The 115,343-nt window shown below is 50.0% G+C and carries 110 protein-coding genes (1 of these 110 running past the window's edge); 61 read left to right on the forward strand and 49 right to left on the reverse strand.

Annotation, left to right across the window (positions count from 1 at the left end):
- From GMA8713_RS26590 to rfaD, 7 genes are all read right to left on the reverse strand, one after another.
- Positions 1–293 (reverse strand): transposase (locus tag GMA8713_RS26590; protein ID WP_198159465.1); only part of this gene is annotated, 293 nt, incomplete at its 3' end.
- A 125-nt stretch (positions 294–418) separates the two neighbouring features.
- Entirely contained in the window at positions 419–1,468 is a 1,050-nt protein-coding gene (locus GMA8713_RS06340) for a glycosyltransferase family 9 protein (protein ID WP_062706967.1), read from the reverse strand.
- The gene (gene waaF / locus GMA8713_RS06345; protein ID WP_062707167.1) at positions 1,465–2,514 is read right to left on the reverse strand and encodes a lipopolysaccharide heptosyltransferase II; all 1,050 of its coding nucleotides are present in this window, start codon (positions 2,512–2,514) and stop codon (positions 1,465–1,467) included. Before waaF ends, GMA8713_RS06340 begins: the two co-directional genes overlap by 4 nt.
- A 13-nt stretch (positions 2,515–2,527) precedes the next feature.
- A complete protein-coding gene (locus GMA8713_RS06350) occupies positions 2,528–3,799 on the reverse strand; it encodes an O-antigen ligase family protein (protein WP_062706969.1) in 1,272 nt (423 codons plus the stop codon).
- Positions 3,800–4,354, reverse strand: coding sequence for an acyltransferase (locus GMA8713_RS06355; protein WP_232314377.1), 555 nt, complete (start codon positions 4,352–4,354; stop codon positions 3,800–3,802).
- A gap of 19 nt (positions 4,355–4,373) precedes the next feature.
- Complete coding sequence (lpxM, locus tag GMA8713_RS06360) at positions 4,374–5,315, reverse strand: lauroyl-Kdo(2)-lipid IV(A) myristoyltransferase (RefSeq protein ID WP_062706973.1); 942 nt, start codon at positions 5,313–5,315, stop codon at positions 4,374–4,376.
- A gap of 74 nt (positions 5,316–5,389) precedes the next feature.
- Entirely contained in the window at positions 5,390–6,334 is a 945-nt protein-coding gene (rfaD, locus tag GMA8713_RS06365) for an ADP-glyceromanno-heptose 6-epimerase (RefSeq protein ID WP_062706974.1), read from the reverse strand.
- A gap of 107 nt (positions 6,335–6,441) precedes the next feature.
- Here rfaD and GMA8713_RS06370 point away from each other — a divergent pair, with 107 nt between their 5' ends.
- From GMA8713_RS06370 to tdh, 3 genes are all read left to right on the forward strand, one after another.
- The gene (locus GMA8713_RS06370; protein ID WP_062706977.1) at positions 6,442–7,104 is read left to right on the forward strand and encodes a TetR/AcrR family transcriptional regulator; all 663 of its coding nucleotides are present in this window, start codon (positions 6,442–6,444) and stop codon (positions 7,102–7,104) included.
- Between the two features lie 177 nt (positions 7,105–7,281).
- Positions 7,282–8,478, forward strand: a complete 1,197-nt coding sequence (locus GMA8713_RS06375) for a glycine C-acetyltransferase (RefSeq protein WP_062706978.1) — start codon at positions 7,282–7,284, stop codon at positions 8,476–8,478.
- A gap of 6 nt (positions 8,479–8,484) precedes the next feature.
- The gene (gene tdh / locus GMA8713_RS06380; RefSeq protein ID WP_062706979.1) at positions 8,485–9,525 is read left to right on the forward strand and encodes an L-threonine 3-dehydrogenase; all 1,041 of its coding nucleotides are present in this window, start codon (positions 8,485–8,487) and stop codon (positions 9,523–9,525) included.
- 44 nt (positions 9,526–9,569) lie between these two features.
- On the opposite strand, the gene GMA8713_RS06385 is transcribed toward tdh, so the two are convergent.
- The 3 genes from GMA8713_RS06385 to gpmM form a co-directional block, all read right to left on the reverse strand.
- Positions 9,570–10,286, reverse strand: coding sequence for a divergent polysaccharide deacetylase family protein (locus tag GMA8713_RS06385; RefSeq protein WP_062706980.1), 717 nt, complete (start codon positions 10,284–10,286; stop codon positions 9,570–9,572).
- Between the two features lie 18 nt (positions 10,287–10,304).
- Entirely contained in the window at positions 10,305–11,468 is a 1,164-nt protein-coding gene (locus GMA8713_RS06390; RefSeq protein WP_062707168.1) for a peptidoglycan DD-metalloendopeptidase family protein, read from the reverse strand.
- 189 nt (positions 11,469–11,657) lie between these two features.
- A complete protein-coding gene (gene gpmM / locus GMA8713_RS06395) occupies positions 11,658–13,196 on the reverse strand; it encodes a 2,3-bisphosphoglycerate-independent phosphoglycerate mutase (protein ID WP_062706981.1) in 1,539 nt (512 codons plus the stop codon).
- A 448-nt stretch (positions 13,197–13,644) separates the two neighbouring features.
- On the opposite strand from gpmM, the gene GMA8713_RS06400 reads away from it, so the two are divergent.
- The 4 genes from GMA8713_RS06400 to cysE all read left to right on the forward strand — a co-directional run bounded on the left by GMA8713_RS06400 (position 13,645) and on the right by cysE (position 16,771).
- The gene (locus tag GMA8713_RS06400) at positions 13,645–14,085 is read left to right on the forward strand and encodes a rhodanese-like domain-containing protein (protein WP_062706982.1); all 441 of its coding nucleotides are present in this window, start codon (positions 13,645–13,647) and stop codon (positions 14,083–14,085) included.
- 100 nt (positions 14,086–14,185) lie between these two features.
- Positions 14,186–14,659, forward strand: a complete 474-nt coding sequence (gene secB / locus GMA8713_RS06405) for a protein-export chaperone SecB (RefSeq protein ID WP_002535289.1) — start codon at positions 14,186–14,188, stop codon at positions 14,657–14,659.
- Between the two features lie 21 nt (positions 14,660–14,680).
- Entirely contained in the window at positions 14,681–15,697 is a 1,017-nt protein-coding gene (gene gpsA, locus GMA8713_RS06410; protein ID WP_062706983.1) for an NAD(P)H-dependent glycerol-3-phosphate dehydrogenase, read from the forward strand.
- A 228-nt stretch (positions 15,698–15,925) separates the two neighbouring features.
- On the forward strand, positions 15,926–16,771 hold the full coding sequence (gene cysE / locus GMA8713_RS06415) for a serine O-acetyltransferase (protein ID WP_062707169.1): 846 nt from the start codon (positions 15,926–15,928) through the stop codon (positions 16,769–16,771).
- A gap of 83 nt (positions 16,772–16,854) precedes the next feature.
- Here the strand turns inward: cysE and pfkA are convergent, their stop codons facing one another.
- From pfkA to GMA8713_RS06430, 3 genes are all read right to left on the reverse strand, one after another.
- Positions 16,855–17,817 (reverse strand): 6-phosphofructokinase, encoded by a 963-nt coding sequence (gene pfkA, locus GMA8713_RS06420; protein WP_062706985.1) that lies wholly within the window; start codon positions 17,815–17,817, stop codon positions 16,855–16,857.
- Between the two features lie 259 nt (positions 17,818–18,076).
- The gene (gene fieF / locus GMA8713_RS06425; protein ID WP_062706987.1) at positions 18,077–18,973 is read right to left on the reverse strand and encodes a CDF family cation-efflux transporter FieF; all 897 of its coding nucleotides are present in this window, start codon (positions 18,971–18,973) and stop codon (positions 18,077–18,079) included.
- Positions 18,974–19,120: 147 nt separating this feature from the next.
- Positions 19,121–19,603 carry a CpxP family protein gene (locus tag GMA8713_RS06430; protein ID WP_062706989.1) on the reverse strand — a complete coding sequence of 161 codons (483 nt, stop codon included), beginning with the start codon at positions 19,601–19,603 and terminating at the stop codon, positions 19,121–19,123.
- A gap of 179 nt (positions 19,604–19,782) precedes the next feature.
- On the opposite strand from GMA8713_RS06430, the gene GMA8713_RS06435 reads away from it, so the two are divergent.
- The 3 genes from GMA8713_RS06435 (at position 19,783) to GMA8713_RS06445 (ending at position 23,659) form a co-directional block, all read left to right on the forward strand.
- Positions 19,783–20,478, forward strand: coding sequence for a response regulator (locus GMA8713_RS06435; protein ID WP_062706991.1), 696 nt, complete (start codon positions 19,783–19,785; stop codon positions 20,476–20,478).
- The gene (cpxA, locus tag GMA8713_RS06440; RefSeq protein ID WP_062706993.1) at positions 20,478–21,848 is read left to right on the forward strand and encodes an envelope stress sensor histidine kinase CpxA; all 1,371 of its coding nucleotides are present in this window, start codon (positions 20,478–20,480) and stop codon (positions 21,846–21,848) included. The genes GMA8713_RS06435 and cpxA overlap by 1 nt, the downstream gene beginning before the upstream one ends.
- A gap of 134 nt (positions 21,849–21,982) precedes the next feature.
- Positions 21,983–23,659 carry a methyl-accepting chemotaxis protein gene (locus GMA8713_RS06445; RefSeq protein ID WP_232314379.1) on the forward strand — a complete coding sequence of 559 codons (1,677 nt, stop codon included), beginning with the start codon at positions 21,983–21,985 and terminating at the stop codon, positions 23,657–23,659.
- Between the two features lie 48 nt (positions 23,660–23,707).
- Here GMA8713_RS06445 and GMA8713_RS06450 read toward each other — a convergent pair whose 3' ends face one another.
- Entirely contained in the window at positions 23,708–24,172 is a 465-nt protein-coding gene (locus GMA8713_RS06450; protein ID WP_062707171.1) for a tRNA (cytidine(34)-2'-O)-methyltransferase, read from the reverse strand.
- Positions 24,173–24,279: 107 nt separating this feature from the next.
- Positions 24,280–25,050, reverse strand: coding sequence for a triose-phosphate isomerase (gene tpiA, locus GMA8713_RS06455; RefSeq protein WP_062706995.1), 771 nt, complete (start codon positions 25,048–25,050; stop codon positions 24,280–24,282).
- A 280-nt stretch (positions 25,051–25,330) separates the two neighbouring features.
- On the opposite strand from tpiA, the gene GMA8713_RS06460 reads away from it, so the two are divergent.
- Positions 25,331–25,678 carry a 5-carboxymethyl-2-hydroxymuconate Delta-isomerase gene (locus tag GMA8713_RS06460; protein WP_062706997.1) on the forward strand — a complete coding sequence of 116 codons (348 nt, stop codon included), beginning with the start codon at positions 25,331–25,333 and terminating at the stop codon, positions 25,676–25,678.
- Between the two features lie 50 nt (positions 25,679–25,728).
- Here GMA8713_RS06460 and GMA8713_RS06465 read toward each other — a convergent pair whose 3' ends face one another.
- From GMA8713_RS06465 to GMA8713_RS06475, 3 genes are all read right to left on the reverse strand, one after another.
- Complete coding sequence (locus tag GMA8713_RS06465; protein ID WP_062706999.1) at positions 25,729–26,067, reverse strand: DUF3135 domain-containing protein; 339 nt, start codon at positions 26,065–26,067, stop codon at positions 25,729–25,731.
- 299 nt (positions 26,068–26,366) lie between these two features.
- A complete protein-coding gene (locus GMA8713_RS06470; protein ID WP_062707001.1) occupies positions 26,367–27,110 on the reverse strand; it encodes a ferredoxin--NADP reductase in 744 nt (247 codons plus the stop codon).
- A gap of 36 nt (positions 27,111–27,146) precedes the next feature.
- Complete coding sequence (locus GMA8713_RS06475; protein WP_062707003.1) at positions 27,147–27,767, reverse strand: helix-turn-helix transcriptional regulator; 621 nt, start codon at positions 27,765–27,767, stop codon at positions 27,147–27,149.
- 302 nt (positions 27,768–28,069) lie between these two features.
- Here GMA8713_RS06475 and GMA8713_RS06480 point away from each other — a divergent pair, with 302 nt between their 5' ends.
- Both GMA8713_RS06480 and GMA8713_RS06485 read left to right on the forward strand, forming a co-directional pair.
- The gene (locus GMA8713_RS06480) at positions 28,070–29,098 is read left to right on the forward strand and encodes an HlyD family secretion protein (RefSeq protein WP_062707005.1); all 1,029 of its coding nucleotides are present in this window, start codon (positions 28,070–28,072) and stop codon (positions 29,096–29,098) included.
- Positions 29,082–30,626: a DHA2 family efflux MFS transporter permease subunit gene (locus GMA8713_RS06485; RefSeq protein ID WP_062707014.1), complete on the forward strand. Its 1,545-nt coding sequence runs from the start codon at positions 29,082–29,084 to the stop codon at positions 30,624–30,626. Before GMA8713_RS06480 ends, GMA8713_RS06485 begins: the two co-directional genes overlap by 17 nt.
- A 61-nt stretch (positions 30,627–30,687) precedes the next feature.
- Here GMA8713_RS06485 and glpX read toward each other — a convergent pair whose 3' ends face one another.
- Entirely contained in the window at positions 30,688–31,695 is a 1,008-nt protein-coding gene (gene glpX, locus GMA8713_RS06490; protein ID WP_062707015.1) for a class II fructose-bisphosphatase, read from the reverse strand.
- 159 nt (positions 31,696–31,854) lie between these two features.
- The gene (gene glpK / locus GMA8713_RS06495; protein ID WP_062707018.1) at positions 31,855–33,360 is read right to left on the reverse strand and encodes a glycerol kinase GlpK; all 1,506 of its coding nucleotides are present in this window, start codon (positions 33,358–33,360) and stop codon (positions 31,855–31,857) included.
- Positions 33,361–33,919: 559 nt separating this feature from the next.
- On the opposite strand from glpK, the gene zapB reads away from it, so the two are divergent.
- Positions 33,920–34,162 carry a cell division protein ZapB gene (gene zapB / locus GMA8713_RS06500; protein ID WP_062707020.1) on the forward strand — a complete coding sequence of 81 codons (243 nt, stop codon included), beginning with the start codon at positions 33,920–33,922 and terminating at the stop codon, positions 34,160–34,162.
- A 57-nt stretch (positions 34,163–34,219) separates the two neighbouring features.
- Here zapB and rraA read toward each other — a convergent pair whose 3' ends face one another.
- From rraA to priA, 7 genes are all read right to left on the reverse strand, one after another.
- Entirely contained in the window at positions 34,220–34,705 is a 486-nt protein-coding gene (gene rraA / locus GMA8713_RS06505; protein ID WP_062707173.1) for a ribonuclease E activity regulator RraA, read from the reverse strand.
- 154 nt (positions 34,706–34,859) lie between these two features.
- Entirely contained in the window at positions 34,860–35,765 is a 906-nt protein-coding gene (locus tag GMA8713_RS06510; RefSeq protein ID WP_062707022.1) for a 1,4-dihydroxy-2-naphthoate polyprenyltransferase, read from the reverse strand.
- 143 nt (positions 35,766–35,908) lie between these two features.
- Entirely contained in the window at positions 35,909–37,243 is a 1,335-nt protein-coding gene (hslU, locus tag GMA8713_RS06515) for an ATP-dependent protease ATPase subunit HslU (protein WP_062707024.1), read from the reverse strand.
- A gap of 15 nt (positions 37,244–37,258) precedes the next feature.
- Positions 37,259–37,783 carry an ATP-dependent protease subunit HslV gene (gene hslV / locus GMA8713_RS06520; RefSeq protein ID WP_002535260.1) on the reverse strand — a complete coding sequence of 175 codons (525 nt, stop codon included), beginning with the start codon at positions 37,781–37,783 and terminating at the stop codon, positions 37,259–37,261.
- Between the two features lie 148 nt (positions 37,784–37,931).
- On the reverse strand, positions 37,932–38,498 hold the full coding sequence (locus tag GMA8713_RS06525; protein ID WP_062707026.1) for an SPOR domain-containing protein: 567 nt from the start codon (positions 38,496–38,498) through the stop codon (positions 37,932–37,934).
- A gap of 81 nt (positions 38,499–38,579) precedes the next feature.
- Positions 38,580–39,602, reverse strand: a complete 1,023-nt coding sequence (gene cytR, locus GMA8713_RS06530) for a DNA-binding transcriptional regulator CytR (RefSeq protein ID WP_269747441.1) — start codon at positions 39,600–39,602, stop codon at positions 38,580–38,582.
- A gap of 166 nt (positions 39,603–39,768) precedes the next feature.
- Positions 39,769–41,964 (reverse strand): primosomal protein N', encoded by a 2,196-nt coding sequence (gene priA, locus GMA8713_RS06535; RefSeq protein WP_062707028.1) that lies wholly within the window; start codon positions 41,962–41,964, stop codon positions 39,769–39,771.
- A gap of 248 nt (positions 41,965–42,212) precedes the next feature.
- Here priA and rpmE point away from each other — a divergent pair, with 248 nt between their 5' ends.
- Both rpmE and GMA8713_RS06545 read left to right on the forward strand, forming a co-directional pair.
- A complete protein-coding gene (rpmE, locus tag GMA8713_RS06540; RefSeq protein ID WP_002535255.1) occupies positions 42,213–42,425 on the forward strand; it encodes a 50S ribosomal protein L31 in 213 nt (70 codons plus the stop codon).
- 458 nt (positions 42,426–42,883) lie between these two features.
- Positions 42,884–44,140 carry a malic enzyme-like NAD(P)-binding protein gene (locus GMA8713_RS06545; protein ID WP_062707030.1) on the forward strand — a complete coding sequence of 419 codons (1,257 nt, stop codon included), beginning with the start codon at positions 42,884–42,886 and terminating at the stop codon, positions 44,138–44,140.
- 76 nt (positions 44,141–44,216) lie between these two features.
- On the opposite strand, the gene metJ is transcribed toward GMA8713_RS06545, so the two are convergent.
- The gene (gene metJ, locus GMA8713_RS06550; protein ID WP_062707032.1) at positions 44,217–44,534 is read right to left on the reverse strand and encodes a met regulon transcriptional regulator MetJ; all 318 of its coding nucleotides are present in this window, start codon (positions 44,532–44,534) and stop codon (positions 44,217–44,219) included.
- A 239-nt stretch (positions 44,535–44,773) separates the two neighbouring features.
- Here metJ and GMA8713_RS06555 point away from each other — a divergent pair, with 239 nt between their 5' ends.
- The 3 genes from GMA8713_RS06555 (at position 44,774) to metF (ending at position 49,521) form a co-directional block, all read left to right on the forward strand.
- A complete protein-coding gene (locus GMA8713_RS06555; RefSeq protein WP_062707034.1) occupies positions 44,774–45,940 on the forward strand; it encodes an O-succinylhomoserine (thiol)-lyase in 1,167 nt (388 codons plus the stop codon).
- Positions 45,937–48,381 carry a bifunctional aspartate kinase/homoserine dehydrogenase II gene (locus tag GMA8713_RS06560; protein ID WP_062707037.1) on the forward strand — a complete coding sequence of 815 codons (2,445 nt, stop codon included), beginning with the start codon at positions 45,937–45,939 and terminating at the stop codon, positions 48,379–48,381. Before GMA8713_RS06555 ends, GMA8713_RS06560 begins: the two co-directional genes overlap by 4 nt.
- Positions 48,382–48,630: 249 nt before the next feature.
- Positions 48,631–49,521, forward strand: a complete 891-nt coding sequence (metF, locus tag GMA8713_RS06565) for a methylenetetrahydrofolate reductase (protein WP_062707039.1) — start codon at positions 48,631–48,633, stop codon at positions 49,519–49,521.
- Between the two features lie 68 nt (positions 49,522–49,589).
- On the opposite strand, the gene GMA8713_RS06570 is transcribed toward metF, so the two are convergent.
- Both GMA8713_RS06570 and ppc read right to left on the reverse strand, forming a co-directional pair.
- On the reverse strand, positions 49,590–50,162 hold the full coding sequence (locus tag GMA8713_RS06570) for a PadR family transcriptional regulator (RefSeq protein WP_062707041.1): 573 nt from the start codon (positions 50,160–50,162) through the stop codon (positions 49,590–49,592).
- A gap of 352 nt (positions 50,163–50,514) precedes the next feature.
- Entirely contained in the window at positions 50,515–53,145 is a 2,631-nt protein-coding gene (gene ppc, locus GMA8713_RS06575; RefSeq protein ID WP_062707043.1) for a phosphoenolpyruvate carboxylase, read from the reverse strand.
- Positions 53,146–53,622: 477 nt separating this feature from the next.
- On the opposite strand from ppc, the gene argC reads away from it, so the two are divergent.
- The 4 genes from argC to argH all read left to right on the forward strand — a co-directional run bounded on the left by argC (position 53,623) and on the right by argH (position 58,619).
- A complete protein-coding gene (gene argC, locus GMA8713_RS06580; protein WP_062707045.1) occupies positions 53,623–54,630 on the forward strand; it encodes an N-acetyl-gamma-glutamyl-phosphate reductase in 1,008 nt (335 codons plus the stop codon).
- A gap of 10 nt (positions 54,631–54,640) precedes the next feature.
- A complete protein-coding gene (gene argB, locus GMA8713_RS06585; RefSeq protein ID WP_062707047.1) occupies positions 54,641–55,420 on the forward strand; it encodes an acetylglutamate kinase in 780 nt (259 codons plus the stop codon).
- A 69-nt stretch (positions 55,421–55,489) separates the two neighbouring features.
- Positions 55,490–56,701, forward strand: coding sequence for an argininosuccinate synthase (locus tag GMA8713_RS06590; protein WP_062707049.1), 1,212 nt, complete (start codon positions 55,490–55,492; stop codon positions 56,699–56,701).
- Between the two features lie 40 nt (positions 56,702–56,741).
- Complete coding sequence (gene argH / locus GMA8713_RS06595; protein ID WP_062707051.1) at positions 56,742–58,619, forward strand: argininosuccinate lyase; 1,878 nt, start codon at positions 56,742–56,744, stop codon at positions 58,617–58,619.
- Between the two features lie 54 nt (positions 58,620–58,673).
- Here argH and GMA8713_RS06600 read toward each other — a convergent pair whose 3' ends face one another.
- From GMA8713_RS06600 to GMA8713_RS06610, 3 genes are all read right to left on the reverse strand, one after another.
- Positions 58,674–58,925 (reverse strand): DUF3624 domain-containing protein, encoded by a 252-nt coding sequence (locus GMA8713_RS06600; RefSeq protein WP_062707059.1) that lies wholly within the window; start codon positions 58,923–58,925, stop codon positions 58,674–58,676.
- Between the two features lie 139 nt (positions 58,926–59,064).
- Positions 59,065–60,516, reverse strand: a complete 1,452-nt coding sequence (locus GMA8713_RS06605; protein ID WP_062707061.1) for a dihydrolipoyl dehydrogenase — start codon at positions 60,514–60,516, stop codon at positions 59,065–59,067.
- Positions 60,517–60,598: 82 nt separating this feature from the next.
- Positions 60,599–61,330 carry a glutathione peroxidase gene (locus GMA8713_RS06610; RefSeq protein ID WP_062707063.1) on the reverse strand — a complete coding sequence of 244 codons (732 nt, stop codon included), beginning with the start codon at positions 61,328–61,330 and terminating at the stop codon, positions 60,599–60,601.
- Positions 61,331–61,475: 145 nt separating this feature from the next.
- Between GMA8713_RS06610 and oxyR the strand changes: the two genes are divergently transcribed.
- On the forward strand, positions 61,476–62,381 hold the full coding sequence (oxyR, locus tag GMA8713_RS06615; RefSeq protein WP_062707065.1) for a DNA-binding transcriptional regulator OxyR: 906 nt from the start codon (positions 61,476–61,478) through the stop codon (positions 62,379–62,381).
- A gap of 56 nt (positions 62,382–62,437) precedes the next feature.
- Here oxyR and GMA8713_RS06620 read toward each other — a convergent pair whose 3' ends face one another.
- A complete protein-coding gene (locus GMA8713_RS06620; protein WP_062707067.1) occupies positions 62,438–64,948 on the reverse strand; it encodes a penicillin-binding protein 1A in 2,511 nt (836 codons plus the stop codon).
- 146 nt (positions 64,949–65,094) lie between these two features.
- Here GMA8713_RS06620 and pilM point away from each other — a divergent pair, with 146 nt between their 5' ends.
- The 9 genes from pilM (at position 65,095) to GMA8713_RS06665 (ending at position 73,844) form a co-directional block, all read left to right on the forward strand.
- The gene (gene pilM / locus GMA8713_RS06625) at positions 65,095–66,036 is read left to right on the forward strand and encodes a type IV pilus biogenesis protein PilM (RefSeq protein ID WP_198159467.1); all 942 of its coding nucleotides are present in this window, start codon (positions 65,095–65,097) and stop codon (positions 66,034–66,036) included.
- Complete coding sequence (locus tag GMA8713_RS06630; protein WP_062707071.1) at positions 66,026–66,613, forward strand: PilN domain-containing protein; 588 nt, start codon at positions 66,026–66,028, stop codon at positions 66,611–66,613. The genes pilM and GMA8713_RS06630 overlap by 11 nt, the downstream gene beginning before the upstream one ends.
- Positions 66,603–67,196, forward strand: a complete 594-nt coding sequence (locus tag GMA8713_RS06635; protein ID WP_062707073.1) for a type IV pilus inner membrane component PilO — start codon at positions 66,603–66,605, stop codon at positions 67,194–67,196. The genes GMA8713_RS06630 and GMA8713_RS06635 overlap by 11 nt, the downstream gene beginning before the upstream one ends.
- The gene (locus GMA8713_RS06640) at positions 67,193–67,708 is read left to right on the forward strand and encodes a pilus assembly protein PilP (protein ID WP_062707075.1); all 516 of its coding nucleotides are present in this window, start codon (positions 67,193–67,195) and stop codon (positions 67,706–67,708) included. Before GMA8713_RS06635 ends, GMA8713_RS06640 begins: the two co-directional genes overlap by 4 nt.
- A gap of 12 nt (positions 67,709–67,720) precedes the next feature.
- Positions 67,721–69,475, forward strand: coding sequence for a type IV pilus secretin PilQ (locus GMA8713_RS06645; RefSeq protein ID WP_084387670.1), 1,755 nt, complete (start codon positions 67,721–67,723; stop codon positions 69,473–69,475).
- A gap of 282 nt (positions 69,476–69,757) precedes the next feature.
- Positions 69,758–70,276 carry a shikimate kinase AroK gene (gene aroK / locus GMA8713_RS06650; RefSeq protein ID WP_062667127.1) on the forward strand — a complete coding sequence of 173 codons (519 nt, stop codon included), beginning with the start codon at positions 69,758–69,760 and terminating at the stop codon, positions 70,274–70,276.
- A gap of 16 nt (positions 70,277–70,292) precedes the next feature.
- Positions 70,293–71,369 carry a 3-dehydroquinate synthase gene (gene aroB, locus GMA8713_RS06655; RefSeq protein ID WP_062707086.1) on the forward strand — a complete coding sequence of 359 codons (1,077 nt, stop codon included), beginning with the start codon at positions 70,293–70,295 and terminating at the stop codon, positions 71,367–71,369.
- 30 nt (positions 71,370–71,399) lie between these two features.
- A complete protein-coding gene (locus GMA8713_RS06660) occupies positions 71,400–72,908 on the forward strand; it encodes an AAA family ATPase (protein ID WP_062707088.1) in 1,509 nt (502 codons plus the stop codon).
- Between the two features lie 102 nt (positions 72,909–73,010).
- Positions 73,011–73,844, forward strand: coding sequence for a Dam family site-specific DNA-(adenine-N6)-methyltransferase (locus GMA8713_RS06665; RefSeq protein WP_062707090.1), 834 nt, complete (start codon positions 73,011–73,013; stop codon positions 73,842–73,844).
- On the opposite strand, the gene GMA8713_RS06670 is transcribed toward GMA8713_RS06665, so the two are convergent.
- Entirely contained in the window at positions 73,841–74,053 is a 213-nt protein-coding gene (locus GMA8713_RS06670; protein WP_062707092.1) for a DUF2970 domain-containing protein, read from the reverse strand. The genes GMA8713_RS06665 and GMA8713_RS06670 overlap by 4 nt on opposite strands.
- A 202-nt stretch (positions 74,054–74,255) precedes the next feature.
- Here GMA8713_RS06670 and rpe point away from each other — a divergent pair, with 202 nt between their 5' ends.
- From rpe to GMA8713_RS06725, 11 genes are all read left to right on the forward strand, one after another.
- A complete protein-coding gene (rpe, locus tag GMA8713_RS06675) occupies positions 74,256–74,930 on the forward strand; it encodes a ribulose-phosphate 3-epimerase (protein WP_002535219.1) in 675 nt (224 codons plus the stop codon).
- A 3-nt stretch (positions 74,931–74,933) separates the two neighbouring features.
- Entirely contained in the window at positions 74,934–75,632 is a 699-nt protein-coding gene (locus GMA8713_RS06680) for a phosphoglycolate phosphatase (RefSeq protein ID WP_062707094.1), read from the forward strand.
- Between the two features lie 78 nt (positions 75,633–75,710).
- Entirely contained in the window at positions 75,711–76,727 is a 1,017-nt protein-coding gene (gene trpS, locus GMA8713_RS06685; protein ID WP_062707096.1) for a tryptophan--tRNA ligase, read from the forward strand.
- Positions 76,728–76,993: 266 nt separating this feature from the next.
- On the forward strand, positions 76,994–79,810 hold the full coding sequence (locus tag GMA8713_RS06690; protein ID WP_062707098.1) for an ExeM/NucH family extracellular endonuclease: 2,817 nt from the start codon (positions 76,994–76,996) through the stop codon (positions 79,808–79,810).
- A 459-nt stretch (positions 79,811–80,269) separates the two neighbouring features.
- A complete protein-coding gene (locus GMA8713_RS06695; RefSeq protein WP_062707100.1) occupies positions 80,270–83,599 on the forward strand; it encodes a PAS domain S-box protein in 3,330 nt (1,109 codons plus the stop codon).
- Complete coding sequence (locus GMA8713_RS06700; RefSeq protein ID WP_062707101.1) at positions 83,589–84,557, forward strand: response regulator; 969 nt, start codon at positions 83,589–83,591, stop codon at positions 84,555–84,557. Before GMA8713_RS06695 ends, GMA8713_RS06700 begins: the two co-directional genes overlap by 11 nt.
- A 79-nt stretch (positions 84,558–84,636) precedes the next feature.
- Entirely contained in the window at positions 84,637–85,215 is a 579-nt protein-coding gene (locus GMA8713_RS06705) for an aminodeoxychorismate/anthranilate synthase component II (RefSeq protein ID WP_157515516.1), read from the forward strand.
- 324 nt (positions 85,216–85,539) lie between these two features.
- Positions 85,540–86,757: an aspartate aminotransferase family protein gene (locus GMA8713_RS06710; RefSeq protein WP_062707105.1), complete on the forward strand. Its 1,218-nt coding sequence runs from the start codon at positions 85,540–85,542 to the stop codon at positions 86,755–86,757.
- Between the two features lie 43 nt (positions 86,758–86,800).
- Positions 86,801–87,817: an arginine N-succinyltransferase gene (gene astA, locus GMA8713_RS06715; RefSeq protein WP_002535206.1), complete on the forward strand. Its 1,017-nt coding sequence runs from the start codon at positions 86,801–86,803 to the stop codon at positions 87,815–87,817.
- A 12-nt stretch (positions 87,818–87,829) separates the two neighbouring features.
- Positions 87,830–89,287: a succinylglutamate-semialdehyde dehydrogenase gene (gene astD / locus GMA8713_RS06720; RefSeq protein ID WP_062707107.1), complete on the forward strand. Its 1,458-nt coding sequence runs from the start codon at positions 87,830–87,832 to the stop codon at positions 89,285–89,287.
- Positions 89,288–89,320: 33 nt separating this feature from the next.
- Positions 89,321–90,115: a DUF1338 domain-containing protein gene (locus GMA8713_RS06725; protein ID WP_062707109.1), complete on the forward strand. Its 795-nt coding sequence runs from the start codon at positions 89,321–89,323 to the stop codon at positions 90,113–90,115.
- Positions 90,116–90,139: 24 nt separating this feature from the next.
- Here the strand turns inward: GMA8713_RS06725 and GMA8713_RS06730 are convergent, their stop codons facing one another.
- Together GMA8713_RS06730 and crp are read right to left on the reverse strand one after the other, a co-directional pair.
- On the reverse strand, positions 90,140–90,334 hold the full coding sequence (locus GMA8713_RS06730; protein ID WP_062707110.1) for a hypothetical protein: 195 nt from the start codon (positions 90,332–90,334) through the stop codon (positions 90,140–90,142).
- A 174-nt stretch (positions 90,335–90,508) separates the two neighbouring features.
- Entirely contained in the window at positions 90,509–91,141 is a 633-nt protein-coding gene (crp, locus tag GMA8713_RS06735) for a cAMP-activated global transcriptional regulator CRP (protein WP_002535199.1), read from the reverse strand.
- 236 nt (positions 91,142–91,377) lie between these two features.
- Here crp and GMA8713_RS06740 point away from each other — a divergent pair, with 236 nt between their 5' ends.
- Complete coding sequence (locus GMA8713_RS06740) at positions 91,378–91,785, forward strand: OsmC family protein (RefSeq protein WP_062707112.1); 408 nt, start codon at positions 91,378–91,380, stop codon at positions 91,783–91,785.
- 62 nt (positions 91,786–91,847) lie between these two features.
- On the opposite strand, the gene GMA8713_RS06745 is transcribed toward GMA8713_RS06740, so the two are convergent.
- The 8 genes from GMA8713_RS06745 to GMA8713_RS06780 all read right to left on the reverse strand — a co-directional run bounded on the left by GMA8713_RS06745 (position 91,848) and on the right by GMA8713_RS06780 (position 99,052).
- Positions 91,848–92,444 carry a DUF3501 family protein gene (locus GMA8713_RS06745; RefSeq protein ID WP_062707114.1) on the reverse strand — a complete coding sequence of 199 codons (597 nt, stop codon included), beginning with the start codon at positions 92,442–92,444 and terminating at the stop codon, positions 91,848–91,850.
- Between the two features lie 15 nt (positions 92,445–92,459).
- The gene (locus GMA8713_RS06750; RefSeq protein ID WP_062707117.1) at positions 92,460–93,785 is read right to left on the reverse strand and encodes a heterodisulfide reductase-related iron-sulfur binding cluster; all 1,326 of its coding nucleotides are present in this window, start codon (positions 93,783–93,785) and stop codon (positions 92,460–92,462) included.
- Between the two features lie 106 nt (positions 93,786–93,891).
- Positions 93,892–94,311, reverse strand: a complete 420-nt coding sequence (locus tag GMA8713_RS06755) for a rubrerythrin family protein (protein ID WP_062667065.1) — start codon at positions 94,309–94,311, stop codon at positions 93,892–93,894.
- Between the two features lie 172 nt (positions 94,312–94,483).
- Positions 94,484–95,353, reverse strand: a complete 870-nt coding sequence (locus tag GMA8713_RS06760; RefSeq protein ID WP_062707119.1) for a phosphoribulokinase — start codon at positions 95,351–95,353, stop codon at positions 94,484–94,486.
- Between the two features lie 71 nt (positions 95,354–95,424).
- Positions 95,425–95,640: a YheU family protein gene (locus GMA8713_RS06765; RefSeq protein WP_062707121.1), complete on the reverse strand. Its 216-nt coding sequence runs from the start codon at positions 95,638–95,640 to the stop codon at positions 95,425–95,427.
- 7 nt (positions 95,641–95,647) lie between these two features.
- The gene (locus tag GMA8713_RS06770) at positions 95,648–96,631 is read right to left on the reverse strand and encodes a DUF3187 family protein (RefSeq protein ID WP_062707123.1); all 984 of its coding nucleotides are present in this window, start codon (positions 96,629–96,631) and stop codon (positions 95,648–95,650) included.
- 42 nt (positions 96,632–96,673) lie between these two features.
- The gene (locus GMA8713_RS06775) at positions 96,674–97,660 is read right to left on the reverse strand and encodes a hydrolase (protein ID WP_062707125.1); all 987 of its coding nucleotides are present in this window, start codon (positions 97,658–97,660) and stop codon (positions 96,674–96,676) included.
- A 9-nt stretch (positions 97,661–97,669) separates the two neighbouring features.
- Positions 97,670–99,052 (reverse strand): aminotransferase-like domain-containing protein, encoded by a 1,383-nt coding sequence (locus tag GMA8713_RS06780; protein WP_062707127.1) that lies wholly within the window; start codon positions 99,050–99,052, stop codon positions 97,670–97,672.
- Between the two features lie 123 nt (positions 99,053–99,175).
- Between GMA8713_RS06780 and GMA8713_RS06785 the strand changes: the two genes are divergently transcribed.
- Positions 99,176–99,778, forward strand: coding sequence for a LysE family translocator (locus GMA8713_RS06785; RefSeq protein WP_046307187.1), 603 nt, complete (start codon positions 99,176–99,178; stop codon positions 99,776–99,778).
- A 14-nt stretch (positions 99,779–99,792) separates the two neighbouring features.
- Positions 99,793–100,086 (forward strand): DUF1330 domain-containing protein, encoded by a 294-nt coding sequence (locus GMA8713_RS06790; RefSeq protein WP_046307184.1) that lies wholly within the window; start codon positions 99,793–99,795, stop codon positions 100,084–100,086.
- On the opposite strand, the gene GMA8713_RS06795 is transcribed toward GMA8713_RS06790, so the two are convergent.
- A complete protein-coding gene (locus tag GMA8713_RS06795; protein WP_062707129.1) occupies positions 100,068–100,586 on the reverse strand; it encodes a TIGR02444 family protein in 519 nt (172 codons plus the stop codon). The two genes, GMA8713_RS06790 and GMA8713_RS06795, sit on opposite strands and share 19 nt — an antisense overlap.
- Positions 100,529–102,451: an ABC transporter ATP-binding protein gene (locus tag GMA8713_RS06800; RefSeq protein ID WP_062707131.1), complete on the reverse strand. Its 1,923-nt coding sequence runs from the start codon at positions 102,449–102,451 to the stop codon at positions 100,529–100,531. Before GMA8713_RS06800 ends, GMA8713_RS06795 begins: the two co-directional genes overlap by 58 nt.
- Positions 102,452–102,721: 270 nt before the next feature.
- Between GMA8713_RS06800 and kefG the strand changes: the two genes are divergently transcribed.
- From kefG to GMA8713_RS06825, 5 genes are all read left to right on the forward strand, one after another.
- On the forward strand, positions 102,722–103,285 hold the full coding sequence (gene kefG / locus GMA8713_RS06805; protein ID WP_062707133.1) for a glutathione-regulated potassium-efflux system ancillary protein KefG: 564 nt from the start codon (positions 102,722–102,724) through the stop codon (positions 103,283–103,285).
- Complete coding sequence (kefB, locus tag GMA8713_RS06810; protein WP_062707135.1) at positions 103,285–105,084, forward strand: glutathione-regulated potassium-efflux system protein KefB; 1,800 nt, start codon at positions 103,285–103,287, stop codon at positions 105,082–105,084. Before kefG ends, kefB begins: the two co-directional genes overlap by 1 nt.
- 26 nt (positions 105,085–105,110) lie before the next feature.
- Positions 105,111–105,320: a YheV family putative zinc ribbon protein gene (locus GMA8713_RS06815; protein ID WP_002535178.1), complete on the forward strand. Its 210-nt coding sequence runs from the start codon at positions 105,111–105,113 to the stop codon at positions 105,318–105,320.
- A gap of 98 nt (positions 105,321–105,418) precedes the next feature.
- Positions 105,419–105,994: a peptidylprolyl isomerase gene (gene slyD, locus GMA8713_RS06820; RefSeq protein WP_002535177.1), complete on the forward strand. Its 576-nt coding sequence runs from the start codon at positions 105,419–105,421 to the stop codon at positions 105,992–105,994.
- A 135-nt stretch (positions 105,995–106,129) separates the two neighbouring features.
- A complete protein-coding gene (locus tag GMA8713_RS06825; protein WP_062707137.1) occupies positions 106,130–107,092 on the forward strand; it encodes an isoaspartyl peptidase/L-asparaginase family protein in 963 nt (320 codons plus the stop codon).
- A gap of 56 nt (positions 107,093–107,148) precedes the next feature.
- Here the strand turns inward: GMA8713_RS06825 and GMA8713_RS06830 are convergent, their stop codons facing one another.
- Together GMA8713_RS06830 and GMA8713_RS06835 are read right to left on the reverse strand one after the other, a co-directional pair.
- Complete coding sequence (locus tag GMA8713_RS06830; RefSeq protein WP_002535174.1) at positions 107,149–107,373, reverse strand: SlyX family protein; 225 nt, start codon at positions 107,371–107,373, stop codon at positions 107,149–107,151.
- 14 nt (positions 107,374–107,387) lie between these two features.
- Positions 107,388–108,365 carry a WD40 repeat domain-containing protein gene (locus tag GMA8713_RS06835; protein ID WP_062707139.1) on the reverse strand — a complete coding sequence of 326 codons (978 nt, stop codon included), beginning with the start codon at positions 108,363–108,365 and terminating at the stop codon, positions 107,388–107,390.
- A 122-nt stretch (positions 108,366–108,487) separates the two neighbouring features.
- Between GMA8713_RS06835 and fkpA the strand changes: the two genes are divergently transcribed.
- The 9 genes from fkpA to tuf all read left to right on the forward strand — a co-directional run.
- Positions 108,488–109,264, forward strand: a complete 777-nt coding sequence (fkpA, locus tag GMA8713_RS06840) for an FKBP-type peptidyl-prolyl cis-trans isomerase (protein ID WP_062707141.1) — start codon at positions 108,488–108,490, stop codon at positions 109,262–109,264.
- Between the two features lie 165 nt (positions 109,265–109,429).
- A complete protein-coding gene (locus GMA8713_RS06845) occupies positions 109,430–110,152 on the forward strand; it encodes a helix-turn-helix transcriptional regulator (RefSeq protein ID WP_062707143.1) in 723 nt (240 codons plus the stop codon).
- Complete coding sequence (tusD, locus tag GMA8713_RS06850) at positions 110,149–110,541, forward strand: sulfurtransferase complex subunit TusD (RefSeq protein WP_062707145.1); 393 nt, start codon at positions 110,149–110,151, stop codon at positions 110,539–110,541. The genes GMA8713_RS06845 and tusD overlap by 4 nt, the downstream gene beginning before the upstream one ends.
- Positions 110,542–110,549: 8 nt before the next feature.
- Entirely contained in the window at positions 110,550–110,906 is a 357-nt protein-coding gene (gene tusC / locus GMA8713_RS06855) for a sulfurtransferase complex subunit TusC (RefSeq protein WP_062707147.1), read from the forward strand.
- A gap of 9 nt (positions 110,907–110,915) precedes the next feature.
- Positions 110,916–111,206, forward strand: a complete 291-nt coding sequence (tusB, locus tag GMA8713_RS06860) for a sulfurtransferase complex subunit TusB (protein WP_062707149.1) — start codon at positions 110,916–110,918, stop codon at positions 111,204–111,206.
- A 179-nt stretch (positions 111,207–111,385) separates the two neighbouring features.
- The gene (gene rpsL / locus GMA8713_RS06865; RefSeq protein ID WP_002535163.1) at positions 111,386–111,760 is read left to right on the forward strand and encodes a 30S ribosomal protein S12; all 375 of its coding nucleotides are present in this window, start codon (positions 111,386–111,388) and stop codon (positions 111,758–111,760) included.
- 98 nt (positions 111,761–111,858) lie between these two features.
- On the forward strand, positions 111,859–112,329 hold the full coding sequence (gene rpsG, locus GMA8713_RS06870) for a 30S ribosomal protein S7 (RefSeq protein WP_062707151.1): 471 nt from the start codon (positions 111,859–111,861) through the stop codon (positions 112,327–112,329).
- A 72-nt stretch (positions 112,330–112,401) separates the two neighbouring features.
- Positions 112,402–114,498 carry an elongation factor G gene (fusA, locus tag GMA8713_RS06875; RefSeq protein ID WP_062707153.1) on the forward strand — a complete coding sequence of 699 codons (2,097 nt, stop codon included), beginning with the start codon at positions 112,402–112,404 and terminating at the stop codon, positions 114,496–114,498.
- A gap of 104 nt (positions 114,499–114,602) precedes the next feature.
- Positions 114,603–115,343 carry the 5' portion of an elongation factor Tu gene (tuf, locus tag GMA8713_RS06880; protein ID WP_062707155.1) on the forward strand. The gene runs 444 nt beyond the window's last position, so 741 of the gene's 1,185 nt are visible here — the first part of the coding sequence; the start codon lies at positions 114,603–114,605; the stop codon falls past the right edge of the window.

The raw sequence follows: 115,343 nt of genomic DNA on the forward strand, positions 1-115,343 counted from the left end.
AAATACACATTGCCGCAAAAGTACTGATAGTAGGGGTTTTCTACCCATCGGGCACAGACTTCTTCATCGGACAGGGCGTAGACATGTTTGAGGTAATGGAGCCCACACATAAGGCGTATGTTGTTACCCGGTCTCCCTGTTTCCCCGTGATACAAAGGCTCGAAGGCATCATTGAGGGCTTGCCAGTCAATCACCTGAGCCAGTTTCACCAGCTCGTGCCGCAGATTAATCATGTTGACCAGCTCAAGGCGAAAGAGGTCGTGCTCTGTCCGTTCAGGCGTTTTCGGTTTCATTTTCATCACCCAAATTGCAAGGTTTTGGAAGGGGAGGCTTAAAAAGCTTGCAATATGAGGGTAGGAAGATCGATGAGATCATCAAATAGATCAGTGTCTTATTTGTAATTCAGGGCCGACTAATTTCACCTCAGAAGACCGCTATGGGCCATTGAGTTAAGAATTTGCTTATTAGTTGGGATAGAGGCGTCTGCATTCATTACTATTTGGTGAATAACCTCATATCTTGGTGTATATCTAAAAGGAACTGTCGCATAGAAAATTCCCACAGTTGGGGTGTGGGTCGATATGGCAACATTCCTGACGCCAGTATCTGGAGCTACTACCATGGTTGCACCAGCGCAATACGCCAGTAACTCATCAAGTGGCAGGCAGGGTTGAACTTTGAAGTTTTGGTACTTTGACAGGTCTGAAAGATACTCACCCTTTTCATTGTCTTTTACACCCTCAAGGAAAACATGCTCAATATTCGGGTGCTTCTTTATCGCGGCTTCTAACAGTGTTTTCATTTGGTCATTCTGCAACACTTTTCTTGGTTGAGACGCGCCGTTGAAGTAGACGATATATGGGTTCTTTTTATTCACCAACTCTTGATGGTCAGGATAGGCAAAGTCCAAGCGAAGCGCTGGGGTATGACCAAGTAGGCGCAGCATATCCAGCATAGTTTCAACCTCTGGACTGAAATCAGAGCGCCATACTGCAGCATTGTAGAGCTTTCCACGAAGCCAGCTTTTATAAGGAAAGCCTACCTTGAGCTTGGCTTTGTTTAGAATGTTGACCCAATAGGAACGGTTCGTGCAAGCAAGGTCAAAGATGATGTCTTGATCGCCAACTTCTTTGAAGTTAGCTATTTTGTCGGAGAATGAAACCAGCCCCTTTTTGTCTCGCCCATGCAGCACTACGGTGCGATCTGCTAAATCAGATGGCATTCCATATTGGTAGGTAGAAAGGGCCACTAGAGTGATTTCGGCATTGGGAAAGAACTTTCGAGCTTCCACCAGAAATGGTCGAGTTATCACCTGATCGCCCAGTGCAGCGTGTCGAATTACCGCCACTTTCTTTACCGTGTTTGGATCAAACTCGTTGTTCAGGTAGTACTTCGCTGATTTGGAGGCGTAAGCCCCTTTTTCAAAGCAGGCATGTTTAGATGAAATTTTAGGTTCGCTGAATTTCATGGTGTTTCCGTTTGCGCGCTCGATGTTAGGGACAGGTAAGCATCCCAAACTATGTTAGGGGAAAGTTCTGTCAGGCATTTCAAGTGGTTGAATTGGCACTCACGCTTGAAGCAAGGTCGGCATTCAATGTCAGTGTTTACCATGACCACATTATCTGAGAGCGGAGGTGTGTACTTGGGAGAACTAGAACCATAGATGGCAACAATGTTTACACCTACAGCAGCGGCAACATGCATCAGACCAGAGTCGTTAGAAAATACGGTATGGCATGCTGCGAGCAAATCAACTGCATCTACAAGAGCGGTTTCCCCTGCCAAGTTGAAGCACTGTTTTTGAGCCTCTTGCGGAAGTTGACCAATGATAGTTTGAGCAACCTCTCTATCTTTTGGGCCGCCAAACAAGCATATCTGATTGCCTTCCTCGATGAGCTTTTTGGCGACATCAGCATAATGAGAATCAGGCCAGCGTTTCGCTGGTCCAAATTCAGCACCCGGGCAAAGGCCGACAATTTTTTCATTTGGATTGATACCAAACTTGGCTAAACAAGCAGCCTGGTTTGATTCGTTTACGGTCAGCAAGGGGTATGGAACGTTTTTCAGTTTCACGTCATTTAGCATGGAGGCTTTTGGGTGGGCGAGTGCTACGTAGCGCTCGACCATATACTGAAAAACCTTGCGGTCAGGGCGTAAATCATTGAGTAGGCCATAGCGCATTTCGCCTTTCCAGCCTGTGCGCAGGGGAACTTTGGCAAAAAGTGGTATTAGTGCAGATTTTGCGGAGTTAGGTAAAACAAAAGCGTGATCGTATGCTTCAGAACGCAGTGATTTACCCAGTTTCCAGCGGGTCACCAAACTAAATTCACCGTGCCCTACTGGCATCTCTATCGCTCGATTTATCTCAGGCATGCGCTCAAGAATGGGTTTACACCAAGCCGGGGCAAGTACGTCTATTTTTGCATTTTGGTACTGTTCACTCAGTCTTGTATATAGACTTTGAGACATCACCATGTCGCCGACCCAGGAAGGGCCAATAACAAGAATTTTAATGTTTTGTCCCATATTAATATCGGCAATTATTCTCTAAATTTCTGTTCACGTTTGGTTTATCGGCTGTCCCATATATTGATGCTGCCAGGAAAAATGCCAAGAAAAACCCAAAGTACACACTGATTAAATTAGCCTGCAACAGTACTTCTGTTAGGCCGAATATGGAAATCCCTATAATGAAAATGAACCCAGTATAACCAAATACATTGTCTCTTCTCTTGAAGAAGATGATACTAGGGACAACCAGCATAGCCAGAATTGCAAGTAATGAAAGTGATCCGGTTGACGCTATCATTTCGAAATATTGACTGTGGGCGTGGCCTCTACTTACGCCAACAACCCATTCAGTAAGAACGCCATCCTCATGCAATTGTGTTAGTAATTTTTCTCTCTCCTCATGCGGTAGGCCAAGTATGGGGCTTTTTTGTAGAGCAACTAGAGATGCATACCATAACTGAAGTCTTCCTCCAGAAGACACTGCAGAAGATATATCACCGGAGCTCAATGCATGAATTTCATGTATAGTGTAAGCCGTTCTTTTTTGTATTTTCTCTGAGCTGTGGTATGCAAGCAATGACAGAGATAAAAAAGCAAAGACTCCGAAAATAACATGTTTTAGATTTGCTCTATTGATATTTAAGATAAGAATCACCCCTAAAATAATAGGAATGGCGAGGATAGCCCCTCTTGTTAAGGTCATCAAGGTGGAAAGTGTCAAAAGGAAAAATGAGATCCACAACAAAGTCTTATTTTTTGAGCCTCTTAGCATACAGAGAGACATAAAAGCCATTGAACAAGAAAGGTATCCAAAGTTAATGCTAAATAAGAAACCATCGACTCTGTCAAAGTTGAGGATTATTAATTGAAACAAGCTAATGGATATTGTTCCGATGGAGCCAATAAAAATACCTAGCTCCAAAGGTTTTCTTACTTGTAAATTTGGTATTTTATCTTTTAATAATAAATATATTGCAAAGCAAATTAGTATTTTACTTGGGGCGTCAATATATCTAAAATTTCCAAAGTCTCGAATTAGATTATGTACATTGCTAAGAAAGTATGCAGAGAAACATAGCAAAACGATGTAGTCTATGCGGTTGAGCTTTATTGATTTTCTTTTTGATACAATAAATGTAATGGAGTAAATGACTAACACCAACGTAACTGCAACACTAAAGTTGGGTGTCCACAGTAATAGTCCAGGCACTAAGAATAATGACAGTAATATCAAACTTCTTGAATTGAAAGTTGTCTTGGTGATTCTTTCTTTTATTGAAGTGTTCATTTAGTAGTTAAGCTCACTATTCCATATAATGCTATCTTTTATTACTCTGGCTGGATTTCCCGCAGCGATACACTTACCAGGAATGTTCTTTGTAACAACAGAGTTTATTCCAACCACACTGTCATCTCCAATTGAACAGCCTTTTAATATTACTGCACAATCGGCAAGCCATACGTGATCACCAATTTTGATACTCTTTGCTTGATTCACTCTTAGTGTATCCATAAGTATATCGTGTCCATCACTAGTCATCATTTTCACGTTTCGTGAGAGCATGCACCTTTCCCCGATGACGAGAGATGTACCTCGCTCTCGCGAAGATAAGTAGCAACCTTCACCCACAACGCTGTCTTTGCCGATGTGGAGTGTACATCCAATCCCATCGATTTCTATTTGGACACCCCTAAGGTTTGCACCTTTTTCAATAACGAGGAGATTCTTCGTCCCTTTGATGGAAATATGACACTCACGGATGCGAGTGTCTTTATGTATTTCAATAGAATTACCTGAGGAGATTTTGACTTTATTCCGAATGTGAAAAAGAAGACTTGGCATTATACCTCCAAAAACTGACTCAGTAATTCTGGCTACCATCTGGCCTAGATCTCAGCAAATTCATAATCCACATATACTGGCCAGGGTCGTTTTCCAAAAACTGTTCAATGCGTTCGTTCATCATGCGCGCATCTGTTTCTTCGCTCCCTGATGGGAATGGAGCCAGTGGCGGCTGCACAATCACCTCAAAGTTTCCGGTCTCACGGTTATAAACAGGCATTAATGGAACGATTTTCGCGCGGCTTAATGTCGCAAGCTTGCCTAAACCAGACAGTGTCGCTTTCTGTGCGGCAAAGAAAGGCACAAACACGCTGTAGTCCGGGCCATGATCTTCATCCGGCAGGTAGTAGCCAAGGTAGCCCTCACGTACGGATTTAATAAAGGGCTTAATGCCATCTGCACGCTCGTGAGTTCTGCCGCCATATTTTAGGCGCTGCACGTTCATCAACCAGTCTGCCACTTTGTTCTTTTGTTTCTTCACCATGGCTGCGACGGGCAGGCCGCGCGAAGCGAGTTGTACCGCAGGGTAATCAATCGCCCAGCTATGAGGTACTAACAGAATGACTTTCTCGCCGCTCTCAACAAGCTCTGTCAGGATTTCCTCATTGCGGAATAAGGTGCGCTTTTCCAAATAGTGTTTGCTGCGCATCATGATAGTGGCAAAGCCCAGCAGAACACATCCCGCATTAATATAGCTTTGCTCTAAGATGGAGAAACGTTCTTCGTCGGTTTTCTCTGGGAAACATTGCTGAAGATTGATCACTGCACGCTTTTTGGCGCGGTTGTTCATTCTTACCATTCGTTTGGCGAGAAACACAGCGAATTTGTCGCGGAGTCTGAATGGTACAAACGCCATGATGGCAGCAAAGAAAATACCCAGCCAGGTACCCCAATAGCGTGGGTGCAGAAACGCCCATTCAAAGGTTGGTAGGTAAGAGCTGTTTTTCGGATCTTGGCTCATAGAGTCGGAACTACAGAAATCGAACTTAGGAGGAAAAAAGGGGTGGCGTCGTTATTCCACCCGCTTTCAGTTAATTACTTATTCAAAATTGCCATGTACTCGGCAACACCTTCTGCAACAGTTTTAAACTCGTCAGGGTAACCCGCTGCGCGAACTTTGGTGAGATCTGCCTGAGTGTAAGCCTGATAGCGGCCTTTTAGGTGATCTGGGAATGGGATTTCTTCCACTTCGCCTTGCCCGTGGTGCTTGATGACTGCGTCTGCAACTGCGCGGAAAGGTTCAGCGCGACCCGTACCACAGTTGAAGATGCCTGATTGACTGTTTTGCCAGAACCAGATGTTCATCTTGCACACGTCACCGACGTAAACGAAATCACGCTTGAAGGTGTCGCTGCCTTCGAACAGTTTCGGGTTTTGGCCATCTTTGATTTGGTTGTTTAGGTGGAATGCCACAGATGCCATGCTGCCTTTGTGGTTCTCACGTGGGCCGTATACATTGAAGTAACGAAAACCAGTAATTTGAGACAGTGTTTCTCCGTGTGCCTCTGCGTCAGCCCAAATGCGACGAACATAGTTATCGAACAGTTGCTTCGAATAACCGTAAACGTTCAGTGCACCCTCGTATTGTGGCTCTTCGATGAAGTCGTGGTCGCGGCCGCCGTAAGTTGCAGCCGATGATGCGTACAGGAATGGAATTTCGCGCTCAAGACAGTAATGCAGCAACTCTTTAGAATACTCATAGTTGTTGAGCATCATGTATTTTCCGTCCCACTCAGTGGTTGCAGAGCAAGCACCTTCGTGGAATACCGCTTCGATAGGACCGAAATCGTCACCCGCCATGATTTGTGCGATGAAGTCTTCTTTGTCCATGTAATCAGCGATATCCAGGTCAACCAGATTCACGAATTTGGTGCCGTCTTTCAGGTTATCAACCACCAGAATGTCGTTGTAACCTTGTTCGTTCAGCGCTTTAACCAGATTGCTGCCGATCATGCCGGCGCCGCCAGTCACTATAATCATATCTTTACCTAAATTCTGTTGACCTGAATTATGAGAAGGCCCCACCAGTAATTCAGCGAGGCTATGGTAATATTTCCCTTTCTGGGCTTGAGGATAGCAGTTTAACCATGAAAACCCGTGATCGCATTATTCATTCAGCGCTGGCGCTCTTCAACGAGCAGGGTGAGCCAAACGTCACCACTAACCATATTGCTGCCGATCTGGGGATAAGCCCGGGAAACCTGTATTACCACTTCCGTAATAAGGAAGAGATTATACACAGTATTTTCGATCAATACGCGCTCGATCTTTCAACAGGTTTTCAGCCGGAAGTCCCAGCGGAATCTGACGAACAGCGGCTGCTTGCTTACCTCGATGCCACCTTCCAACTGATGTGGCGATACCGTTTCTTCTACGCCAATCTGCCCGATATCCTAAGCCGTGATGCTGAGCTTCAGAGTAAATACCTGGAAGCGCAGCAGGCATTGAAAGCCAATCTCTTTGCGATGCTGAGCCGCTTTCGTGAAACGGGATGGCTGGATATGGACGATGAAGCGCTGCAGTCACTGTGCAGCACGCTGAAACTGGTCGCTTCGAGTTGGATATTCTATCAAAGCGCGCAGTCACCACAGGCGAAGGTCACGCCAGTGGTGATTTATCAGGGCGTGCTGCAAATCCTCAACATGGTGTCACCGATGACGACCGATAAAGGTAGAGCAGTAGTATCAGGTTTGATAGGGCACTACCGCGAACAGATGGAAAGCACCAAGGCGGTTTCCGACTCAGCGTGATAGAGCACAATAAGATGTACTAATTCAATAGACGCGACCTTCCTCAGAACTCTATCATCTACACTCTTTCTAATATGTCATACTGTAAGCTGGGTGTTATTTAGACACTTTAGCTTTCAGTGGTGCAATAATCATATTGATATCAACCTGTTCCTGTTTCCATCGATGGAGTAAGCGATGACTGCCGCTTTTTACCAGCAAATCCGCCAGCAGCTTGAAGAAGTAAAAGCTGAAGGCCTGTACAAAGATGAACGTGTGATCACGTCAGCCCAAAAGGCGAACATCTCAGTAACGTCCGGTGACGAAGTGCTGAACTTCTGTGCCAACAACTATCTGGGTCTGGCTAACCACCCTGCGCTGATTGAAGCGGCAAAAGCAGGGATGGATGAGCATGGCTTCGGCATGGCATCGGTACGCTTTATCTGTGGCACCCAAGATTCGCATAAGGTATTGGAAGAAAAGCTTTCTGCTTTCCTCGGTATGGAAGACACCATCCTTTACTCTTCTTGCTTCGATGCCAACGCTGGCCTGTTTGAAACTATTTTGGGTGCAGAAGATGCGATCATTTCCGATGCGCTGAACCACGCTTCTATCATCGACGGTGTGCGTTTGTGTAAAGCGATGCGCTTCCGCTATGCCAACAACAATATGGAAGAGTTGGAGCAGCAACTGATTGCGGCGAAAGAAAAAGGTGCTCGCAATACACTTATCGTGACAGACGGTGTGTTCTCTATGGACGGTGTGGTCGCAAACCTGCCTGCTATCTGCGATCTGGCAGAAAAATACGGCGCGCTTGTGATGGTGGATGACTCTCATGCTGTCGGCTTTATGGGCGCGAACGGTCGTGGTACCCACGAATACCATGACGTGATTGATCGTATCGACATCATCACTGGCACCTTGGGTAAAGCCATGGGCGGCGCGTCAGGCGGTTACACGTCAGGCAAGAAAGAAGTGATTGATTGGCTGCGTCAGCGTTCACGTCCTTACCTGTTCTCGAACTCACTGGCACCAGCGATTGTTTCAGCGTCTATCCGTGTGATTGACCTGCTGGCAGAAAGCGGCGATCTGCGTGACAAGCTGTGGGACAACGCCAACCACTTCCTTGCACGCATGAGCGAAGCGGGTTTCACGTTGGCAGGTGCTGATCACGCCATTATTCCCGTGATGCTGGGTGATGCAAAAGTGGCGGGCGAATTTGCAGAGCGCATGATGAAAGAAGGTATCTACGTAGTCGGTTTCTCCTTCCCTGTGGTACCGAAAGGTCAGGCGCGTATTCGCACGCAAATGTCAGCGGCACACAGCCGTGAGCAACTGGACAAGGCAATCGACGCCTTTATCAAAGTCGGCAAAGACATGGGTCTGATTGGATAAGCAACGATGACGAACAAAATGAAAGCGCTGGCAAAACTGAAAGCAGAACCGGGCATTTGGATGACCGAGGTTGAGCAGCCAGAGCTGGGCCATAACGATCTGCTGATCAAAATCCGAAAAACCGCGATTTGTGGTACCGACGTGCATATCTACAACTGGGATGAATGGTCTCAAAAGACCATTCCTGTGCCAATGGTTGTTGGACATGAGTACGTGGGTGAAGTGGTTGGTATCGGCCAGGAAGTGCGTGGTTTCGCCATTGGCGACCGCGTATCAGGTGAAGGTCATATTACCTGTGGGCATTGCCGTAACTGCCGTGCTGGCCGCACGCATCTTTGCCGCAACACCATTGGTGTAGGCGTAAACCGTGAAGGTGCGTTTGCCGAATACCTGGTGATCCCTGCATTTAATGCATTCAAAATCCCGGAAGACATTTCAGACGATTTAGCTTCTATCTTCGACCCATTTGGTAACGCGGTTCACACAGCGCTGTCTTTTGATCTTGTTGGTGAAGATGTTCTGATCACAGGTGCTGGTCCTATCGGCATCATGGCGGCAGCAGTCGCGAAGCACGTGGGCGCCCGTCATGTGGTGATCACCGATGTGAATGAATACCGTTTGGAGCTGGCACGTAAGATGGGTGTGACCCGCGCGGTGAATGTGGCAGAAGAAAAACTGGAAGACGTGATGTCAGAGCTGGGCATGCGCGAAGGCTTCGATGTGGGCCTTGAGATGTCCGGTAATCCGTCCGCGTTCAACGGCATGCTTCAAACCATGAACCACGGCGGCCGCATTGCGCTGCTGGGTATTCCGCCGTCAGACATGGGCATCGACTGGAATCAGGTGATCTTCAAAGGTCTGGTGATTAAAGGGATCTATGGCCGCGAAATGTTTGAAACCTGGTACAAGATGGCAAGCCTTATCCAATCGGGTCTGGATTTAAGCCCAATCATCACGCACCATTACAGTGTGGATGACTTCCAGAAAGGCTTCGATGTGATGTGTTCTGGACAGTCAGGTAAAGTTATCCTCGACTGGACAAAGTAATCATCGTCTGTTGCTTGAATTTCAAAACCCGCTCCGGCGGGTTTTTATTGCCTGAGTGCCAGTGAGATGGGCACCAGTTCCACTTCTTTTTGAAGTTCAGGAAGCTGCGCTTGTAAGGTTTCCAGTGTGACAGGTAAAGGGTGGGCGATCACCACAGCAACACCGCGGCGTTTGGCTTGTTGTACGGCAAGTTTGAGCTGGTTTTCGATGAAGGCTTCATTGGGGAAATGGTCAAGAAACACATGACGGCGATTGGTAGCGAGACCATGTTCGCGGGCAATCCGCTGGGCAACAGTTTTGGGTGTGGTGCGGCTGTCGATAAAGCCAATTTCTCGTTCTTCAAGGAGCTCCATGATCCAATGCATAGGCGTCTTATGTTGGGTCAGCAGGCTACCCATATGGTTATTCACTGCCACTACCTGCGGAACACGATACAGCGCCTCTTTCACTGAGCCCTGCATTTCCTTTTTACTCATGGCAAGCGTCAGTGAGTTGGGCTCTTGCGGCGTGCCATCTGGGCTTTGCATCGGAAGGTGAAGCAGGACTTCGCGTTGTTGGCTTAAGGCAGTCAGCGCAACCGCCGTGTCGAATTCGGTGAAGGGGATGATGGAGACACTGATTTGCGGCGGCAAAGCGGCAATCTCTCTTGGCATCATTTCGTAGCCAAGGTCATCGATAATAAAGGCGATTTTAGGTTTGGCTGCGACGGGCGCAGCCAGAAAGAGAAGGAGTAAGGTGGTAACAGCAACAATCCTTTGCATCTGAAACCTGCAGTGCCTTTACCGTGTCAGCCAGGGGCTGGGGTTGGTGGCGTTACCCTTGCGCCGGATTTCGAAATAGAGCGCCGAGGCATCCTGACCACCACTGTTTCCGACAAGGGCAATCGGGTCGCCAGCTTTGACGGTATCACCGACATTGCGCAGCAAAGCCTGATTGTAGCCGTAGAAGCTCATGTCCCCTTTGCCGTGGTCAACCACCACCATCAAGCCATAACCGCGTAGCCAGTTTGAAAGCACCACAGTACCATCATGTGCGGCTTTGACTTCGCTACCTTCTTTAGCCGCGATGACCATACCATTCCAGCGCAGTTGTCCGGTTTGCTCAGTGCCATATCGGTGCAGGATTCTCCCTTTTACTGGCCACTGCATCTTGCCTTTGTACTTACCGAGACCATCCATTTTGACTTTAGCTTGCTCTGCGGCAATGCGGGCTTGTTCAGCAGCGCGTTCAAGTTCTACTTTCAGACGCTTTTCGTTATTTCGAAGCTCAGCAAGGTAGCCCTTGTCACTGTTGATTTCGCGTCGGATAGCGCCTGCTGTTTTCTTCTGAGCCTGCTGCTCTTTTTCCAGCTTCGCTTTATCAGCGGCAAGAGAGGCAATCAGTGTCTTTTGCTTTTCGGTTTGCTGCTGCAGGGTGCGGCGTTTTAGCTGCAGCTCGGTATCGGTAGCAGCGAGTTCGTTGATGGCATCTGTGCGAGCTTTGGAGAGTTTCTCTGCATATACCGTCATGCGATCCATGTCTGCGGAGTCTTCACCACTTAATAGCGCATTCAGTTGGCTGTGTTGGCCTTGTCGGTACTGGCTGTTTAATAGCTCTTTCAAAAGCTCCATCTGGCCAAGCTTGAGTTGTTCAAGACGCTGGCTTTCACGGTTTAGTGTGGCGATATCTTTTGCGATAACGCTTAAATCAGCATTGGCATTACGCATCTGTGTTGCGATAGCGGCGATGGATTGCTCTTGTGATTTGAGATTGGATTGCAGCGCATTGAGTTTTTTCGATTTGGAATTGAGCTGCTGTTCCTGACGGGAGATTTCACTTTTCATGCCAGAAAGCTGCTCGTCACTGGCGAGAGAAGCTGGGCTGGCAAGCAGGCACAACAAAACGCCAGCGCTTATGGCACTGGCGCGCAACAATTTTAAATGGCGCAACGTTCTTCCCTTCATGGCAGGCAGTATATCAAGCCGATCTGGAGTTGGCATTACTCTGCCTGTCTCAGCATCGCAAGTTCGAGAATAAAATCGGTGAAGTTTACTTCCTCTATTTTAAGAGAAAATCAGGAAGTGAGTTGTCAGATCTGCATAAAAAAACGCGCTCCGAGGAGCGCGCTTTTCATCACTGAAAAGTGTGGCTAATTATTTAGCAACGAACAGTGGTTTACCGGTCATGTCAGCTGGTGCTTCAACACCGGTCAGTGCCAGCATCGTCGGAGCCAGGTCAGACAGCTTACCGCCGTCAACCAGCTCGATGTCTTTGCTGCCCGCATAAATCAGTGGTACTGGCAGGTTAGTGTGCGCAGTGTGGATACCACCGGTTGTTGGGTCAACCATCATTTCAGCGTTACCGTGGTCAGCAGTGATCAGCAGTTGGCCATCAACTTCTTTGATCGCTTCAACAACACGGCCAATGCAGTGGTCGATAGCTTCAACGGCTTTCACTGCTGCATCGTAAACGCCAGTGTGGCCAACCATGTCACAGTTCGGATAGTTACAGATGATTTGGTCGAACTTACCGCTTTTGATCGCGTCAACCAGCTTATCAGTCAACTCTTCTGAGCTCATTTCTGGCTGCAGGTCGTAAGTTGCGACTTTCGGGGAGGCAACCAGAGCACGCTCTTCGCCTTCGAATACGGATTCAACACCGCCATTAAAGAAGAAGGTCACGTGCGCGTATTTTTCGGTTTCAGAAATACGCAGCTGGGTTTTGCCTTGCTTAGACAGCCACTCACCCAGAGTGTTAACCAGGTTTTCTGAAGGGTAAGCACATGCGGTGTCGATGTCTGCCGCGTATTCCGTCAGCATCACGAAATCTGCCAGCTCAGCAACTTTGTTACGTTCAAAGCCGTCAAAACCAGGCATGAATGCGCGGGTGATTTGACGCGCGCGGTCTGCACGGAAGTTCATGAAGATCACTGCGTCGCCGTCGTTGAAAGACGCAACAGGCTGGCCTTCAGTACGGATTTCAGAAGCCTGAACGAATTCATCGTTTTCGTCACGGGCATAAGCCGCTTCCAGCGCTTCTACTGCAGAGCCGTAAGTGAACGCGCCTTTTGCTTCAACCATCAGGTCATAAGCTTTTTCTACGCGATCCCAGTTGTTGTCACGATCCATGGCGTAGTAACGACCTACGATAGATGCTGTACGGCCTTTACCCAGTTTCGCGAACAGGGCGTCGAAACGCTCCAGTGATGCTTTAGCACTACGAGGTGGGGTATCACGACCGTCCAGGAAGCAGTGTAGGTATACTTCTTCAGCACCACGCTGAACCGCCATTTCAACAGCTGCTGCAATATGGTCTTCGTGGCTGTGAACGCCGCCTGGAGACATCAGACCCATAATGTGAACCGCTTTGCCTGCTTTCGCTGCTTTGTCGATAGCACCGGTCAGTACTGGGTTATCGAAAAACTCACCATCTTGGATTGCTTTGGTGATTTTAGTCAGGTCCTGGTAAACGATGCGGCCTGCACCAATGTTGGTGTGGCCTACTTCTGAGTTACCCATTTGACCATCTGGCAAACCAACATCCATACCTGATGCAGAGATCAGGGTGCTGGTGCCCGCCATCAAGCCATCAAGAACAGGTGTATTCGCGTTTGCAACTGCGTTGTCGCTGTTGTCTTCGCGGTAACCCCATCCGTCCAGAATAACGAGTGCCAAAGGCTTCTTAGCAGACATACGGTGTCCTCTTTATGTCGATTTCAATATTCGTGAATTAGCGTAACTTTACTACATTTTATTGGTTAAGCAGTAGGCAAACTTTTTCGCTAAATCTTCAACAAAAACTGTAATAGAGGGTGATGATCCCCTATTTCACTGGCTTGACGCTGTGTCTAACCTTTTTGAGCGGGTTTCGAGAATGAAGCCAGTGGAATAAAATTTTGTAGTAAGTAAACAGATCAGTCGTTTAGCTATTGTCGGAGAACAAACGAATCAGCCGAAAAACGTCCAAAAATCGCATTCTCCCTATTTAGTAGTTATTGAGGCGAATGTGATCGATTTCAAGCTTTTTGATCCTGTTGTCAGTGAGCGGGGGCATGGAAATCCAAGCCTATGCTGTATTTGCAGAGTTTGAAGGTTATACTCGGGGTCGATTTTTTGTGCCGACACTTAGTAGAAGCGAGCCATGCAGCAGTTTATAGAATTTGTACAAGCTAACTTGATCTTGTCCCTGGTGTGGGTGGGTCTGGTTGTTGCGCTGATCCTGTCAGTCATCAAACAGAAAACCGCACTTTATAAAATCATCACGCCAAGCGATGCGACCATTCTGGTTAACCGTGAAAAGGGTGTGTTTGTTGATGTTCGTAGTCGCGATGAGTACCGCGCGGGCCATATTGCGGGCGCACTTCACGTTTTGGCGAAAGACATCAAAGCGAACAACGCCGCTGAGATTGATAAACACAAGTCTGACCCAATTATCTTGGTGTGTAAGACTGGTCAAACAGCAATTGAAAGTGCCAATGCACTGGCAAAAGCAGGTTTCGAGAACGTGAACGTTCTGAAAGATGGCCTGATCTCTTGGAATGAGGCGAATCTGCCACTGATCCGCAGTAAGAAGAAAAAGTAACCACGCAACAGGTTCACTATTCTGAAGGCAGCTCAGTGAGCTGCCTAAATCGTTTTAAAATGCGTGAAAGCATTTGTTTAAATAACAAGGATTTATCACTATGGCTGAAGCAGCAACCAACCCACAAGCGCAACAGAACTTCGCGATTCAACGCATCTTCCTTAAAGATGTTTCTTTCGAAGCGCCTAACTCTCCAGAAGTGTTTCAGCAAGAGTGGAACCCAGACGTAAACCTGGATCTGGATACCCAAAGCCGTGAGCTGGGTGAAGGTGTTTATGAAGTGGTTCTGCGCCTGACTGTTACCGTGAAGAATGGCGATGAGAACGCATTCCTGTGTGAAGTTCAGCAAGGTGGTATCTTCTCTGTAGACGGTATGGAAGCCCCTCAACTGGCGCACTGCCTGGGTGCATTCTGCCCGAACATTCTGTTCCCATATGCGCGTGAAACTATCTCTAGCTTGGTAGTGAAAGGTACCTTCCCACAACTGAACCTGGCGCCGGTTAACTTCGACGCACTGTTCATGAACTACCTGCAAAGCCAACAAGCGCAAGAAAAAGACGGCGCTGACGCGTAATAGTAATTTTAAGGTCGACACATGACAGATATCGCCAAGGCCAATGTGGCTATGACCGTACTGGGCGCAGGCTCGTACGGCACGTCTCTTGCTATCTCATTGGCCCGAAACGGTGCTAATGTGGTGTTGTGGGGACATGAGCCCAAGCATATGGCGCAGCTTGAAATTGATCGCTCAAACGAAGCGTTTCTGCCGGGTGTCGTATTTCCCGACTCACTGATCCTGAGCGCTGATCTTGAAGAAGCGATTCAGGCTAGTCGGGATATTCTGGTGGTTGTGCCAAGCCATGTGTTTGGCTTGGTGCTGGCACAGGTGAAACCTTTCCTTCGTGATGATCAGCGTATCTGCTGGGCGACCAAAGGCCTCGAGCCAGAAACCGGTCGCCTGTTGCAGGACGTCGCGCGCGAGCAATTGGGCGAAAATATACCGCTGGCCGTATTGTCTGGCCCAACGTTTGCCAAAGAACTGGCTGCGGGTTTGCCGACGGCTATTTCGGTTGCTTCACCAAACGCAGAGTTTTTGGCTGAGCTTCAGGAGAAAGTGCATTGCGCGCGTTCATTCCGGGTTTACGCCAACAGCGATTTTATCGGTATGCAGCTTGGTGGCGCGGTGAAAAATGTGATTGCGATTGGCGCGGGAATGTCTGATGGCATTGGCTTTGGTGCCAACGCCCGCACAGCACTGATCACCCGTGGCTTGGCTGAGCTGACACGCCTTGGTGTGGCGCTGGGCGCAGAGCGTGAGACCTTTATGGGCATGGCGGGCTTGGGTGATCTGGTATTGACCTGTACCGACAACCAATCCCGTAACCGCCGTTTTGGCCTAGCGCTGGGTCAAGGTAAAGGGGTTGATGAAGCGCAGGACGAAATTGGTCAGGTGGTCGAAGGCTACCGTAATACCAAAGAAGTTCGCGCACTGGCAAAACGTACTGGCGTTGAAATGCCAATCGTTGAGCAGATCTTTCAGGTGCTATATGAGGGCAAAGATGCCCGACAGGCTGCACAGGATTTGTTGGCGCGACAGCGCACCTCTGAATAATTTCTCCGTTTAGTCGGGTCTAAGAAACGCGGGGCTAAGGTCTCGCGTTTTTATTTTTGCGACAAACAGCATGGAGAAGGTCAATCTAGCCGCAGACGGATTGGTAGTGTTGGGTTGTTTGACGTTCTATGTCACACTTAGGTCAATGTTTCGCCGGGACACCTTACGGAGAAAGAGGTGGACGCAGGGGCACAAGTCAATGTTACGACAGCAGATATGGGTAAAATGATGCAAAGGATGTGCGGTGAAGGCCGCGATAAAAAGTGCCAGCAAGAGAAAGTCTGGAAGGCCATTAAGCGTGAGGCAAAAGAGCACTCGGAGCGCGAACCCATGCTCGCGAGCTTCTTCCACGCCACCATCATTAAACACGATTCCCTCGGCGGTGCGCTGAGCTATATTTTGGCCAATAAGCTCGCTACGCCTAGCATGCCAGCTATGGCGGTCCGTGAAGTCATCGAAGAGGCGTATGCTGGTGATAAACGTATTGTGGAATCGGCAGCCTGCGATATTTGTGCGACTGTGGAACGTGACCCTGCCGTTGAGCTCTACTCCACGCCATTGCTTTACCTGAAAGGCTTCCATGCTCTGCAGGGTTTCCGTGTTGCTAACTGGCTTTGGCATCAAGGTCGTCGCGAATTGGCGGTCTATCTGCAAAACCAGATTTCCGTCGCTTGTCAGGTGGATGTTCACCCGGCGGCGCGCATTGGCCGCGGTATCATGTTTGACCATGCGACGGGTATCGTCGTCGGTGAGACGGCTGTGATTGAAGACGATGTTTCCATCCTTCAGGATGTGACCCTTGGCGGTACTGGTAAAGAGTCTGGTGACCGTCACCCGAAAATCCGTACAGGCGTTATGATTGGTGCCGGAGCTAAAATCCTTGGAAATATCGAAGTAGGTGAGGGCGCCAAAGTAGCGGCATGTTCAGTGGTGCTTATCCATGTGCCACCGCACACTACGGCTGCAGGAGTGCCAGCCAAGATTGTTGGTGCGCCAAGTAGTGATAAGCCTTCTTTCGATATGGATCAGAAGTTCAAGTGCGGTCAGAGCTTTAGCGAAGGTGATGGCATCTGAGTGTCACCTGCCTGAAACGAGACGAACAGCAGAAATCAAAAACGGAGCCATTGGGCTCCGTTTTGTTTTCGACCAATGCTGAATTAGAACAGCTTGGTTGCTACGTCGTACAGATCTTTGCGGAAAGGACGGCGCATGTTGTCAATAGCATCGATGATATCGTGGTGAACCAATTGTTCGTTCTGAACGCCTACACAGCGACCACCTTCACCTTGTATCAGCAGTTCAACTGCGTAGGCACCCATACGCGATGCCAGAATACGGTCGAATGCACGTGGTTGACCACCACGCTGGATATGACCCAGAATGGTTGCACGGGTCTCACGGCCAGTTTCCGCTTCAATGTACTTTGCCAGTTCGTTGGTATCGGTCATCAGCTCAGTGATAGCAATGATGGCGTGCTTCTTACCCTTGTAGATACCTTCTTTGATCTTTGAAATCAGGTTTTCTTTGTCCAAACCGATTTCCGGGGTAATGAAGTATTCACAGCCACCTGCGATAGACGCCATCAAGGTAAGGTCACCACAGTGGCGGCCCATCACTTCAACGATAGAAATACGCTGGTGAGAAGAAGATGTGTCACGCAGACGGTCAATCGCTTCAACAACGGTATTCAGTGCAGTCAGGTAACCAATGGTGTAGTCAGTACCTGGAATATCGTTGTCGATAGTGCCCGGCAGACCGATACATGGGAAGCCCATTTCTGTCAGCTTCTTCGCACCCATGTAAGAACCGTCACCGCCGATTACTACCAGTGCATCGATGCCGTGCATCTTCATGTTCTGGATGGCTTGCTCACGCACTTTCTCGTCTTTGAACTCAGGAAAGCGCGCAGAACCCAGGAAAGTACCGCCTTTGTTGATAATGTCTGACACGCTGGTGCGGTTCAGTTTCTCAATACGATTCTGATGCAGGCCCTGATAGCCATCATAAATACCGTAAACTTCGAGACCTTCGCTCAATGCGGCGCGAACAACGCCACGAATCGCTGCATTCATACCCGGGGCGTCACCGCCACTGGTCAAAACACCAATTTTACTAACCATGGTTACCCTCTGACTTTGGGAATTGAAATTTCAAATCCATTGACTCTATGTTGGCGCTACCATCCCAACCCTGCTTTCCGTTGAAAGTCTTAGCGGGTAACGCGGGTTTGCCTCAACATCCGAGACGTGCCAGTTTAGCCTGCTGGCACTTCGTTTGAAACTGTAACTTTCCTACTTATGAAAGACTATTACAATTTTGCTAATGTTTTTCGTTGATAAATATCAGTAACGGTTGCAAATATTCGTGCACCCGCATGTATTAAATTTGTTCGCGAGGTGATTTTCCTACGATTGAGACCGGATCTTGGTGGATAAGGATATCCGCGCCAGGGTAGGCGACCTCTAAACGGTCTTCCACTGCATCTGCGATCCGGTGCGCATCGACCAGTTTGAGGTTGTCGTCCAGCTCAAGGTGAAGCTGAATAAAGCGGGTTGCACCTGCCTGACGGGTACGTAGATCATGCACGCCTTCCACGCCCGGTACCGTCGATGCCAAGGTATAAATCTTCTCTTGGTCTTCTACTGGCAGTTGGTGGTCAAGCAGCGACTGCACCGCTTGGTTCGCCATTTTGAAGGCGCTGACCAGAATGAAAATGCCGATACCGATAGCGAAAATCGCATCTGCCATTGGGAAACCGTACCATGCCAGTCCGAGTGCCACGATAATGGCAATGTTCATCAGAAGGTCAGATTGGTAATGCAGGGAATCTGCTGCAATCGCCTGACTACCTGTTTTGCGAACCACCCATTTCTGGAACAGTACCAAACCACCGGTGATCAGCGTCGCGATACCACTAATGAGCACACCCGCCTCGGGGTGGTTCAACTCAGTCGGTTTGAACAGTCGCTCGACGCCGTTAAGCAACAGGAAGCAGGCAGAGCCGACAATAAATGCCGCCTGTGCGAGGGCGGCGAGAGATTCCGCTTTACCATGTCCGAATTTGTGCTCTTCGTCGGCGGGTTGAAGCGCATATCTGACAACGACGAGGTTGGTGACCGACGCGAGAAGGTCAATCAGGGAGTCGACAAGAGATGCCAACAGGCTGACCGAGCCTGTATACCACCAGGTAAAAAGCTTCATTAAAAGCAAAAAGGTAGCAGTAATGGTCGCTGCCCACGCAGCGGTCTGAACGAGTCGGGCGTATCTTTCAGTCATGAGCACTATCAGCGTGATTTAAGTGTTCGCAGTATAACGTTTTTTTACGACAAATTAACGCACTGCATCAGACTAGCGTTCAGTGGCAGAAAGACAAATGCCGGCAAAGGCCGGCATTTGGGGGAACTTATTGAGGGGAAAGGGCGATTAGCCGCGATCTTCCATGCGTTTTTGCATGCGCTCAGCCATCTTTTCCATATTTTCTTTAACCTGAACTTTTTGCTCAGGGGTCAGAATGCTCATCATTTCGTGTTGGCTTTTCACCATGGCTATACGGCGCTCGACTCGCTGGTCAACCATCTTTTCTGCCAGTGCGCGAACAGCTGCTTCATCGAAGTTATCTGCCAGCATCAGTTCTTGCATCTGTTGGCGTTCTGCCATCATCTGAGTGCGGAATTCGCCTTTGTTGGCTTTCATAGCTTCGCGTTTTTGCTCGCGAAGGGTTTTCAGTTCTGCTTTTTGCTCGTCGGTCAGGTCAACGCCACGCAACAGGTGTTTACCCATCATGCCTTTACCGCCGTGCATACCTTCACCACCGTGATGTTTGCCACCAAATGCCATGGCAGACATTGAGCCCATCATCAGAGGCAGGGCGATAACAGTTGCAGCAATACTTTTTGAAAATTTCATGGTGTTCTCTCCGGTTTTTGTTGTGTCGCTTGATGGGAGTAACTTTACCCACTGGGATGTAAACCGGTGTTCTGCATACGTAAAGCAATGTAAAGGCGGGTAAACCTAAGACTGACATATGGAATCAGCTCGATGAATGGCAGATACTAGCCATAACAACACAGTATTAGGCGCACCCCATGGCAAACATTCTTCTTATTGATGACGACACAGAACTGACCAGCCTGCTTCATGACTTGCTGGAGCTGGAAGGCTACCAGGTGGATATCGCCAACAACGGTCAGGAAGGTCTGGATAAGATCAGTGAAAGCACCGATTTGGTCCTGCTGGATGTGATGATGCCAGTACTGAATGGCATGGAAACCTTGCGCCGTCTTCGCGATAGCTGGGAAACCCCGGTATTGATGCTGACCGCTAAAGGGGAAGAGATTGACCGCGTAATGGGGTTGGAACTCGGCGCGGACGATTACCTGCCAAAACCTTTCTCTGATCGCGAATTGCTTGCCCGTATGCGCGCTATTTTACGCCGCACCGCGAAGGGCGGCGACGAAAAGAGCGCAGACGATAACCAAGACAAGCTCGAATATCAGGATATCGTTATCTATCCCGGCAAGATGGAAGTGTACTGCCAGTCCCAGCTGATTGAGATGACCGGCACGGAAACCGCTTTGCTAGCGTATTTGGTGAAACAGCCGGGAAGCGTGGTAGCGAAGGCGGATATCAGCCTGAATGTGCTCGGAAAACGTCTTGCCCCATTTGATCGCGCCATCGACATGCATATCTCCAACATCCGGAAAAAACTGCCTGAACGTGAAGATGGCAAGCCGCGCATTAAAACCCTGCGCGGCCGTGGCTATTTGCTGGTGGAGGCATAATGAAGCTGCCGACCATTAAGAGCCTGTATGGCCGTATTTTTGCCATCTTCTGGCTAACGTTATTGTTGGTGTTGATTGCTGTATTAGCGGCGCAACACAGTAACCCTCGTCAGCAACATACTGTGCCCACTGGGATGCAAACTGAGTTTAAAGCACTGGCTCAGAGAGTTTCGGAAGAAGTGTCAGAGATGAGAGGGTCACTCAAACAAAAACTGCTGCGTTTACAGAGACAACAACCTGAACGCAAACCGATGAAAATCTACTTCACGACGCTTGATGGTGAATTGCTGGATAGAGGTCATCATGGTGGCAGCAGAATGCTGAAAAACTTCACCACGCTTGCTGATGACCCAGAAGACCCGATGCAGCGTCTTTATGGAAAATGGATGCTGGCTGGGCCGTTTTTGATTGATGATGGCAGCGCTCAGGCGTTGATGTATGTCGGCAAGCTGTGGCGAGATAAACCGCCGTTTTACGTACAAATTCTCGATAGACCTTTTCAACTGCTGTTGGTCACCATGGTGGTCAGCACGCCTCTATTGCTTTGGCTCGCGTGGGCAGTGACCCGCCCAGCACGCCGCCTGCAGGCGGCAGCTGAACGCGTCGGCGAAGGGCGCTTTGAAACCGACCCTTCTTTGGAAAAAGGGCCGCGTGAGTTCGTGCAGGCAGGTGCAAGCTTTAATCAGATGGTGGCAGCACTGAATCAGATGATCAGCGGTCAACAGCGATTGCTGTCAGACATATCCCATGAGCTCCGCTCTCCCCTGACCCGACTGCGAATGGCGAATGCACTGGCAATTCGAAAGCAGGGCGAAAGCCCGGATTTAACGCGTATTGATACCGAAGCCGAACGTATGGAGCAGATGATCGCTGACTTACTTTCTCTGTCCCGTATGCAGCTCAACAGCCATGCCGAACGGGAAGAGTTTACCCTTACAGAGCTTTGGGAAACCCTGCTACAGGATGCCGAGTTTGAGGCGGGGGAGAGCGGAAAAATACTGGTGTACAACACGATTCCTAAGGCGAAAATAGAAGGCAATGGAAACCTCTTGTGTAGCGCGCTGGAAAATGTGGTGCGTAACGCCATCAAATACGCGGAAACAAAAGTGGAAGTGTCTTTCTCGCAGAATGGCAGAGATTTGACGGTCAGCGTCAGTGACGATGGCGAAGGCGTACCGGAAGATATGTTGGGTGATATTTTTCGCCCGTTTTACCGCGTATCGACCGCACGTGACAGACAAAGTGGCGGTAGCGGTTTGGGGCTTGCGATCACTGACAGTGCCATGCGTCAGCACAATGGCAGTACAAAAGCGAGCCTCAACAGTCTTGGCGGTCTGACTATTTACATGACACTGAAAGCATTGAATTAAAAGAATTGTCATTAAATTTTACGGCAAACCTCTCAAAATTTAAACATTTTGCTAATCTTATTAATAAGTTTGATGTGGAGAGGTGTGCTCTCTCCGCAACCAATGCAGTACAAGGCTTAGCGGAGAGGCTACTTATGTCAGCAAAGAAAATGACGATCAGACAGCGTCTAACTATGTTCGTTGCTCTAGTGTGCGGAATACAGTTTATTGTAGGGGCGTTTGTTTTTTATAAATTGGCTTACATTGAAAGTCATATACAGGGCGTTGCTTACCGCGATATCCCGATCCTTGAATCGCTCAGTAAAGCGACAGAGCATCAGGTAGAACAGCGGGTCCACTACAATAAAGCGTTTAGATATGCTCTGGCGATTGGAAAAGAACCCAACGCTCAGGAAAACTATAATAAAGAGAAAGCCTATTTCTATAAATGGGGCGACAAAGTCACAGAGGATTTTACAAAGGTCGGATCGGTCCTCAGTGTAGCCTTAACCAAGGACACTGCAGAAGAACAGGTAGCCTTTACTGAGGCTAATGAAAAGTTTGATAATATCAAAGCATTACATACTAAGTGGATGGTCCACGTCGAAGATGTGTTTAGGGAACTTGACGGCCTTCATTACCAAGAAGCTGTAGTCTTGGATGTGGTGGTTGGCGAAGAAGCAGAGACAACCACAAAATTGGTAGATAGCCTGCTCGATGATGTTGGAAAATTCACTGAGACTGCTGTAATCGATATTGAAAAGAGGGCTGTCACTTTGGAATACACCGTTATCGGGGCTGTGATTGCCGCGCTGATCGTGGCCATTACTATTGCGAGGATAATCCTCGCCGGGATTATCCGAGGCCTTAATAAGGTATCCGCAGCGTTGTTAGTGCAGGCAGAGGGTGACTTCAGTAAGGCAACTGTGGTTGATGAGTCGGGTATCATCGGCGAGTTGCAGCAGAATCTGGAAGGTACGCGCCAGAGCACCAATGGCATGATTGCTAAAGTCGCACAGGAAGTGTCTGATGCAGTCAGCCTTTTGAACGATGCAGCGCAGGCAGTTAAGAAAAATTCGGATGCACAGAGCGGCGAAATTATGCAAGTCGCTACGGCGGTGAACGAAATGTCCGCCACCGCGCAAGAAATTGCTAACAACGCGACCCAAACACAAGATGCTACAGAGGAAGCCTCAGGTAAATCGTCTGAGTGTATGCGCATCAATAATGAAGCCGTCAGCCAGACTCAGCAACTGATTGAAAGCCTGACTCAAAGCAGCGCAGCACTGACCGAGCTGGAAAAAAACAGTGCGAACATCACCTCTGTACTGGATGTGATCAAAGGGATCGCTGAGCAAACCAACCTGCTGGCGCTGAACGCTGCCATCGAAGCAGCACGTGCCGGTGAGCAAGGCCGTGGCTTCGCCGTGGTCGCCGATGAAGTGCGAAGCCTGGCACAGCGCACCCATGACTCGACCTCTGAGATTGAAACCATGATCGTGCAGCTCACTAGTGTGACCAAAGATGCGGTTGATACTATGCAGAAAAGCTGTGAAATGGGTGATAAGACCATCGAGCTTTCTCACCAATCAGCTGATTTCCTTAATCAGTCGAGCGAGGCGACGTCTCGCGTTACCGATATGAACCTACAAGTTGCCAGTGCTGCGGAACAGCAAAATGGCGCCGTAGAAGATATCAATGTGAATGTGAGCAAGATCAGCGAAATGGCCGATAAAAGCTCCCATCAGGTGGCCAGCTTGGTCAATGCCACCGATAAACTCAACGCGATTGCGAAAAACCTTCGTGTCTCGGTGGGGATGGCTGCTTCGTAAAGCTCTAGTTACTCGGAACATAATGCAGGCTCAGGCCTGCTTTTCTTTTTATAGCCCACCCTCAAAGCCAAGCTGTCGCCATGCTTCATAACAAATCACGGATACCGAGTTTGCCAGATTAAGGCTCCGGCTTTCTGGCACCATAGGAACGCGGATAAGGTGCTCGGGGGAGAAAGCATTACGGACATTATCTGGCAGGCCGCTGGTTTCTGAGCCGAACAGAAACACGTCGCCCGCTTGATATTTGACATCAGAGTGGGGGCGGCTGCCTTTAGTGGTGCAGGCAAAGATACGCCGCTCTCCCATGGCTGCCAGAAACGCCGCATAGTCCGGGTAGCGAGTCACATTGGTCAGGTCGTGGTAATCAAGACCAGCACGACGCAGTTTCTTTTCTTCGAAATCAAAACCCAGTGGTTCAATCAAATGAAGTTTGCAGCCGGTATTGGCCGCGAGACGAATGATATTACCCGTGTTCGGGGCTATCTGGGGTTCATGAAGCGCAATGTGAAACATGGAAGCAGGCTCGCCAACAAAATGAAAAAATGCAGTATAACGGGGAAAAAGCAGAAACAAAAAAGGAGAAGCCTTGGCTTCTCCTTTCGGTTCAGAACAGGTCTGAATTACGCTTTTGCTGCCGCCGCTGCTTTCGCGATAGCTGCAAAGCTTTCAGCGTTCAGTGCTGCGCCACCAACCAGAGCACCGTCGATGTCCGGTTGTGCGAAGTACGCTTCTGCGTTCTCAGGCTTAACAGAACCGCCGTATTGAATCACAACGTTCTTCGCCACGTCTTCGCTCTTCGCTGCGATGTGCGCGCGGATTTCAGCGTGGATGCGCTGTGCATCTTCTGCAGTCGCTGCTTTGCCGGTGCCGATTGCCCAGATTGGCTCATACGCGATAACAGTACCGTTTAGTGCTTCAACGCCTTGGGTGTTGATGACTGCGTCAAGTTGACGAGCACATACGGCAACGGTTTCGCCCGCTTCGTTTTGTGCTTCAGATTCACCGATACACAGAACCGGAACCAGACCGTGCTCTTTCAGGAATGCAAATTTCTTCGCCACGTACTCGTCAGATTCTGCGTGGTAATCACGACGCTCTGAGTGGCCGATGATGATATGAGTTGCACCGAAGTCTTTCAGCATTTCCGGAGAAATGTCGCCAGTGAACGCGCCGCTAGCATTAACGTCGACGTTCTGAGAGCCCAGCAGGATTTTGCTTTCTGCTTTGCCCAGCAGTTGCTCTGCCAGATCCAGGTACATCACTGGTGGTGCAATCGCTACGTCTACACCTTCAACGCCAGCAAGTTGTGCGTCCAGACCTTTGATCAGATCTGCTACCATGGCTTTACTGCCGTTCAGTTTCCAGTTACCCATTACCAATGGACGGCGCATAGGGAATTCCTCCGTAATCCAATTATCGAAATTCAGTTTCGGCAACGATAACAGCAGCGCTGTCAGCGTTTCCTGTCCAAAATCATAAATGCCATCGTTTGTACTCGTTTTGCGTGCAAATGTGAACCTTTGAGTAACAAAATTTCGTTATAAATTTTCGGATTAGCACTTGCGAGTGAAAGATGGCGTGGTGTGATCTGAGGAGAATATTCTTCTCTCTAGTAACAATCGCCCTAAATGCTGCGGTAAAGTGGCTCATTATCGTAACAAGGAGTGAGTTATGCCTCATATTGTCATGGAATACAGCGACCCGGTTTCAGAGCGGGTCAGCATTGGACAACTCTTGGAAGATTTACATCAGACAGCGATTGGCAGCGGTATCTTTGATGTCAGTGACGTCAAATCCCGTGCTTATGCCTGCCATGATTGGTTGATTGCGGATAAGGATGATCAGGAAAACTTTATCCATGTCACCTTGTGGCTATTAGATGGGCGTGATGAAGAGCGAAAGCGAAACCTCAGTCATGCATTTTTAGATGTGATGCAGAAGCATGCGCCGGAAGTGGCCAGCTTAAGTGCGGATATTCGGGATATGGACAGGCGCTGGTACGCGAAAGTGGAACGCTGAGAGTGAAGGCAAAAAAGGCGGCGGTGGCGAACCACCGCTCAAAAACTGAGTTAGCCTTCAATCGCAACGGTTCCTTCGTTACGTTTCGGGTGCAATGTAGTGACGGTTGCGCTTCGCTCAGTTAAAGCTTGTGGGTTATTGATGGCTGTTGAGAAGCGATCAAACTGACGCATCAACTCTTTCATCAACAACGCATTAACGTGGTTTGGGTTTTTGCCCGACGCGATTACGCGGTTGATATGACTCATCTGGGCGCGCAGTTTTGGCTGCATGCTTTCACTGGCGCTGTCAATGATTTCTTCGCTCATCTCGATCCTCAATACTTCCAGCGCTTGGGGATCGTTTTCTGCTAACGCTTTTAATTCGTCAAATGAAGGCAACGTTTTCATGGCATTACTCCTCTGGCTGCGCATGACTTACCTTTGACTATACGGTTAAAAAATGAGCGATCAATCACACTAGTGACTCATTAATGAGACGATGACTGTCAGTGGATAGGGTGTGTTTTGAGTCTGATACAGGTAATTAATTGATTGCGACCCAAAACACGGCATACGGTATTTTTAAGTCTCAATAATAAGAATTAATGTAAAAGAGGGTGATTTTTTCTTGGCGAGGGAAAAGTGGGCGGTTTTCCCTCTGAGTAAGTCTGAATGCGTCCAGTGTTCCAGTGTTCCAGTGTTCCAGTTTACCAATATTGCTCGGTGGTGATGTTTCCGGGTTTGCGGCGCAGGTTTTTCTCCAATCCTTTTTCAATTAGGATGGCACGCACGTCTTTTACCATCTGTGGGTTGCCACACAGCATCACTTGGCTTTTCTGCTGGGTCATATGGAGGCCGACCATGCGTTCCAGTAACCCGTCTTCTAGCGCATGTGTAATGCGTCCGGATAGTGCTCCAGCCTTTGGCTCGCGGCTGACAAAAGGCTGCACAATGATTTGATCGCTACGCTTTTGCTGCAATTCGTTGATTTCGGCCTGATAGCTAAGGTCAGCAGAGAAACGCACGGCATGCACCAGTACCACTTTGCGAAAACGCTGCCATACCTCGTCTTGTTTCAAGATAGACAGGAAGGGCCCTATAGCAGTACCTGTGGAAAGCATCCATAAATCATCGCCTTCAGGGATTTCTTCCAGCGTGAAAAAGCCGCTGGCTTGCTGAGTAATCAGCACGGAGTCACCGGTTTCCAGAGCGTGCAAACGGGGAGAGAGCAAGCCATCGGCTACTCGCGTGGCGTAAATCTCAAGGTATTTGCTGTTGGGAGGATTAACGAAGGAATAGGCGCGTTGAATGATTTTACCGTCGATTTCCAAACCGAGTTTAGTAAATTGTCCGGCAGTGAAGGCGTCGACATTGGCATCGAGGACAAGGCTGAAAAGATCTTTACTCCAGCGACGATTTTCAATAACTTCGGCTTTGATCCAAGTAGCCATGCAACCCCCTCATTTAAATTTAGTTTTCTATGCGCATTACTCTCGTGCTTGAACTTTGTATGTACAACGACGCTGTCCTTCAATGATGTGTTCTTCTCGGGAGACCTGATACTCGTCGCCCAGTACCGTCCGGAAGATATTCTTTTCTGATTTACAAAGTGCCGGGCAACGCTTGGCAGCCTGACAGATAGGACAGTGATTCTCGATTAACAGGAAACCATCATCGATTTCCTGGAGCTCGGCCATGTAACCTTCGCTCTCTCTAAGATACGCCAAGGTTTCAAGTTTAGCCTTTAAATTATGGCAATCTTTGAGCGCGTCGCGGTAATGCTGCAACGTTTTTTCTTCACGTTGCTGAATGACTTTTTTTAGTCCGGCTTCTCCAAATAAGGATTCCACTGAGTCGATCACTGAAATAGCAAGATCACCGTGACTGTCTGCAAAACGGCGATGGCCTTCTGCCGTCAGTGACCAGTGGCGCGTCGGACGGCCGACTTTGACACGAATGTCACTAAAATCCAACAGGCCTTCATCTTCCATTGCTTGAAGGTGTTGGCGAATTCCCATGGTGGTTAATCCCATTTCGTCTGCCAGCACTCGCGCACTCACTGCGCCTTCACGTTTTATCTTGTGCAGGATTTTATCGACTGTTTTCATCGCATATTCGTCACTGATTTGGATACATCATTATGCGTGGATGTAGGTAAATAAAGCAATGTCTTTACTTATTTAATGCTAATTCGGTGTCATAAGCGCTGAAACTTTGATATGACTGAGGGCTTGTTCTGACTCAATGTCGTCAAATTGAGAAGCACTGTCACATCCTTAAAAATCGTCCTCTAAAGTCAACTGATCACATAAGGTCATGGCGCGAAGGTGTACATCCCTGTCTAGACTCTCCCGAAGATTCCGAGAAGCAGTTTATCTGTTCTCAGCTTTTGGCGGTCGCAGGAGGTCGCATGACGGAGAAAAAAGCCTTCCCTATTAAAAACCTTGTCATCCTAGCTGGGATTGCCGCGATACTGGTGATTGCCGCCTATTTCTATATTCGTCATCAGGAGCAATATCCCAGCACTGATGACGCCTACATACACGGCAACATACTTTACATCGCACCGCAGATCAGCGGGCAGTTGACGGAAGTGAATGTGGTCGATTTTGACCATGTCGATCAGGGGCAGGTCATTGCCCGCATAAATCCTGCACCTTACCAGGCAAGAGTTGAGCAGGCGAAGGCAGCATACGAAAGCGCAGTTGCTGCCAACAAAGCGACCAGTGATGCGATTGTCGGTGCGAGTGCGCAGATACAGTCTGCATCCGCGCAACTGAATGATGTTGAAGAGAAGTACCGACGCAACATGGCACTGGTAGAGCGCGGTGTGCTGCCAAAGCAATCCGGTGACGATTTGAAAGCGGAACTGGCAGCGGCGAAAAACAACCTTGATGCCGCGAGGGCGAGAATGTCCCAGCTTATCAGTGAGCAGGGGGCATCTGGCACTGAAGCTCCGGCGGTACGGCAGGCAGCTGCGGCACTTTCAGAAGCCTCGCTTAACCTTTCTTACACCACCATTATTGCGCCCACTTCAGGTACTCTGGGTGATGTCAAAGTGCGCCCCGGTAGCGTCGTTGCACCTGGGCAGTCCTTAATGCCGATGATAGAAGACAATTCCTTCTGGGTTGAGGCTAACTACAAAGAAGATGCTTTGGGTTATATCCAACAGGAAATGACGGCGTCGATTGTATTGGATATGTATTCCGATGTGACATTTAAGGGCGTGGTACAGGCTATTTCACCAGCCAGTGGCACCTCTTTCTCTCTGTTGCCACCAGAAAATGCCACCGGGAACTGGGTGAAAGTGCCACAGCGTTTTCCCGTGCGGCTGACCATAACGCGCGATGCTGATGAGCCAGCGTTGCGGGTGGGCGCCAGTGCGACAGTAACCATTGATACCCTTGTGAAGACGAAAGCCAATGACAGCCAGCAGTGATACCGCTACCCAGCCGATGGAGGCGGGCAGTACCAGGTTGATGGTCACGCTGGCGGTGATGCTTTCCGCCATCATGGTGCTGCTGGACATGACTATCGCCAATGTGTCGCTGCCGCACATGATGGGCGCGCTGGGCGTAACCTCTGAGCAGGTCACCTGGGTGCTGACCTCTTACTCAATGGCAGAAGCCATCTGTATTCCGCTGGCGAGCTACCTCAGCCTGAAATTTGGTGTGCGTAAGCTACTGCTGGTATCGGTAGCGGGCTTTATCGTTACATCTGCTTTGTGTGGACAGGCGGACACCCTGACTGAAATGATCATCTTCCGCATTATGCAGGGCGCGTTTGGGGCGGCGGTGATCCCTCTTTCGCAATCTATCATGGTGCAGATTTACCCCAAGGAAGAGCGCGGCAAAGCGATGGCGCTGTTTTCCGTCGGGATTTTACTTGGCCCTATTCTTGGGCCCACCGTTGGCGGACTGATTACGGAGAACATGGATTGGCGATGGATTTTCTACGTTAATCTGCCTATCGGGGCGTTGTGTTTGTCACTGCTCTATTTCTTTGTACACCTCGATGGGCGCGGTAAAACCACTGTCGATTGGCCGTTAGTATTTGGTATGGCCATTGGCATTGGGTTTTTGCAGATGGTGCTAGAGCGTGGTAACGAGGATGGCTGGTTCAGTTCAAACACTATCTTGTTTTCGATGGTGATTGCGGTGTTGGCTTGGGCGTTTTTCCTAGTGCGCTCGTTCCACACTAAAGGCGAAATCGCGCCAATGTGGCTACTCAAAGACAGAAACCTATTGCTGTCATGCATTGTGATGACCGGCTTTTCGATGGGCATGTTCGGTATCACCCAACTGCAGCCGATGATGCTTGAGCAGTTGTTGAATTACCCGGTTGATACAACAGGCTTTGTGATGGCACCGCGGGGGCTGGCATCAGCAATTGTGCTGCTGTCTATCTCACGGATTATTGACCGTCTGGACCCGCGGATGCTGATTGTCATTGGACTGGTGTTGAATGGTATTGGTAGCTTTATGATGATGCGCTATTCGCTCGATATCGATATCTATTGGGTGTTGCTGCCGAGCATTATTCAGGGTGCCGGGATGGGTTTGGTGTTTGCGCCACTGAGCCAATTGGCATACGCGACGCTGGCGCCGAATCAGGCTGTTGGCGGGGCGGTGGTATTTAATCTTTGCCGCACATTGGGAGGCTCTTTTGGTATCTCGATCGTGAATACCTACTTCAGCCGGATCCAGCAAAAAGAGTGGAACGCACTGGGAGGCGGGATCGCGCCCGAAAATCCCGTGGTTCAGCAATTTGCGGCAGCGCAGGGACAGTCGGTCACGGATCCTGGTTTTATCGCGACGGTGACCAACATGCTTCACCAGCAATCAACGTTACTCGCTTTCGTTTACACTTTCGGCTTTATTATGGTGTCGTACTTTGTTCTGGTGCCTTTGCTGGCGCTGTTCAAGCGTGGTGAAAAAAGAGAAGGCGATATGCCCAGTGGTCACTGAGCTTTCTGGCCGATAATAAAAAGCACGCCGAAGCGCGCTTTTTATCTCATTCATACGGCGATTATAGGATATTTGCTTTTACCGCGTCGTCTTTACGATCCAGATAGTGGATAGACTTGATACGACGGATGGTGCGGCACTTACCGCGGATCAGTAGGGTCTCTGTGGTCGCGATGTTGCCTTTGCGGGTGATGCCTTCCAGTAGGTCACCTTTGGTGATGCCAGTGGCTGAGAAAATCACGTTGTCGCTGCTCGCCATGTCTTCCATCTTCAGGCAGACATTGGTTTCGATGCCCATCTCTTTGCAGCGCTCGATTTCCAGTTCACCCATGCGTCGGTTTTCATCGTTGTCTTCTTTTACTTCGTGACGAGGAAGAAGGCGGCCGTTCATGTCACCGCCCAGTGCGCGGATAACCGCGGCTGACACCACACCTTCCGGTGCGCCGCCAATGCCGTACATGACATCCACTTCACTGTCTGGCATACAGGTAAGAATAGACGCCGCAACGTCGCCATCAGGAATGGCGAAAACTTTAATGCCCATTTGTTGCATTTCGCGGATGGTGTCGTCGTGGCGCGGTTTCGCCAGCGTGGTCACGACCAGCTCGTCCAGTGATTTACCCAGTACCTTGGCAATGTTGATCAGATTGTCGCGAAGCGGCAGTTCAATGTTGATGACGCCTTTGGCTTCAGGGCCAACCACCAGTTTTTCCATGTACATGTCCGGGGCTTTCAGGAAGGTGCCTTTCTCGCCTGCTGCCAATACCGCTAATGCGTTGGACTGGCCCATGGCCGTCATACGGGTGCCTTCTATTGGATCAACGGCGATATCTACGGCATCGCCGCCCAGCCCCACTTTCTCACCAATGTAAAGCATTGGCGCCTCATCGATTTCGCCTTCACCGATAACGATTTCACCTTTAATCTCGGTCTTGTTCAGCAGAACGCGCATGACCTCGACAGCGGCGCCGTCAGCTGCGTTTTTATCACCGCGGCCCAGCCACTTATAACCTGCCAGTGCTGCGCCTTCTGTGACGCGTGAAAAAGCCATCGCTAAATCGCGTTTCATTCTAACTCCAGAGAATTTTATACAGGGAAGTAGGGCGTTGCCGATGCCAAAAACGACAACGAAAAACTCGGCGCGGATTCTATCATAAGGAAAAAGTAAACGTTTGCGTTTTTGAGAGTAAAAAGCGCCTTCCCAGCGGAAAGGCGCGAAAACAAAAGGTTATGGCTGTTCCCAGCCTTTGGAGCATTCCACGGCACGTTGCCAGCCGCGGTGGCGGCGTTCGCGCTTACCGTCATCCGCGCAAGGTGTGAAGACGCGGTCAATCTGGGCTTTGTCTTGAAGTTCATCAATCGAACCCCAGAAACCGACTGCCAGGCCGGCAAGATACGCCGATCCCAGAGCGGTGACTTCCGTGACTTTCGGGCGCTGCACTTCAGTGTTCAACACGTCAGACTGAAACTGCATCAGGAAGTTATTTGCTACCGCGCCACCATCGACTTTCAGAAAATCGAGTTTGATGCCGGAGTCTGCTTCCATTGCGGTCAGTACATCGAGAGACTGGTAGGCAACACTTTCCAGAGTCGCGCGGATGATGTGGTTGGAATTCACACCCCGTGTAAGGCCAACGATGGCACCGCGCGCGTATGGGTCCCAATGTGGTGCACCCAAACCGGTAAAGGCAGGTACCACATAAACTCCGTTGCTGGTGTCGACCTTGGTGGCGAAGTATTCAGAATCGCTGGCATCGGTAATGAGCTTCATTTCATCACGTAGCCATTGGATGGAAGCGCCGCCCATAAACACGGCACCCTCAAGCGCATAAGCCACTTCGCCTTTCGACCCACAGGCTAATGTCGTCAGCAAACCATTGTGAGAGGTGACTTTCTCTTTGCCCGTGTTCATTAGAAGGAAACAACCTGTGCCATAGGTATTCTTAGCCTGACCGGCTTCTACACACATCTGGCCGAACAGCGCGGCTTGTTGATCACCGGCGATCCCTGCGATCGGTACGCGAGTGCCGCCTTTACCACCAAGGTTAGCCTGACCGTAGACCTCAGAGGAGGATTTGACTTCCGGCATCATGGAAAGTGGTATGTCGAGCGCCTTTAGAAGGGCCTCATCCCATTCGAGTGAGTTGATATTAAACAGCATGGTGCGGCTGGCATTTGTGTAGTCAGTGACGTGGACACGCCCCTGAGTCATCTTCCAAATCAGCCAGGTATCGACAGTGCCAAACATCAGGTCGCCGTTTTTCGCGAGCTCGTGCGCGCCATCAACATGGTCGAGAATCCACTTAATTTTGGTGCCGGAGAAATACGGGTCGACAACCAAGCCAGTGTTGTCACGAATGTACTCTTCATAACCGTCGGCTTTAAGCTGCTCACAAATCGGTGCGGTGCGGCGGCATTGCCAGACAATGGCATTATAAATCGGCTTTCCGGTGTGACGATTCCAGACAATGGTGGTTTCACGCTGGTTGGTAATACCAATGGCGGCGATTTCATCGGAGCGTATTCCCACTTTGCCCATGGCTTCGACCAGTGTTGAGGTCTGGGTGGCGAAGATTTCCAACGGGTCATGCTCAACCCAGCCGGACTCAGGGTAGATTTGGGTGAATTCGCGTTGGGCGACCGTCACGATATTGGCATCGTGGTCAAGGATAACGGCTCTGGAGCTGGTGGTTCCCTGATCGAGGGCGACAATATATTTCGGTTCGGTGCTCATGAAATCTCCTCGCTGTTTTCTTAAAGCATAGTGTTTATCGTCCGGGACCATTAGCGGAACCGGGCATCATTACTTTATCTTCGAAACAGTTTTCGGAAAGTGGCTGACGAATAAAATGTGCGTTCGCTCATTATTTGTCCGTTTAGTGAGCGTTTTCGCGCATTGAATGCTTAGAAATGAGAAAGAAGAGTGTGAGATTCCCAAAAAAGAAAAAAGGCTGACACCAAGTGTCAGCCCGGCCGAGTTCGGCAAGTCTTGGAGTAATCCAAGAGAGATACGATCGCCATTACACTACCACGACAGGAGTGAATAAAAATTGCGTGTTGTCGCATTTTTAGTCATTTATGTGAGTAAGTAAGCATAATCATGGGGAATCAAAGGGTTAGAAAGTTGCGCAAATGGTGATTTTTTGTCCGCTTGTGACCGAAATAGGAAATCCGAAGGTGCGGCTGATGTCATGCGCAGTTAGAATAGCTTTTTGGGACGCACAAGGCGTTGAAGCCAGATATGGCAAGTCTTGGCGAGAGAATTGATAAGTTGGAACACATAGGTGGCCTTGATGTCATTGGAAATTTTAGAGCAGCTTGAAGCCAAGGTTCAGATGGCAGTAGACACAATTTCTCTGCTGCAGATGGAAATCGAAGAACTGAAAGAGAAGAACGAATCACTGAGCAGTGAATCAAACACAATCCGTGAAAGTCGTGAAGCGCTGGAGCAGGAAAATGCTCGCCTGAAGGCTGATCAAGAAGCATGGCAACAACGTATTCGCAGCCTGTTGGGCAAAATCGAAGAAGTCGAATAAGCCAAAACAAAAACAGAGCCTGAAGGCTCTGTTTTTCTATCTGCGAGAAGTGTAGGCTCACTCGATATCAATCGCTTCCTGGGACAGGATAACGCCAGTGCTATCGGCATAGAGGTGGTCTTCCGGCAGGAAAGTCACACCGCCAAAGTTTACCGGCACATCAACTTCTCCAATGCTTTGGCTGTCTGCTCCCACTGGAATTGATGCAAGTGCCTGAATACCAATATCAAGCTCGTCAATGGTGTCGACGTCGCGCACACAACCGTAAACCACAATGCCTTCCCAGTTGTTTTCCGCTGCCATCGCAGCAATGTCTGCATCAATCAATGCACGGCGCAGAGAGCCGCCACCATCAACCAGCATCACACGGCCTTCGCCGTCTTGCTCAGCCACTTCTCGAATCAGTCCATTGTCTTCAAAGCACTTGATGGTTGTTACCTGACCACCAAAGGAGCTGCGGCCACCGTATGAGCTCATCATCGGCTCAAGAACATCAACCTGATCCAGGTACATGTCACACAGTTCGGAGGTATTGTATTCCATAGTCAGACTTCTCTTAGGCAATTGGGGCTGAATCGTTGTGGCGCCAAGGTTGGGCTTCGCGTCACCCTCAGCAAAAAGTATACGACAAGCTAAGGCTTTGCAATGACTCACGGCACAATTCATCAGGCCGCCAGTCATCATGTTAAATACTGTATCAACTAATTAAGATGCCAGCCGCAAACAAGGCATTGGTCAGCAACGCCACTTTCACAATGTCACCCATCATCGGACGCAGGGCTTCGCCATCAGGTGATTGCCGCACTGCCAGGCTATGTTTAGCGGCCATTGGCAGCGCCAATAGGAACAGCCAGCCTGACCAACCCACAGGTTGAAGCAGCGAAAAGAGGGCAAAGCATATAAATGCAGTGGCGAGCAGCACTTGATGATAAGCTCGGCCCCATTTGGGGCCCATTCGGACTACCAAGGTGTGTTTGCCGCAGACGCGGTCATTATCTATATCGCGCAGGTTGTTGATGTTCAGTACGCCCACCGATAACAAACCACAGGCTGTGGCTGGAAGTAACACGATAGAATTCAGTGTGCCAGCTTGCAGGTAATAGGTACCAGCCACGCCGAGCCAGCCAAAGAAAATCAGTACCGACAGGTCGCCCAATCCTTTGTAGCCATAAGGCTTGTTCCCCACGGTGTAGCAAATGGCCGCGACAATCGCGAGCGCGCCAAGGCCGATAAAACTGAGAATGTCGGCAGTTTTGTCGAATGCCGTCAGCACCAGTGCCGCGCCTACGACGATAGTCAGGACCACGTTGAGAATCATGGCCTTTTTCATTGTGGCTGGCGTAACAAGGCCTTGCTGAATCGCACGTTTAGGGCCAAGACGGTCATCATTATCTGTGCCTTTGATGGCATCACCGTAATCGTTGGCAAGGTTCGACAGGATCTGCAGAAGCAGCGCGGTCACCAGTGCCAACACCGTGAGGGTGATGGAAAACTGCGAGGTCTGCACTGCTAAAGCACTGCCACACAGAATGCAGGCTATCGCCAGTGGCAGGGTTTTCGGACGGGCGGCGTCGAGCCAGGTTTTGAAAGTAGATGCGGACATATCGCCTTGGCATTGAATGATTTAAAGCAGGTCACATTATTGGTGTTTTTGTAGCAGGGGGCAATGCTAATCCCGGATGTGGTGTCTCCAGATACGAGAAAGGGCAGCGATATGCTGCCCTTTGAGTAATTTTACCTGAACAATTACAGGATGAAGCGGCTCAGATCTTCGTCGTCGACCAGCTCTTCAAGGTGACTGCGCACGTATTCTGAGTTGATTTCGAAAGACTCACCGCCACGCTCGCTTGCGTCAAAGGAGATTTCATCTACCAGACGCTCCATCACGGTGTGCAGACGACGGGCACCGATGTTCTCGGTTTTCTCGTTCACACGCCATGCCGCATTGGCGATCTCTTCAATGCCATCTTCAGTGAAGGTCAGGTTCACTTCTTCTGTGCCCATCAGCGCAGAGTATTGCGCCGTCAGGGACGCATTAGGCTCAGTCAGAATGCGTTTGAAGTCAGACGCAGTCAGTGCTTCCAGCTCAACGCGGATTGGCAGACGGCCCTGAAGCTCTGGGATCAGATCAGATGGAGACGCTACCTGGAATGCGCCGGATGCGATGAACAGGATGTGGTCTGTTTTCACCATGCCGTGCTTGGTTGAGACAGTGCTGCCTTCAACCAGTGGCAGCAGGTCACGCTGAACACCTTCACGGGAAACGTCTGGGCCTGAGCTTTCGCCGCGCTTACAAATTTTGTCGATTTCGTCGATGAACACGATGCCGTTGTTTTCCACTGACGCGATGGCCTGATCTTTCAGCTCTTCCTGATTGACCAGCTTCGCCGCTTCCTCTTCGGTTGCCGCTTTTAGCGCATCTTTCAGTTTCATCTTACGCTTTTTCGCAGTCGTGCCACCGCCCAGATTCTGGAACATGCTTTGCAGCTGGTTGGTCATTTCTTCCATACCAGGAGGCGCCATGATTTCCATGCTCATCTGCGGAGCTGCCAGATCGATTTCGATTTCCTTGTCGTCCAGTTGGCCTTCACGGATTTTCTTACGGAAGCTTTGACGGGTCGCTGAATCTGCTTTTGGCTCTTCATTCTGACCCCAAGCGTCACGTGGCGGTGGAAGTAGTACATCGAGAATACGCTCTTCTGCCAGCTCTTCAGCACGGTATTTTACTTTTTCCATCGCTTGCTGGTGGGTCATTTTGATCGCTACATCCGTCAGATCACGGATGATGGTTTCCACTTCTTTACCCACGTAGCCTACTTCGGTGAACTTAGTGGCTTCGACTTTGATGAACGGCGCATTGGCCAGCTTCGCCAGACGACGGGCAATTTCGGTTTTACCGACACCGGTAGGGCCAATCATCAGAATGTTTTTCGGAGTCACTTCTACACGCAGATCTTCATTGAGCTGCATACGACGCCAGCGGTTACGCAGTGCGATAGCAACGGCGCGCTTGGCTTTGTCCTGACCGATAATGTGTCGGTCAAGCTCGGATACGATTTCACGAGGGGTCATTTCAGACATGCTTTGGATCCTGTCTTAATAATCGAGTTCTTCAACGGTGTGGTGCTGGTTGGTGAACACACAAATGTCACCCGCGATGGTCAGTGATTTTTCAGCGATTTCACGCGCATCCAGCTCGGTATTTTCCAGCAGTGCGGTTGCCGCTGCTTGGGCAAAGTTACCACCCGAACCGATCGCAATCAGATCGTGCTCCGGCTGAACCACATCACCATTACCTGTGATAATCAAAGACGCCGTTTCGTCCGCTACCGCCAGCAGCGCTTCAAGGCGACGCAACGCACGGTCAGTCCGCCAGTCTTTGGCCAGTTCCACCGCCGCTTTGGTTAGATGACCCTGATGCATCTCCAGTTTGCGCTCGAAGCGTTCAAAAAGGGTGAATGCATCAGCAGTACCACCGGCAAAACCTGCCAGTACCTTGTTGTTATATAAACGGCGAACTTTGCGGGCATTGCCTTTCATGACCGTATTACCCAGTGACACCTGGCCATCACCGGCGATCACTACTTTGCCGTTGCGGCGAACAGAAACGATAGTTGTCACGGAAGAACCTCTACTTTTCTCTCTGGTTATTACCAGTATGGGTTGTTACAGCAAAGGTGGGGACGGAGATAAATAAATTCAAGGGCAAAGCCGTCGAGAATACGGGGTTGCCCTTCAAGTGTTCAGAATCAGTTCAAGTGGCTGGAAATCAGTTCCAATACCAGATAGCACAAGGCTCAATACCTGCTCGTCGCAGCAGGTTGCGGTCCCGTTCAGCTTCCCGCTTCATCGGATAAGGTCCGAGCACGACACGGTACCAAAGGCCTTTCTCGCCCTGGCTGGTTTTGATGTGGCTTTCCAAACCCTGAAAGGCAATCAGCGCTTTACGTTCGTCAGCCTGACTGGCACTGCGATAAGCGCCACACTGCATCAGATAGGGGCGGGTGGAAAGCTCAGGCTCGTTGGCCTCGACTTTCACTTCTTTGTTTTCCAGCTCTTCAATGTAGCTCCACTTCTCCTCAGGTTTTGGCGGGATCACTTTCTCGTCTTTCTTCTGAGGTTTAACGGCTGGCTTCACCGGTTTGGTTTCAACAACAGGTTCTGCGGGTGGTTCACTGGTGGAAAGGTAATAGAGACCATAGCCAAAGCCTGCCACCAAGATCAGAGCGAGAAAAGCCCATTTGAAAGGGAAAGCAGGTTTAGGAGGCTGCTTCTTGGTGTTTCGGGTTGGTTTACGTGGTGCTTTGCCACGTTTGACATAATCTCTGGTTGCCACTGATTTTCGTGTCTTTTCTGCTCAATAAAGGCTATATGGTACTGGCTCGCGAACTCGCGCGCCAGTACCAGTCTGACCAGATTAGCGTGATGGTGGTGCCACACTCTCGCGGATAACGAGCTGAGCATCAAGAAGGCGTGAACCTGCTTGCACATCATTGCCTTTGAGGATTTTCAGCAGCATCAACATCGCCTGACGGCCGATATCGTAGCGAGGCTGGGAAACCGTGGTCAGGGCGGGGTCACAGTACTCCGCAAACTGGATGTCATCAAAACCGACAATCGAAATGTCATGCGGGACTCGGAAGCCCAGTCGCTTCGCCTGTTGCATGGCACCAATCGCCATCACATCTGAATGACAGAAAACTGCAGTCGGTGGCGTTGGCAGCGAAAGCAGGGTGGTCATCGCTCGTGCGCCTGCAGCAAAGGTGAAATCACCGGTCACTGTGTATGCAGGATTGATGGTCACGCCACCACGGCGCAGCGCCTGTTGATAGCCCTGCACGCGGAACTGGGTGAGCGCAGCATCAGGATCGCCGGTGATCTGCGCGATCTGCTTGTGGCCTACCTGAGTCAGGTAGTTCACGGCTTCAAACGCTGCCGTCAGGTTGTCGATGTGAACGGTAGGCAGTTCCAGTTCCGGCGCGTATTCACAGGCCATGACTAAAGGTGGCAGGTTTTTCTGCTCCGGTTTGCTGACGTCAAAAGGAAGATCAGTACCTAAAAGTAGCATGCCGTCAGCTTGCTTGGTGAAGACCAGATTAACGAACGAACTTTCACGGCTTTCCTGTTGGCCACTGTCACCCAGCAGCACGAGATAACCGTGCTCCATTGCCGCCTCTTCGATGCCGCGAATGATCTCTGTGAAGTAGGGATCACAGATATCAGGCACGATAGCCACGATGGTTTTTGATTCATTGCGACGTAAGTTTCTTGCCAGCGAGTTGGGGCTGTAGCCCGCTTCCATTACTGCTTGCTCAACTTTTTTTCGGGTAGACGCAGAGACTTTTTCCGGGTTCATCAGCGCGCGAGAAACCGTCGCCGTAGAGACGCCGGCCAGATGGGCAACATCCTTCATTGTCGCCATAGTGTAATTCCTCTTTATCGTTATGATTGGCGATGCTTCCCAGATGACCGGGACCTTCAGCAACGGGACAATTTTTGTCCACACGTCCTATCTTAATCCGATGGAGATGTATTAAACATGGTCATGTTAACAGTAATTGCAAGAATACCGTGATCTCGGTCGGTTTAAGTGAATGAAATTGCGTTCAGCTCATATCTTGCGGCTCGATATCGAGTGACCAGCGGACTTTTTTAGAAAGCGGTAACTGTCGAATAGCCGGCAGTGCCATGGTTAATCTTTGCTGTAAAATCTTACGGTTAGGCGCCTGGAAAACTAACTGCCAGCGAAAACGTCCCGCCCGGCGGTGCAATGGCGCTGGCGCGGGGCCCATGACTGCACATTCATCTTCTGGGATTGGTGATGCATCAAGTGCGGTCCTCGCCTGATGCAGAAACTGCTCCACTTCCCCACTGTGGTGAGATTCGGCACGGAGTAGGGCGAAGTAGCTGTAAGGTGGCAGATGTGCCATTTTGCGCTCATTCAGCGCTTCAGCGGCAAAGCTGTCGTAGCCTCTGTGAATGAGCGACTGCAAGAGTGCATGTTCGGGGTGGTGGGTTTGTAGCAAAACATAGCCGGGCTTACTGGCACGTCCGGCGCGGCCAGCCACCTGAACAAACAGCTGTGCCAAACGTTCCGGTGCACGGAAATCGTTGCTGAACAGCGCGCTATCTACATCTACTAAGGCTACCAAAGTGACATCGGGGAAGTGATGGCCTTTCGCCAGCATCTGGGTACCAATCAGTATTTGGTATTCTTTGTTGTGAATAGCAGTGAGGTAGGCTTCAAGCGAGCCTTTACGACGTGTGTTGTCACGGTCGATTCGGATGGTTTTGAATTCTGGAAACAGGGTTTCCAACTGGGTTTCCAGCTGCTCGGTGCCCACGCCGACACTGATCAGTTGTGTGGAGCCACAGCTTCCACATTGGTGCGGAATAGGGCGTTGCGATCCGCAATGGTGGCAGCGCAGTTCATTGCTGCTCTGATGCAGGGTGTAATAGGCGTCACAGCGTTTACATTCGGCCAACCAGCCACATTCATGGCACATCAGCGCCGGGGCATAGCCGCGGCGGTTTAAAAACAACATCACCTGATTACCTTGGGAGAGGTGTTTTCGCATCTCGGCAATCAAAGGAGCGGATAGCCCAGCTTCTAAATACAAACCTCGGATATCCAACACGCCGTTTTGGGTTTTCAGCGCATTTCCAGCACGGACAGATAAGATCAGGTGATGGTACTTGCCAGTTTTGGCATTGTGCAGGCTTTCAAGGCAAGGTGTGGCGGAGCCGAGCACAACAGGCACATTCTCTTCATGCCCGCGCATAACCGCCAGATCGCGGGCGTGATAACGGAAAGAGTCCTGCTGTTTATAAGAGGCATCATGTTCTTCATCGACAACAATAATGCCGAGTGACTTACACGGCGAAAAAAGAGCGGATCGGGTACCAATAATAATGGCGGCTTCATTATCACGGGCAGCCAGCCAGGCGTTGAGGCGCTCGGTGTCATTAAGCCCGGAATGCATCACTACAACGGGTACATTGAAGCGGCGTTTGAAACGGTTGATGGTTTGCGGTGTTAAGCCAATTTCGGGTACCAGAATGAGCGCTTGCTGGCCGCGTTTTAGCACAGGCTCCAAGAGGTTCAGGTAGACTTCCGTTTTCCCCGAACCGGTGACGCCCTCTATTAAATAGCAAGCAAATTCCGGATTGGCATTGATAGTTGCAACCGCCATGGCCTGCTCGCTGTTAAGCCTTGGTTTGTCTTCCACTACCTCATAACGCTGTTGCCAGGGCTTGACGCTCTGCTCTTTCACCGCTTCAATCCAGCCTTTTTCTTCCACTGCTTTGAGAATGGTGGCGCTTAAGTCTTCTTCGAGCAGATCGCTATGTGTCATCGCACCCTGGCGTAATAAGGTTAAAGCGCGTGCCTGTTTCGGCGCCCGGGTGAGGGCTGACAAAGGCTGTTCTTTCCCGGCTTCTGTCAGTTGCCAGCACTTTTCACGGTCTTTGACCGCAGGCTTGCCTTTTCGCAGTGCACCCGGCATGACAGTCGCCAGTGCATCACCCAATGGATATTGGTAATAGCGACTTGCCCAGTTCAATACCTTATATAAAGAGGGTGTCCATAGCGGGGTGCTATCCAAAACCACATTGATGGGTTTGATTTGCTCGAGCGGAAATTCTGAGGTGTTGGTCAATGCGACGACAATGCCCACTTTATATTGCTTACCAAACGGGACACGCACGCGACCACCCACTACCGGCATTTCATTAGCAATGCGATAGTCGAAGGTTTTATGAAGCGGAACGGGCAGCGCCACCTGAGCAATCGTCGGGGTCATTGTACGATAAGGTCTTAGAATTCAAATAAGGTTGGCGACAGTGTACCCATGCTGCTGGCGGGCGAAAAGTACAGGGTGAATATTCTTTGGCACTGTCCATTGAAAGTACATGGAAATGAATTGAACAAAAAAGTTGCGATCGCAGGTCACCTTGATTAAAATCCGCGCCTTACAAACAGTTTGTTAACGACGTGTGGTGCCCGATAGGCTCGGGAGAGCGACACGGCCTTAGATAAGAGGTAATCCCTATGAAAGCTGGTATCCATCCAGAATACGCTGCAGTAACTGCAAAATGTTCATGTGGCAACACTTTTGAATTCAAAACGACTCTGGGTAAAGACATCAACCTGGACGTATGTGACAAGTGTCACCCATTCTACACTGGTACTCAGCGTGTAGTTGACACCGGTGGCCGTGTTGACCGCTTTAAGAAACGTTTTGGCGTTCTTAGCAGCAAGTAATTGCGAATTGAATAAAAAAGGGTGCGTAAGCACCCTTTTTTTGTTGCCTGATACAGCTTGTAAGACCTTTTACACCCTTCAGTATAGGTAGACTATTACAGTTTATCCAAGCGAGTTTTGCCAACTTGGTTCAATCCTTACTGGCTCTGGCTTTCGCGCTGCGTTAACATTTTAAATTCCTTTATCTTCCACCCAATGACCTGAAAGTGTCATAAGAAATAACGACACTTGTCTTTTATTTGAGTCCGCTAAACTCAATAGAGGGATAATTCATTGCCTGTGTGGAGATACAGGCAATGAGCGGGGATATGCAACCTGGATGAACATTGGAATGCGCATATTCCCTCACTTGCTGATTGTAATGCCCAGCTTGCGGGAAGGCAGTCAGCAAGATAATGGGGCAGGCAGAGGGCCCTTTATTATATTTAGCCAATAACAATTATAGTCAGGAACAATACATGTCTGAAGACAAACGCCAACAGGCGCTGGATTATCATGAGTTTCCAGTGCCGGGCAAAATCTCCGTAGAACTCTCCAAACCCGCTGATACGGTAGAAGATCTGGCGCTGGCATACAGCCCGGGTGTTGCCGAACCGGTCCGAGAAATCGCACAAGATGCCGACAATGTTTATAAATACACTGCAAAAGGCAACATGGTTGCAGTGATCTCAAACGGCACCGCGATCCTCGGTCTGGGCAACCTTGGCCCGCTGGCATCCAAGCCGGTGATGGAAGGTAAAGCACTGCTGTTCAAACGCTTCGCTGGACTCGACTCCATCGACATTGAAGTGAAACACCGCACTATCGAAGAGTTCGTCGATACGGTCGCGAACATTTCCGACACTTTCGGTGGTATCAACTTGGAAGACATCAAAGCACCAGACTGCTTTGAGATTGAAAAGCAGCTCATCGAGCGCTGTCATGTACCGGTATTTCACGATGACCAACACGGTACCGCGATTGTGACTGCAGCAGGTATGTTGAACGCGCTTGAGCTTCAGGGCAAAGACATCAAAGAGTCAGTCATCATCTGTCTGGGTGCAGGCGCTGCTGCGGTTGCGTGTATGGAGCTGCTCATCAAATGTGGTGCACAGCGTGAGAAAATCTACATGCTGGATCGCAAAGGCGTGATTCATACCCGTCGTGATGACATCAATGAGTACAAGCAGCTATTCGCTAACAACACCGACAAGCGTACGCTGGAAGACGTGATTGAAGGCGCGGACATTTTCCTCGGCGTATCCGGACCGGATCTGTTGCCAGCGGAAGCGCTGAAACTGATGGCGGATAAGCCAATCGTGTTTGCGTGTTCAAACCCGGATCCGGAAATCAAACCGGAGCTGGCACACGAAGTGCGAGATGACCTCATCATGGGTACCGGTCGTTCCGATTACCCCAACCAGGTAAACAATGTCCTTTGTTTCCCATTCATTTTCCGTGGTGCACTGGATGTTCGCGCCAGCCGCATCAACGACGAAATGAAACTGGCAGCGGTAGAGGCAATTCGTGCGCTGGCGAAAGAGCCGGTACCCGAGGGTGTATTAAAAGCGGCACGCGTTGATAAGCTACAATTCGGTAAGGAATACATCATTCCAAAACCGATGGATCCACGTTTGCTGCCACGCGTAGCTAAAGCTGTTGCACAAGCAGCAGTGGATTCAGGTGTTGCGCGTATTGAAATGCCAGAAAATTACATGGCAGATAAAGAAGCTTAATTGCCGCTTTATCTGAATGAAAAAACCAGCCGATCGGCTGGTTTTTTGTTTGAATATTTTCGCAATACTAACGAAATCAATACTCTTCTTCGTTAAACTCTATACCAAGCTCTTTCATAATGCGCTTAACTTCGGCAGGCACACTATCGCTTTTGTCCTTGCGAATATCGTCGTCTGTTGGCAGTGGTTGACCGGTGTAGGCATGAAGAAATGCTTCGCACAGCAATTCACTGTTTGTGGCATGGCGTAGATTGTTAATCTGGCGACGGGTACGCTCGTCGGTCAGGATTTTAAGCACTTTCAGCGGGATAGAAACGGTGATTTTCTTGACCTGCTCTTTCTTTTTACCGTGCTCGGCGTAAGGGTTAATATATTCGCCATTCCAGTCTGCCATTGTTCACCTTCTGTAGCAGTTTAGGGTCTAAAATCGCTGCCAACGCGGGAAACAAGGTACCCAAGTTGGATGAACCCCAAATTCTAGCGATATTAACTGCTACATGTAAAGACATGTAGACGTCTAGAAGTGTTGACGTCTCTAGCTTGAAAAGGTTAAGGTTGACCAAATACCAATCAGGTCAACGACAGACCTAAGATTGAGCTGAATACGATCATTTTTTCACAGGGAAGCACGCCATGAGCGACAAGAAGTCCGCAACCATCGCCGTCCGCACCGGTATCACTACAGATTCACAGCACCACGCCGTTGTGCCTCCACTGTATCTTTCTACCAATTACGAATTCCCTGAGTTTGGGGAAGTGCCCACTTATGATTACGCCCGTGGTGGTAATCCAACCCGTTCTTTACTGGAAAAAGCGCTCGCCGATCTGGAAAACGGTGCTGGCGCGGTAGTGACCAACTGTGGCATGGCAGCAATTAACCTTCTGCTTTCACTGGTTACTCCTGAAGACCTGATAATCGCGCCGCACGATTGCTATGGGGGAACTTACCGCTTGTTCGATTCCCGAGCGAAAAGGGGCGCGTTCAAGGTGGAATTTGTTGACCAGACTGACGCGGTTGCGCTGGAAGAGGCATTGGCGAAGAACCCCAAACTGGTGTGGTTGGAAACGCCGTCCAACCCACTGCTGCGCGTGGTTGATATCGCTGCGATCTGTGAAAAAGCCAAAGCAGTTGGTGCATGGGTAGGGGTCGATAACACCTTCCTGTCTCCCGCTTTGCAGCAGCCACTAAACCTGGGTGCGGATTTCGTGGTGCACTCGACCACCAAATTTATCAATGGTCACTCTGACACCGTAGGTGGCGTAGTGGTGGCAAAAGAAGTTGAGCTTTATGAAGAGCTGAAGTGGTGGGGTAACTGCATTGGGGCAACCGGGAACGCGTTCGATAGCTACATGACATTGCGCGGTCTTCGTACTCTGAGCGCAAGAATGCGTCAACATGAAGAAAACAGTGCAGAAGTGTTGGAATGCCTCAAGCAAGAGCCGCTGGTGAGTACTATCTACCATCCAGCGTTGCCAGCCCATCCGGGCCACGAGATTGCGAAGAAACAACAATCAGGTTTTGGCGGAATGTTGAGCTTTGAGCTTAAAGGCGGTGAAAGTGAGCTGAAACTTTTCCTTTCCTCCCTTAAGCTGTTCACTTTGGCCGAATCATTGGGTGGTGTGGAAAGTCTAGTGACGCATCCTGGCTCAATGACACACCGTGCCATGTCGGACGAAGCGCAGGCGGAAGCAGGTTTGGCGGCCACCTTGCTTCGCCTGTCTATCGGCTTGGAAGACAAATCTGATTTGGTCGCTGACCTCAAACAAGCATTCGATAAAGTCAGAGAGAGCCAGCAATGAGCGCGGTTGAAGTCGTATCCCCTCAGCAGTCGCAGTCCCGTCAGTTACATAAGTTTGGCGGTAGTAGCCTTGCTGATCCTGATTGTTTCCGTCGTGTTACGCGTATTCTGGCGCAATACAGTGGTGAGACAGACATTATCGTGGTGTCAGCCGCCGGTAAAACTACCAACCGTCTGATTGAATGGCTGGATTTGCTCAGCAAAGATGGTAGGCTGGCCCATGAAACGCTGCAAACTTTACGTAAATACCAGCAGGATCTGATTGAAAACCTGATTGAAGGTGAGCAAAAGCAATTGCTGGTGGATGCACTGTATGAAGACTTCAGTGTGTTGGCGCAGACTGCAGAAAACCTGCTGACTGATGCACAACGCGCTTGGGTTCAGGGCTTTGGCGAAGTCTGGTCAGCGAGGCTATTGTCAGCACTTTTAACCCAACTTAAGCTGCCGGCCGTGAAGCTCGATTCCCGCTCATTCCTGCGGGCAGAACGCGACGCACAGCCAGAAGTGGATCGTGCGAGCTCTTGGCCACTTTTGAAAGAACAACTGATTCAACATACCAAACGCCGGATTGTGATCACTGGCTTTATGGCGCGTAACACCAAAGGTGAAACTGTGCTGCTTGGGCGCAATGGCTCGGACTATTCCGCAACCATTATCGGTGCGCTGGCGGATGTCAGCCGCGTGACCATTTGGAGTGATGTGGCTGGTGTGTACAGCGCAGACCCGCGTATCGTCGGTGATGCCTGTCTGCTGCCGCTACTGCGTTTGGATGAAGCCGCCGAACTGGCTCGTCTTGCTGCGCCCGTGCTGCATACCCGTACGCTGCAGCCAGTGGCGCAAAGCTGTATTGACCTGAATCTGCGTTGCAGCTATGACCCAGAGTCAGGTTCAACCCGTATTGAACGTGTTTTGGCATCTGGTCGTGGTGCGAAAATCATTACTTCGTTGAGAGATGTCTGTCTACTTGAGCTGGACGTGCTCCGTTCGCATGACTTTGAAACTGCGCGCCGTGAAATCGAACGCCTGCTGACCCGAAACCAAATCCAGCCATTGGCATCATCATTCAGTGCTGACCAGCATCGTATCCAGCTCACCTATACAGGCGAAGTGGTCAACAGTGTATTAGAACAACTGCAAAACGCTTGTATTCCTGCAGACATCCGCCTACGTGAAGGCTACAGCATGGTCGCAGCGGTGGGCGCAGGTGTCACAGCGAACCCTGTGCATTGCCACGGCTTCTATCAACAGCTTCGCAACCAACCGATCGAGTTTATCTGTGAGTCTGGAAGTGGTCTCAGCATCGCGGCGATTTTGCGTAAAGCGAACACATCGGCGTTGGTGTCAGACATTCACCGTGCTTTGTTCCAGGCTCAACGCCGCATTGGTCTGGTACTGTTAGGCAAAGGGAATATCGGTAGCCGCTGGCTGAACCTGTTTGCGGAACAAAAAGTGGCACTCGAAAAACGCCATGGCATGAGTTTTGAGCTGATTTCTGTGCAGGACAGTGATAATCAGTGGGTCGATTTCGACGGCATTGACGCTAATACAGTGATGACCCGTTTTGATGAAGTTGCCAAACCCTATGAGGGGAGTGGCTGGCTGACAGCACTGCTCAACCATCCTTACGATGACATCGTGGTGTTGGACGTGACAGCGAGTGCACCGCTGTCTCTGCAATACACGGATCTGGCCGAACACGGCTATCATCTTATATCTGCTAACAAAGTGGCAGGCTCCGCGAGTGGTGAGTTATATCACCAGGTTCAGGACGCATTTGCGAAAACTGGCCGCTTTTGGTTGTATAACGCGACGGTAGGTGCTGGCCTGCCAGTAAACCACACTGTGCGAGACCTTCGTGAAAGCGGCGACCAAATTATAGCGCTATCGGGTATTTTCTCTGGAACGCTGTCCTGGCTCTTCCAACAGTTCAATGGTGAAATTAAGTTCAGCGAGTTGTTGGAGCAGGCGTGGCAGCAAGGTCTGACTGAGCCAGATCCTAGGGAAGATTTGAGTGGTGCGGATGTGATGCGCAAGCTTGTGATCTTGGCACGTGAATCTGGCCTCGATGTTGAGCCAGAGCAGGTTGAGGTACAGTCTCTGGTACCTGAATCACTTTCTGCGTTGTCGTTGGATGCATTTTTAGATAACAGCTCTCAGCTTGATGAGGCGCTCGAAGATTGGCTTGAGCAGGCGAAAAAAGAGCAGGGCGTCCTTCGTTATGTGGCAAGGCTTTCCCGTGATGGCAAAGCGCGTGTCGGTATCGAAGTGCTGCCTGAAGAGCATCCACTTGCCAACCTGCTTCCTTGTGACAATATCTTTGCTATTGAGAGCCAATGGTACCGTGAAAACCCATTGGTTATCCGTGGTCCAGGTGCGGGTCGTGATGTGACCGCAGGAGCTTTGCTCTCTGACTTGAACCGCATCGCATCATTGTTGAAATAGTCGGAAAGTGAAGGGAAAAAGCGGAGCTGGGTCTCCGCTTTTTTGTACCCTATGTATTCGGGCAAAGTGTGCACGCCAATTTTTGACTGCTGTGCTTGAGAGACTTACATGATCAACATGAATAAAATTCAAGTTAAGTAAGTTGACTTTAAATTGTTCGCAATTCAATATCTAGACATATAGACGTCTAAATGGATGTCAGCTTTAAAGGATTTTTTCGGTAGAATGTTGCCGAGGTAGGGAGACGTTATGGGATACTCACACGCCAGCCATTTGGATGCACTTAATCAAAACCTTTCTGATTTGAACGGCGATATTAACGTTTCGTTTGAGTTCTTCCCACCAAGCTCTGAAGCCATGGAACAAACCCTTTGGGCTTCGGTGCAACGCCTGAAAACCCTTAAACCTAAATTTGTCTCGGTCACTTACGGTGCAAATTCTGGTGAGCGGGACCGCACCCACGGTATTGTTAAAAGCATTAAGCAGGAAACGGGCATTGAAGCTGCGCCCCATCTGACGTGCATCGATGCGAGCCGTGATGAGTTGCGTGAAATCGCGCGCGACTACTGGAACAGTGGTATTCGCCATATTGTTGCTCTGCGTGGCGACCTTCCAGAGAAAAGCCAGAAGCCCGATATGTATGCGGCGGATCTGGTTGAGCTTTTGAAAGGCGAAGCGGATTTTGATATCTCTGTTGCTGCTTACCCAGAAGTTCACCCTGAAGCGAAAAGTGCCCAAGCAGATCTGATCAACCTTAAGCGCAAAGTGGATGCAGGTGCAAACCGAGCTATCACCCAGTTTTTCTTTGATGTGGAAAGCTACCTGCGCTTCCGCGACCGCTGTGCTGCAGCTGGCATTGATGTTGAAATCATCCCAGGTATCCTGCCCGTGTCTAACTTCAAGCAGGCGTCAAAGTTTGCCAACATGACAAATGTGCGGATTCCAGCATGGATGCACAAGCAATATGAAGGTCTGGAAGATGATGCAGTGACCCGTCAGATGGTAGGTGCGAGCAACGCTATCGACATGGTACGTGTGTTAAGTCGTGAGGGTGTGAAGGACTTCCACTTCTATACGTTGAACCGTGCAGAGCTGACTTATGCACTTTGCCATACGCTGGGTGTTCGCCCTACCGTATAAACTAAGGTTCAATGAGTCAGAAACAAAAAACCGTCGCAATGCGACGGTTTTTGCTTTCCGGAAAGTCCCTAATGAGCTGCGACTTTCTTGCCCATCGACATGTTTTCCATGGCGTTGAGTTCAAACAGGACTTCCTCTGCCCAGGTCAACCATGCTTCCTTGCGAAGAATGTTGCGGCGCAGTGTCAGTCGCTCCAAACGGCCTTCACGAGTCAGCAGAGCGGTGTCAGCATAGCTACTGCGCTCCATGTCTCGGTACTGACTTAGCTGCAAGCGGCTTTCGTCCATGAGTGCGTGCATGTGCTCGATCATTGGGGTGGGGTCGAATATGCTGCACGTTAGAAGTTTTGAAGAAACCTCGTCACGGTCAGTGGGATGTTTGGCCGGCATCAAGAACCACTCATAGAGGCTCTGTCTGCCGATGTCCGTGATAGAGTAGACTTTTCTGTCCGGTTTACCATCCTGCGGTTCTAAACGGCAACTCACTGCGCCCATATCGGCAAGTTTATTGAGTTCACGATAGACTTGTTGGTGGCTGGCTTTCCAGAAATGCCCGATAGCATTAGAAAACTCTTTGGTTATATCGTAACCAGTTGCATCACGATGGCTAAGCACCGTGAGTATTACGTGCGGTAGTGACATCTCTTCTATCCAAAATCTTAAAAGGCGATCCTTAGCCCTGGGATGCCGCTCTTTGGCGAATTTATTTTTTCCACAACACTGGACAGGATCGACACGTTTTTAGTTGCCGAACACACTTTGCCTCTTGCCAACAATGCACCGAAAATACGCGGTGCGAAAAGCTCAATGTGAAGACACTTAAACGGTTATTTATACTTCGGTGTTTGCCTATACCTTTGTCACGATAACGTCACGAACAGGCAAGAAAACATATTAATAACATTATTAATGCAACAACAATCGAAAAAGACTCTCGAAAAAAAAAAAAGGCTGCAACATGGCAGCCTTTCTTAATTTTGATTCAATTTCTCATTTATCCGGTATTTCGCATGCCAGCAGCAATACCTGCGATAGTGACCATCAACGCTTCATCCAGTTCAGTATTTTCTTCTTCTGTAGCACGTGTACGGCACAGAAGCTCAGCCTGAAGCATATTCAGCGGTTCAACATAGATGTTGCGCAGCCGGATAGATTCGGCGCCCCAAGGGTTCTGCTCCATCAAGTGGTCGCTGTTCTCAACCATTAGTACAGCTTTGATGTCTTGTGCCAAACGGTCGCGAAGCTCTTCACCCAGTCTCCAAAGGGATTCATCCACCAGTTTCTCGTCATAATATTGAGAAATAGATGGGCTGGTCTTGGTGAATACCATCTCCAGCATACCCAGACGGGTTGAGAAGAATGGCCACTCGCGACACATTTCTTCAAGGGATTTCAGGTGACCGTTATCGATAGAGAACTGAATCGCCTGACCGGCACCCAACCATGCTGGCAGCAGCAAACGGTTTTGGCTCCATGCGAAAATCCATGGGATTGCGCGAAGGCTTTCCACGCCGCCATTCGGGTTACGTTTAGATGGGCGGGAACCCAATGGCAGTTTACCCAGTTCCAACTCTGGTGTTGTCGCTCGGAAATAAGGAACGAAGTCTTCGTGACCACGAACGACGCCACGGTAAGCTTCACAGGAAACTTCGCTTAAGGTTTCCATCAGGTCGCGCCATTCCTGCTTAGGTGCTGGTGGTGGCAACAGATTCGCTTCCAGAATTGCACTGGCGTAGAGATTCAGGCTCTGAATGGCAACATCCGGCAGACCCAGCTTGAAGCGAATCATCTCGCCCTGCTCGGTCACTCGAAGGCCGCCTTTCAGGCTGCGTGGTGGCTGGGACAGCAGTGCAGCGTGCGCAGGTGCACCACCGCGACCAATCGAACCACCACGGCCGTGGAACAGCACCAGATCGACACCGGCGTCTTCACATAGCTCTACCAGTTGTTCCATCGCTTTATACTGGGCCCAACCTGCCGCCATCACACCCGCGTCTTTGGCGGAGTCTGAGTAGCCAATCATGACCATCTGGAAGTTTTGGATAAAGCCGCGGTACCAGTCGATACTCAGCAGTTGGCTGATCACTGACTTGGCATTGTTGAGGTCTTCCAGGGTTTCAAACAGCGGACAAACGTCCATGCGGAACGGGCAGCCAGCCTCTTTTAGAAGAAGGTGAACCGCCAGCACGTCAGACGCTGTGCGCGCCATCGAAATCACATAGGCGCCCAGTGCTTCTCGAGGCTGCTGCGCAACAATACGGCAGGTATCCAGCACTTCCTGCACTTCATCAGAAGGCTCCCAGTCACGCGGCAGCAGAGGTCGCTTAGAGCTCAGCTCACGGATCAGGAAAGCTTGCTTGTCCTGCTCGCTCCACTGGCTGTAGTCTCCCATGCCTAATGTGCGGGTCACTTCAGACAGCACATTCGCGTGGCGGGTGCTTTCCTGGCGGATATCCAGCTTAATGAGGTTAACACCGAAGGTGCGGATACGACGCAGCGTATCAAGCAGCAGACCATCAGCGATAATGCCCATGCCACATTCATGTAGCGACTGGTAGCACGCGTGCAGCGGTGTCCAAAGTTGATCAACGTTGGTCAGAATGTCTTTTTCATCACTGCGACGGCCATGGATTTGTGCATCCAAGTAATCCAGGGTATTGGTCAACGTCTGACGCAGCGATTTTAGAATTGCACGGTAAGGTTCGTGCTCGTCACCTGCCATTGCTCTGACGACATCATTACAACGGGTCATGGACAGCTCACTGATGAGCTCCTGAATGTCACCAAGGTAAAGGTCGGCCGCTTTCCAACGGGATAGTAGCAATACTTCGCGGGTGACCTCAGATGTCACGAATGGGTTACCGTCGCGGTCACCGCCCATCCAGCTCGAGATCTGGATTGGCGATGCTTCAACGGTCAGGCCGCGGCCAAGGTGGCGCTTCATCTTCTGGTCAAACTGACGCAGGAATTCCGGTACCGCTTGCCACAGGCTGTTTTCAATCACGGCATAACCCCATTTGGCTTCATCAAGCGGGGTTGGGCGTTGCTTACGGATAACGTCAGAGTGCCAGGACTGGGCAATAAGCTGCTCCAGGCGAAGTTCTGCTTTCTCTCGCTCGCTTGAAGAGATGTCTCCCAATTCGAGGTTAGACAGACACTTGTTGATTTGAACCAGCTTATGAATGGTTGTACGACGCGCAATTTCAGTTGGGTGGGCTGTCAGTACCAGCTCGATCTTGAGGTCATCAACGGCCTTGTCGCGTTCGCTGTCTGAGACATCTGCACTGTGGAGGCGCATAAAGAGATCATCGAGTGAGTCTGGATTACAAACTTGCTCTTCACAATGACGCGAAACAGAATGGTATTGCTCTGCGATATTGGTGAGATTGAGGAATTGACTGAATGCACGTGCTACTGGTAGCAACTGATCGTTTGGCAGGTTTTGCAATACATCGATCAGTTTGGCGTGATCATCTTTATTACCCGCGGAGGCAGATTTAGAGAGTTGACGGATCTCTTCTACCTTGGCCAGCAACGCTTCACCATGGGCATCTTTAATGGTGTTACCCAGCAGGTGGCCGAGCTTACTGACGTTGCTCTTTAGAGCGTCGTACTTTTCATTCATAAGGCATCCGTTTCGTAACTTTGTTACATCCTAGTTGCAATCGTATGGCTCAATCTAGCCAATGAGTGGCATAAAGGTCAATCACCCATAGTGTTATTTCATCGCATTTCTTTGCCTATCCCTTGAGCAATATGGCATTAAGGTAGTTGTAACAAAATTACATTCAAACTGAAGAGTAGGGGCGAAAAGCGCAGCCTGTCGCAGGTGGATAATTTTATTTTAAACAGACTGTTGACATTAGTCATTTATCACGCTAAAAATCACATATAAATTCACTTAAAATGAATAAACAATTATAATTCGCCATAAAAGCTCATGGAAGCAGCGAAAAGGTACGATACGAATATGGATAAGTTCTCAATTTCCCTTCTCCAGCGACGACGCCGACGTTAAGTAACGTTGGGCGTATCTGCCCCTCCTGCAGCTGAGCGAGCTGAATGTTCCATCATTCAACCCAAAGAAATAAATGGATTCTTCATGTTAAAGACAGTGATCGTCGGTGCAAGTGGATACACAGGTGCCGAGCTGACCAAAATGGTATTTCTTCACCCTGAACTTGAGTTATCAGGCCTGTATGTCTCTGAAAACAGTGTGGATGCGAACAAATCTATCGGTGATTTGCATGGCGCACTAAAAGGCTTGGTCGATCTACCACTTCAACCACTTAAAGATGTCAGTACTGTCGCGAAAGCTGCAGACGTGGTGTTGCTGGCAACAGCTCATGAAGTCAGTCACAACATTGCACCAACCTTCCTGTCTGAAGGCTGCAAGGTCTTTGATTTGTCTGGCGCATTCCGCGTTCAATCTGACAGCTTCTATACCGACTACTACGGTTTTGAGCATCAATATAGCGAGTGGCTGGAAAAAGCGGTTTATGGTCTGGCGGAATGGAACGAGGCTGATATTGCGAAAGCCGATTTGGTCGCCGTGCCTGGTTGTTACCCAACTGCGTCACAGCTGGCATTGAAACCGTTGCTGGATGCAGGACTTATCGACACCCAACAATGGCCAGTGATCAACGCGGTGAGCGGCGTATCAGGTGCAGGTCGCAAGGCCTCAATGACCAATAGTCTCTGTGAAGTAAGCCTTCACGCTTACGGTGTATTCACCCACCGCCACCAACCGGAAATTTCTACCCACTTGGGTTGTGATGTGATTTTTACACCGCACCTTGGCAACTTTAAGCGCGGAATTCTAGCGACTATCACTGCCAAACTGGCAGAAGGCGTCAGTGAAACACAGGTAACAGAAGCGCTGGAAAAAGCATACGAAAACAAAACTTTGGTTCGTCCATTAGGCTCGGGTCAAAGTGCGAAGCTGCAATCTGTTCAAAACACCGGATTTTGCGATATTGGCTGGTCAGTGAAAGGCCAACACGTGATCCTGACATCAGCAATCGATAACTTGCTGAAAGGTGCCGCCAGTCAGGCGATGCAGTGCATAAACATTCGCTTTGGATTCTCGCCGCTCACGGCGATTGTGTAGGAGAGTGGCAATGAGTTTACGTCCTTTGGTAGTCAAACTGGGTGGTGCAGCGCTGTCTTGCACAGAGACTTTGGATAAATTATTCGCATCAATCAGCCAGTATCAGGCTTCTGCGAATCGCCAATTGGTGATTGTTCACGGTGGTGGCTACCTCGTTGATGACTTGATGAAAGCGCTAAACCTGAAAGTGGAGAAAAAGCAGGGTTTGCGAGTCACTCCAAAAGATCAGATCAATGTGGTCGCGGGTGCACTGGCGGGTACGGCCAACAAACTGCTGCAGGGCGAGGCAATCAAATGTGGCATTAACGCAGTTGGTCTGAGTCTGGCTGACGGCGGCTTATGTAAAGTGACCCAACTTGACCCTGAGCTTGGGAATGTGGGCAAGGCAACACCGGGCGATTCTTCCGTCGTACAAGCGATTTTGTCAGCAGGCGCAGTGCCAATCATCAGCTCTATCGGTATTGATGCTGAAGGTGAATTGATGAACGTGAATGCGGACCAAGCAGCAGTAGCAGTCGCGGCTGCATTGGATGCTGAACTGGTTCTGCTGTCAGACGTGAGTGGCGTACTCAATGGCAAAGGTAAACTCATGCCAACGCTTGATGAGAAATTAGCAGATGAATTAATTGAAAGCGGCGTGATCACCGACGGCATGATCGTCAAAGTGAAAGCGGCGTTTGAAGCGGCAAACGCACTGGGTCGTCCTATTCAGGTCGCGAGCTGGCGTTACCCCGAGAAGCTCGCTGAGATGTTCGGCGGCTGCAATATCGGCACCCGTTTCACGGTTTAAACAATACAGAATTTATTAGTCGTTACCGCCTGTACTGACCGTCAGAGCGGTGAACATGGAGAAGTTAAAATGAGCGATATCAAAAAGGTAGTACTTGCATACTCTGGCGGTCTGGATACGTCTGCGATCATTCCATGGCTGAAAGAGAACTATGACTGTGAAGTCGTGGCATTTGTTGCGGACGTGGGCCAGGGCGAAGAAGAGCTGGTTGGTATTGAAGAAAAAGCGATCGCATCCGGTGCGTCAGCGTGTTACATCGCTGACCTGAAAGAAGAAATGGTTGCTGACTACATCTACCCAAGCTTGAAAACCGGTGCAGTTTACGAAGGTAAATACCTGCTGGGTACGTCAATGGCACGTCCAATCATCGCAAAAGCACAAGTGGAATGTGCGCTGGAAGTTGGCGCAGATGCGCTGTGTCACGGCTGTACCGGTAAAGGTAATGACCAGGTGCGTTTCGAAAGCGCGTTTGCTGCACTGGCACCGCAACTGAAAGTGATTGCACCTTGGCGTGAGTGGGACCTGCGTTCTCGTGAAGCCCTGCTGGATTACCTGGCAGAACGTAATATCCCTTGTACTGCAAGCCTTGAGAAAATCTACAGCCGTGATGCAAACGCATGGCACATCTCTACCGAAGGCGGTGTACTGGAAGATACTTGGAACCAGCCAAACGAACTTTGCTGGGTATGGACTGTGGATCCAGAGCAGGCACCTGACCAGTCTGAAACTGTTTCTCTGTTGATTGAGAAAGGCGAAGTAGTAGCGGTTGACGGTGAGCGCATGAGCCCTTATCAAGCGCTGACCACGCTGAACGAGAAAGGCGCGCGTCACGGTGTAGGCCGTATTGATATCGTTGAAAACCGTCTGGTGGGCATGAAATCCCGTGGCTGTTACGAAACTCCGGGCGGCACCATCATGATGGAAGCCCTGCGTGGTGTTGAGCAGCTGGTTCTGGACAAAGATTGCTTCGAATACCGTGAGGAGATTGGCCTGAAAGCGTCTCACCTCATCTATGATGGCCGTTGGTTCACGCCGCTGTGTAAGTCACTTCTTGCGGCAGCAGAATCACTGGCTGAGCCGGTAAGTGGTGAAGTAGTAGTGAAACTGTACAAAGGACAGGCTACAGTAGTGCAGAAGCGCTCGCTCAACAGCCTGTACTCCGAAGAATTCGCGACTTTCGGTGAAGATGACGTATACGATCACAGCCATGCTGGTGGCTTTATCCGTCTCTACTCGCTGTCGAGCCGTATTCGTGCGCTGAACGAGAAAAAACAAAAATAAACAGCAGCTGGAAGCAATAGAGTTTTAAGGAGAAGTAAGTATGGCGTTATGGGGCGGAAGGTTTAGTCAGGCAGCAGACACGCGGTTCAAGCAGTTTAACGATTCGTTGCGTTTTGACTATCGCCTCGCGGAGCAGGACATCGTAGGTTCAATTGCCTGGTCAAAGGCACTGCGCTCAGTGGGCGTATTGTCTGAAATTGAGCAGCAACGCCTCGAGCTTGCACTGAATGAAATCAAGCTGGCTGTGATGGAAGATCCAGAGCAGATCCTGCGCTCTGACGCTGAAGACATTCACAGTTGGGTGGAGCAGCAACTGATTGCCAAAGTGGGCGATTTGGGTAAAAAGTTGCACACCGGTCGTTCGCGTAACGATCAGGTCGCCACTGACCTTAAGCTTTGGTGTCGTCAGCAGGGTCAACAGCTTCTCCTTGCACTCGATAAACTGCAAAACCAGATGGTAAAGGTCGCGGCAGAAAACCAGAACACGGTGCTGCCGGGCTATACGCACCTTCAACGTGCCCAGCCAGTGACATTTGCACACTGGTGTCTGGCTTACGTTGAAATGTTCGAGCGTGACTACTCGCGCTTGAGCGATGCACTGAACCGCTTGGACACCTGCCCGCTGGGCTCTGGTGCGCTGGCAGGTACCGCGTATCCGATTGACCGTGAAGCTTTGGCTCACAGCCTGGGTTTTCGCCGTGCAACCCGAAACAGTCTGGACTCGGTTTCTGACCGTGACCATGTGATGGAGCTGATGTCTGTGGCATCGGTGTCTATGCTGCACTTGTCGCGTATGGCCGAAGATCTGATTTTCTACAACTCTGGCGAGTCCAACTTTGTTGAGCTTGCAGACGCTGTGACATCAGGTTCATCCCTGATGCCACAAAAGAAAAACCCAGATGCGCTTGAGCTTATCCGTGGTAAGACGGGCCGTGTTTATGGTGCCATGTCCGCGATGATGATGACAGTGAAAGCTCTGCCGCTTGCCTACAACAAAGACATGCAGGAAGACAAAGAAGGGCTGTTCGACGCGCTCGACACCTGGTTTGACTGTATTGAAATGGCGGCGCTTTGTTTTGATGGCATCAAAATCAACAAAGACCGCACGCTGGAAGCGGCGATGCAAGGTTATTCCAACGCGACTGAGCTTGCGGATTATCTGGTTGCTAAAGGCATTCCTTTCCGTGAAGCGCACCATATCGTGGGTGTGGCTGTGGTCGCCGCCATTGAAAAAGGTTGTGCGCTGGAAGAGCTTTCTCTTGATGACATGAAGCAGTTCTCGTCAGTGATTGACGAGGATGTTTATCCCATCCTCACCATCGAATCGTGCCTTGAGAAGCGCTGTGCGCTGGGTGGTGTGGCGCCGAATCAGGTGGAATACGCTATTAGTCAGGCAGAAAAGCGTTTGGAAAAACGTTACTCGCCAAGCGTGAAAGTGCGTGGTGCGCGTCTTACTGACCTCGATGCGATTGAAGGCATGGTGGTTTACTGGGCGGGACTGGGTGAAAACCTGCCGCGTGAACGTAATGAACTGGTTCGTGATATTGGTTCGTTTGCGGTTGCGGAGCATCAGGGAGAAGTGACAGGTTGTGCATCGCTTTATGTTTATGACTCGGGTCTTGCGGAAGTGCGCTCTTTGGGTGTGGAAGCTGGCTGGCAGAATCAAGGGCAGGGCAGCGCGATTGTTCAACATCTGCTGAAAAAAGCGAGTGGCATGGCCATCAAGAAAGTGTTTGTGCTGACCCGTGTACCAGAGTTCTTTATGCGTCAGGGCTTTATTCCAACCTCTAAATCTTTGCTGCCTGAAAAGGTGATGAAAGATTGCGACCGCTGTCCACGCCTTCATGCGTGTGATGAAGTGGCACTGGAGTTTACCTTTGATCAGGACAGATTGATTGCTAAAGCTAACGTCGCTTAAACATGCATCGAATGAATAAAAACCGGCTTAGGCCGGTTTTTTTGTTTAGGTAAGTTACTCTTTTGGCTCGGGTGCATTCATCCGAAATGGCATCAAAATGAGGTGAAGTGATAGCAATATGGCGCTGGCACCTGCACCAAAGAGCAGGGTGATGGACTCAATCGATTTCGGTGTATCGCTGAACCCGACAAACCATATCGGCCACAGCACCAGATTCATCACCGCAAGCTGAATCATGCAACGTTTGCAGCGTCCGAGTTTGGCTCGGATGGTGAGAGAAGCGTCTTTGCAGAAGCGGCAGCTCATGAATAGTAAGCCTTAAAATATCAACTCGTTGCAGCCTACAAAGAAAAAAGCCCTCCGTAAAGGAGGGCAAATCATAAACCGAATCTTGGGGAGAGTCCGGTGTGCAAGTAAGGGGATTAACTTGTTATTGGAATCTTTTTTAACAGCCTGGACCGCAATCCAAGCAGTGTTTGATCATTTCAGGACCTAAGTGCAGTTTGGCGTTCAGGTCACGAAGTGCGGTACGCACACCTTCTTCAATCACCGGGTGATAGAACGGCATATCCAGCATCTGTGAAATGGTCATTTGGTTTTGGTGTGCCCAAGCCAGCAGATGCGCCAGATGCTCTGCATTCGGGCCCATCATCTCTGCGCCAAGGAAGCGACCAGTACCCTGCTCGCCATAAACGTGCAGCACACCTTTGTTTCGCAACATGACGCGTGAGCGGCCTTGACCTTCAAACGACACTATACCGGTTTCAAAACAGCCACAGGTGCCAAGACGTGCGGTGATTTCTTTGTAGGTTTCACCCACCATGGCAATTTGTGGGTCAGAAAACACGGCTGCAATCTTGCTTCGGCGCAGACCGGCTCGGATATCTGGGAATCGACCTGCGTTGTCACCAGCGATTCGACCCTGATCGGCTGCTTCGTGAAGCAATGGGATCTGGTTGCTCGCATCTCCGGAGATGAAAATCGACGCGACGCTGGTTTGCATGGTGTACGGGTCAGCCGTTGGTACACCGCGTGCATCGAGTTCCATGCCTGTGTTTTCTATGTCCAGCTTGTCGACGTTAGGGCGACGGCCGGTTGCTGCCAGCACATAGTCGACTTCCATGCGTTGTTCCTGACCTTGCTTGTCGAGGTAACGGATATGGACTTTCTCGCCTTCGTGCACCATTTCTTCGACTTTAGCGTCAGCGTCTAGGTAGAACTCTTCGTTGAAGGCTTTATCTGCGTAAGCCATCACGGTTGGGTCAGTTAACGGACCTACTTGACCGCCAACACCGAAGACTTTCACTTTTACGCCAAGGCGGTGCAGTGACTGACCCAGTTCAAGACCGATAACGCCAGGACCAAACACAGCGACAGATTCTGGCAAATCATCCCAGTCGAACACATCATCGTTCACAATCAGACGGTCACCCAAATCACTCCAAGGCACTGGCCAAGTTGGACGTGAACCTGTTGCAATGACAATGCGTTTCGCTTCAATACGGGTGTGGTCGTCCACAGCTAAAGTATTGTCATCGACAAACTTGGCATAACCGGCAATTTTGTCTTCCGCTGGGATTTCATCAACGCCTTCGAGCACAAAGCCAACGAAGCGGTCAAGTTCGCGTTTGACACGATCCATCACCTCTCGGCCATTGATTTTGATTTCACCTTGAGGGTATATGCCAAAGCCTGGTGCTTTTTCGATGTGGTGAACGGCTTCAGCAGCGGCAATCAGAAGCTTTGATGGCATACAGCCAACGCGCGCACAGGTCGTGCCATAAGGACCGCCTTCGATGATCACAACATTTTCGGTGTGTGCTTTGGCTGCGCGGTAAGCACCCAGACCTGCGGTTCCTCCACCAATGACAGCGACATCTACATTCAAGGTTTTCATTGTTATTCTCCAGCTAAATCCGGTGACAAGCGTCAATAAAGTTTGGAATTAAGTAGGGCAGCCTAAGCTGCCCTTTTCGGTGTTATGCGAAGTACGCTTCCAGCTCGTCGCTGCCACCGATGTGCTTACCGCCAATGAATACTTGTGGCACTGTAGCGCGACCGCTTATTGCTCGCAGGCTCACAGTGGTTGCATCCTGACCCAGCACAATCTCTTCAAACTGTAGCTTGTTGTCGATCAGCAGTTGCTTCGCTTTCGCACAGAAAGGACAACCTGGTTTGCTGAATACCGTAATTGATTCTTGCAGTTTATGGTTTGGTGCAATGTAGCCAAGCATGGTGTCTGCGTCAGACACTTTGAACGGGTCGCCCGGCTCGTTTGGCTCGATGAACATCTTCTCTACCACGCCGTCTTTCACCAGCATGCTGTAGCGCCATGAACGCTCTCCAAAGCCCAAATCGTCTTTCGCTACTGCCATGCCCATGCCGCGAGTAAACTCTGCGTTACCGTCAGGGATGAAGGTGATGTTCTCTGCGTCTTGGTCCGCTTTCCACGCGTTCATGACAAACGTATCGTTCACCGACACACAAAGAATGTCGTCAACACCGTGCTCCTGGAACACCGAATGCAGCTCGTTATAACGAGGCAGGTGTGTTGAAGAGCAGGTTGGAGTAAAAGCACCTGGCAGGCTGAACACAACCACCGTTTTACCGGCAAATAGCTCGTCGCTGGTCACATTAACCCACGCATCACCCTTGCGAGTTGGGAATGTAACGCTTGGTACTTTCTGACCTTCTTTGTTAATAAATTCCATGGTAATACCCCTTAAATAATTTTGTTTTCAGTTCTTTAATCCGGTGTTCCCGGTTGATGTGTATATATTAGAGGGAAAGAGGTGGATAGTTCTAATTGATTAGGTTTATCATTTCAATAAGTGAAATCTATCAAAGAGGTTCGGTGTGAATATTCGCGATCTCGAATACCTAGTGGCTCTATCAGAACATCAGCACTTCAGAAAGGCAGCGGAAGCCTGTTTTGTCAGCCAGCCCACTTTGAGCGGTCAGATCCGTAAGTTAGAAGATGAGCTTGGCGTGGTGCTGCTGGAGCGCACCAGCCGGAAAGTGCTGTTTACCGATGCAGGCATGCAGCTTGTCCGGCAGGCACAAAAGATCTTGATGGAAGTAAAAGTGCTGGAAGAAATGGCAAGCCAGCAGGGTGAAGAAATGTCAGGCCCACTGCATGTGGGCTTTATCCCTACCGTGGGGCCATACCTGTTGCCACATATTGTGCCAGCGGTAAAAGACGCTTTTCCTGAGCTGGAACTGTTCCTCCACGAGGCGCAAACTCATCAGCTCGTGCAGCAACTGGAAGAGGGCAAGCTGGATTGCATTATTCTCGCCTCGGTAAAAGAGACGGAGCACTTTAAAGAGATCCCACTCTATCTGGAGCCGATGCTGCTGGCGCTGCCGGAAGGTCATAAGTGGTCCAAGGCGGAAACTGTGCCGATGGACGACCTTCGTGGTGAAACACTGTTGATGTTGGCTGATGGGCATTGTCTTCGCGATCAGGCAATGGGTTTTTGTTTCGCGGCAGGGGCGAAAGAAGATTCACGTTTCCGTGCGACCAGCCTAGAGACGCTTCGCAATATGGTGGCGGCAGAGACAGGGATTACCTTGCTGCCGAAGCTTTCGGTACCGAAGAGTATGCACCGCGATGGAGTGGTGTATGTAAAAGCCGTAGACCCAGAACCACAGCGTTTGATCACGCTGGATTACCGCCCAGGTTCACCACTGCGTGCACGTTATGAGAAGCTGGCGTCTGTGATTTCGGAAGTAATGAAAGGGACATGTAACGCGATTGGTTAATCGAACCACAGATAAAACAAAGGTGCCAGATGGCGCCTTTGTCGTTTCTTATCTTTTTAGAAAAGTTCTTCGCCTTCCGACTCGTAGATATTCCCGCTGCTGGCTGCAGAAGAAACGTAGTCGGTTGGCTCGGTGCCTCTCTCGAAGTACTCGAACATTGAGCTCGCATCATTCTTGCGGGTCAGCAGGCCGGTGTCACGGTCAATACGGACTTTCACGATGTCTGATGGCACCATCTTGCGCTGTTCTGGGACATCGACCAATGCATCAACCATGAAACCTATCCAAGCAGGTTGCGCGGTTTTAGCCCCTGCTTCTGCACCGGAAATTTGGGCATTATCCAAGTTGGCATTGCGTGAGGTTTTACCCAATTCGCGTGAGTGATCATCAAAGCCAACCCATACTGTTGCGACCAGCCCCGGTGCAAAGCCACTGTACCACGCATCTTTGGAATCGTTAGTGGTACCCGTCTTACCGCCGATATCGCGTCGGTTCAGAGGCTTCTGTGCGCGCCAGCCCGTGCCGTTCCAGCCTGTACCCTGACGCCATTCACCGCCACCCCAAATATTTGCTTCCAACATTTCACGGGTCAGGAAAGCATTTTGCTCGCTGATCACCTGGGGTGCGAATTGTGGTTCGTTTTCCATCTCTGCGGTTTGCTCAAGCAGGTTTTCTTCTTCCTTAAGGTTTTCAGAATCCAGCTTGGAGACATTGTTGTCACAGTTCTCACGGCAAATGACCTGTGGATGCTCGGTATAAACCAGTGCTCCGAATGGGTCCTCCACCTTGCTGATGAAGTACGGCTTGAGGTAGTAGCCGCCGTTGGCGAATACGCTGAAGCCTTGCGCGACCTGCATTGGTGTCAGGCTACCTGCACCCAAAGCTAGGGTTTCAGAACGTGGCAGTTCTTCATGCTTGAAGCCAAAACGGGTTAGGAAGTCGATGGTTTCATCCAAGCCAACTTTGCGCAGCACACGAACCGCCATTACGTTTTTAGAGGTTGCCAGGCCGATACGTGCTCGGGTTGGACCTATGTAGGTCGGCGGTGAGTTTTTCGGACGCCACGCTGTGCCTTGGCTTGAGTCCCATTTGTTAATGGGGGCGTCATTGATCAAGGTGGCGAGTGTTATTCCTTGATCCAATGCTGCTGAGTAGATAAATGGCTTGATCGCAGAACCTACCTGACGGACGGACTGGGTGGCTCGGTTAAACTTACTGTGAACGAAGTTAAAACCACCAACCAATGCTTTGATCGCACCGTTTTCCGGTAACATGGCCACCATTGCGGTGTTGGCGTCAGGCACTTGACTCAGGTGCCATGCATCGTCGACCTTGCGCACCCAGATTTGCTCACCCACAGCCAGAATATCTGCTGCCTGTTTCGGCGCAGTGCCTTGGCGGATGTCAGTTTTATAACGACGCGCCCATTTCATCCCATCCCAAGGCAGGGTGGCGGTTTCGCCACTCTGTAGTTCAACTTCAGCTGTTTTAGCGTCAACTTTGATGACAACAGCTGGGTTGAGTTCACCATAGGTAGGTTGCTGTTTGAGGTGCTTGGCAATCTTCTCAGCATCCCATGGCTCATTACCGTCTTTCCATAGCGTTTCCACTGCACCACGATAGCCATGACGCTCGTCATAGGACAGAAGGTTATTGATAGCTGCTTTCTCAGCCGCGTTTTGCAAGCGAGAATCCAAGGTGGTGTACACCTTCATGCCTGACTCATAAACATCTTCACCGTACTGCTCAACAGCCCAGGCGCGTGCCATTTCTGCCATGTAAGGTGCATTCAGTTCGATTTCAGCGCCGTGATAGCGGGAAACAATAGGTTCGTTTCTCGCCTGCTCGTATTCAGAACGGGTGATATAGCCTTCATCCAGCATTCGCTTAAGCACCACATTACGGCGGTGGGTCGCACGTTCTACCGAATAAATCGGGTTCATTGTAGATGGCGCTTTCGGCATGCCTGCAAGGGTGGCAAGTTCACTAAGAGTAAGATCTTTAAGGTCTTTACCGAAATAAACACGTGAGGCTGCACCAAAGCCGTAGGAGCGGTAGCCCAGGAAAATCTTGTTAACGTAAAGCTCCATGATTTCCTGTTTTGTCAGCAATTGCTCGATGTGGATCGCGATAAATATCTCTTTGATTTTACGCATAATCTTCTTTTCGTTAGAAAGGAAGAAATTACGCGCAAGTTGTTGGGTAATGGTACTCGCACCCTGTTTGGCACTACCTGACATGGCGACCACGATAGCTGCACGGGTGATACCGATAGGGTCGATGCCCGGATGATCGTAGAAGCGGCTGTCCTCAGTCGCGATCAGTGCGTCAATCAGATCTTTGGGGATGTCGTTGTAAGTGACTGGAATACGACGTTTTTCACCAAATTGGGAAATCAGTTTTCCGTCTGCGCTGTACACCTGCATCGGGGTTTGCAGTTCAACATCTTTGAGTGTGGCAACATCTGGTAATTCCGGTTTTACGTAAACGTAAAAACCAAAAATTGTACCCACTCCAAGTAATATGCAAATTATTGCAAATATAAGCAGTCGCTTAATGAACTTCACTTGATATTTCCCGTAAGTTTTCAGTCGAGTCGTTCAAACAATTAGTGACCGTAGTATAAAGAGAACTGAACAAAAAATAACGAACCTGCGGAGAGAACTTTCAAAAAAGTTACTTGATGCTGACTTTTAAGAAGGTGGCATTTCAAATGTTTGCTGGAAAAACCGCTATGGGGATTGATATTGGCACGCATTCTATTCGTGCTGCCATGATCCAAAAACGTGGCAAAGCATTAAGGCTGCAGGCTCTCGTTGTTGCACCGCGACAATCCTCTTCTTCCTTAGATGACTCTCTTAAATTGGTAAAAACGCAGCTCCGAAAAGCGTGCGGTATGCCTTGGAACTGGCCTCAGGAACAGATCATGGGGGTTCCGCAAAGCAGTGTAGCAATGAAGAGATTCCCGACCGCACTCGATATCCCTGAACAAGAACAATACGTGCAGGTAGGGCTGCAACTGAGTGAGAGTTTGGGATTGCCGATGGACGAGCTACTCTATGATTTCCGCCCGTTGCCCGAAAATGACGGTGTTGAAGTTTATGCCTGTCGCAAGCCCATGTTGAAAGAGAAGCTGTCAGGATTGAAGGTCGCAGGCTTTTCACTATCGGTCATTGAACTCCAAACCCATGCTCTGATGCGTCTTTACAAGCAACATATGACGTCCCGACCTGATGCTGGTGCCTCTTTGATGGCGGATGTTGGGACGGAACGCTTACAAATCTGCTTGGGAGATGCAAAAGACGGACGCTTCTACCGCGAACTACCAGTGACATTCGAGCAAAGTGATTTAAGTACGGAAGACCTCAGGGCATATCACACCCAGCAACTTGCCGAGACGATTCAGCGCCAGTATCAATTGGCTTCCACTCAACTTCAGGGTACGCAGGTATCTACCGTTTGGTTATCGGGGGATGGGGCGAAAAATATCGATATTTTCAAACTGGAAAGTACGCTTGGTTGGCGGGTCAGGGCGCTGAACCCACTTCAGGGGTTGAGCTATTCGCCAAAGCTTGTCGATAGCCTAAATGAGTCGGCTGGTGCTTGGTCGACATCTATTGGACTGGCGCTGCGTGGAGTGATGGATGAATACTAGTATTAACCTACTTCCCTGGCGTGAAATGAATCGTCAGGCAACGCGCAGACGCTTTCTAAACAAATCTTTATTGGTCTTAATACTGGTTTCCTTGTGTGTAATTGGTGGTCGTTGGTTCGTTCACAACCAGCTCACCATGCAAGAGGCAAGAAACGCGCGCCTCCAGCAGGAAATCAATCAGTTGAATGTGACGCTCAGAGAGTTTGCCAAGCGCGAAGTGGAACGCGATGAGCTTCACCGTCGTCTGACCTTGGTCAACTCTCTGCAAAAGCAGCGCAACAATGCCACCTTGCTCTTCAATCTACTACCTCAAATTACACCAGACGGCGTGGTTTTGGACAAAGTGACGATGACCGCGGGGACTGTAACGATTGAGGGGCGCAGCAGGGACAACGCTAAGCTCGCCAGTCTACTCGCTTTGCTGGAGTCTGATTCTGGTGCCAAGAATGTGCAAATCCATTCCATCATCAACACTAGCGTGAAATCGTCTTCGGTCTCCAAGAACTTCCGTGCAACGTTTGACCTCACCGATTATATGACGCTCGATTTGCCAAAGGAGAACCACCATGGCCGCTGATTGGCGCGATTGGGAAATCGATGAAATCCCCGAGTGGCCAGCGACTGCGCAGAATGTGTTGTTAGGGATACTGGCCATTATTGTATTGGCGGCAGCAATATTTTTTGCTGTTCTTCCTGCTCAGCAAGAAGTTGAGCTCGCCAAACAAGATGAAACGCTACTTCGGACCCAATTCCGAATGAAGGCTGAACAAGTGGCAGCGCTTCCGAATGTCGATGTACAGGTTGAAGAACTTCAGCGTTTTTATCGTCACCTGACCAAACAATTACCTGCAGAAGATGAGCTCGCTCTGTTACTTGCTGGGATCAATGACACTGGACTTCAGTACAACCTCAATTTTGAAAAGCTGAACTGGAACAAAGGACAGCGTGTTGGCTGGTTGTATCAAGTACCTTTAGATATTGAGCTGACGGGGGAATATTCGGACATGGGCCAGTTCTCGGCTGCACTCGCTCGCTTGCCACGTATCGTCGCACTGCAGGATTTCTCGCTGTCACGTGAGAAGGATAAATCTGATCAACTGCGTTTCTCGGTAGGCGCACACACCTACCGCTATGAGAAGCAAGAGGAGGTGTCGCAATGAGATACCAAGTTGCGATGCTGAGCGTGATCCTGCTCTCTGGCTGTATGCATGAGCCCAAAACGCAAGACCTCGAACGCTTTATCGTCCAGACCTATGCGGCAGCGGAAGTGACAGCAACACCGCTTCCGCCTGAACCAACCTACTTCCCTACGCCTTTTGACCCGGGTATCGATACCGATCCTTTCGTACTGCCAATAGCCATGGAAGAAGAAGAGTTGGTGAAAGGGGATTGCTGGCAACCAGAAGACCTTCCCGGCAAAGACCCGCTTGAGAGCTACGAATTATCGTCACTTGAATTTAAGGGTGTGATTGGCCTGCCAGGGAGTTATTGGGCGCTGGTTTCCGCGCCGGATGAAAGTATTCACCGTGTTGGCTTAGGACGTATGCTCGGCAATAACCGGGGTCGCGTTGACAGTATTAGTCAACACACACTCTCTATCACAGAACACCTACCTGACGGACTTGGCTGTTGGCAGGTACGTAACGTTAGATTGGCACTCAACAAAAACTAAAAAGGGTAATTCATGATAAGCCTGGGGAAAGGATGCCGGCGTCTATGTCTGAGAGCGGTTTGTCGCAGCCTGATGGTGGTAGTCACGTTAGTGGCGGCACCTTGGTCGCTTGCGGCCAATCAGCTTCAAAATATCGACATAAAAGCAGGTGAGAATGGAAAAACGCTACTGACGCTTTCGCTTGAAGACAAGTCTGTGGTCACTAATTTCAATAAGAATGATGGCGCATTGTCGATCAGTCTGAAAGGGACATCAGTAGAAGACAATCTGGTAGGGGTTCGTAGCCTTCAGGATATCGGAAAAGCGACGGCCAAGTTGGAAGTCCAGCCAGTTGATGATGATGTTGAGCTGACCGTCCTAACGGAAGGGTACTTTGGCTATGACTACTACCAGAACAGTAATGTATTGACGGTGGAAATCTTCCCATTTGCCTCTCTTCCTTCTGCAAAAAAAACTAGTGCGGATAAAAATAAGAAAAACAAAAATATCTCCATCAATTTCCAGGATATTCCGGTACGTTCTGTGTTGCAGATGGTGGCCGAGCACAACGGCTTCAACCTGGTTGTATCTGATTCCGTACAGGGTAGTCTCACCTTACGACTGGATGATGTTCCATGGCAAAAAGCGCTACAGACTATTTTGAATGTGAAAGGTCTGGATAAGCGACAGATGGGGAACATTCTGCTTGTTGCACCAAAAGTAGAGCTGGATGAGCAGGAGCGCCTTGTACTTGAAAAACGTCGTCAGGAAAGGGAGCTGGCGTCACTGCGCTCAGAAGTGATTCAGATTAAGTATGCCAATGCCGTCGACTTGAAAGATATGATTGGTGGGGGGAGTAGTGGTGAAGAAGATGATGAAGGTATCAGTCTGTTGTCTGAGCGCGGGAGCATCGCAGTTGATCCCCGCACCAATTCGCTGGTGATCAAAGATCTGGCTGACAATATTGATGTTGTAAAAATGATGATTGAAGCGCTGGATATTCCTGTCGATCAGGTCGAAATTGAAGCACGCATCGTTACTGTCGATGAAGGAACGCTTGAAGAGATAGGTGTGCGTTGGGGGGTTAACAGCCAGAATGGTAATTTCACGACGGGTGGCTCGATTGAGGGTAACTGGCAGCATTCTGACCGGATAGATTTTGGTGCAGACAATGAGCCTGACGAGTTGATCCTGGATGACCTACTCAATGTTAATCTGGGAGCTGTCAGTCCAAATGCTTCAAGTATTGCTTTCTCCGTGGCGAACCTTGGCAAGGATTTGTTGCTCGATCTTGAGTTGTCCGCGCTGCAGGCCGAGTCTCGTGCTGAAATTATCTCCAGCCCTCGTCTTTTAACCACCAACAAACGCGCTGCCTATATTGAGCAAGGTACGGAGCTGCCTTATCTGGAAGCTTCATCAAGCGGCGCTGCGGCTGTGTCATTTAAAAAGGCAGTACTTAGCCTATCGGTGACTCCCCAAATCACCCCAGATAGCAGATTGGTTCTAGACCTTCAGGTCACACAGGACAAACCGGCAGGTACCGTCAAAGCTGGTACTGGTGAGGCAATGGCGATTAATACCCAGCGTATTGGTACACAGGTACTGGTGAATGACGGGGAAACCGTCGTACTTGGTGGCATTTACCAACACGAAATGATGGAAGGCGTGGATAAGGTGCCATTGTTGGGTGATATCCCAGGCCTTGGCCAACTCTTTCGCCGCAACTACGAAACCATGGGTAAACGCGAGTTATTGATCTTCGTAACGCCGAGGATTATGACACAGTAACTTAATGTAATTCATTCGGTTAGCATCACCATTAATCTGAATGTTTGCGAAGGGAGAGGGGCATGAAAAATGTAAATTTCTGGCCTTTTCTCGCCCTCTTGAGCATGAACTTGGAATTTAAAGGCGAGGCGGAACGCATTTTAAGTTGCCAAACGCCTGCCCGACCTGAGATAATTTTTGGTCTGATCACGAATATACTGTGAGGAATTTGGCGCCTCGGGCTTTCTGATAGCGAGCCTGCGGGCGGTGTTGTTTTCATTAACCGCGCGTAAACTGCTTAAAATGGCTGAAAAACGAAATATCTTTCTTGTAGGTCCAATGGGGGCTGGCAAAAGCACAATTGGTCGACACCTGGCACAACAACTACACATGGAATTTTTCGACTCTGACACTGTGATCGAAGAGCGCACAGGTGCAGATATTGCGTGGGTTTTCGATGTTGAAGGTGAAGAGGGATTCCGCGTTCGCGAAGAGAATGTCATCAACGACCTGACTGAAAAACAAGGTATCGTTCTGGCAACCGGTGGTGGTTCAATCAAGAGCCGAGAGAGCCGTAACCGTCTTTCTGCTCGTGGTATCGTGGTTTATCTTGAAACCACCATTGAGAAACAACTGGCACGTACTCAGCGCGATAAAAAACGTCCTCTGCTGCAAACTGAGCAGCCACGTGAAGTCTTGGAGTCACTGGCGGGCGAGCGTAATCCTCTGTATGAAGAAATTGCAGATTATGTAGTACGTACTGATGATCAAAGCGCCAAGGTAGTGGCAAACCAGATCATCGAACTGCTGGAAAATCACTAATCATTAAAGGAATTCCATGGAAAGGATTGACGTAAGCTTAGGCGACAGAAGCTACCCCATTTCTATCGGTACAGGGTTACTGTCCGATCCCGCGTATTTTTCTGAAGCTCTAGGACGTCGAGTGGTGGTGGTCTCAAATGACACCATCGCACCGCTTTATGCGGCCCTTGTTATGGATACCCTGAACAAAGCTGGCGGTGAGCCAGCTTTGTTGACCCTGCCGGACGGCGAGCAATACAAAACTCTCGATACCTTTAACACCATTAATACTTTCCTGCTTGAAGGTAATTACGGTCGCGATGTGCTGATTGTTGCCTTGGGTGGTGGTGTTATTGGTGATGTGGTTGGTTTTGCTGCCGCTTGTTACCAGCGTGGTGTGGACTTTATTCAGGTACCCACCACCTTACTTTCCCAAGTGGACTCCTCTGTTGGTGGTAAAACCGCAGTAAATCACCCCTTGGGCAAAAACATGATTGGTGCCTTTTACCAGCCAAAAGCCGTCGTTATCGATATCGATGTGATGCAAACTTTACCTCAGCGAGAGTTTGCAGCAGGGATGGCAGAAGTCATCAAATACGGCATCATTGCCGATCCCGAATTCTTCGTCTGGTTGGAAGAGAATTACCAACCGCTCAACGCCTTGGATGCAAATGCCTTGGTGTATGCCATCAAACGTTGCTGCCAAATTAAGGCAGATGTTGTGGCAGAAGATGAAAAAGAATCTGGTGTTCGCGCTTTGTTGAACCTCGGACATACTTTCGGGCATGCGATTGAAGCAGAGATGGGCTATGGCAATTGGTTGCATGGTGAAGCCGTTTCTGCTGGCACTGTGATGGCGGCGGTGACAGCAGTTCATCAACAATTACTGACCCAAGAAGATGTTAGCCGTATCACTTCCTTGCTCGAAAAAGCAAATCTTCCCGTGAAAGCACCCTCAACCATGGGCTATGATGCGTTTATTAAACACATGAAACGCGATAAAAAAGTGCTTTCCGGGCAACTTCGCTTTGTGCTGCCAACGTCGATTGGTACTGCAGAGGTGGTTGCAAACGTGACTCCTGAAACGCTTGCTGAGGTCATCAAGACACACTAAGCGGGTTTGTATATGACAGGCTCCCATGAAATGATTGCATTGGATCTGGATAGCCAGATCCAACTTTTATCTAGAATTCAATTTCTTACCAGATTTAGCTCCAACCTTGTTCAGGTCACTGGTGAGTCGGGGGCGGGCAAAACGTGGCTCAGTGAACGATACCTCGAAAACTGGGCAAACGAACCTATCCAATCTCTTCTAATCTGTAATCCAAGCCAGCAGGATGCCCAACATCGTGCCATTATTCTCAGGCAAATCGTGCGTGATGGTGTCTTCAATGAGCAGGATTCGATGCTACAAAGCCTTGATTACATGCTTGAAGGGCGCAGCGTTCATGCCTTGGTGGTGATTGATGATGCCCAGCGACTAAGTGCTAACCTGATTGCCGAGCTTTGGGCACTGGTGACTGAAGCGCAGCAGCGTGATAACTGGCAGATCAATATTCTGTTATTTAGTCTGCGTGGCAAGCTTAACAAATGGCTTCATAAAGTGTCCTATGGTCAGGGCGTGAAACCATTAGAGCTGGAGATCAGTCCGTTGGCTGATAATGAACGCGAAATGTTCATCGAAGTGATGATGGTTAGTCGTCAACTTGATGCTGCCCAAAGACGCGCGCTAAAACAAAAAGCGGCATCATTGCCTTCTTTACCCGGAGCCCTTCGTGGGCTGGAACAGCAGGAGACCGCTGCAATGGAAGAAAAGAAACGTCGTTCGCCCCTCCCTTTGATTTTGTTGGTGGTACTGCTGTTAGCATTGGGCGGTGGTTTGGTGTGGTGGGCGCTTAACTCGCAAGCCACGACAGAAGAAATGGCTGACTCTCCTTTGCCGGATGGCGTGAAGGAGCTTTCTGCCATTGTTGATGAGAAAGAAAAAGAAATGGCCGCTCAGCAGGAAGGGGAGGGAAGTGGTGAACAAGCCCTGAACTCCAATGCTGAAGTGAGTGATGACAACGTGGCCTTGCCGGATAGTCCATCTGTAGAGGGTATGACAGTAGGTCGCCGTGATGAAAATCGCCGTATCGTCGTGCCTGACCGTGTGGTCGATGCCATCATCGATGAGCAGGCTGTGGGAGGGGATGGTACTAACGCGGTTGAAGAGCCTCTTATCCCAGAATTGGTGCCGCCATCCGAAACCACAGTGCGTGTTGAATCAACACAGCCTGAAGCGACAGTAGAAGTTGTGACTGAAGAAACTGAAGCGCTTGCGCCATTGTCACCACCAGCATCAAATGCTGATGTCCCTTTGGCGAACCAGTTGTTATTGACGGTTCCAGAATCGCGCTATGCCCTCCAACTTGCTGCTTTACAGTCCAAACAGGCTGTGACTGAGTTCTTACAGGAATATGCGATTGCTGATCGCGCACTGGTGTATGAAACCCGCCGCAACGGCGAGCCCTGGTTTATGGTGCTGTTGGGTGACTACGCATCGGTAGCTGATGCGCGCCGCGCAGAATTGCAGCTTCCGGCGAATATTCAGGCATTGACGCCTTGGGCCAAATCTTTCGTTCAGATCCACAAAGAAATCGGACTGGTTAACTAACCCGCCTTGATGAAGACAGGGCACGAATTTACGCTGATTGATGGTTAAAAATGAGATACAATCCGCCACCTTTCGAGCAGCAGTGGTGGTGGATACACATTAATGAAAAAGCATCGTGCCTTTCTTAAGTGGGCCGGAGGTAAGTATTCTCTGGTCGACGATATCCGCAAGCACCTGCCGGGAGAAAAAAAGCTGATTGAGCCATTTGTTGGCGCAGGTTCTGTATTTCTCAATACAGACTATGACCAATATCGTCTGGCTGACATCAATCCTGATCTCATCAATCTCTATAATCTTCTCAAGCAGGAGCCAGAGCGTTACATCGAAGACGCCAAGCGCCTCTTTACGCAAGAGTACAACCAAAAGCCTGCGTACCTCGCTATCCGTGAAGAGTTTAACCAGAGTAAGGATCCTTATCTTCGTTCCCTTTACTTCCTGTATATGAACCGCCACGGCTTTAACGGCTTGTGTCGATATAACAAAAAAGGTGGCTTCAATGTGCCTTTTGGTTCTTACAAGAAACCTTACTTTCCTGAAGCTGAGCTCGAGTTTTTCTCTGAGAAAGCAAAGAAAGCGACCTTTGTGTGTGAAGGGTATCAGCAGAGTTTCAAAAGTGCCCGCCGTGGTAGCGTGATTTACTGCGATCCACCTTATGCGCCTCTGTCGACGACGGCCAACTTCACGACCTATGCAAGCGGCGGCTTCAGTTTGGACGACCAGGCATTGCTGGGTGAGTGGGCTCGTAAAGTGAGTATCGAGAAAAACATTCCGGTGCTGATTTCAAATCACGATACCGCACTGACCCGAAGCCTGTATCATGGCTCTCACTTCAATATGGTGAAAGTAAAACGCACTATTAGTCGCAATGGTGGTGGGCGTAACAAAGTGGATGAACTGCTGGCACTGTTTGCACCTGACGTATCAGAGCTTCTTTAATTTGGTGTGATGAGCGAAACCAAGCCCATTAACCCCAGCACAAACACAGCGACAAACACAAAACCGACAATGATATAAGGCACCATACTGGCTTGCTGAAAATCCCGTTGTCGGTTTTTGTCTGACTGCACGCCAAACATAGCCGCAAATACGCTTTTCACCACATCCGCCATGCCCACTTTTTCCTGCTTCGCTTTTTCGTTATCCATGAGTTATCTTCACCAGTCATGTTGATTAGTCCCAGCTTATAACAAGGTTAAGCTGGCCGTCTGTCCCAGCTTCAAAATTCAGAGGTTATGGTTTGAATCAGAGGATCTGATAAGACAGACGCCATGCGATCGGGTAGAATTGCGCCAAATTTCAGGTAATCGCTACGCCCGGCAAATGGGTACTTTACATTGAGGCTATAGGATGAAGGATTTTCTCATTGCGCCGTCGATCCTCTCGGCGGACTTTGCACGTTTAGGTGAAGACGTTGAACGCGTGTTGGCAGCAGGTGCTGACGTGGTGCATTTCGACGTGATGGACAACCATTATGTACCGAACCTCACCTTTGGTGCGCCAATCTGTAAAGCGCTGCGTGACTACGGCATTACTGCGCCAATCGACGTTCATCTCATGGTGAAGCCGGTTGACCGTATTATCCCAGATTTTGCCAAAGCCGGTGCCAGCATGATTACCTTCCACGCGGAAGCGAGCGAGCACATTGACCGCAGCCTGCAACTGATTAAAGAGCATGGCTGTCAGGCAGGTTTGGTGTTTAACCCTGCGACCCCACTGCACTATCTTGACCACGTGATGGACAAGCTCGACATGATTCTACTGATGTCTGTGAACCCGGGTTTTGGCGGCCAATCCTTCATTCCTGAAACCCTGAACAAACTGCGCGAAGTGCGTCGTCGTATTGACGAAAGTGGTCGCGATATCCGCCTCGAAATCGACGGCGGCGTGAAAGTAGATAACATCCGCGAAATCGCAGAAGCGGGCGCTGACATGTTTGTGGCGGGCTCAGCAATCTTCGGTCAGCCTGATTACAAAGCCGTTATCGATGAAATGCGCGCGGAACTGAGCAAAGTAGGAAAATAAACCGTGACGGTAAACTTTGACGATATCAAATACATTGCATTTGACCTTGATGGAACCTTGGTAGACAGCGTACCGGATCTGGCGGAAGGTATTCGCATGGCATTGGCAGATCACGACCTCCATACAGTGACCGACAATGAAGTGCGAAACTGGATTGGTAACGGTGCAGAAATCATGCTGAAGCGTGCCCTGAGCCAGAACGTGACCATCAAACCCGATATTGATGAAGCGCTCTATCAGAAAGTCCGTGAACGTTTTGACTTTCACTATGCCAATAACGGCCACGACAAAACCATCGTCTACCCGGGCGTAAAAGAAACCCTGGCTGAACTGAAAGCGGCGGGTTACACCCTCGGAGTTGTCACGAACAAACCTTATCAGTTTGTGCCAGAGATCCTGACCGACCTCAATCTGGCGCAGTTCTTTACTGATGTGATCGGTGGCGATTCCTTGCCAACCAACAAACCGGACCCAGAAGGCCTTTTTAGCCTGCGCGACAAGCACAGCCTGAGCAACGAAAACATGCTGATGGTGGGCGATTCGAAAAACGATATCCTCGCCGCGAAAAATGCAGGTTACGTTTCTGTAGGCCTGACTTACGGATATAACTATGGTGAGCCAATCAGCGACAGTGCACCGGAATTTGTCGCTGACCACTTCAACCAGCTTTTAACGGTTCTCAGCACCGAAAAAACAGCGTAAATTAAAGCTTCGACTATTTTCTCGAAATGACAGCCAGCAGTGATGCTGGCTGAATTGACTGACAGGAACAGAAAGAACATGAGTAATCCTACGACCAAACCCATTGTACTTAGCGGTGTTCAGCCATCTGGCGAACTCAGTATCGGCAACTACATTGGAGCTTTGCGTCAGTGGGAGCAGATGCAGGATGATTACGATTGCCAATACTGCATCGTAGACCTGCACGCGATCACTGTTCGTCAGGAAGCAGAAAAGCTGCGTGAAGCGACGCTGGACTCACTGGCACTGTGCTTGGCTGTAGGCGTAACCCCAGAGAAAAGTAACCTTTTCATCCAGTCTCACGTGCCTGAGCATGCGCAACTGGGTTGGGTTTTGAACTGCTACACCCAAATGGGTGAGCTGAACCGCATGACCCAGTTCAAGGACAAATCAGCACGCCACGCGGAAAACATCAACGCCGGTCTGTTTGGTTATCCTGTACTGATGGCGGCGGATATTTTGTTGTATCAAGCGAATCAGGTGCCAGTCGGTAACGATCAGAAACAACACCTGGAACTAGCGCGCGATATCGCGACCCGTTTCAACAACGTGTATGGCGAGGTATTCACAGTACCAGAACCTTACATCCCACAAGTGGGTGCACGTGTGATGAGCCTGCAGGATCCGACCAAGAAGATGTCGAAGTCGGATGATAACCGCAACAACGTGATTGGCCTGCTGGAAGACCCGAAAGCGATCGCCAAGAAAATCAAACGTGCAGTGACTGACTCCGATGAGCCACCACGAGTGCTGTTTGATATTGAAAATAAACCGGGTGTTGCCAACCTGATGGGCCTGATGTCAGTCGCGACGGGTAAAACCTTTGCTGAAATCGAAGCGGAATACGAAGGCAAGATGTATGGTCATCTTAAGACAGATACAGCCGATGCAGTGGTTGCGATGTTGGAGCCGGTGCAAACCCGCTATCAGGAATTCCGCGCTGATCGTACTTACCTGGATCAGGTAATGAAAGCCGGTTCAGAAAAAGCGTCTTCACGCGCTGCTGAAACACTGAAAAAAGTGTACGAAGCAGTAGGCTTTGTTGCTCGCCCATAATCATCGCTTAGAATATTGGAAAAAGCAGCAAGAAATCGCTGCTTTTTTTATTTTCGCTGCGATTTCCTCCACGTTCGCCTTCAATTCCTCCTCCTTATCGTAATTTTTGTTGTTATCCGAAATTGTTGATTTCTGAACGCTGTCCTAATTGTTGACTGCTATGTCAGCATTGATATACAAACTTGGGCTTCCCATCACGTAAATGACATGTCGACATGTTAAATCATTTGCAGTGTTTATGACTTCAATCGCAATAAGGACGGCAAATGAAGATCTTTACATGGAGCCCTTTGGCTCTGGCTCTCAGTGCAGCACTTCCTGCCAGTGCTGATATCATCATTACAGAATATGTCGAAGGTTCCTCTAACAATAAAGCTATCGAACTGACCAATACCGGGCTAGTGGATGCTTCTCTCGACAATCTCTCGCTCAGACTGGCTTTCAACGGTGCCACCAGCTTTGGTAACACGATTGCGCTTTCAGGCACTCTGGCGGTAGGTGAAAGTTATGTCGTTGCCAACAGCAGTGCGACAGCTGATGTTACCGGTGTTAGCCAGCAAACTACTGGTTCCCTCTCTTTCAGTGGCAATGATGTGGTGGCGTTGGTCGATGAAAATGACAATGTGCTCGACAGCCTTGGCCAACTCGGTAACAGCAGCAACTATGGCAAAGATGTCACGCTGCGTCGCATAGAAGGCAGCACCGGACGTGCAGATGCGTCTTCGGCGTTTGATGCCTCAGATGAATGGCAGTCTTTTGCTCAGAACACTTTTGATGGCCTGGGTTGCAGCGGCGTTGATGCCTGTGATGGCGGTGGTGGAGGTGGCAATACCTTCAGCTGTGAAGGCGAGACCCTTACACCGACTTACACAATTCAAGGCAGTGGCGATCGCAGCCCTCTGGTACCGGACGGTAGCTTTGAGGCAGAAGGTACTTATTACGTGGAAGGCGTAGTGACGGCCGTGACTGAAAGTCTCTACAAGGGTTTCTGGCTGCAGGATGCCGCAGGCGATGGCGATAGCGCAACGTCTGACGGCTTGTTCATCTTTACGGGCGATGCACCGCAGGGCATCGAGCTGGGTATGCAGGTCTGTGTAGCCGGTAAAGTGAAAGAATTCTTCAATCTCACAGAGCTGGATGCTTCTGACAAGCAGTGGGAAGTGATTGATACGGTCGGAGAACTGCCGGTCACTGAATTTGCAGTTGAAGAAGGCGAGTCCTTGGATGAAGCACTGGAACGCCATGAAGGAATGAAAGTGCGTCTGACGCAGGAAAGCGATTTGGTCGTCACCCGTAACTTTGGCTTCGATTACGACGCTTTCCGCAACAATATGGTGCTATCGCATGAAGCGCCAAACTTCAAACCGACCCAGCTTTATATTGCAGGCTCTGACGAAGCGGCAGCATTGGCCGCGGCCAATGACACTAACCAGTTGTTTGTGGAATCTGACCGCAAAGCGCCAGACGGTGTCGTGCCTTACTTCCCGGGTCTGGATGCTGAGCAAGGTTATATCCGTGTTGGCGATACCGTCACCAACCTTGAAGGTGTGATTGGTTACAGCTTCAGTGATTACCGTCTTGTGGTGACCAATGAGCTGGTGGCGAGTGACTTCGTGCGAGAAGAAGACCGCACCGCAGCGCCTGAAGCGTTTGCCGAGACTAACCTGAAAGTGGCCAGCTTCAACGTACTGAATTACTTCACCAGTGCGAGTGCCATTGGTGGCGATCTCAACGTGACCTGTCAGGATCAAGCAGATGCTGATGCTTCCCGTGGTTGTAACCGTGGTACCAAAGACGCCGCGGAGTTCGCGCTGCAGCAGGCGAAAATCGTCAATGCATTGACCGCCATGGATGCAGACATCGTTGGCCTGATGGAAATCGAAAATAACGGTTTCGGTGAAAATGGAGCACTGGCAAATTTGGTGACTGAGCTGAACGCCCAGTTTGCTGATGAAGCTGATCACTACGCGTATGTGACCCCTGCAGAAGCCGATTTGACCGAAGGTGCATTCCTTGGCAGTGACGCCATTCAGGTGGCGCTGATTTACCGTCCAGCGCGCGTAGAGTTGAAAGGTGATGCCATGGTGATCCGTATGCCTGAGCAACACATCAGCGGCGAAAGCCCTGACGGCGAAACCCGCCAGTTGGATAAATTCCAGCGCGACAGCCTGATGCAATCTTTCAACCTAAAACGCGGTGAAACCCTGTCTATTGCGGTCAGCCACTTTAAGTCGAAAGGTTCTGGTTGTTACGAGGATTGGGTTGCTGGTGAGTTTAGTGACGATCCGGCCGATCTTCAGGGGCGTTGTAATGAGTTCCGCGTTTCTGCCGCAGAAACGTTAGGTCACACTCTGGCAGGCGTGAAGGGCGATGTGATTGCGCTGGGTGATTTCAATGCCTATGCGCAGGAAGATCCAATGCGCGTGATGACCGATTACGACGCGAACACTGCTGAGCGTAAGATTGTGACTGCAGCAGGGACTTCAATTGCTGGTGAAACACTGGATGAAACCGCAAGAGAAGTGGGCGACGGTTTTGGTTATATCAACCTCGCAAGCTATACGCTGGGTGACGAAGCATTCTCTTATACCTTCGATGGAGAGCTGGGCAGTCTTGACCATGCGGTGGGTAATGCCAGCGTTCTGGAGAAAGTCGCTGGTGTGGAAGACTGGCATATCAACTCGGTGGAAAGCACACTGTTTGAGTATTCAGGACGCTTCACCGGCGATTTGGTCAAGTCAACCAACCCGTACTCGTCGTCAGATCATGATCCGGTGATTGTGAGCCTTTACTATCCAGACAAGCCACAGAAGTTTAAGCTTCGCTTCAAGAACAAGAGCATCTTCTGGGTTCAACCGACGGTGAACGGTTATGTAGATAAAGACCGCCCATGGCTACGTTGGAAAACCCACCGCAAATACACCCAAAAAAGTGATTTCCTGAAAGACTTTGGCGTCAGCTACGGCGACACAGTGGAACTGGGTTACCGACTCTGGGGGATTATTGACATTCCATGTGGAGAAGTAGCACTGGAAAAAAATACACGCGCAGTGTTTAAAAGATTCCAGTGTAAGATCAAATAAACTTCAACTTATCCAGCCACAGGCTCCCGCGGGAGCCTGTTTTTTCCACCCTTTTAATGGGTTGCCCGAAGAATCTAGACTAAGCTTTAGAGGTGTCTCAATATCAAGGCGATGTCTTGTATTTGTGATGTCATGTGTCGGGCACCCAAGCGTTTCCGGTTGTCTGGGCATTAGGGTCTGTTGACCTTTGGTGATGATTTTTGCAGCAGTTAGTGGGGACTTTATACAAGGCAGAGGCTTTGCTGTGTGGCTGGCCCACATGAGAAGCCGATAACGCAGGAGAAAGTTCCCACAAACGCTGCCCTAAGCGTTTTATGCTTTGTTGAGGTGTATTTGCTTAGAATAACTAGGCGGCACACACCTCGCCGCGCCTAAAACGCTTAGGGATAGAACGAAATTTAACCACCAAAGGTCAACAGACCCTAGTGAGGCATCACCTTTTTGGCTTCGGAAGCTTTCATGTCGATCATTGAATCATTGGAGATGTTTCTCTTGCCTACGGCGAACGAACAGTTTCTGCCGACGGGCTATATAGATCCATGGCTGCAGTTACTGGCAGCCATGGTGGCGTTTATTGCAGCCGCCATGAGCTTCATTCACCGGCCGCTGGAAAAGCAGAAATTGCCATGGCTGAAGATTTCGCCTGTGCTGGTGAATGCGCTGACCCTGACTGTCAGCATGTCTTTGGTACATGTTGTCAGTGTGACGGCCAGTCCGACTTACCAATCTCTTGGCTTCCAGCCTTCGTTGCTCTACCTGCCTTTGTTATTGATGTTCGCACTCAATTTCTCAGCCCTTCGGATGATCTCATTTGTTAAAAACAGCCCATTTCGCATGCTAATGGCATCGGGTCTCATCATGATGGCACTGATACTGCAAAATCTGATGGCATATACCGGGGTGAACCTTGCATCCATTTCCCAACTGGATGCGGCCATATACAGCCTTGCTGCGGTGATAGCGGGATTCTTGGTCACAGTGGCAATCTTGAGCCGGTTTGCCGCTAAGAAAACTGGGTTCTGGGACAAGAATCTGACCTCAGGCCTGTTGAGTGGAGCCTGTTTTACTGTGGCGTCGCTGATAATGGCTACTGCGTCAACTGAAACAGTGGTGCTGTCGCGTCAGCCTCTTCGTGATGAACCTTTTTTGTTTTCCATACTGGATGTGATGCTGGTTCAGGCTTTCTTGGCCATGTTCGCTATCGTGTTTAATCAACTGGCGAACGCTTGGCTTTGCAGTCATGCCGAAGCACGTTTGTTCAGTCAGCGCGAGGAGCAGTTGACGTCTATTCTCCAAACGGCGACGGAAGCCATCATTGCCATCGATCGAAAGGGGAATATCACCTATTTTAATCATTCTGCAGAGCGGATTTTCGGCTGGCACACGTCCGAAGTGCTGGGAAAAAATATACGCCTGTTGGTGACAGATGAACATCAGCATCGCCATGACATCTATATTCACAACTATCTGGAACGGCGAATGACGTCGGATATTGTTGGCTCGGTACGAGAAGTGATGGCTAAACGTCGAGATGGATCTGAGCTTCCTGTCAGACTTTCCATTGGACATCATGACTCACAAGGTCAACACGAATTCGTTGCCGTGATTTCGGATATTTCCGAGCAGCGGAGTATGGCCTGGGCGCTGCGCGAGAATGCCAAGCAGTACCGCGCGCTGGTCTCCAACTTGCCATGTATGGCTTTCAGAGAAATGACCGGAGTGACGCGCCATATCGTGTTCATCAGTGACGCAGCAAAGTCGCTTACGGGCTACAGCGCATCAATTCTGACCGGAGAAAATGGCGTCTCTCACTTTGTGGACCGTATCCACCAGGGTGACACCGCAAGCTATCGTAAAGTGCGAGAACTCGCCTCCCGTCGTCATGGGAAATATGATTGTGAATACCGCTTCCTGACCCGTGATGATGAAAAGAAATGGTTCTGGGAAATTGGACATAGTTATCGGGCAGAGGACGGCAGCACCTGGATTGACGGCGTCATTATCGACGTGACTGAAAAGCATGAAGCTGAACAAGAATTCGAAGAAAAGTTGCGTCTTGCCGAAAAAGCCACCCAGTCCAAAGCTTCTTTCCTTGCCAATATGAGCTATGAGTTCCGCTCGCCAATGAATTCCATTCTCGGGTTAACTGAGGTGCTGATTGAGGAAGCGAAAACCCCCTCACATCGCCATCATTTGGAGGTGATTCGCGAGTCCGGTAACAGTTTGTTGAAGCTTATCAACGATATTCTCGACACGTCCAAGTTGGAAAGCCAATCCCTGCCGCTCGACATTTCAGACTTCTCGTTGGTACAGCTTTGTCGTCAGATAGAGTTTATCGCCCGCGAGACGGTTCAGGCCCGAGATCTTCATGTGAGTCTCCATTATAACGATGCGCTTTGGGAGCACTATGTTGGTGACTCGCGCCGTATTAAACAGTTGCTGCAAAATCTAATGCGCAGCGCGTTGACCAAAACAGAAAAAGGTAATGTTGCCCTTCATGTGTTGCCCACCAATGATGTAGTGCGGTTTGCGGTCGCCAGTTACGCACACAACCAGAAGACGGCAAGGGTGGATGAAGCCGTGAACACGGGGCAGACACTCTCCGCAACGCTGGTGACTCAACTCATTGAGTTGATGAGTGGCCACTTATGGTTTGATGGCGAGTCGATTCATGGCTCGGTGGTGTATGCCGATTTGCCAATCATCCCTGCGCAAAGCTCCAAAAGAATGGGAGATGAGCCTTCGCTGAGTTTAGCACTTCCCGCGCTGGAGGTATTGGTTATCGATGATGTGCAGCGCAACCAGCTGGAACTTCGGGACATGCTACTGAGGCAGGGGGTGAAAGTGCTTACTTTCACTGATCTGGAGTCAGCCGAAGATGTGTTGAAAACCCAGGCCGTCGACATGGTATTTCTGGATGCCTATCTCAGTGACGAGCACTATCCAACACCGCAAACCCTGCGGAGCTGGTCAGCGGTGTGCAGGGAAGAGCCGCTAAAGGTTGTTGCTATGAAACTCGCCGTTGATCCGACGACAGACTGGCAGGCGTGCGGTTTTGATTTCTCAATCGATAAACCTTTTATTGGCAGTGACATCTTCAGCATGTTGGCGAAATGCTACGGTGGGGAAGAAGCAGACAATATCGCCACGCTTAATCCACCAAACGAGAATGTCGACTTGTTTGACGATGCCTGGGCACTCCAGCATTGGCCAACGACAGACATCCTGTTGAGTGTTATTCGCGAGTTCTATGCGTCTTACAACGATCTGCCGGACATTATCCGACAACTGTTGAAAGAACAGCCAGAAGCGCTGGCTCCGTTGCTGAAACAGGCAAAAGAAGCGGCGAAATGTATCGGCTTTCCAGCATTAGAGCAGCGCGTGTCAAAACTTCTGAATTATCTGGAAGCAGGGGATGTGGTGAAAGCTGAGGCCAAACTTGAATTGCTGCGCAACACCCTGGAAGAAACATTTGACCGTGCATTAGCCTACCTTGGGGTCAGAGCGCATGAACTGGAAGACAACACCCTGATCAGCAAAATGCCTCAGGAAGTCTTCGAACGTAAAACTGAAATGTTCGTCAGCAAGCTCGCAGAAGGGCAATACGACGACGAGCTTTATAAAGAACTGGTGCCGAGAATGGCAGGATTTGTGTCCCCGCTGTTGCTTTCACAGTTTGTGGCCTCCATTGAAAATTTCGAGCTGGATGAAGCATACCGCTTGATTCTGACCGTGGCTGAGCAAATGCCGACGTCACAGAATACGGGAGTACAGGGATATGGCGTATAAAGTGCTTGTGGTCGATGATGAACCCAGCAACCTTCATGTAATGCGCACTATCTTGCAGGATCAATACACGCTGATCTTTGCCAAGAGCGGAGAGCGTGCCATAGAGCTGACCATACAACAGCGACCAGATCTTATCCTTTTAGATATCATGATGCCGGGAATGAATGGTTATGAAGTTTGCCGCGCGCTGAAAAATGAAAAGGCCGTAAGTCACATTCCCATTATTATCGTGTCTGCACTTGATGAATACCAAAGCGAGGTTGAAGGACTAAAAAGCGGAGCAGCAGATTTCCTGATAAAGCCGGTTTCGCCTGAGTTGGTAAAAAGCCGGGTGGCAAATCTGCTGGGAGAAGCGCGAGCCACTATTATGCGGGAAAACTACCAATTGGTCATAAATCAGATAGCTGCAGTTGCGGCTCTGCATAACAACTACGTCGAAATCTCTGCGCCGCGTATTGCTAAATTCTGTGAGTGGTTGTCGGTAAAGTACGGCCTCACCACATCTAAGGCTGAAGATGTCGGTCTTGCTTACCCGCTTTGCCAGATAGGAGAGTTGTGGGATGACGGCGGGAATAACACGACAGCGGAGAGCCGCAGCTTATTGCTGCTTTCAGAGGCTACGAAAGGTTTTGCCTGTGTAGCGGTCACACTTCTGACTTACAAAAACACGCGATGGGACGGTTCTGGTTTCCCGGAAATTGAGGCAGATAAAATCCCTGAGGAGTGTCGGGTTGTGACGGTGGCTGAAGCGATTGATCGGGAAATCGAGAGTCATGAAGGCAGTGTATCAGACAGGGTGAAAGGGGCGATTGAAACTGTTTCACAAGAGGCAGGAACGCTTGCGGACCCCCGGCTAATCCACATCCTTGACGAGAATAGCGATGAACTCAGCCATCTCTATTTTGACTGGTTGTCATCGCCTTGGCCAACGCCCATTCTTCCTATCAACGAGTTCTGATGCAGTGCGAATAAGCCTGTGTTAGCATTTGCGCCCAGTCCCGCTGATGTTGTGCGGGCAGGACGTGATGGGAACGATTGTGCTGCTGATTATTGATAATTACGACTCTTTTACCTTCAACCTATACCAGTACTTTTGCCAGTTGGGTGTCGAAGTAGAAGTGCACCGCAATGACGCTATCACGCTCGCTGACATCGAGGCCATGGCTCCCTCGCACCTAGTCATCTCGCCAGGACCCTGCACGCCGGACGATGCGGGTATCTCACTTGAGGCTATCAAACATTTTGCCGGAAAGCTGCCGATTCTAGGCGTGTGTTTGGGGCATCAAGCCCTGGCTCAGGTTTTTGGTGGCAAAGTCATTCGGGCAAAACAGGTGATGCATGGCAAAACCAGCCCAGTGATTCATCGAGATGTTGGCGTATTTCAGTCTCTTAATAACCCGTTAACGGTCACTCGCTACCATTCTTTGGTGGTGGGGGCCAAATCACTGCCAGACTGCTTTGAAATCACTGCGTGGACAGAAGTAGACGGTGCGTTCGATGAAATCATGGGGATCCGCCACAAAATACTCGCGCTTGAAGGGGTTCAGTTTCATCCGGAAAGCATTCTGACTGAGCAGGGCCACCAGCTTCTACAAAACTTCCTCTCTCGCTATTGAATCCTTGGCTGGTTTTCAGTGCTCAGAACCTGTGTTGAAAGCTGATCATTGTCACTGTTTTTACATTTTCGTTTCGCCGTTTCCCAACTGTTAACAGTGAAACCTTATTCACTCCCTTCGCGCCATCTCTCGTTTATTTCCCAACAGGAAAGACAGTCTTACCGCTTGTTCTATTAATCATTTACCCTTCTTCACGCATAAATATGGCACTTGTGTGAATTTCCCATAGTTTATTGCGCTAGATTATAAAATTTTCTGCTATTGATGTGGTTAATAGAATGTAAATACTATGCTTATAGCAGAATCGACAGAAGGATATGAGCGATGACAGCCGAACATAAAGTAGAACGTAAATTGTTCGATGAAGTAATGGTGCCATGTTATGCACCCATGGATATGATTCCAGATAGAGGAAAGGGTGCGCGTATTTGGGATCAGGATGGTCGTGAATACATCGATTTTGCTGGCGGTATCGCCGTAAGCTGCCTGGGCCATTGTCACCCGGTGATGGTCGACGCATTGAAAGCACAAGCCGAAAAACTTTGGCACCTGAGTAATGTCATGACCAATGCACCAGCACTTCGTCTGGCGAAAAAGCTGACCGAAGTGAGCTTTGCTGAGCGCGTCTTTTTCGCCAACTCTGGTGCGGAAGCCAACGAGGCAGCCCTGAAATTGGCACGTCGCTGGGCAGTGGATGTGCACGGCCCAGAGAAGAGTGAAATCATCGCCTTCACCCAAGGTTTCCACGGACGTACATTCTTTACCGTCACAGTGGGTGGCCAGGCAGCCTATTCTGATGGCTTTGGTCCAAAACCGGGCGATATTAGCCATCTGCCATACAACGATTTGGATGCACTGGCAGCGGCTATGTCAGATAAAACCTGCGCTGTCATGATGGAACCGCTTCAAGGTGAAGGCGGTATTGTTACGCCAGACCCTGAATTTGTTCAAGGCGTTCGTGACCTGTGTGACAAACACAATGCCCTGCTGATTTTCGATGAGGTTCAGACAGGTAATGGCCGTACAGGTACTTTCTACGCGTATGAGCAAACCGGTGTGACGCCAGACATCCTGAGTACTGCGAAATCGCTGGGCGGTGGTATCCCAATCGGTGCCATGCTGACCACTGAAAAGCTGGCTGCTCACATGAAAGTCGGTACTCATGGCTCCACTTACGGCGGTAACCCGCTGGCATGTGCTGTTGCAGAAGCGGTAGTGAACGAAGTGAGCAAGCCGGACGTGCTGGCTGGTGTGAAAGAGCGTGAAGGATGGTTCCGTGAAGGGCTGGAAGCACTCAATGCCAAATACAAGATGTTCAGCGAAATTCGCGGCAAAGGCCTGTTGATTGGTGCTGCTCTCAATGAAGAGTGGAAAGGCCGTGCCCGTGATGTTTTGCTGGCGGCAGGGGAAGAAGGCTTGCTGCTGCTGGTGGCGGGTACCAATGTGGTGCGTATGACTCCATCACTGGTCATCACCAAAGAAGAAGCAGAAGAAGGTTTAGCGCGACTGGATCGCGCACTGGCAAAACTGACGGCGGCATGATCGCCCGAGGTTTTGACCACTCATTGCATCAGGAGGAAGTAAGATGCTGGTAATTCGACCAATCAGAGAAACGGATTTTGACGCCTTAATGCTTTGTGCAGAGGAGTCCGGACACGGTTTTACGTCGCTCCCTGTTGACGAAACCCTGATTAAAGGCCGTATCGATCACTCGCTGGACAGTTTTGCCCGTAACGCACAAGCACCGGGTATGGAAGGTTACCTGATGGTAGCGGAAGACACTGAAACCGGCGAAGTGGCAGGCACCACCGGCATTGAAGCGGCTATCGGGTTGGACAATCCGTTTTACAGCTACCACATCAGTAAAATCGTTCACCATTCACGTCGTCTGGATGTGCATAACGTGGTGGAAGTGCTGACCTTCGGGAACAACTACACGGGGGCGACGGAAATTTGCACCCTGTTCCTGCGCCCTGAGTTCCGTCAGGGGCTGAACGGTAAATTACTGTCCAAATGCCGCTTCCTGATGCTGGCCCAGTTCCCGGAAAAATTCTCCGACGTCATCTTTGCAGAAATGCGCGGTGTGTCTGATGAAGACGGAAACTCGCCATTCTGGGCATGGCTAAAAGAACATTTCTTCTCGATTGATTTCACCTTGGCAGACTACCTGACCGGAACGGGCCAGAAAGGTTTCATTGCTGATCTGATGCCTAAGCTGCCAATTTACGTGAGTCTGTTGAGTGAAGAAGCGCGTGAAGTGATTGGTCAGGTGCATGAGAAAACCCGTCCAGCACTTCGCCTTCTGGAAAAAGAAGGTTTCACTTGCCGTGGTTATGTCGACATTTTCGATGCTGGCCCAACGGTAGAGTGCCTTCGTCAGAACATAGATTCTATTCGTCGATCATTCACCGCAAGAGTGAAGATCGCCGAGCACAGCAGTGCACAGGATTACCTGATCTGTAACAGCGACTTTGAAAACTTCCGCGCCACCGCAACCAAGGTTGGTGTCGATGAAGAGCGCAATGAAGTGCTTATCAGTAAGGAAGTGGCAGAAGCGCTGTTTGTACAAGATGGAGATACCGTGCGTCTGGTGTCGGTTTAGGAGAGACGATCAATGACACAATGGATTGAGAACAAAGCCATTGAGGGTAAGGGCGACGCGTTCGAATCGCTCAACCCATTTAACAGCGAAGCGGTCTGGTCCGGCAAAGCGGCCACGCCTGAGCAAGTGGAAACGGCCGTTGATGCCGCACGTTGTGCGTTTATCAGCTGGAAAAAAACGTCGCTTTCAGAGCGTCAGGCGCTGGTGGAGCGCTTCGCGGAAAAAGTAAAAGAAAACAGCGAGCACATTGCGAAAGTGATCGCAGAAGAAACCGGTAAACCACTGTGGGAAACCCGCACTGAAGCGGCGGCCATGGTCGGCAAAATCGGTATCTCTTTGCGTGCCTATCAGGAACGTACTGGTGAACGCGTAAAAGACGTAGCGGGTACACAAGCAGTGCTGCGTCATCGCCCACTGGGTGTGATGGCCGTGTTTGGTCCTTATAACTTCCCTGGGCACTTACCGAATGGTCACATTGTTCCAGCATTGCTGGCGGGTAACACTGTGGTGTTCAAACCATCAGACCTAACGCCGAAAACGGCTGAAGAAACCCTTAAGCTCTGGATTGAAGCGGGTCTGCCTGAAGGCGTGATCAATATGGTCCAGGGGGGGCGTGAAACCGGCGAAGCATTGGCACAATCCAAAGGTATAGATGGGCTGCTGTTTACTGGCAGTGCCAACACTGGCCATATCCTTCATCGTCAATTTGCAGGTCAGCCGGGCAAAATGCTGGCGCTTGAAATGGGCGGTAACAACCCGATGGTGATTTCCAATGAGTATGGCGAAGTAGATGCTACGGCTTACACCATCATCCAGTCAGCCTTTATCAGCGCAGGTCAGCGTTGTACCTGTGCCCGTCGACTCTATGTGCCTAAGGGTGACAAGGGCGATGCCTTGCTTTCCCGTTTGGTCGAGATGACCAAGAATATCCGCATCGGTGGCCAGTTCGATGAGCCTGCACCGTTTATGGGCGCGCAGATTTCTGTCCGCGCCGCAGAAGGGATTCTGGCTGCACAGGCGAATCTTGAATCTTTGGGTGGTGAACCACTGCTGAAAGCAGAGTTACTGCACGATGCTGTGGTGTCTCCAGGCATCATTGAAGTGAGCAAAGTCGCTGAGTTGCCAGATGAAGAATACTTTGGCCCACTGCTTCAAGTGGTGCGTTATGACTCCCTTGAGCAGGCTGTCGAGCTTGCCAATGACACCCGTTACGGCCTGTCAGCGGGTTTGGTGTCAACCGATGATGAAGAATGGGATTACTTCCTTGACTACATCCGCGCGGGTATCGTGAACCGCAACCGACAGTTGACAGGAGCAAGCGGGGATGCTCCGTTTGGTGGGCCTGGCGCTTCAGGCAACCTTCGTCCAAGTGCTTACTACGCAGCAGACTACTGTGCCTACCCGATGGCGTCCATGGAAGGTGAAGATGTTTCACTGCCAGCACAGTTGAGCCCTGGGCTTTCACTTTAATATTCCACAATCACAAGCATTCAGGAGGATGTGATGGAACGCGTTCAGGCTTTATTCGACGGACTTTGGAAAGATTACACCGCACGCCTTTGCCCTTCAGCAGCAAAGGTTCATCAGTTGCTCGAAGAAGGCATGCCGCTGCTGAATGACCACATTGCGCTGCGTACCTTTGCATTGCCAAAAGTGGGTCTCGACAGGCTGGCTGCGCCTTTCATTGCTATCGGCTATGAGCCAAAGGGTGAATATGAATTCAAAGCTAAGAAGCTGTTCGCACGCCATTTTGAACATCCGAACCCTGATGCACCTAAAGTCTTCATCAGTGAGCTTTTGGTTGGTCAATGCTCTTCAGAGCTTCAACTCGCTGTTCGCTCGCTGGTGGATCAGGTCGATGAGGACGCCTTGAATGACCCTGCTTTCCTTTATGGTGGTCGCTTGTGGGATATCGACTTTGATACCTATAAGAAACTGGCCGTTGAAAGTGAATATGCAGGTTGGCTGTCAGCACACGGGTTTGGTGCTAACCACTTTACAGTCAGTGTGAATCAGCTGAGCACTCTCGATACCGTGAAAGGTGTGAATGACCTACTGCGCCAGTCTGGCTTTGCGATTAACGAGTCTGGTGGAGAAGTGAAGGGAAACCCTGAAGTGTGCCTTGAGCAGTCTTCGACCATGGCCGACAAAGTGAATGTGGTTTTCAGCGACGGCGAACAAACCATCCCTGGTGGTTTCTACGAATTCGCCAAGCGTTACCCGCTGGCAGATGGTTCGCTATACCAAGGCTTTGTTGAAGCGTCAGCAGATAAAATCTTTGAAAGCACCGACCAGTAAACGCCTTGGATGTAATGCGCCAGCCTAGGATGTCAGTGAGGTTGGCCATTCATCATTGGAAGTTGCACCAAGTCGATGCTTCTCTTCGCCCAGCATACACTGGATATGATAGTGGGATGGATCACTGAATCCAGTCATTTCTGTGCTGAGATGCCCTGGTGTAACGGGGATTGGCGGTTGCTGTGTTGATGATGATAAGTGCTGGATTTCCATGTCCATACCGATATTTCCTAACAGAAATGATGCATGCAGATGCATATTAATATATACGTAACTTGCATTGAAAGTTAGCACTGAATAATGACATTCGCAGGAAAATTGGCATGATCATGATCACGCTATAAACAAAAAAGCCACCGAGAAACCGGTGGCTTTCTCTTATGTAGGGTGCTTTTAGCGAGTACCGTATACCACGATAGTTTTACCGTGAGCAGAAATCAGATTCTGCTCTTCCAGCATCTTCAGGATTCGGCCAACGGTTTCGCGTGAACAGCCAACGATTTGACCAATTTCCTGACGGGTGATCTTGATTTGCATACCGTCTGGGTGGGTCATTGCGTCTGGTTGCTTCGCCAGATTCAGCAGTGTCTGGGCGATACGGCCAGTAACGTCCAAGAATGCCAAGTCACCGACTTTCTGGCTTGTCACTTGCAGACGGCGAGCCATCTGGGAAGACAAGCGCATCAGGATGTCTGGGTTAACCTGGATCAGCTGGCGGAATTTCTTGAATGAGATTTCTGCAACTTCACATGGAGACTTTGCGCGAACCCAAGCGGTACGCTCCTGATCTTCCTCAAATAGGCCCAGTTCGCCAATGAAGTCGCCCTGGTTGAGGTAAGAGAGGATCATCTCTTTGCCTTCTTCATCTTTGATCAGTACTGCCACAGAGCCTTTTACGATGTAGTACAGCGTCTCTGCTTTCTCACCCGCATGGATAAGGGTACTTTTCGACGGATACTTATGAATGTGGCAGTGTGAAAGGAACCACTCTAGTGTTGGGTCTGTTTGAGGTTTTCCTGGAACCATATATCTCATTTCCTCTGCAGTTGTTGCCTGATGAGTCTTCCTTAGCCCACCGTCCTGCGGCACAAGTCCGTTGGATAGCATAAGGTTTAGGCAGTCAGGCTACAAGCTCTCTGTTTGAGTCATTGAGTTTATCCTTTTTCCAGCACGATTTCTTGATTTTGATATGGACTTAGGCCCCTATTAAACGCTAAAAACGTGGACAAGATCACGACCCTGAAAGTAATTGGAGGTAAGAAATGCAAGCAAGCGTCAAATGGTGTGGTGGTGAGACCTTCCTTGGACTGTCAAATTCTAGCCATAGTGTTGTGATGGATGGAAACGGAGGTAAAAATGCCCCAAGTCCAATGGAGATGGTGCTGATGGGCGCTGGCGGATGCAGTTCTGTCGACGTGATTGCAGCATTGAAAGAAGGTGCACAGCAGGTGGTTTCTTGTGTGGCTGAGCTCAGCGCTGAACGTCGTGAACAGTCGCCAAAGCTATTCACCAAAATTAACATCCATTTTGTGGTAACGGGCAAAGCGCTTGATGAACATCGTGTAGCAACTGCGGTGAGAGACAGCCTAGAAAAATATTGCTCAGTTTGTTTGATGCTCGGGGCAGGGGTGACAATGACCCACTCTTACGAGATCATTGAAAGCGCATGAAATTCTCGCGTTAAGTATATGGTCCGGTGATGAAGGTACGAAGGAGGGTGTTCCCCTCCTTATTAGTTTATCTGTGGTGTATCTAGATCTTCGGTCAGTGCTGTTTGCACGTCTTCTGCGACGTTAACCTCTATGGTGAGAGCGGGATGATCTGCGCCTGCGGTTAATGCCTCGCCACGCTTGAAAGCGCTTATCATGCTTGGTGTTAGCTCAAACCGCATGAAGTGCACACTGGAGGTTTTCTCTTCGTTATCGCGCTCAAGATCCTCATCGCAGATGGGGTAAACCTTCGCGTCGTCGCCGACTCTCAGCCAGACCTTATTTTCTACGCCAATGAGCTTGGAGAGTTCTACTTTTCTAATTTCAGGATCAGCATACTCGATCATCATGGTCGCTTTGAGATTGCTGCCATCGGGGATGAGCGGGTTGTATGCATCCAACTCTTCTTTAATGCCCTCCGGCTCGAAGATACGCTCAATACGCAGCATTTCCTGAATTTGGTATTGGATAGTCTGACGGTTTTCAAAAATCAGCCTTGCATGTTTCCCAAGCATCACGAAGCGGTGCTTTTTGTGCTCCATGATTTGGTGACGGAACTGAGCTCGGGCACGGGCATAATCTTCTAACGTCATCAGATCGTCTGCAGTCAATTTTTCCATGGTTTTCGCTCCCTGTTACAGGCCATAGGCCTTCCTCAATAAGGTCATGGGGTGAATGGGTTTGTCCACCTCGGCGAGTTTGGCAATATGCGCGCCAGCCATTGGGCAGTCACTGGCAAAATAATCGGCGTTTGCTTGCTTCACTTTCTTCGCTACCGGACGACCGATTTTTACTGCTTTATCATGGGTTTCCACTTTGACTGCATAAGTACCATCGTGCCCGGAGCAACGCTGCTCTGGTGCGACCTGGGTATCAGGCACTAAACGCAGGAGCTCTGCGGTTTTAAGACCAATGTTTTGTACTCGCAGGTGACAGGCGACGTGGTAACTGATGTCACCGAGCGGGGTATCAAACTCTATGTTGAGCTTACCTGCTTTGTGGCGAAGCATAAGGTATTCGAATGGGTCATAGAATGCATCACGGACCTTGGCGACATCCGGATCATCAGGGAACAAGAGCGGAAGTTCCTGCTTGAACATCAGTACGCAAGATGGCACTGGCGCAATAAGGTCGAACCCTTTTTCCAACATGGCCAGAAGCTGCGGAATATTTTCTTCTTTAGCGCGCTGCACGCTTTCAAGATCACCTAATTCCATCTTTGGCATGCCGCAACAGCGTTCTTTACCCACCACTTCGATATGGATGTTGTTCTTCTGGAAAACTTTATAGAAGTCTTCCCCAAGTTCTGGGCTGTTGTAGTTTCCGTAACAAGTAGTGAACATGGCGACTTTGCCCGTGGTTTCACCAGCCGGTTCCGCCGATATGGTTCTCGCCATCGGGGCGACACGTTTACGCATGGTTTTGCTGTCGTATTTCGGCACGATAGCGCCTCTGTGAACGCCAGCTTTTTCTAAAATACCGCGAAATGTGCTGTTTTTGTTCATGGTATTGACGGTGACATCGACAATTGGAATGGTCGCCACGCCACCGACGAAATCTGTGCTGGACAGCAGCTTGTCCCTTAACGATGCACCTTCTTCATGGAACTTGACGGCTTTGGCACGCAACATCAAATGTGGGAAATCAATTTCCCATTCGTGCGGCGGCACATAGGGGCATTTGGTCATGTAGCACATATCGCAGAGGTAGCATTGGTCTGCGACTTTTTGGTAATCCTTTTTGTCGACCCCGTCGACTTCGAAGGTTTCTGATTCGTCGATAAGATCAAACAGGGTAGGGAAGGAATCGCAAAGGCTGACACAGCGACGGCATCCATGACAAACATCAAAGACGCGCTCAATTTCCGCTTCGAGCTTTTCGCGATCGTAAAAATCTGGGGATTGCCACTCAATGGCGTGGCGTGTGGGGGCTTCAATGCCTCCTTCGCGTTTTTCTTTCATGACGTGTCCTGCTACTGGCTCTGCCAAACTACGTGGCATCAACTGTACGTTGGCGTCACATGCGCCTGTCGGTTAAGTAAGGGCGGAAAACCGCCCTTCCAAGCGACTAGCTGTCGAGGTTATCGAGTGCTTTCTGGAAGCGGTTTGCATGACTGCGCTCTGCTTTAGCGAGTGTTTCAAACCAGTCAGCGATTTCATCGAAACCTTCGTCGCGTGCCGTGGCAGCCATGCCCGGATACATATCGGTGTACTCATGGGTTTCACCGGCAATAGACGCTTTGAGGTTTTCTACGGTATTACCCATAGGTAAACCCGTGGCAGGGTCGCCCACTTCCTCTAGGTACTCTAGGTGCCCGTGAGCGTGACCCGTTTCACCTTCTGCGGTTGAGCGAAAAACAGCGGCGACATCGTTGTAGCCTTCAATGTCTGCTTTTGATGCGAAATAGAGATAGCGACGGTTTGCCTGACTTTCACCGGCAAAGGCGTCTTTTAGGTTTTGCTCGGTTTTGGTTCCTTTCAGTGACATGGCTCTGTCCTCTTTTATGACATTGTCTTCTTGCTCCTGATGGTTAAAAAGCAACCACCGAGATTAAGTTAAGGACAGGATCTATATTCGGTCTAATGAATAAAAACGTAATCCGCGATAGATTTTATCGATGGCGGATTACGTTTAAACGTGGTAGATGAGTTCAGTGGTACTAACTGATTTTGCCGGTCTCAATCAGCTGCTGGATAAGGGGACGAATAATCAGTTCCATGGCAAAGCTCATCTTGCCACCGGGTACTACAAGCGTGTTATGGCGTGACATGAAGGAGCCTTGGATCATCGACAGCAGGTAAGGGAAGTCGACTTTCTTGATGCCACGAAAGCGGATTACTACGAAGCTCTCGTCCAAGCTTGGAATACCTTTGGCGTTAAGTGGGTTCGAAGTATCTACCGTTGGGACGCGCTGGAAGTTGATATGGGTGCGACTGAACTGTGGTGTGATGTAGTTTAAGTAGTCGTCCATCGAACGGACAATAGAATCCATCACCGCTTCGCGCGAGTGTCCGCGGTCTCGGGTGTCACGGACAAACTTCTGAATCCACTCCAGGTTCACAATCGGTACCATGCCGATCAGCAGATCGACATGCTGCGCGACATTAATTTCGCCATCTACCACACCGCCATGAAGCCCTTCGTAGAACATCAAATCAGTGTTTTCCGGCAAGTCCTGCCAAGCAGTAAAAGTTCCCGGCATTTGGTTGTAAGGAACGGCTTCGTCAAAAGTGTGAAGATAGCGACGGAACTGGCCCGTGCCTTCCTCACCGTATTCCTTGAAGAAAGATTCAAGCCTAGGAAAGTCGTTGGCAGTGGGGCCGAAGTAACTGATATGACGGCCCTGTTCTTTGGCTTTACGGATTTCCACGTCCATTTCAGGACGGGTATACCGATGAAAACTGTCACCTTCCACCCAGGCAGCGCTAATCTTCATCATGTTGAAAATCTTGCGGAATGCATCTGAAGTGGTGGTCGTCCCTGCACCGGACGAACCGGTAACTGCAATAATGGGGTGCTTTGCAGACATGACAAGCCCTGTCAATTTAGAAAGATGGCAACAGTTAACAGGGTCTCGATGGCTTGGTCAAGCGAGTGCGGTTAACCGAGTGATCGCACAGGTTTGATATCCACCGTTTCGTGCAATTCAGAAAACACCACCACGGCTTCCTTGTTTTTGAGCAGATTGTAGACCTGTTCCACCTTTTCCTCGAAGCTTGCTTCCTGCTCGCCGTAATCTGTCCCTTCGCGCAGCACAAAGTGCTCAACTAGGTTTCTCAGGGTCTCTTCGGGGATTTCTTGCCATGGAACGATCATGATGGCTTTACCTACTACAAAAACGGTGCCGGAAGGTGGCATTAAACACGATATCAGTGCTGTTATCGTGATTGAACATATTCTCTAGAGCCATCAATTCTATCGCACTGTTATCAAAAAGGTAGCGATAACCCAGCGCAAACTCGTGCACCAAGGCATTAAGTTCGCCCAGCCCGGCACCGGCTGCTTTGTCTTGCGATATCAGGTATTCCCCTATCAGCTCATGATGCGAGAACCATTGATACTGGTAACTGATACCCGCGTTAACACCCCATGGTTTTACCTCAACAAAATGCTGGGGTTTATCCGGTCGGTGGACGAGCGACACCATGGCAGTCAGCCGGTGTTTCTCTCTTTGGTAGCCATAGTTGAGCTGAGCAGACTGCTCGAAAGAAGTGTTGGCAAACACGCCATGGCTGACCCGGTTAAAGAACAGGGTGACACCGGCACTCACCGCATGGTGCATGTCTTCATAGAGTGTTTGCTCGCCATACAGATTGATGGCACTGAGTAAGGGGTCGCCAGTGAAGTCTTCGACTGGTGCGTCCATGGTGCTTGGGACATAGATATAGAACCTGTCTTCATCGACTTCGGTACGACCGTTTTGGTCGATGCCAAAAATGCTATGGAACTTTTCCGTTAGGCCGTCCAATCGGTTGTTTGCCGCATAGCGGTATTGCAGCCAAACCCCAACCCGTTTTTCCTCATCCAGCGCATGAACGAAGCCGCCCATAAACTGGTTGTGGTAGTAGTCAAAGCTGTATTCCTGTGAAGGTGCCCAAACGCTGCCAATAGCGACGGAAGCGAAGACATCTGTTTCTCCTGCTTTCAATTGAAACGGGTCTTGGAGTATCGGTGTGAGCCCAGTGGTTTGCAGCGGTGCCTGACTTTGGGCAATCAGCGGCCCAAAGCGCAAAGGGTCTGTGTTTTCGGCCTGCGCAGCTATGGGGAGCCACAACAGTGGCATTAAAGCAGTGCGAGATATTGCCATCGTACACCTCTCTCGCCCTGCTTTCTTGGTGTTATTGCGTCTTTATTCGGCGTCGATGTGCAGGGCTAACCAGCGTGGTACCTCTTTTTCCAGCCAGAAGTCTGGTGCATTCAAGGTACCGGAGACAAATCCGACGTGACCGCCATATTCGGTCAGGTGATAGTCAATGTTGTCCGGTAGCGGCGCTTTGGGGATCACCGCTTCCGTCATAAAGGGATCATCTTTAGCATGGATCACTTTGAGCGGAGCCGCAATTTCCTGCAACACACCTAAGCCACTGCATTGGCGATAATAATCCTCAGCATCGTTGAATCCGTGCAGTGGTGCAGTGACGGTTTGGTCGAACTGATAGAGGTTCGATATCGCCACTTTCTCCCCGCTTTTCCAGTGCCCGATTTGCGGGTGGCGGGCAAGCTTGTTACCGAGGGTGCGGTTCATTGAGCGGAGCAGATACGCTTGATAGACGCGGGAAAACCCCTGACGAATGCGACTTGAACATGCCGCCAGATCCAAAGGTGGACTGATGACGCATCCGGCTTTAATGATGGGATCGTCTTTAAACTCTGCCAGATAGCGCACTAGCATATTGCCACCGAGGGAAACGCCTGTAGCGACTTTGGCGTTTTCAGGGAATCGCTGTTTGAGGTACTCGAGGAAAAAGCGCGCATCGCCGGTTTCTCCTGAGTGATAGCTGCGTGGCATTTTGTTCAATGAACCGCTGCAACCGCGAAAGTGCATTAAAACGCCGACCCAGCCTTGTTGCTTGAAGGCGTTGAGTAAACCGTTAGCGTAAGGGCTGTAAAAGCATCCGGCAAGACCGTGAAACAGCACCACGATAGGTTTGTCACCGACAGTTGTCGGGTCTTGTGTCCAACTGATATCCAGAAAATCCCCATCCGGCGTTTCTAAGCGTTGCCAGACAGGTTCAAAGACCGCTTTCCTGCGCAAAAAGCGCGGAAGCAGGGTTTGGACATGTGGGTTCTTGCCGCCTTTCATCGGCACGAAAGGCTTGCATGCTGTTTGTTCCATTTCTCTCTCTTACAACGCAAATTCAGTCAGTGGTGGATTCGCCAACAGCTTGGCGAGCTTCTCGCAGCCCTGTTCAAGTAACTCGCGACTAGGCGGGGCGCTCACTGCAATCCGCACCGTCGGTGGCGCGGAATATCCTGCAGGGACAAACAGTTCTGACGATTTCAGTTCCAGACCTTCTGCTTTGCTTGCCGCCAGAAACTCGCTGAGCGACCAAGCTTCGGGCAATGTCAGCCAGCCGTGAAATGCGTTGGGATGGTAACGCATCGACTCAGTACCAAGATAGCGGGTGACGATTTCCCACCGTGTTTCCATTTCAGTACGAATGGTATCTAGGATTTGGTTTGCTGAGCCATTCTCCAAAAGGATCGCCGCCATGGCAGTTAAAAGCGGGCTGATCATCCAGCTGTGGTTTTGCAGTGCATTAACGAAGTGGGGATAGAAGCGTTCCGGCAGATGCAGGAAGCCCAGACGAAGACCGGGCGCCAGTGTCTTCGCCAGCCCACCGATATATATCACATTGTCAGGTGCCAGATTGACCATCGGTGAAGGCCGTTCACGGGGAAGCAGGCCATTGATGTCATCTTCCACGATCATCAGTTGCTGTTGTTCACACTCCTCGATGAGTGCCTGTCGGCGTGCTTCACTCATGGTCGCTGTCGTCGGGTTTTGCAGAGTTGGCGTGAGGTACACCAATCTCGCCTGATATTGCTGGCAGGCTGCGCTTAAGGATTCTGGAAACATGCCTTCATCATCCATCTCTACGGGCTTCACCGTGAGTTGCAGCTGTCTGGCAAGACTAAGTAAACCGGGGTAAGTGAACTTGTCGGTAAGGATAGTATCCCCGGCTCGGCAGAGGGTCATCAGGCAAAGCTGCATGGCATTTTGCGCGCCGGAGCAGAACAGCAAGCGCGACGGATCGGCGTTCACCTTATGCCCATTCAACCAGTCGGCCAGAATTTCACGGTGACGCACAATGCCGGAAGGAGGCTGATACAGCATCAGACTGTTGAGTTCCTGCGGGTGGGCAGCAAGTTGCTCCAATGCTTCTGCGAAGAGATCGGCACGGTTAATCGTTGGCGGCACGTTGTAGCCAAAGCTCAGCACATCTTGTCGATCAGGATCGGAAAAAGACCACAGTGGGCGGTTGTTCTCGCAAATGTAAGTGCCTGCACCGACTTTGGCTTCGACAATGCCTCGTCGCTCCGCTTCTGCATACGCGCGGGTGACTGTTCCTACGGTGACTGACAACGCATCCGCCAGTGCGCGGTGGGTCGGCAGTTTGGTTCCCGGTGCCAGTTCTTTGGTCGCCACTTTCTCCGCAATGGTATCGGCAATCTGCCGATACATGGGAGCCCCGGATTTGTCTAATTCAATATTGATGATTGTCATGGTGACAATAAACCTTTTGATCGTGTTTTTGATCCCTGTTAGCGTGAATGTTGAACAATGAGTAGGTCAATTTCAATCATTAACTTGAATTGTATCGATGCAATGTGAGCAAGGAGACAATTCATGATGGAACTATCTTTTCTGGCAACACTGGCGCTTTTTGCGGCGACCATGACGGGGACGCCGGGACCGAATAACATGATGCTGACAGCATCGGGAGCTAACTTTGGATTCAGACGCACTGTGCCTCATCTTGTTGGTATTTCCCTTGGTGTTGCGTCTTTAATTGGCGTGGTTGCAGCAGGATTGGGAGCGGTGTTTCAACTCTATCCTTGGGTACAGGAAGGGATGAAGCTGCTGGCCAGCGCGTACCTGCTTTATCTGGCATGGCGCATTGCCAAGTCGGGGGCACCTTCTGAAGATGCTTCCAGCGATCGCCGGCCGATGACCCTGATGGAAGGAGCATTATTTCAGTACGTCAATCCCAAGGCGTGGGCAATGGCGGTGAGTGCGGTGGGTACCTTTACCTTAGCGGGCGGAGACTATTGGATATCTTCCATGGTGATTGTCATTACTTTTCTCATAGTAGGCTTGTCTCTGACATCTATTTGGGCGGGCTTTGGCGTCTGGGTGGGGAAAGTGCTGTCTTCAGAAAAAAGCTGGAAAGTGTTTAACCGCGTGATGGGAACCCTGACCGCATCCTGCTTAATCTTTATTTGGCTGTAAGCAGGGAGTCTCGTATGTCTGTACTTAATTTTTCTTATGCCACCATCAAAGATGCCGAGAAATTCGGCGAGTATGTGTTAGCGGCCAAAGTGCTGCTCGACCAAGCTGGTGTGGAAGTGGTGGTTCGAGGAAATTGCGTGGGGGCTTTCCGGGGTGACAAAGCGGAAGAGCATGTCACCGCCGTTTTTCGCTATCGGGATGTTGAAGCTGTCGAACGTTTTTACGCTTCTCCGGCGTATCTTGAATTGGTGCCACTTCGTGATGAAGCCTGTGAGATGACGATAGTCCTTTACGACGAGCAGGTATGAAGTCCTTTCATCAACGCGGGATAAAGGTAATGTGCATCCCCATCTAACTGCGAGCAGTACATCTCCAGAGAGGAAGAGGCGTTTTCTTCCCAAACTTGCTGGTTTATACAGGTGAGCAATTCCTGCTGCTGGAACTTCTCTAATGTCAGCTCATAGTTAAGCATTTTCTGGTAAGCCCCCCGTGAGAGCTGCGGTTTGAGATCGCGCCGCATCAAGCGATAGCGCGTGAGCAGGGTTTCTGACTGAACCAATGATTGGCGAAGTTGAGCGAGTGATGAGGCCGAAAGGGAAAACCCGGCGTCTTCCAACCAGGCTAATAGCAGCGCGAGATTCACATTGCCTTTGAACTGATCCTGAAGTTTAAGGCAGGCGTGTTTGACCTCTTGCTGTCCGTAATGATGCAGACAAAATTGCCACAGCCCATCAGCTGTGGCTTGCTGTTTTAGCGGCCTTGGAACTCCGCTTCCATTTGCTCCAGTTGTTCCTGAAGATCCATCCATTCCAGTTCGACCTCTTCGAGCGATGATTTCGCGTCTGCCTGCTGGCGCAGCAATTCGGTAAGTTTCTCTTTGTTGGACGCTTCATAAATAGAAGGTTCCGCCAGTTGAGATTCTACTTCAGCAATTGTTGCAGAATACTTTTCGAGTTTTGTATCCAGCGTGTCAATTTTCTTGCGGATAGGCGCAGTCTGCTTGCGAAATTCTGCTTCCAGACGTTTTTGTTCTTTACGTGCTGCTTGAGTATTTGCACCTGCGGGTTTGGCGTTTTCTGCCTGTTCCTGACGACGCTCAGAGCGCTGCAATTCATTCAGCCACTGATGGTAATCATTCAGGTCGCCATTGAACGGCTCAACCTTACGGTCATGCACCAGATACAGATCGTCAGTGGTTGCACGGAGCAGGTATCTGTCGTGGCTCACGATAACCATGGCGCCTTCAAACGATTGCAGTGCCATCGTCAGTGCGGCACGCATGTCGAGATCAAGGTGGTTGGTAGGCTCATCGAGCAGCAACAGGTTCGGTTTTTGCCAGACAATTAATGCCAGCACCAGACGTGCTTTTTCACCGCCAGAGAAAGGCGCAATCACATCCAGCGCTTTATCACCATGGAAGCCAAAGCTGCCGAGGTAATCGCGAAGCTGTTGCTCTGTCGCTTCCGGTGCCAGACGCATCATGTGCTGGATGGCCGTTTCATCATCACGTAGCGTTTCCAACTGATGCTGGGCAAAGTAACCAATCTTCACACCCTGCGAATAACGCAGCTCACCAGCCTGTGCGGGTACTGTGCCGGAAAGCAGTTTGATGAGCGTTGATTTACCCGCGCCATTACGGCCAAGCAGACCAATTCGGCTGCCCGGAACCAGATTCAGGAAGATTTTTTCCAGAATCATGGTGTCGCCATAGCCCGCGCAAACCTCTTCCATCATCAGAATAGGATTAGGCAGGGCAGACGGCTCGCGGAATTCGAAACTGAATGGGTTATCAAATTGTGCCGGCAGCATTTTTTCCATGCGCTCAAGTGCTTTAATGCGGCTTTGCGCCTGACGGGCTTTACTGGCCTTATAGCGGAAGCGGTCAATGTAAGACTGCATGTGCGCCATTTGCTTTTGCTGCTTCTGGTACATCGCCTGTTGCAGGATGAGCTTTTCTGCGCGCATGGTTTCGAACGCCGAGTAATTTCCCGTGTATTCGTTCAGCAGGTCATTTTCGATATGGATGATGCGGTTAACCACGGGGTCAAGGAAATCGCGGTCATGGGAAATGAGTACCAGTGTACCGCGGTAGTTTTGCAGCCACTTCTCCAGCCACATCACGGCGTCCAAATCCAAGTGGTTGGTCGGTTCGTCGAGCAGCAGTAAGTCTGAGCGACATAGCAGTGCCTGTGCGAGGTTCAGGCGCATACGCCAACCACCGGAGAACTGGGTGAGGTTCCAGCTCATCTGATCCTGACGAAAGCCAAGACCATCCAGCAGCTCTGCCGCGCGGGCGCGAATGCTGTAGCCGCCGACCGCATCAATTTTGTCATGAAGGGTGGCGACCTTGTGGCCGTCATCTGCTTCTTCAGCAGCACGAAGGGCCTGCTCCAGCGCGCGGTATTCGCGGTCCCCGTCAATCACATATTCAATCGCTTCACGTTCCAGCGCCGGGGTTTCCTGCGCTACCCACGCCATTTGCCAGCCGCTTGGGAAGATACAACTACCCGCATCAAGGGACAGTTCGCCTTTCAGCAACGCAAACAGGGTCGATTTACCGCAGCCGTTTTTACCGACCAGACCGACTTTGTCGCCCGGGTGGATAGTGGCAGACGCATTGTTAAGTAGCGGTTTGCCACCACGAAGTAGCTGAATATCAGAAATAGTGATCATGACTCTTGGCGGCTCCGGCCGCAGGAATGTGGGGTCGAAAAACTGGCGCTGTTATATCACACGACGGCGATTTACTTAAGAGAGGCGCAAAAATGGACCACGGCAGAGCGGTGAAATGCGGGACGATTTACCGTATGGTTGAAGGATGACGTCAAAGCCGCAGAGTTGGCAGTTTTGTGTCATGATAAAAAGATTATAAAAAATATTATGTTACCTCTTCGCTCTACCACACATTGGGCGTTGGAAAGCTTAAAAGGATTTTGCTGCCAAATGGGAACCCCGACAACGTCGTTATTTAAATCTAAAGTACTGGTGGTCTTTGCTCACCCAGACCCGTACGAGTCTGTCGCCAACAAACGGATGATTGAGGCTGCCCGTCAATTTGACCATGTCAAAGTACACGACCTCTATGCAGCCTATCCTGACTTTATTATTGATGTTCACCATGAACGTGAGCTTCTTCTAGAACACGATGTGATTGTGTTCCAACACCCACTTCAAATGTATTCCTGTCCTTCGCTTCTAAAAGAGTGGATTGATGTGGTGCTTGGTAAAGGCTTTGCCCACGGTGGCGGTAATGCGCTGGCTGGCAAGATTTGCCGCTTTGTCATTACCACCGGCGGTGCTGCGGAAGCCTTCAGCCAAACCGGTTACAACAAATACAGTATGGAAGAGCTGTTGCAGCCGTTTGAGCTGACTGCTCTCCTTTGCCAGATGCGTTGGGTTGATCCGCTGGTACTACACTGGGCACGCCGTGTGACGGATGAAGACAGGGAAGCCCACGCTGAACTCTATGCGGACTGGCTCTGTCACCCAGTATCGGAGGTGGTGTAATGGGGCAAAACTACCTTCTTGATGCACTAATATTTCTTGCCGCGGCGGTCGTGGCGGTTCCTCTTGCCCAGCGTCTTGGTATTGGCTCTGTGTTGGGATATCTGATCGGCGGCGTGGTAATTGGTCCCTGGGGGCTTGGCCTGATTACAGACGTAGAAGCGATTCTGCACTTTGCCGAGCTTGGCGTGGTGCTGCTGCTGTTCCTGATTGGCCTTGAGTTGAATCCAAAGAAGCTGTTGCAGATGCGACGGCCAATCCTTGGCTTGGGTGGCTCTCAGGTCTTTATCAGCACCGTAGTGATTGCTCTTATCGCCTATTACTGGGGGGTTGGTCGCGTAGATGCATTGGTTGTGGGGATGGGACTAGCGCTGTCATCCACAGCCATCGCCATGCGTATTATTGAAGAACAGCGCTTGATGCGCAGCGAAGCAGGGCAATCAGGTTTTGCGGTGCTCTTGTTTCAAGATATCGCTGTGATCCCTATGCTTGCGGTGCTTCCTGCGATGGCAGGTGGAGCGGGTGGCAGCTGGCTGGATGTGGGTATCATGCTGGGAGCGATATTGGTGCTCTTGGTCGGTGGTCATTACCTGTTGCGTCCTTTGCTACGTTGGGTGGTGCTCAGCCGCGTGAAAGAGATGTTCACTGTCACGGCTCTGATGCTGGTGATAGGTATTGCCATTGGCATGCAGTCACTCGGGCTTTCTATGGCGCTTGGTACTTTCCTTGCGGGTGTACTGTTGGCGGAGAGTGAATACCGCCATGAGCTGGAAATTGCTATTGAGCCTTTTAAGGGATTGTTACTCGGTCTTTTCTTCATCGCAGTCGGTATGGCGGTAGATCTTGGGTTATTGCTCGAATATCCGCTAGAAATTTTATCTGCGGTCGCAGCCTTGATTGGCGTGAAAGCCGCCATCATATATGGGTTGGCCCACGTATTTGGTGGTAGCGAGAAATCCCGCAGTCACGTAGCTTTACTGCTGAGCCAGGGTGGGGAATTTGCCTTTGTATTGTTTACTGCAGCGCGAAGTGAAAACCTGCTGACGCCTGAGCTCAATGCGTTCCTGCTGGTGGTAGTGAGCCTGTCTATGATGACAACCCCGATACTGCTGATGCTGCAATCCAAATGGTTTGCCCGCACCATAAATGCGGATGCCGAAATGCCCGCGGCGGAGCAATTTAATCATGAAGGCGCCCGCGTCATCATCACCGGCTTTGGTCGTTTTGGTCAGGTGGTGGGTAGATTGCTGTTCGCCAACAAGATCAAACTGACCATACTGGAGCGCGATCCTTCGCAAATCGCCTTGCTGCGTAAGTTTGGCTACAAGGTGTATTATGGGGATGCAACCCAGCTTGATTTATTGAGGGCCGCAGGGGCGGCAACGGCAGAGGCCATCATCGTTTGCGCGGATTCGCCGGAAGAAGTGATGGAAATTGTCGAACTTTGTCAGCAACATTTCCCGAATCTGAAGGTGCTCGCACGGGCCCGAAGCCGTGTTGAGGCAAACCAATTACTCGATCATGACGTGGTGGGTTTTTCCCGGGAAACTTTTTTAAGTGCGCTTGATTTAGGGAAACAGACATTGATCGCACTGGGCATGCACCCGTATAAAGCCAAACGCGCAGAGGCATTTTTCAGAAAACTGGATGAAATGCGATTACACGAAATGCAGCCCCACCACAGTGAAGATTCCATGGCTGCATCACGGACCAAAGAAGCGCGAGTGGAGCTTGAAGAACTGTTCGACCTCGAAATGAAAGGGGATACCGAGCGGCACCAGAGCTGGAACCGAGATAGCTAACAATAAGAACCAAGGCAAGGAAGTACATGGCCAAGAAACGATTTATCGCTGGCGCAACCTGTCCCTCATGCAGTGCAACGGACACAATGCGCTGGTGGCAAGAACACCACGTGGAAGTGGTGGAGTGCGTGCAGTGCGGTCATACCGACAGGCGCTCACCGATGTCTGCGGAAGAGAAACAGCCTGTTGCGCAGCAGCAGGATGCTCAGGTGATAGGGATATTTAAACCGCAATAACGAATCCCATAGTCGAAGTCAGTTTATTTCTGTATTATCGGCGCCGAAATGAGCAGGTGTCGCTGTGTCGACACCCTTGAACCGCTTCCGGAGTTAAGATGAAAATCACTAAAGACGTGGTAGTAAGCATTGCTTACCAAGTGAAAAACGAAGACGGCATCGTGGTTGATGAATCAACCAAAGAAATGCCACTGCAGTACCTGCAAGGTCACAACAACCTGATCGTAGGTCTGGAAAATGCATTGGAAGGCCGCGAAGCTGGCGAATCTTTCGAAGTGACTGTTGCGCCGGAAGAAGCGTACGGCGAATACCTGGATGCAATGGTTCAGCGCGTACCTGCTGACGTGTTTCAGGGCGTTGACGAAATCGTTGTTGGTATGCGCTTCCTGGCGGATACTGACCAGGGTCCAATCCCAGTTGAAGTGACCGATGTTGACGGCGATGAGGTCGTGGTTGACGGTAACCACATGCTGGCTGGCCAAACCCTGACGTTCAATGTGGAAGTGGTTGAACTGCGTGCGGCGACGGAAGAAGAAATCGCACACGGTCACATCCACCAGTCTGGCGGCTGCTGCGGTGGTCACGACCATGACGACGAAGGCGGTTGCTGTGGCGGCGAAGATAAAGGCGACGACCACGAATGTTGTGGCGGTGGTGGCTGCGGCTCTCACTAAGCCTTAGGCTGCAGCTGTTCCTAGCTGAAAAGCCTTAAAAGAAAGCGCTAATCGATCAGTCGGTTGGCGCTTTTTTATTGTGCAATTTCATATTAATCTCATCGGATATCCACTCTCACTTCGAAAGGAATCATCATGACCCGCCCCTTTTCTATCGCCATACACGGTGGTGCTGGCACCATTGAACGCCGTCTGATGACGCCCGAGCTGGAAGCTGCTTATCGTAAAGCACTGGCGCAGTCAGTATTGGCTGGACATGCTTTGTTGGAGCGAGGTGGATCGGCGGTTGATGCGACAGTCGCCGCTGTGACTGTGATGGAAGACAGCGAGCTTTTCAATGCAGGCAAAGGGTCGGTGCTTACCCATGAAGAAACCGTTGAGATGGACGCTTCGGTCATGGATGGCAGAAACCTTGAAGCCGGCGCGGTAACCCTGATTCGCCATATCAAAAACCCGGTACAACTTGCCCGTGATGTGATGCAAAAAAGCCCCCATGCAATGTTGGCAGGCGAGGGCGCCGAGTCCTTTGCATTCAAAGAGTGTGGCTACGAGTACGTCGAGCAGGATTACTTTTTCACGGATCGTCGCTACAAAGAATTGAAAGCGATGAAAAAAACCGGCGGCGTTGCACTGTCAGAAGCCCGCTATCCAGATGAAAAGAAACACGGCACAGTCGGAGCAGTGGCGCTCGACCAAGAAGGTAATCTGGCTGCTGCAACCAGCACGGGCGGACTCACCAACAAGCGCTGGGGCAGAGTCGGTGATACCCCAATCATCGGTGGGGGGAATTATGCCCGTAACGGCAATGTGGCGGTTTCTGCAACCGGTATGGGCGAGCTTCTGATGCGCTGCACGGTTGCAGGCGATATTGCGGGACGCATGCAATACGGTAAGGCATCCATAGAGCAAGCCTGCCGCGATGTGATTTATGGTGATTTCCTGAGCCTTGGCGGAGAAGGCGGAGTCATTGCCATTGATGCTGACGGACAGGTGAATTTCGAATTGAATTGTCCGGGCATGTACCGCGCGACGGTGAACGAGAAAGGAGAAGCGTTGGTGGCTATTTTTGCGGATGAAACCCTATCGACTGTCGAATAAGCGGTAATTGAAAAACAAAAGGCCAGCAGATACTGGCCTTTTGTTTTCTGAGGTGTTTAATAATGCGGTGGTGGTGTCTCTTCCGACATGCTGGCAATGTTTGCCGGCTCCATCGCTTTCAGCTTGGTTACCAAAAAGGTTATTTGCGTTGCCATCTTGTCGATGGTTTTTTGCTGCTGGGTGATCGCATCATTCAGCTCTTCAATCGTGTGTTCCTGAAAAGCCTGTTTGATCTCCAGATCGTCAATTTGTTTCTGCAGACGCAGTTCTGTCTCGGTCATTTTGGTATCTCAAGTTACTCTGCTATCCACGCCTGAGCGATACCGGCGGAAGTGCCGGAAATCACGCGACCAGTTGGATCGATGGCGACATCATACACGACTGCACTGGGTGGACGCGTATTTTGTTGCTCTTCCGCCAACCAGCGACCCAGATTGTCCCCGCTTTCTACATCCCAAAACTCTACCCGTCGTCCCGGCGTGCCGGTCACCAGTTTGGTGCCATCATCTGAAAAACGGGCGGTTGAGAAATTGGGGTGGCGGTGGAACATATTGAGCTCGGTTTTCGGCTCGCCCGTCGATAAATCCCAGATAATGGCGGTGTCATCACCATCTGCAGAGAAAGCGAATTTACCGGTGCGGTGCAACTCTACGCGGGTAATACGATGCTCATGAGGAAACTCATTGAGGATTTGTCCGGTTTCTGTGCTCCAGAAAAAGGCATTGTGATCATTACCGCCTGACAAGGCGAATTTTCCATTGGGCGCGAGCGACACACTGTTCACTTTATCTTGGTGGGCAAGGAACTCTAGGCGTCTTCCAGTGCCTAAGTCCACGAAAAGGGCTTTGCCATTCGAAAGGGCAAGCAGGACTTTTTCGCCGTTATTGCTGATATCAACGTCGCGGATGACGCCGTCAGAAATCGACCACAGACCTTCGGCTTGTCCCCATGCCAAATCCCATACTGCAAAGTTTTGTGAGGTGGCAGTAATGGCATAGCGGTTGTTGTCAGAGATTTGGCTGACGAGCACGGTATTTTTGTCCGGGTCCTGATCGCCGAATTCGGCCAGCTTCTTGTTCTGCACTAGATCCCATAAATCAATGCCGTGGGACGTGGATGCAATGAGTGCGAACCGGCCGTCCCGGCTAAGGCTGAAACTGGTGACACCGTCCGGATCCAGCGTCCAGCGCTGGGCTTCATGGGTAGAGTGAAAGCAGCCGGAAAGTGCTATCAGTGTCAGAAATAAGCAAATTGTGCGGACGAATTGTCGCATTGCCCTTGTGTTCCTTATCTTGGACCCCTATAACGTCGAGTATATTGATCGTTTCGGGCTTTCGCATCGTTATCGCGTAAGCGAATAAAAGAAATGTGGGTTTTATACCAACGGAGTCACTAATGAAATCAGTTTTTAAAATGTCGCTGCTGGCTGCCACTGTTGCACTAGCTTTAGGTTGTCAGGAAGAAGCGAAAGACGAAACCGCAAAAGTTGAAGCGCCTGTTGCTGATGAAACCGTCACTTTCGCCACTGAAGATGACAAAGCGGCATACGCGATTGGTGCGTCCCTGGCGCAGTACCTGAAAGCCAATCTGGACCAGCAAGAAGAATTGGGTTTGGCTTTGAGCAACGACTTGGTTCTGCAAGGTGTGCAGGACGCATTTGCAGACAAATCCAAGCTGACCGAAGAAGAAGCGCAGCTGGCGCTGCAAGCCTTGGATCAGCGTGTTGCCCAACTGGCTCAGGACAAAGCACAGGAAAAAGCAGCAGAAGCAGTAAAAGCGGGTGAAGACTTCCGTACACAGTTTGCAAAGACTGAAGGCGTTAGCACCACAGACTCTGGCCTGATGTACCTAGTAGAAACAATGGGTGAAGGCGACAAGCCAGCAGCTGAAGACACTGTTGTGGTTCACTACAAAGGCACCTTGACTGATGGTACCCAGTTCGACAGCTCTTACGACCGCAACAAGCCAGCGACTTTCCCGCTGAACCGCGTTATCCCGGGCTGGACTGAAGGTGTTCAGTTGATGCCAGTGGGCTCTAAATTCAAGTTCGTTATCCCGCCTGAGCTGGCATACGGCTCTCAGGACACGCCGGCGATTCCTGCCAACTCGACCTTGGTGTTTGAAGTTGAGCTGTTGGAAATCAAAGGTAAAGGCGAAGAAGCGAAAGGTTAATCCTAACGCTGCACCTTTGCTTACAAAGAGAACCCCGGCTTTTGTCGGGGTTCTTCTATTTTCTTGACCTAAGTCTGTTAGACTTATCGCTAGATTTTAAAGTTTGTAGCTTTCGTTTATCTTTGCCTGCGGTAAACGAAATCCATCACAAAGGAAGATAAACCTGTGGTATCGACAGACAGCTTTGGTGCGGACGTGATCGTCGAAAGTGATTTTATCGAGAGTAATCCTTTTACTGACACTGATCGCGTGATATTGAAATCTTATGAAGCCGTGGTAGATGGTCTTGCAGCCCTGATTGGTCAGCACTGTGAAATCGTGTTGCACTCGCTGGAAGATTTGAACACCTCAGCTATCAAAATTGCCAATGGTGAGAACACCGGCCGCCAGGTTGGTTCGCCTATTACTGATCTGGCACTGCGTATGCTGCGTGATATTGAAGGATCTGAACGAAACTTCTCACGTGCTTACTTCACGCGTGCCAAAGGCAATACCCTGATGAAATCGATCACAGTAGCTATCCGGAATGCAGACAATCGTGTGGTTGGCCTTTTGTGTATCAATATCAACCTAGACGCGCCGTTCTCTCAAGTGCTGCAAGCTTTCATGCCAACGGAAGAAGCGCGCCAGGCCGTGTCTTCCGTGAACTTCGCCAGCGACGTAGATGAGCTGGTGGACCAAACGGTTGAACGCACTATCGAAGAGATAAATGCGGACAAGTCAGTATCGAATAATACTAAGAACCGACAGATTGTGATGGAGCTCTTCGACAAGGGTATTTTTGATATCAAAGACGCCATCAATCGCGTAGCGGACCGCCTTAATATCTCTAAGCACACGGTGTATCTCTACATCCGTCAGCGAAAAGGTGAGGATGGCGAAAAATGAGCCTGAGTTATATGCTGGTCGTGAATGGTCCGGTATACGGACGCCAGTCATCACTGACCGCGTATCGCTTTGCCAAAGCGCTGACCGAAAATGGACACACGTTAACGCGTGTGTTTTTTTACCAGGACGGCGTGTCTAACGCTTCTTCGTTAACAGTGCCGGCCAATGATGAGTTTGACTTGGTCGCCGCCTGGCAATTGCTGTCAAAAGAAAGTGGCGTTGAACTGGAAACCTGTGTTGCTGCGGCACTGCGTCGTGGTCAGGTCAGTGAAGAAGAAGCCAAACAGCATGCACTGGTCTCCTCTAATATGGCAGACGGCTTTTCCCAAGCTGGTCTTGGCGCACTTTCAGAAGCCTTGTTGACCGCCGACCGCGTTATTCAGTTCTAGGTGCTGGTATGAAAAAGATAGGTTTTGTTTTCTCTTCTGCGCCTCATGGCAGCGCGTCTGGCCGGGAAGGGCTCGATGCGGTGTTGGCAACTTCCAATTACAGTGAAGATCTTGTCCTGTTCTTTGTTGGTGATGGTGTGATGCAATTGCTGGCGGGTCAAAAGCCGGATGAGGTGCTGAGTCGCGACTATATTTCTACCTTCAAAATGCTGTCACTGTGCGATGTGGAGGAAATCTACGTGTGTGCTGACTCATTAGCAGAGCGCGGATTGAGTGACCATCCCCTTGTTATTGCGGTAGAAAAAGTCTCCCCAACGGACATTTCAGCCTCACTGGGTCAATGTGCCAAAGTGCTCCAGTTCTAAGGATCGTCAATGCTTCATACCGTTAATGCTTCCCCTTATGCCTCATCTGCTCTGGTGAATTGTCTGCGATATTCCGAGAAACACAGTGAGATCCTTTTGCTCGAAGACGCGGTTGTCGCCGGGATCCTCGGAGGGCAGTGGCAAGAAAAACTGGTTTCGTCAGGGCGCAGGATTTATGTGCTTCAAGAGGACGCTATGGCCCGCGGCATCGAGCATCAAATTGCCTCACAATTTGAACTTATTGATATGGAAGGGTTTGTAGAGCTAACAGCCCGGCATGTCACGCAAATGAAATGGTGATTTAGCCGTCTATCTACTAGCGTAATAGTCTGGGATTGGTGCGGTTATAAAACGATCAAAGCAAAGATCGTTGTATAAATCTTGACACCCCATTTGACGACGCCTAAAATTTCGCGTCCCTACTTTTGTGGGGCATAGATTTTTCACACTTATACGTAAGTAATATCAGGAGCTATTTAATGGCAACTATTAACCAGCTGGTACGCAAGCCACGCATCAAGCAAGTTGCAAAAAGCAACGTGCCTGCGCTGGAAGCGTGTCCGCAAAAACGTGGTGTATGTACTCGTGTTTACACCACTACTCCTAAAAAACCTAACTCGGCACTGCGTAAAGTATGTCGTGTTCGCCTGACCAACGGTTTTGAAGTTACTTCATACATCGGTGGTGAAGGTCACAACCTGCAAGAGCACTCAGTTGTTCTGATTCGCGGTGGTCGTGTTAAAGACCTTCCAGGTGTGCGTTACCACACCGTTCGTGGTGCACTTGACTGTGCAGGCGTTAACGACCGTAAACAAGGTCGTTCTAAGTACGGTGTGAAGCGTCCTAAGTCTTAATGGAATCCGTTAAGTAAGGCCAAACACTAATTAATTTGTAATTTTGAAAAAACTGAAAAGTTTTGGATAAAACCTGAAGAAGACAACGGAGAATTTCCATGCCACGTCGTCGCGTAATTGGTCAGCGTAAAATCCTGCCGGATCCTAAGTTCGGATCAGAGCTGCTGGCAAAATTTGTAAACATCGTAATGGTTGACGGTAAAAAGTCGACTGCTGAAAAAATCGTTTATGGTGCACTGGACATCATGTCAGAGCGTTCTGGTAAAGATCACCTGTCTGTGTTTGAAGCCGCTCTTGAAAACGTACGCCCTGCGGTAGAGGTTAAATCTCGCCGTGTTGGTGGTTCAACTTACCAAGTGCCAGTAGAAGTACGTCCTGTACGTCGTAACGCTCTGGCGATGCGTTGGTTGGTTGAAGCTGCGCGTAAGCGTGGTGAAAAATCTATGGCTCAGCGTCTGGCTAACGAAATGCTGGATGCATCTGAGAACAAAGGTACTGCTGTTAAGAAACGTGAAGACGTTCACCGTATGGCAGAAGCGAACAAAGCATTCGCTCATTACCGCTGGTAATACCTTTTTGGGCGCGACTTCGGTCGCGCCTAAACCACACTCTAAGGATACCCTTAGTAAGAGGATACTACTGTGGCTCGTAAGACCCCTATTGAGCGCTACCGTAATATCGGTATTTGTGCGCACGTAGACGCAGGCAAAACTACAACAACAGAGCGTATCCTGTTTTACACCGGTCTTTCTCATAAAATTGGTGAAGTGCACGATGGTGCCGCAACCATGGACTGGATGGAGCAGGAGCAAGAGCGTGGTATCACCATCACCTCCGCTGCGACTACAACTTTCTGGCGCGGTATGGATGCGCAATTCCCTGAGCATCGCATCAACATCATTGATACCCCAGGACACGTTGACTTTACCATTGAGGTAGAGCGTTCCTTGCGCGTACTGGATGGTGCAGTAGTTGTATTCTGTGGTGCTTCCGGTGTTGAACCTCAGTCAGAGACCGTTTGGCGTCAGGCTGACAAATATGAAGTTCCTCGTATGGTTTTCGTCAATAAGATGGACCGTGCAGGCGCAGATTTTCTGCGTGTGGTTGAGCAGATTAAAGTTCGACTGGGCGCAACGCCAGTGCCAATTCATCTGAATATCGGCGCTGAAGAAGACTTCCGCGGTGTTATCGACCTTATCAAAATGAAGGCGATTAACTGGAGCGAAGCTGACCAGGGTATGAGCTTCACGTACGAAGACATCCCGGCAGACATGCAAGAGCTGGCTGATGAGTGGCACCAGAATCTGGTCGAAGCCGCTGCTGAAGCAAACGAAGAGCTGATGGACAAGTACCTCGAAGAGGGAGAACTGACCGAAGCTGAAATCAAGCAAGCTCTGCGTGAACGTACATTGAATAATGAAATCGTACTGGCGACCTGTGGTTCTGCATTTAAGAACAAAGGCGTTCAGGCGGTTCTGGATGCTGTTGTAGAATTCCTTCCTTCCCCTGTTGACGTCAAAGCGATCAAAGGTGAAGACGAAGATGGCAACGAGATCGAGCGTCACTCTGATGACAACGAACCGTTTGCAGCTCTGGCATTCAAGATTGCTACGGACCCATTCGTGGGTACCTTGACCTTCCTGCGAGTTTACTCGGGTGTGGTCAATACTGGCGACACTGTTTACAACTCAGTGAAGCAAAAGCGTGAGCGTTTTGGCCGTATCGTTCAGATGCACTCAAACAAGCGTGAAGAAATTAAAGAAATTCGCGCGGGTGACATTGCAGCAGCCATTGGTCTGAAAGACGTCACTACAGGTGACACGCTGTGTGCACAAGAATCAAAAGTGGTTCTTGAGCGTATGGAGTTCCCTGAACCAGTTATTCAGATCGCTGTAGAGCCACGCTCTAAAGCAGACCAGGAAAAAATGGGTATCGCGCTGGGTAAACTGGCGGCAGAAGATCCATCATTCCGCGTTGAAACCGATGACGAGTCAGGCCAGACCCTGATCTCAGGTATGGGTGAGCTTCACCTGGACATCATCGTAGACCGCATGCGTCGTGAGTTCAGCGTAGAATGTAATGTAGGTAAGCCACAGGTGGCATACCGCGAAACCATCCGTGGTTCGGCTGAAGTCGAAGGTAAATTCGTCAAGCAGTCTGGTGGTCGTGGTCAGTACGGTCATGTTTGGCTGAAACTGGAACCAGCTGAGAAAGGCGAAGGTTTTGTCTTCGTCGACGAAATCGTTGGTGGTGTGGTACCGAAAGAATATATCGGCGCTGTTGCTAAAGGTGTTGAAGAGCAGATGAGTAGCGGTGTACTTGCTGGCTACCCAGTGCTTGATATCAAAGCAACGCTTTTCGATGGTTCGTACCATGATGTTGACTCCAACGAAATGGCGTTTAAGATCGCTGCATCTATGGCATTCAAGAAAGGTGCACTTGAAGCGCAACCTGTCATTCTTGAGCCAATGATGAAAGTGGAAGTTACCACTCCAGAAGACTGGATGGGTGACGTAGTGGGCGACCTGAACCGTCGTCGTGGTCTGATTGGTGGTATGGATGAAGGTCCTGCCGGTTTGAAGATCATTCGCGCGCAGGTGCCACTGGCTGAGATGTTTGGTTACGCAACTGACTTGCGTTCAGCGACTCAGGGCCGCGCATCTTACTCTATGGAATTCAGTGACTATGCTGATATTCCTAAGAACATCGCTGATTCAATCATCGCAGAGCGTTCTTGATTGATAGGTGGTTTTAATGCTGGCATTATTGGCCCGCATTAATAAAAACTTCTGATCGCACTCACGACGGTGGGTGCGGCTCACAACTAGGAAGGAACACGATCGTGTCTAAAGAAAAATTTGAACGTACGAAACCGCACGTTAACGTTGGTACTATCGGCCACGTTGACCACGGTAAAACCACTCTGACTGCAGCAATCTGTACTGTACTGTCTAAAACTTACGGCGGTGCAGCGCGTGACTTCGCATCAATCGATAACGCGCCAGAAGAGCGCGAGCGTGGTATCACTATCTCTACTTCACACGTAGAGTACGATACTCCAACTCGCCACTACGCACACGTAGACTGCCCAGGACACGCTGACTATGTTAAAAACATGATCACCGGTGCTGCGCAAATGGACGGTGGTATCCTGGTTGTTGCGGCAACTGACGGTCCAATGCCACAAACTCGTGAGCACATCCTGCTGGGTCGCCAGGTTGGTATTCCATACATCCTTGTATTCATGAACAAGTGTGACATGGTTGACGACGAAGAGCTGCTTGAGCTGGTTGAGATGGAAGTTCGTGAACTGCTGTCTGAGTACGACTTCCCAGGCGACGACTGCCCAGTAATTCAAGGTTCTGCACTGGGTGCACTGAACGGCGAAGCTGAGTGGGAAGCGAAAATCGTTGAGCTGGCAGAAGCACTGGATTCTTACATCCCAGAGCCAGAGCGTGCGATCGACAAGCCATTCATCCTGCCAATCGAAGACGTATTCTCAATCCAAGGCCGTGGTACTGTTGTAACGGGTCGTGTTGAGCAAGGTATCGTTCGCGTAGGTGACGAAGTTGCTATCGTTGGT

It is taken from the genome of Grimontia marina, assembly GCF_900060185.1.
Taxonomy (GTDB): domain Bacteria; phylum Pseudomonadota; class Gammaproteobacteria; order Enterobacterales; family Vibrionaceae; genus Enterovibrio; species Enterovibrio marinus.

Coding starts and splice junctions, on each gene's coding strand:
- GMA8713_RS06340 (WP_062706967.1), bottom strand. CDS start 1,468: ATGAAATTCAGCGAACCTAAAATTTCATCTAAACATGCCTGCTTTGAA.
- GMA8713_RS06350 (WP_062706969.1), bottom strand. CDS start 3,799: ATGAACACTTCAATAAAAGAAAGAATCACCAAGACAACTTTCAATTCA.
- GMA8713_RS06355 (WP_232314377.1), bottom strand. CDS start 4,354: ATGCCAAGTCTTCTTTTTCACATTCGGAATAAAGTCAAAATCTCCTCA.
- lpxM (WP_062706973.1), bottom strand. CDS start 5,315: ATGAGCCAAGATCCGAAAAACAGCTCTTACCTACCAACCTTTGAATGG.
- rfaD (WP_062706974.1), bottom strand. CDS start 6,334: ATGATTATAGTGACTGGCGGCGCCGGCATGATCGGCAGCAATCTGGTT.
- GMA8713_RS06370 (WP_062706977.1), top strand. CDS start 6,442: ATGAAAACCCGTGATCGCATTATTCATTCAGCGCTGGCGCTCTTCAAC.
- GMA8713_RS06375 (WP_062706978.1), top strand. CDS start 7,282: ATGACTGCCGCTTTTTACCAGCAAATCCGCCAGCAGCTTGAAGAAGTA.
- tdh (WP_062706979.1), top strand. CDS start 8,485: ATGACGAACAAAATGAAAGCGCTGGCAAAACTGAAAGCAGAACCGGGC.
- GMA8713_RS06385 (WP_062706980.1), bottom strand. CDS start 10,286: ATGCAAAGGATTGTTGCTGTTACCACCTTACTCCTTCTCTTTCTGGCT.
- GMA8713_RS06390 (WP_062707168.1), bottom strand. CDS start 11,468: ATGAAGGGAAGAACGTTGCGCCATTTAAAATTGTTGCGCGCCAGTGCC.
- gpmM (WP_062706981.1), bottom strand. CDS start 13,196: ATGTCTGCTAAGAAGCCTTTGGCACTCGTTATTCTGGACGGATGGGGT.
- GMA8713_RS06400 (WP_062706982.1), top strand. CDS start 13,645: ATGCAGCAGTTTATAGAATTTGTACAAGCTAACTTGATCTTGTCCCTG.
- secB (WP_002535289.1), top strand. CDS start 14,186: ATGGCTGAAGCAGCAACCAACCCACAAGCGCAACAGAACTTCGCGATT.
- gpsA (WP_062706983.1), top strand. CDS start 14,681: ATGACAGATATCGCCAAGGCCAATGTGGCTATGACCGTACTGGGCGCA.
- cysE (WP_062707169.1), top strand. CDS start 15,926: ATGCAAAGGATGTGCGGTGAAGGCCGCGATAAAAAGTGCCAGCAAGAG.
- pfkA (WP_062706985.1), bottom strand. CDS start 17,817: ATGGTTAGTAAAATTGGTGTTTTGACCAGTGGCGGTGACGCCCCGGGT.
- fieF (WP_062706987.1), bottom strand. CDS start 18,973: ATGACTGAAAGATACGCCCGACTCGTTCAGACCGCTGCGTGGGCAGCG.
- GMA8713_RS06430 (WP_062706989.1), bottom strand. CDS start 19,603: ATGAAATTTTCAAAAAGTATTGCTGCAACTGTTATCGCCCTGCCTCTG.
- GMA8713_RS06435 (WP_062706991.1), top strand. CDS start 19,783: ATGGCAAACATTCTTCTTATTGATGACGACACAGAACTGACCAGCCTG.
- cpxA (WP_062706993.1), top strand. CDS start 20,478: ATGAAGCTGCCGACCATTAAGAGCCTGTATGGCCGTATTTTTGCCATC.
- GMA8713_RS06445 (WP_232314379.1), top strand. CDS start 21,983: ATGTCAGCAAAGAAAATGACGATCAGACAGCGTCTAACTATGTTCGTT.
- GMA8713_RS06450 (WP_062707171.1), bottom strand. CDS start 24,172: ATGTTTCACATTGCGCTTCATGAACCCCAGATAGCCCCGAACACGGGT.
- tpiA (WP_062706995.1), bottom strand. CDS start 25,050: ATGCGCCGTCCATTGGTAATGGGTAACTGGAAACTGAACGGCAGTAAA.
- GMA8713_RS06460 (WP_062706997.1), top strand. CDS start 25,331: ATGCCTCATATTGTCATGGAATACAGCGACCCGGTTTCAGAGCGGGTC.
- GMA8713_RS06465 (WP_062706999.1), bottom strand. CDS start 26,067: ATGAAAACGTTGCCTTCATTTGACGAATTAAAAGCGTTAGCAGAAAAC.
- GMA8713_RS06470 (WP_062707001.1), bottom strand. CDS start 27,110: ATGGCTACTTGGATCAAAGCCGAAGTTATTGAAAATCGTCGCTGGAGT.
- GMA8713_RS06475 (WP_062707003.1), bottom strand. CDS start 27,767: ATGAAAACAGTCGATAAAATCCTGCACAAGATAAAACGTGAAGGCGCA.
- GMA8713_RS06480 (WP_062707005.1), top strand. CDS start 28,070: ATGACGGAGAAAAAAGCCTTCCCTATTAAAAACCTTGTCATCCTAGCT.
- GMA8713_RS06485 (WP_062707014.1), top strand. CDS start 29,082: ATGACAGCCAGCAGTGATACCGCTACCCAGCCGATGGAGGCGGGCAGT.
- glpX (WP_062707015.1), bottom strand. CDS start 31,695: ATGAAACGCGATTTAGCGATGGCTTTTTCACGCGTCACAGAAGGCGCA.
- glpK (WP_062707018.1), bottom strand. CDS start 33,360: ATGAGCACCGAACCGAAATATATTGTCGCCCTCGATCAGGGAACCACC.
- zapB (WP_062707020.1), top strand. CDS start 33,920: ATGTCATTGGAAATTTTAGAGCAGCTTGAAGCCAAGGTTCAGATGGCA.
- rraA (WP_062707173.1), bottom strand. CDS start 34,705: ATGGAATACAATACCTCCGAACTGTGTGACATGTACCTGGATCAGGTT.
- GMA8713_RS06510 (WP_062707022.1), bottom strand. CDS start 35,765: ATGTCCGCATCTACTTTCAAAACCTGGCTCGACGCCGCCCGTCCGAAA.
- hslU (WP_062707024.1), bottom strand. CDS start 37,243: ATGTCTGAAATGACCCCTCGTGAAATCGTATCCGAGCTTGACCGACAC.
- priA (WP_062707028.1), bottom strand. CDS start 41,964: ATGACCCCGACGATTGCTCAGGTGGCGCTGCCCGTTCCGCTTCATAAA.
- rpmE (WP_002535255.1), top strand. CDS start 42,213: ATGAAAGCTGGTATCCATCCAGAATACGCTGCAGTAACTGCAAAATGT.
- GMA8713_RS06545 (WP_062707030.1), top strand. CDS start 42,884: ATGTCTGAAGACAAACGCCAACAGGCGCTGGATTATCATGAGTTTCCA.
- metJ (WP_062707032.1), bottom strand. CDS start 44,534: ATGGCAGACTGGAATGGCGAATATATTAACCCTTACGCCGAGCACGGT.
- GMA8713_RS06555 (WP_062707034.1), top strand. CDS start 44,774: ATGAGCGACAAGAAGTCCGCAACCATCGCCGTCCGCACCGGTATCACT.
- GMA8713_RS06560 (WP_062707037.1), top strand. CDS start 45,937: ATGAGCGCGGTTGAAGTCGTATCCCCTCAGCAGTCGCAGTCCCGTCAG.
- metF (WP_062707039.1), top strand. CDS start 48,631: ATGGGATACTCACACGCCAGCCATTTGGATGCACTTAATCAAAACCTT.
- GMA8713_RS06570 (WP_062707041.1), bottom strand. CDS start 50,162: ATGTCACTACCGCACGTAATACTCACGGTGCTTAGCCATCGTGATGCA.
- ppc (WP_062707043.1), bottom strand. CDS start 53,145: ATGAATGAAAAGTACGACGCTCTAAAGAGCAACGTCAGTAAGCTCGGC.
- argC (WP_062707045.1), top strand. CDS start 53,623: ATGTTAAAGACAGTGATCGTCGGTGCAAGTGGATACACAGGTGCCGAG.
- argB (WP_062707047.1), top strand. CDS start 54,641: ATGAGTTTACGTCCTTTGGTAGTCAAACTGGGTGGTGCAGCGCTGTCT.
- GMA8713_RS06590 (WP_062707049.1), top strand. CDS start 55,490: ATGAGCGATATCAAAAAGGTAGTACTTGCATACTCTGGCGGTCTGGAT.
- argH (WP_062707051.1), top strand. CDS start 56,742: ATGGCGTTATGGGGCGGAAGGTTTAGTCAGGCAGCAGACACGCGGTTC.
- GMA8713_RS06600 (WP_062707059.1), bottom strand. CDS start 58,925: ATGAGCTGCCGCTTCTGCAAAGACGCTTCTCTCACCATCCGAGCCAAA.
- GMA8713_RS06605 (WP_062707061.1), bottom strand. CDS start 60,516: ATGAAAACCTTGAATGTAGATGTCGCTGTCATTGGTGGAGGAACCGCA.
- GMA8713_RS06610 (WP_062707063.1), bottom strand. CDS start 61,330: ATGGAATTTATTAACAAAGAAGGTCAGAAAGTACCAAGCGTTACATTC.
- pilM (WP_198159467.1), top strand. CDS start 65,095: ATGTTTGCTGGAAAAACCGCTATGGGGATTGATATTGGCACGCATTCT.
- GMA8713_RS06630 (WP_062707071.1), top strand. CDS start 66,026: ATGAATACTAGTATTAACCTACTTCCCTGGCGTGAAATGAATCGTCAG.
- GMA8713_RS06635 (WP_062707073.1), top strand. CDS start 66,603: ATGGCCGCTGATTGGCGCGATTGGGAAATCGATGAAATCCCCGAGTGG.
- GMA8713_RS06640 (WP_062707075.1), top strand. CDS start 67,193: ATGAGATACCAAGTTGCGATGCTGAGCGTGATCCTGCTCTCTGGCTGT.
- GMA8713_RS06645 (WP_084387670.1), top strand. CDS start 67,721: ATGATAAGCCTGGGGAAAGGATGCCGGCGTCTATGTCTGAGAGCGGTT.
- aroK (WP_062667127.1), top strand. CDS start 69,758: ATGGCTGAAAAACGAAATATCTTTCTTGTAGGTCCAATGGGGGCTGGC.
- aroB (WP_062707086.1), top strand. CDS start 70,293: ATGGAAAGGATTGACGTAAGCTTAGGCGACAGAAGCTACCCCATTTCT.
- GMA8713_RS06660 (WP_062707088.1), top strand. CDS start 71,400: ATGATTGCATTGGATCTGGATAGCCAGATCCAACTTTTATCTAGAATT.
- GMA8713_RS06665 (WP_062707090.1), top strand. CDS start 73,011: ATGAAAAAGCATCGTGCCTTTCTTAAGTGGGCCGGAGGTAAGTATTCT.
- GMA8713_RS06670 (WP_062707092.1), bottom strand. CDS start 74,053: ATGGATAACGAAAAAGCGAAGCAGGAAAAAGTGGGCATGGCGGATGTG.
- rpe (WP_002535219.1), top strand. CDS start 74,256: ATGAAGGATTTTCTCATTGCGCCGTCGATCCTCTCGGCGGACTTTGCA.
- trpS (WP_062707096.1), top strand. CDS start 75,711: ATGAGTAATCCTACGACCAAACCCATTGTACTTAGCGGTGTTCAGCCA.
- GMA8713_RS06690 (WP_062707098.1), top strand. CDS start 76,994: ATGAAGATCTTTACATGGAGCCCTTTGGCTCTGGCTCTCAGTGCAGCA.
- GMA8713_RS06695 (WP_062707100.1), top strand. CDS start 80,270: ATGTCGATCATTGAATCATTGGAGATGTTTCTCTTGCCTACGGCGAAC.
- GMA8713_RS06700 (WP_062707101.1), top strand. CDS start 83,589: ATGGCGTATAAAGTGCTTGTGGTCGATGATGAACCCAGCAACCTTCAT.
- GMA8713_RS06710 (WP_062707105.1), top strand. CDS start 85,540: ATGACAGCCGAACATAAAGTAGAACGTAAATTGTTCGATGAAGTAATG.
- astA (WP_002535206.1), top strand. CDS start 86,801: ATGCTGGTAATTCGACCAATCAGAGAAACGGATTTTGACGCCTTAATG.
- astD (WP_062707107.1), top strand. CDS start 87,830: ATGACACAATGGATTGAGAACAAAGCCATTGAGGGTAAGGGCGACGCG.
- GMA8713_RS06725 (WP_062707109.1), top strand. CDS start 89,321: ATGGAACGCGTTCAGGCTTTATTCGACGGACTTTGGAAAGATTACACC.
- GMA8713_RS06730 (WP_062707110.1), bottom strand. CDS start 90,334: ATGGACATGGAAATCCAGCACTTATCATCATCAACACAGCAACCGCCA.
- crp (WP_002535199.1), bottom strand. CDS start 91,141: ATGGTTCCAGGAAAACCTCAAACAGACCCAACACTAGAGTGGTTCCTT.
- GMA8713_RS06740 (WP_062707112.1), top strand. CDS start 91,378: ATGCAAGCAAGCGTCAAATGGTGTGGTGGTGAGACCTTCCTTGGACTG.
- GMA8713_RS06745 (WP_062707114.1), bottom strand. CDS start 92,444: ATGGAAAAATTGACTGCAGACGATCTGATGACGTTAGAAGATTATGCC.
- GMA8713_RS06750 (WP_062707117.1), bottom strand. CDS start 93,785: ATGAAAGAAAAACGCGAAGGAGGCATTGAAGCCCCCACACGCCACGCC.
- GMA8713_RS06755 (WP_062667065.1), bottom strand. CDS start 94,311: ATGTCACTGAAAGGAACCAAAACCGAGCAAAACCTAAAAGACGCCTTT.
- GMA8713_RS06760 (WP_062707119.1), bottom strand. CDS start 95,353: ATGTCTGCAAAGCACCCCATTATTGCAGTTACCGGTTCGTCCGGTGCA.
- GMA8713_RS06765 (WP_062707121.1), bottom strand. CDS start 95,640: ATGATCGTTCCATGGCAAGAAATCCCCGAAGAGACCCTGAGAAACCTA.
- GMA8713_RS06770 (WP_062707123.1), bottom strand. CDS start 96,631: ATGGCAATATCTCGCACTGCTTTAATGCCACTGTTGTGGCTCCCCATA.
- GMA8713_RS06775 (WP_062707125.1), bottom strand. CDS start 97,660: ATGGAACAAACAGCATGCAAGCCTTTCGTGCCGATGAAAGGCGGCAAG.
- GMA8713_RS06780 (WP_062707127.1), bottom strand. CDS start 99,052: ATGACAATCATCAATATTGAATTAGACAAATCCGGGGCTCCCATGTAT.
- GMA8713_RS06785 (WP_046307187.1), top strand. CDS start 99,176: ATGATGGAACTATCTTTTCTGGCAACACTGGCGCTTTTTGCGGCGACC.
- GMA8713_RS06790 (WP_046307184.1), top strand. CDS start 99,793: ATGTCTGTACTTAATTTTTCTTATGCCACCATCAAAGATGCCGAGAAA.
- GMA8713_RS06795 (WP_062707129.1), bottom strand. CDS start 100,586: ATGGATGGATCTTCAGGAACAACTGGAGCAAATGGAAGCGGAGTTCCA.
- GMA8713_RS06800 (WP_062707131.1), bottom strand. CDS start 102,451: ATGATCACTATTTCTGATATTCAGCTACTTCGTGGTGGCAAACCGCTA.
- kefG (WP_062707133.1), top strand. CDS start 102,722: ATGGGAACCCCGACAACGTCGTTATTTAAATCTAAAGTACTGGTGGTC.
- kefB (WP_062707135.1), top strand. CDS start 103,285: ATGGGGCAAAACTACCTTCTTGATGCACTAATATTTCTTGCCGCGGCG.
- GMA8713_RS06815 (WP_002535178.1), top strand. CDS start 105,111: ATGGCCAAGAAACGATTTATCGCTGGCGCAACCTGTCCCTCATGCAGT.
- slyD (WP_002535177.1), top strand. CDS start 105,419: ATGAAAATCACTAAAGACGTGGTAGTAAGCATTGCTTACCAAGTGAAA.
- GMA8713_RS06825 (WP_062707137.1), top strand. CDS start 106,130: ATGACCCGCCCCTTTTCTATCGCCATACACGGTGGTGCTGGCACCATT.
- GMA8713_RS06830 (WP_002535174.1), bottom strand. CDS start 107,373: ATGACCGAGACAGAACTGCGTCTGCAGAAACAAATTGACGATCTGGAG.
- GMA8713_RS06835 (WP_062707139.1), bottom strand. CDS start 108,365: ATGCGACAATTCGTCCGCACAATTTGCTTATTTCTGACACTGATAGCA.
- fkpA (WP_062707141.1), top strand. CDS start 108,488: ATGAAATCAGTTTTTAAAATGTCGCTGCTGGCTGCCACTGTTGCACTA.
- tusD (WP_062707145.1), top strand. CDS start 110,149: ATGAGCCTGAGTTATATGCTGGTCGTGAATGGTCCGGTATACGGACGC.
- tusC (WP_062707147.1), top strand. CDS start 110,550: ATGAAAAAGATAGGTTTTGTTTTCTCTTCTGCGCCTCATGGCAGCGCG.
- tusB (WP_062707149.1), top strand. CDS start 110,916: ATGCTTCATACCGTTAATGCTTCCCCTTATGCCTCATCTGCTCTGGTG.
- rpsL (WP_002535163.1), top strand. CDS start 111,386: ATGGCAACTATTAACCAGCTGGTACGCAAGCCACGCATCAAGCAAGTT.
- rpsG (WP_062707151.1), top strand. CDS start 111,859: ATGCCACGTCGTCGCGTAATTGGTCAGCGTAAAATCCTGCCGGATCCT.